This is a genomic window from Priestia sp. D3YE.R1 (genome assembly GCF_049199565.1).
Lineage (GTDB): Bacteria > Bacillota > Bacilli > Bacillales > Bacillaceae_H > Priestia > Priestia aryabhattai.
Genome location: NZ_JBLTHW010000001.1, coordinates 748,396 through 863,738 on the forward strand (window position 1 = coordinate 748,396; position 115,343 = coordinate 863,738).

The window sequence follows — 115,343 nt, forward strand, 5'->3', positions numbered from 1 at the left end:
AAAAGTGTATGGAAGACAAAGTGATCGAGTGGTCTTCATTAAAATTAAAAATGAGAGAAAGTTTAAATCAATTTTTATATGAAAAAACCCGTCGTAAACCGATGATTTTACCGATTATCATGGAGATCTAATGTGAAGCCTTCCCGCTGGGAAGGCTTTTTATTTGCAGCTGATGCGGATGTAATAACTATGAGAAGTTCATACTACTACTATCAATAAGTGAAAGGAGCTAGAATATGTTTGAAAATAACGAAAGATTACATTCTGATGAAGCGCCTCAGCAGCCTAATAAAAATGAAGAAAGCAAGGGCGGAATATTAGATAAAATTCAACAATTAGGACAGACCAACGTGGCTCAGCTTCCCCAGGATTCTAATATTCACTGTTTAACGATTGTAGGACAAATCGAAGGGCACATGCAGCTGCCTCCTCAAAATAAAACGACAAAATATGAGCATGTCATCCCGCAAATTGTGGCGATCGAACAAAATCCAAAAATTGAAGGATTGCTTATTATTTTGAATACAGTAGGTGGAGATGTAGAAGCGGGTCTTGCTATTGCTGAAATGATTGCTTCGTTATCCAAGCCTTCTGTATCTATTGTGTTAGGAGGCGGACATTCAATCGGTGTTCCAATTGCGGTTTCAACTGATTATTCGTATATTGCCGGTACAGCGACCATGACCATTCATCCTATTCGCTTAACGGGTCTTGTTATTGGTGTACCGCAAACCTTTGAATACTTAGATAAAATGCAAGAGCGCGTAATTAACTTTGTAAGAGAACATTCTCATATTTCAGAAGAAAAGTTTAAAGAACTTATGTTTTCAAAAGGGAACTTAACGCGTGATATCGGAACAAATGTAGTTGGCGGAGATGCTGTTTCATACGGGTTAATTAACGAAGTAGGCGGAGTTGCTCAAGCAATCAAAAAATTGAATGAACTGATTGAGCAAGGACGTCAGAATGAGGAGCAGCTGCTGCAATGATTTTATATACAATGATGCCGCAAGAACTGATTTTTCAGCAGTCTTATCATCAAGAACAATCTCAGCCAAAGCTTATCAACCATAATGGAATCCCGGTTATCGTCGAAGAAAATGAACAAAAACAACAGCAAATTGTGAGGGTTTTAAGCACGAATCCTCAAGATTATTTGAATGAAAATTATTATCCTGGTCAAATTTTGTCGTAAGGATTTCAGTATAATTATGGTGAATATGGTATAATGAATATGACGAAGAAGGCAGCCGCTGTATTGGCTGCTTTTTTATTCAACTGATAAAAGAAACAAAATCAACATAGGGTGTTGGACGTTGATTGGAGTGGAAAAATGGCAAAGAAAAAACGAAGAGGTCAAATAAAAAAGGATGAATGGAAACGCATATTGCGCTTTGAGCTTATTGGCTTATTTTTATTAGCGTTAACGTTAATTGCCATGGCAGGACTCGGTGCTGTAGGACAGGCTCTTGTACTAGTGGTCCGCTTATTTATTGGCGAGTGGTATATGCTGTGTTTAATCGGAATGATTATTCTATCTGTTTATATTATTTGGAAAAGAGAAATGCCTCCTTTAGTGACGCGGCAGCTTATCGGTACATATCTCATTATTTTATCTATCTTACTGTTTAGTCACGTGACGTTATTTGAAAATTTATCGAAAAACGGAACCTTTACAGATCCATCTGTCATTATGAATACGTGGGATTTGTATATGCTCGAAGCAACGGGCCAATCGAATCACAGTGATTTAGGTGGAGGAATGATAGGGGCTATTATGTTTGCCATGTTCTACTATCTGTTTGATAGCTTAGGAACAGAACTTATCGCTGCCTTGCTTATTGTGATTGGGGTACTGCTCATTACCGGACGTTCGCTTCACGAAACGGTATTAAAACTTCTGTCACCTCTAGTGAATTTTTTAACAACGGAGTTAAAAGAAGGCTGGCAAGATATTCAGACGTGGAAGCATAAAAAGAAAAAAGCCCCTAAAACAACAAAAAAGAGACGCCAAGAAAAAGTTGTTCAAGAACCTGAAGAAAGCGTGGAAATAGAAGTAGAAGCACCTTCGCCTCCAATTATTGAACACTTTGATTATGGAGAGGAAGAGTCTAGTCAATCTCCTGCTGCTCCTATAGCTCCGGTGCCGCCGGTTATGGAATCGAAGCCCTTAGCTGCTGCACCGCAACAGCCAAGGCCGCAAAAGGAACAGGAAGAAGAAAAAGCTCCTATGATTACATTTACTGAAACGGAAAATAAAGAGTATGAGCTGCCTCCTATCAAGCTATTAACGATGCCAAAGAAAAGTAACCAGGCAAAAGAGCATAAAAACATTTATAAAAATGCCGAAAAACTTGAAAAAACGTTTCAAAGTTTCGGCGTAAAAGCAAAAGTGGCAAAAGTTCACCTTGGGCCAGCTGTTACAAAGTATGAAGTATATCCTGATGTAGGAGTCAAAGTAAGTAAGATTGTCAATTTAAGTGATGATCTAGCACTTGCATTAGCTGCCAAAGATATTCGGATTGAAGCTCCAATTCCGGGGAAATCAGCGGTAGGAATTGAAGTGCCGAACGAAGAAGTAGCGATGGTTTCACTTAGAGAAGTACTTGAAGCAACTGAAAATAACCGACCGGATAAAAAGCTATTAGTTGGTTTAGGAAGAGATATTTCAGGAGAAGCTGTGCTAGCAGAGCTTAATAAAATGCCTCATATGCTTGTAGCAGGGGCAACAGGAAGCGGAAAAAGTGTGTGTATCAACGGTATTATTATTAGTATTTTAATGAGAACAAAGCCTCATGAAGTAAAATTAATGATGATTGACCCTAAAATGGTTGAGCTGAATATGTACAATGGTATTCCGCATTTATTGGCTCCTGTCGTAACAGATCCGAAAAAAGCTTCTCAAGCATTAAAGAAAGTTGTAAGTGAAATGGAGCGACGTTATGAGTTGTTCTCACACAGCGGAACGAGAAACATTGAAGGATATAACGATTTAGTAAAACGTATGAATGATGATGGAGACGCCGATGCAAAACAGCCGACTCTTCCTTATATTGTGGTGATCGTCGATGAGTTGGCTGACTTGATGATGGTTGCTTCATCTGACGTCGAAGATTCGATCACACGTCTTGCTCAAATGGCTCGTGCTGCCGGCATTCATTTGATTATTGCTACACAGCGACCATCAGTAGATGTTATTACTGGAGTTATTAAAGCAAACATTCCTTCCCGAATTGCTTTTAGCGTATCTTCACAAACTGACTCTCGTACGATCTTAGATATGGGAGGAGCTGAGAAGCTTCTAGGAAGAGGAGATATGCTGTTTATGCCTGTTGGAGCTTCAAAACCTGTGCGTGTGCAAGGTGCCTTTTTATCAGATGAAGAAGTAGAAGAGATTGTTGATTTTGTAATTGCACAGCAAAAAGCACAGTATCAAGAAGAAATGATTCCAACAGATGCCCCTGAACAAGTCGATGATTTTGCAGATGAGCTATATGACGAAGCGGTTCAGCTTGTGGCAGAAATGCAAACAGCTTCTGTTTCTATGCTGCAGCGACGCTTTCGAATTGGCTATAACCGGGCTGCACGCTTAATCGATGCGATGGAAGAGCGTGGAGTGGTGGGACCTTATGAAGGAAGCAAGCCGCGTTCGGTGCTGATTTCTCAGCAAAATGAAGATGTTGGATCTTAATAATGTTACTAGAAAAGATGAGGCTGGGATAAAATTATTTTAGCTGAAGTGAAAAACGAACCATTAATCAAAAAGTTTGATTAGCGGTTCGTTTTTTTGTTATGGTGTCGCAAGCAGTTCAGCTCATGTATCCCATTTGTTCGTCTTTAGGTTGGATTCATTTAGTTATGTCTCAACCTCATTTTTTTATGGAAGAAGAGACGGTAAGAATAGTATTATACAAAAATATGTCATGCTAAATAAATGAAATAAAAACGAATATTAAAAAATTTAATGACTAAAATGTTTGGTTTTTATCTAATATTAGAAGAAAAGCAGGTTGTTAGGTATGCTGACATTAAAAAATAACAAAAATTCATTTTTTTAAAAAAACATTAAAAATTTTAACAAAAAATTAATATAACCTATTTATTTATCTGTCGAAAAATGATATATTATTTTCGATTAAGTAGTCGAACATCAGAGGTCTGATGACTTTTTAATATGGAGGAAGAGTGATGTCTATACGTGCGGATAATCGGCACTTGTATTTACAAGTGATTGATAAAATTAAACAAAATATAGAAAAAGGAATTTTTAAAGAAAAGGAAAGACTCCCTTCAGAGTTTGATTTATCAAAGCAGCTAGGGGTCAGCCGCGCAACGCTACGTGAGGCACTTCGCATATTAGAAGAAGAGAATATTATTGTTCGCAGACACGGCGTGGGAACATTTGTCAACACGAAGCCTACTTTTTTGTCGGGGATTGAGCAATTAAATAGTATAACACATATGATTGAACAAGCCGGTATGAAGGCCGGAACAATCTTCTTATCTTCTCAAATACAAGAGTTGTCTGAAAATGATTTAACACGTTTTGCTTGCGGAGAAGACGAACAGATTTTATTTGTTGAACGGGTGAGAACGGCAAACGGAGAGCCGGTTGTATATTGCATGGACAAGGTTCCTCAAAAAATATTGCCTGAAAATTTCGAATATAAACAGGAGTCTTTACTAGAAATTCTTGAAAAACAAGCAGGAAAGCACATTTCATACGCCGTGGCAAACATTGAGCCTCTAGGCTATCATGAAAAAGTTTCGCCTATTTTACAATGCGAGCCAGAAACCGCTTTGCTTGTGCTGAAACAAATGCATTATGACCAGTATGATGAACCCATTTTATATTCCATCAATTATTTTAAAGCAGATCAATTTAGTTTCCAAGTACTGCGTAAACGCGTCTAGTTTTTTTATGGTTAAATGTCAGAAAATTTACAACTATTTAACATTGTCCTTTTAAGGAGGTGTCAAATGTAGGTCACAAGGACGAAATAGAAAATTGGCTTTATACTTTTAAAACTATTCAGGGGGTTAAAACATGTTAAAACGTAAAACGGGACTTGCATTATCACTAGTATTAGCGGCAGGAACACTTTTAAGCGCGTGTAGCTCAGATGACGCAGATAAGAGCGGCGGAGATAAAAAAGCAGCGGATTTTAAAGTGGGAATGGTAACAGATACGGGCGGGGTAGATGATAAATCGTTTAACCAATCTGCTTGGGAAGGTCTGACAAAGTTTGGGAAAGACAACGGACTTGATGAAGGGACTGGATATAAATATTTGCAGTCTACAAAAGCATCTGAATACGAGAGCAACCTTTCCAAATTTGCTGAGAGTGGCTACAACTTGACGTATGGAATTGGCTTTTTGTTAAAAGAAGATATTAAAAAAGCAGCAAAGCAGTATCCAGATGCTGACTTTGCATTGGTAGACGATACGCTAAAGTCAGCAAAATTAGATAACGTGGCGAGCATTCTATTTAAAGAAGAGCAGGGCTCTTTCTTAGTAGGTGTAGTGGCAGCGAAACAAACGAAAACGAACAAAATCGGCTTTATCGGAGGCGTTGAATCGCCATTAATCAAGAAGTTTGAAAACGGATTTAAAGCAGGTGTTAAATCTGTAAACCCAGATGCTGAAGTTATCTCTCAATACGCGGAAAGTTTTAACTCTCCAGAAAAAGGCTCAGCTATCGCTTCTACCATTTACAGCAAAGGCGCTGATATTATTTATCAAGCGGCTGGCGGTACTGGAAACGGCGTATTTACAGAAGCTAAAAATCGTTCAAAAGGCGGTAAAGACAAAAAAGTTTGGGTAATTGGAGTTGACCGCGATCAGCATGAAGAAGGTATGCCTGAAAACGTAACGTTAACTTCGATGGTTAAACGCGTTGACTTGGCTGTAGAAGATGTTGCAAAAAAAGCAATGGACGACAAATTCCCAGGTGGTAAAGAAGTTGTGTTTGGCTTAAAAGAAGACGGAGTGGGAATTGCTCCATCACAAGATAATGTAAGCAAAGATGCGTTAAAAGCAGTTGATGAGTATAAGCAAAAAATTCTAGACGGTGACATTACAGTGCCTCAAACGGATAAAGAATTTAAAGAGTTTGAAAAAACGCTTAAAAAATAAGCTGATATCTGTTAAGCAATGATTATATGAGGATAAAAGGCTAGTGAAAACTAGCCTTTTTCATAGCCAAAAAACGGAAGACAGAATCCTGTAGCAGGCAGGAATAGGGAGTGAAAGCAGTGGAATATGTTATTGAAATGCTAGATATTCGCAAAGAGTTTCCCGGTATTGTTGCTAATGACAATATTACACTCCAAGTGAAAAAGGGAGAAATTCATGCTTTGTTAGGAGAAAATGGTGCAGGTAAGTCAACGCTGATGAACGTTTTATTTGGGCTTTATCAGCCTGAAAAAGGGCAGATTCGTGTAAACGACCAAGAAGTCAAAATCACGGACCCTAACGTAGCGAATGACTTAGGGATTGGGATGGTTCATCAGCATTTTATGCTTGTTCAAAACTTTACAGTCACAGAAAATATTATTCTTGGGAACGAACCGACGCGAACGGGGAAAATCAATATTAAAAAAGCAGCTCAAGATATTCAAGAGCTTTCAAATCAATATGGACTATCGGTAGATCCATATGCGAAGATTCAAGATATCTCAGTTGGCATGCAACAGCGAGTGGAAATTTTAAAGACGCTTTACAGAGGAGCCGACATTCTTATTTTTGATGAACCTACTGCCGCCTTAACACCTCAGGAAATTACGGAATTAATTCAAATTATGAAAAAATTAATTCAAGAAGGAAAGTCGATTATTTTAATTACGCATAAATTAAAAGAAATTATGTCAGTGTGCGACCGCTGTACAATTATCCGAAAAGGCGTGGGAGTTGGCACGGTAAACGTAAAAGAGACGAACCCTGATGAACTTGCTGCTTTAATGGTAGGGAGAGAAGTTCATTTTAAAACTGAAAAGAAAACAGCGACTCCAAGAGAAGCTGTGTTAACAATAAAAGAATTAGTAGTAGAAGACAGCCGAGGAGTAGAGGCTGTAAGTTCACTTGATCTAAGCGTTCGGGCAGGCGAAATTGTAGGCATCGCGGGTGTTGATGGGAATGGTCAAACAGAGCTGATTGAGGCAATTACGGGTCTGAGAAAAATAAAGTCGGGCTCGATCACATTAAAAAATCAAGAACTGTCTACGTTATCCACTCGTAAAATTACGGAGTCTGGAGTAGGACATATTCCGCAGGATCGCCATAAGCACGGACTGGTATTAGATTATACAATTGGTGAAAATATCGGTCTTCAAACGTATTATCAAAAGCCAATGTCTAAATCAGGTATTTTGAATTACAAAGAGCTGTATAAAAAAGCAAAAGAACTAATTGCAGAATATGATGTACGAACGCCTAGTGAATATACGCAAGCGCGATCGCTATCGGGCGGAAATCAGCAAAAAGCCATTATTGCCCGTGAAGTAGACCGCAGTCCGGAACTATTAATTGCAGCTCAGCCAACGAGGGGACTGGACGTAGGAGCTATTGAATTTATTCATAAGAAACTGATTGAAGAACGAGATAAAGGACGGGCAGTGCTGCTCGTTTCGCTAGAACTAGATGAAGTGATGAATCTAAGCGATCGCATTGCGGTTATTTATGAAGGGGAAATAGTCGACATTGTAGATCCAAAAGAAACGAATGAACAAGAGTTAGGTTTATTAATGGCAGGCGGTACGCGTGAGAAAGCGGGTGGAACAGCATGAATAAACTTGTGAAAAATGAACGTGTAATGATGATTTTGATCCCTGTTGTATCGGCCATATTAGGACTCATTGCCGGAGCGGTTATTATGTTACTAGGCGGCTATGATCCAATGCTTGGCTATCAATCTCTTTTTGACGGGATGTTTGGAACGCCAAAAGCCATTGGAGAAACGATTCGTGCCATGACTCCTCTTGCTCTGGCTGGTATTGCGGTTGCGTTTGCTTATAAAACCGGTCTCTTTAACATTGGAGTAGAAGGCCAGCTTTTAGTTGGATGGTTGGCTTCCGTATGGGTTGGGTATGCGTTTGATTTACCAGCAGTCATTCATATTCCTTTAGCTGTATTAGCAGCAGCTGCAGCTGGAGCAGTTTGGGCGTTTATTCCAGGATTTTTAAAAGCAAAATTTCATGTTCATGAAGTAATTGTTTCCATTATGATGAACTATATTGCTCTTTATACAACGAGCAGCTTAATCCGTACGTATTTATATGCGGGTAATGAAAAATCGTATGATATTAAAGAATCGGCATCTTTAGCATCAAGCTTTCTAGCACAGTTAACCAATAACTCCCGCCTTCATTACGGTATTCTTATTACCATCGCTGCAGCCGTCGTAATGTGGTTTATTTTGAATAAAACAGCTAAGGGCTTCGAGCTAAGAGCTGTTGGTTTTAATCAGCATGCTTCACAGTATGCAGGAATGAATGTAGGCCGAAATATTGTGTTATCCATGGCGATTTCAGGCGCTTTTGCCGGGCTTGCCGGGGCAATGGAAGGGCTTGGAACATTTCAGTATATGGGCACATTCACTGCGTTTACAGGTACGGGGTTTGACGGTATCGCCGTAGCCCTTTTAGGAGCTAACAGCGCAATTGGAATTTTATTAGCTTCATTCTTTTTCGGAGGATTGCAAACTGCGGCTCCTCAAATGAACTTTATGACAGGCGTACCGTCGGAATTAATTCAAATTGTCATTGCGCTTATTATCTTTTTTGTTGCATCTAGTTATTTAATTCGCTGGGTGCTTGGCCGTGCAGGCAAGGGGGGAGCAAAATGAACTTCTTAGAGGTGTTAGCCATTATTATTCCAGCGGCGCTTTATTCAGCTGCACCGCTTATCTTTACCGCGCTCGGAGGGATATTTAGTGAACGTTCCGGGGTCGTGAACATCGGGTTAGAAGGGCTGATGATGTTTGGCGCGTTCACAGGTATTGTTTCAACCCTTTTACTTCAGGATTCATTAGGTGCTTGGGCCCCGTGGGTAGCGATAGTAATTGCGGCTGTTGTTTGCGCTGTGTTCTCGCTGATTCATGCTGTTGCAAGTATTACATTAAAAGCAGATCAAACTGTAAGTGGTGTAGCGCTGAATTTTCTAGCTGCGGGTCTTTCGATCTTTTTAATCAAAAAGATTTTTGGGAAAGGACAAACAGATTTTATCCAATTCCGTATCGATAAAGTAAGTATTCCAGGTCTATCAGACATTCCAGTAATCGGTAAAATTCTATTTTCGAATGTTCCTATTACGTCTTATATTGCAATTGCGCTAGCTTTTGCTGTATGGTACATCATTTATAAAACGCCGTTTGGTCTCCGTCTTCGTTCAGTTGGTGAACACCCAATGGCAGCAGACACGATGGGGATCAAAGTTGTGAGAATGCGTTACGTTGGCGTTATGATTTCCGGCATGTTCGCTGGAATCGGCGGAGCGGTGTATGCTACGTCTATCGCTACAAACTTTGCAGCGGGAACGATTGCTGGACAAGGGTTCCTTGCTATTGCAGCTATGATTTTTGGGAAGTGGCATCCTATTGGTGCTTTAGGTGCAGCCATGTTTTTCGGATTAGCACAGTCTTTGAGTATCACGGGAGCTCAGATTCCGGTTATTCAAGATATCCCATCCGTTCTTTTAACCATTGCACCGTACGTATTAACAATCTTAGCGCTTACTGGTTTTGTAGGACGTGCTGAGGCTCCTAAAGCGCTGGGCGTTCCTTATGAAAAAGGCCGCCGCTAATAAATCCTCTATACGAGGTCTAACAATGACTAAAGTTGGATAAATATAGAAGGTGGAGACAAAGAAATCATATTCTTTTCTCCGCCTTTTTTTCATTGAGAGAAAGAATATGAAAAGAAATGAGGAAGCGCGCGGCAAGTTACTTGAAAATGTTTCCTTGAATTCGATATAGTGGTTATAAGACTAAAATTAGCGTTAAAGATTCAAAATAGAAGTATTGTCTAGTTAATACATCAAAATTTAAAAGGAGGTTTATATATGAAATTATTGACTGAACAAAAACATGAACTAGAAGGATTGACTGTTCATACCATTCAAACAGCTAAGTACAAAACAAACACGTTCATTTTAAAACTAAATGCCCCTTTAGATAAGAAAACGGTGACAATGCGTGCCCTTTTACCTTATGTGCTTCAAAGCGCTACCGAGTCGCTGCCGTCTACGACAAAGCTTCGTACATATTTAGATGAGCTTTATGGTGCTACTTTACAAGTAGACTTAACAAAAAAAGGTGATAACCACGATATTACGATTCGCATTGATATAGCGAATGAAAAATATTTGAAAGATTCAACTCCGCTTTTGCAAAAAGCGTTAGCTCTTCTTGGCGATATTTTATTAAAGCCAGCAGTTGAAGGGGACTCTTTTTTAACAGATATTATGACAAAAGAAAAGCGTTCGCTTCGTCAGCGAATTCAAGCCGTATTTGATGATAAAATGCGCTATGCTAATTTAAGACTAGTTGAAGAAATGTGTAAGGAAGAACCGTACTCTTTACATGTAAACGGTCAAATTGACGACGTGGAAGAAATTACAGGTGAAAGTTTGTACGCCTATTATCAGCAGGTGTTAAAAGAAGATGCCATTCACCTTTATGCTATTGGCGATTTGCAAGTCGAAGAGGTTTTACAAACAGTAAAAGAAACATTTACTTTACCAAAGCGCCAGCAAAAAGACATTGAAGATTCTATCACGTCTAAAGAGATCTCAAACGTAAATGAAGTGGTGGAAAAACAAGAAGTAAAACAAGGGAAATTAAATATTGGCTATCGTACAAACGTTGTATACGGAGATAGACAGTATTTTGCTCTTCAAGTATTCAATGGGATATTCGGAGGGTTCTCACATTCCAAGCTATTTATCAATGTGCGTGAAAAAGCGAGCTTAGCTTACTATGCTGCTTCGAGAGTAGAGAGTCATAAAGGATTACTAATGGTCATGTCGGGTATTGATGCAAAAAATTACGACCAAGCTGTTACGATTATTAAAGAACAAATGCAGGAAATGAAACAAGGATTGTTTACAGACGGCGAAATTGCTCAAACGAAAGCCGTTATTCACAACCAGCTGCTTGAAACGGTGGATACTCCACGAGGACTAGTAGAGGTTATGTATCATAATGAATTAACGGGCAAAGATATTTCAATTGACGAATACTTAAAGCATATTGATGCGGTATCTAAGCAGGAAATTATTAAAGTGGCTGAGAAAATTGAAATGGATACAATTTATTTCTTAACAGGAACGGGCGGTGAAGAAAATGGAGAAAATTGAATTTTCGCAGCTTCAAGAACAGCTGTATCATGAAAAAATGGATAACGGGCTGCAGGTATACATTTTGCCAAAACCGGAGTTTAACAAAACGTTTGCCACTTTTACAACAAACTACGGATCGATTGACAATCAATTTGTACCACTAAATGAAAATGAAATGACAAAAGTTCCGGATGGAATTGCCCACTTTTTAGAGCATAAATTATTTGAAAAAGAAGACGGAGATGTCTTTCAGCAGTTTAGTAAACAAGGTGCTTCGGCCAATGCATTTACTTCTTTTACCCGCACGGCTTACTTATTCAGCTGTACATCTAACTTTGAAGAAAATCTTGAAACATTAGTGGACTTTGTACAAGAGCCGTACTTCTCAGAAAAAACGGTAGAAAAAGAAAAAGGCATTATCGGTCAAGAAATTACAATGTATGACGACAATCCGGACTGGCGCTTGTATTTTGGTACTATTCAAAATATGTACAAAAACCATCCTGTTAAAATTGATATTGCCGGCACGATCGAATCGATTTCACATATTAATAAAGATTTACTGTACACATGCTATGAAACGTTCTACCATCCGAGCAACATGCTGTTGTTCATTGTAGGTCCTGTTGATGCGGAAAAAGTAATGAAGCAAGTTCGAGACAATCAGCAGAAAAAAGATTATAAAGAAATCTCTGACATACAGCGTCATTTTGACGAAGAGCCTGAAACGGTGGATCAAGAAAAACAAGTATTAAAAATGCCGGTGCAGTCTTCGAAATGTATGGTGGGGCTAAAAGCGAAAAATCCGCAGCGTTCAGGCGGAGAAATGCTTAAATACGAGTTAGCAATGAATATTATTTTAGATTACGCGTTTGGAAAAAGCTCTTCGTACTATGAGGAGTTGTATGCAGACGGGCTTATTGATGAAACGTTTGCGTATGATTATACGGAGGAAAGAGGATTTGGTTTTGCTCTTATCGGAGGAGATACGGATCAACCGGAACAGCTGTATGATCGAGTTAAACAAATTTTACTTGAAATGAAAACAAAATCACTAACAGAAGAGGAACTTGAGCGTATTCGTAAAAAGAAAATCGGCGGATTTTTACGTTCATTAAACTCACCTGAGTTTATCGCTAATCAGTTTACACGCTATGCGTTTAATGATATGAATTTATTTGATATTGTTGAAACGCTGGAAAAACTGAAGGTGAACGAAATAAAAGATGTGCTAAACGAGATTATTGACGAAAAGAACTTTACGGTTTGTGAAGTAGTACCTAAATAAAGATGATTGTTGCCAAAAAAGCTGATGTTCATCAGCTTTTTTGCATGTAAAGGAGAGAAGGCTATGGAGAAATTTGCCCTTGTGACAGGTGCAAGCGGAGGAATTGGCACAGCGATTGCTAAAAAATTGGCTGAGGATGGATATTCGCTTATCTTGCATTACCATCAGCGAAGAGACAAAATAGAGGCGCTTGCACATGAGCTAGCTGAAAAGGTGAAAACTGTGTTTACAGTACAAGCGGATTTATCATGTAAAGAGGGAGTGGAGAAGTTTTTAAAGGAGATTATTGTTCCGGTAGAAGTTATTATTCATAACAGCGGACGAAGCGTTAGCGGGTTAATGACAGATACTCCGGCAAATGAAACCGAAGAAATGATCTATCTTCACATCACGGCTCCCTTTGTTATTACAAAAGCTTTGCTGCCTAAAATGATTAGTGCTAAAAGTGGGGAAATCATCATGATTTCTTCCATTTGGGGACTTACAGGAGCTTCATTTGAAGTCCTTTATTCTATGGTAAAAGGTGCACAAAATACGTTTGTAAAAGCTTTGGCAAAAGAGGTTGCATTAAGTGGAATTCGAGTCAATGGAGTTGCGCCCGGAGCGATTGAAACGGATATGATGGCCAGCTATTCAAAAGAAGAGGTTAAAGAGCTGGCTGAAGAGATCCCTTTAGGAAGAATAGGAAATCCAAAAGAAGTGGCAGATGCGGTTTCATATTTAATATCTTCACGTGCTTCGTATATAACGGGACAAATATTATCGGTTAATGGCGGTTGGTACATATAAAGTGTGCATAAAATTAAAAACAAGGTACAAACTATGATATGAATAAACCTTAAGGAGGGCTACTCATGTCAGTATTAGAAAACTGGGATAGCTGGAAAGATTTTTTAGGCGACCGTTTACATCATGCACAAAACGAAGGAATGCAAGAAGAAGTTATTCATGATCTTGCTTATCAAATTGGTGGATATTTAGCAAACCAAGTTGATGCAAAAAATGATCAAGAGCGAATTTTAGCAGACCTTTGGAGCGTTGCTTCTAAAGAAGAGCAGCATGCGATTGCGAGCAGCATGGTGAAATTAGTTCAAAATAACGGATCAGTAAAATAAGTTATCGTTTCTAAAAAGGAGCTAATTCACCGCGTGTGAAAGCTCCTTTTTTCTTAGAATTAAATAGTACAAATAAATAAGCGCTTACATACATAACAAATGTAGAACTACTTGCCTTTAGGGTTTATAATATAATGGAAATCATTTATAGTTAAACTAGGTGAAAAAAAGGGGGCACCTCTCGAAGGCCAGCCAAGAAATGGGAGGGGTTTGATGGAGAAAATTGAGTGGTATTTAGAATATCAAATACAAAAAAATCGTCCGGGTCTTTTAGGTGATATTTCATCGCTTCTTGGAATGTTGTCAATTAATATTGTCACAATTAATGGAGTAGATGATATTCGCCGTGGATTATTGCTGCGCTGTGATTCACATGAGCAAATAGACAGGCTTGAATCTATTTTGAAAACAATGGATAATATCATTGTGACAAAAATGAGACCGCCTAAATTGCGTGATAAGTTAGCAGTGCGCCACGGTCGCTACATTCAGCGTGACGCAGATGATAAAAAGACGTTCCGTTTCGTAAGAGATGAATTAGGTTTGCTCGTAGATTTTATGGCGGAACTGTTTAAACAAGACGGTCATAAGCTTATCGGCATTCGAGGTATGCCGCGAGTAGGCAAGACCGAATCCATTGTAGCAGCTAGCGTATGTGCGAACAAAAGGTGGCTTTTTGTGTCTTCTACACTCTTAAAACAAACGATTCGCAGTCAGCTTATTGCTGACGAATACAACGCTGATAATATTTTTATCATTGACGGGATTGTATCGACAAAACGAGCGAATGAAAAACACTGGCAGCTTGTTCGAGAAGTAATGAATGTACCCGCGACAAAAATTGTGGAGCATCCGGATGTATTTGTACAAAATACCGAGTATTCGTTAGATGATTTTGCCTACATTATTGAAATAAGAAACGACCCCAATGAGAAAATTACATATGAAATAATGGAAGGTCCTCAAATGTTTCAAGACGGTGGATTATCGATGTTTGATTTTTAGCATAATTGGTAGGTGTTAGCATTGACAGAGTTAGGACAAAGGTTAAGACAAGAACGAGAAAGCAAAGGATTGTCGTTAGAGGATTTACAAAAACTAACGAAAATTCAAAAACGCTATTTACTGGGCATTGAAGAAGGCAATTATGAGGTTATGCCGGGGAAATTTTACGTACGAGCGTTTATTAAGCAATACTGCGAAGCAATTGGGTTGGACACAGATGCTATTTTTGAAGAATACAAATCAGACATTCCTTCAACTCAAACAGAAGACATGCCGCAGCAGCTTTCGCGCGTTCGCAGCCGCAAAGAAATTCCTCAGCATACAAAAGGAGTTTCAAAAGCATATGACTACCTTCCAACTGTTCTAGTGGTGGCGGGAGTTGTAGTTGTTGGGATTATTATTTGGGTAATCGCTCAAAATATCGTCTCGGATAAAAACAAGGAGCAGGCTAACCAAGAGGCTCCAAACAGCGAAGTTCAGCAGTCTAACACGCAGGAAGAAACGAATGAAACTACTGCAAAAAATGACAATAGCACGTCAGAAGATGACCAAAGCGCTGCTGATAAGAAAGAAAAAGAAAAAGCTGAGAAAGAAAAAGCCGCAAAAGAAAAAGCTGAGAAAGAAAAAGCTGAAAAAGAAAAGAAAGACAGCGGTAAACAAGAATACAAGGAAGTTCAAAAAACAGGCAGAAGTGCTACGTATGCTCTTTCCGGTACGGATGCATTTAATCTAGAAGTAACATCCACTCAAGCAGATACTTGGTTAGATGTGAAAAACGGAAAAGGAAATGCTTTCTTTAGCTCCATTCTAAAAAAAGGTGAAACAAAAGAATTTGATTTGACGAAAGAAACGGAAGCTCGTGTCAACATCGGTTATTCACCTGGAGTAGAGCTAAAAGTAAATGGAAAAGCGGTTGACTTGCCGTTTGATTCATCCAAGCAAGTTCGACAAGTTGTAACGATTCAATATCAGCCGGCAGAAGCACAGTAAACAGCCTGTTTTAAAAAGTGGTCAGGGTGTAAATAAAGATAATATGTGAATTAAACACTCATTCACGCTATAATAAAACCAAAGCCGTGCAAACAACTTCGTTTGCACGCTTTCAGTTTGTAACAGTAATTGGAGGCAGAAGAAGTGAATTTACCAAACAAGATTACCATTTCGCGAATTTTTCTAATTCCCGTATTCCTCATTTTTATGATGGTGCCGCTACCATTTGGCACAGTGGAGGCAGCAGGAAAAGAGATTCCGATCGCTCATCTATTAGGGGCGGCATTATTTATTATTGCATCTACAACAGACTGGATTGACGGATACTATGCAAGAAAGTACGATTTAGTCACGAACTTGGGCAAGTTTTTAGATCCACTAGCAGACAAGCTGTTGGTTTCAGCTGCGCTTGTAGCTATTGTTGACTTAGATTTAATTGCAGGTGCAGGTTGGGCTGCTATCATCATTATTAGCCGTGAATTTGCTATCACAGGTTTAAGACTTGTACTAGCAGGGGAAGGAGAAGTTGTAGCAGCAAATATGTTAGGTAAAATTAAAACATGGACTCAAATTTTAGCTATTTCAGCTATTTTGTTGTACAACTTGCCTTTTGAATGGATTTCAATTCCGTTTGCTAGCGTAATGCTTTGGATCTCAGTGATTTTTACGGTTATTTCAGGCTGGGACTACTTTGCTAAAAACAAACAGGCTTTTGTTAATTCAAAATAAGTAAGATGGAGATGATATGATGAACGCTGAAATTATTGGAGTCGGCTCTGAGCTGCTGCTTGGACAAATTGCCAATACAAACGCTCAGTATTTATCGAAAAAATTAGCCGAACTTGGAATTAATGTTTACTATCATACGGTAGTAGGAGATAATGCACAGCGCTTGAAAGAAGTGATTGCTACAGCTCAAACACGTGCAGAGTTAATTATTTTCACAGGCGGGCTTGGTCCTACAAAAGATGATTTAACAAAAGAAACAATTGCGAGTGTGCTAGGAGTAGAGCTGACAACAAATGCGGAAGCACTTGAAAGCATTGAAGCCTATTTCAAACAGTCAAATCGTATCATGACACCTAACAATAAAAAACAGGCAATTGTGCTAGAAGGTTCGACAGTGCTCCCTAATGATTACGGAATGGCTCCAGGCATGGGGCTTACAGTAGAGGGAAAACACTATATGCTATTCCCGGGGCCGCCAAAAGAGCTCTATCCAATGTATGAATCATATGGTCAAGAATTTTTAGCTCAAAAGCTTGAATTAAAAGAAAGTATTGAATCACGCGTTCTTCGCTTTTTCGGAATAGGAGAGTCACAGCTTGAGACGGAAATTGAAGATTTGCTTGATGCGCAAACAAACCCGACGATTGCGCCGCTTGCAGGGGATGGAGAAGTAACGCTCCGCTTAACTGCCAAGCATGCTGATGCCGCTGAAGCACATCGTATGTTAGATGAAGTGGAAAAAACCATTTCAGAGCGCGTAGGAGAGTATTTATATGGCTACGAAGCAACTTCTTTACATAATGAATTGGTAAAAGAATTAACGGCGCAAGGCTTGACGATTGCTTCGGCCGAAAGTTTAACCGGTGGTTTATTCAGCGAACGTCTAACAACCGTGTCAGGTGCTGGTGAAGTTGTAAAAGGCAGCCTGGTAGCCTATCATTATGAAATCAAGCAAAATATTCTCGGAGTGAGTGAACACACGCTGAATCAGTACGGAGCCGTTAGCGAGCAGTGCGCGGCTGAAATGGCTCAGCGTATTCAACAGTTATATAAAACGGATATTGGCATCGGTTTTACGGGTGTAGCTGGACCCTCTAAACAAGAAGGACATCCTGTAGGAACAGTGCATATAGGGGTCGCTTATAAGGATCAAACTCCTCAAGTTTACAGCTTGCAGCTATCTGGAAGCCGCCAAGGGATTCGTTCACGAACGGTTAATTACGGCTGTCATTACGTATTAAAGACGATAAAAAAATAAAGAAAAAGGCTGCTTAGTTTTACCAAAGCAGCCTTTTTTTTATTTCACAAAAAACGAACATTTATTCGCTTTTTGCTTGTCAAACGACTCAAAAACTAGTATAGTAAGTTATAGAAAGTTGTTAATTCGACATTGCTACTACATCGTAGTAAGTTTGCAGTTTATAGATGATTTCAAAGAGATAGAGGAGGAAATTGAGTGAACGATCGTCAAGCAGCCCTTGATATGGCTTTAAAGCAAATTGAAAAGCAATTTGGTAAAGGTTCAATTATGAAATTAGGTGAACAAACGGAAAAAAGAATTTCTACAATTCCAAGTGGTTCATTAGCATTAGATATAGCTTTAGGCGTAGGTGGATATCCACGTGGACGTGTAGTGGAAGTATATGGCCCAGAAAGCTCAGGTAAAACAACAGTTGCTCTTCATGCGATTGCAGAAGTTCAACAGCAGGGCGGACAGGCTGCATTTATCGATGCGGAGCACGCGTTAGATCCTGTATATGCTCAAAAATTAGGCGTTAATATTGATGAGCTGTTATTATCTCAGCCTGATACAGGAGAACAAGCTTTAGAAATCGCTGAAGCTTTAGTTCGAAGCGGCGCAGTAGATATTATTGTTGTTGACTCAGTAGCAGCGTTAGTGCCAAAAGCGGAAATTGAAGGAGAAATGGGAGACTCTCACGTTGGTCTACAAGCTCGTTTAATGTCTCAAGCATTGCGTAAACTATCTGGAGCTATCAACAAGTCTAAAACAATCGCTATCTTTATTAACCAAATTCGTGAAAAAGTCGGGGTAATGTTTGGTAACCCTGAAACAACTCCTGGTGGACGCGCGCTTAAATTCTATTCTTCAGTGCGTCTAGAAGTGCGTCGTGCAGAGCAGTTAAAGCAAGGAAACGATATCGTAGGTAATAAAACAAGAATTAAAGTTGTGAAAAATAAAGTAGCTCCGCCTTTCCGTGCTGCTGAAGTAGATATTATGTACGGAGAAGGTATTTCAAAAGAGGGTGAAATTTTGGATATCGCTTCTGAACTAGATATTGTCCAAAAAAGTGGATCTTGGTATTCATATAATGACGAGCGTCTAGGTCAAGGCCGTGAAAATGCAAAGCAATTCTTAAAAGAAAATACTGATATTCGTCAGGAAATTGCGGGACAAGTGCGTGAACATCATGGTTTAGACCAAGATGGAGAGCCAGCTCCTGAGGATGACGATCAAGGCGATTTAAATATTTAATTTGCTGCGAGATAAAAAAAAGACTCCTCTATTTCAAAGAAGGGGTCTTTTTTTTGTAAAAATTGTTAATGCTAGAAAAGTAACATACGAAATTTCAATATATACTGTAGAGGCAGGCTTGACAATAAAAATGCACAGATTTACAATTAAGATGTATATTTTCCCTTTTTAAAACATTTTAGCGTTTAAAAGCCTTTGTGTGTATATTGAAAGGTGAATACGATGTACATGCCGACATGAAATTTAAAACTTACAAGTTTATAGCAAGGGGAGGTGAAATGATGGATACTAATACAATCATCTTCGCTTTGCTTGGCCTAATCGTCGGTGCAGTTGTTGGCTTTTTTGTTTGTAAATCGATTGCTGAAGCTAAAATTGCGGGAGCAAAGTCTAGTGCAGAACAAATTATTGATGAAGGAACCCGCGAGGCGGAAGCTTTGAAAAAAGAAGCTTTACTAGAAGCGAAGGATGAAATCCATCAGCTTCGTACAGAGGCAGAACAAGATATTCGTGATCGTCGAGCAGAACTTCAAAAACAAGAAAATCGATTAATGCAAAAAGAGGAAAATCTTGATCGTAAAGACGAATCACTTGATAAACGTGAAGCGTTACTTGAAAAGAAAGATGATTCTCTTACTGTTAAACAACAGCATATTGAAGAGATGGAAAGCAAAGTTGAAGAAGTAGTACGTGCACAGCAAACAGAGCTAGAGCGCATTTCAAGCTTAACAAGAGAAGATGCAAGAGCGATTATTTTAGATCGTGTTGAAAATGAACTTTCTCACGACATTGCAATAATGGTAAAAGAAACAGAAAACCGTGCAAAAGAAGACGCCGATAAAAAGGCGAAAGAAATTCTTTCACTTGCTATTCAGCGTTGCGCAGCAGATCATGTTGCTGAAACGACTGTCTCAGTTGTTAACTTGCCAAATGACGAAATGAAAGGCCGAATTATCGGTCGAGAAGGTCGAAACATCCGTACGCTTGAAACTTTGACAGGAATTGATCTTATTATTGATGATACGCCAGAAGCAGTTATTTTATCAGGATTTGACCCAATTCGTCGTGAGACAGCAAGAATTGCACTTGATAAACTCGTTCAAGATGGTCGTATCCATCCCGCACGTATTGAAGAAATGGTTGAAAAATCTCGCCGCGAAGTGGACGAATATATTCGTGAAGTTGGTGAACAAACGACGTTTGAAGTCGGTGTTCACGGGTTGCATCCAGACTTGATGAAAATTCTTGGTCGCTTAAAATTCAGAACAAGCTATGGTCAAAATGTGCTGAAACATTCAATGGAAGTAGCGCATTTATCAGGACTTATGGCTGCTGAATTAGGTGAAGATGAAACGTTAGCCAAACGAGCAGGATTGTTACATGATATTGGTAAAGCAATTGACCATGAGGTAGAAGGAAGCCACGTAGAAATCGGTGTTGAATTAGCTACAAAGTATAAAGAACATCCGGTTGTTATTAACGCGATTGCTTCTCACCATGGAGATACTGAACCAACATCAATCATTGCTGTACTAGTTGCAGCAGCGGATGCATTATCTGCTGCAAGACCAGGTGCTCGCAGTGAGACGTTAGAAAACTACATTCGTCGTCTTGAAAAGTTAGAAGAAATTTCAGAGTCTTATGAAGGCGTTGAAAAATCATTTGCGATTCAAGCAGGACGTGAAGTTCGTATTATGGTGAAACCAGATACGATTGGTGATCTAGAAGCGCATCGACTTGCTCGGGATATTCGAAAACGAATTGAAGATGAGCTGGATTATCCTGGCCACATCAAAGTAACCGTTATTCGTGAAACAAGAGCAGTAGAGTATGCAAAATAAAAATGAAGTGGCGTTTCGCCACTTTATTTTTTTTCGTAGAGATGAAGATACAGATTAAGAATGAAGTATAGGAGCTTTTACATGAGAATTTTATTTATTGGAGACGTAGTTGGTTCTCCAGGCCGTGAAATGGTTGAAGAATATTTACCAAGATTAAAAAGAAAATACTCTCCGGGACTTACAATTGTGAACGGTGAAAATGCAGCTTCAGGAAAAGGAATTACCGAAAAGATTTATCGTCAGTTCTTACAAGCTGGGGCTAACATTATTACTCTTGGTAACCACGCGTGGGATAAACGTGAAATTTTTGATTTTATTGATGATGCAAAAAATCTTGTTCGTCCAGCTAATTTTCCTGAAGGTACACCGGGCAAAGGAATTACGTATTTTACGTACAATCAGCTTGAGGTAGCCGTGATTAATTTACAAGGGCGCACGTTTATGGCTCCGCTTGATTGTCCATTTCAAAAAGCAGATGAACTAATTGAAGAAGCACGCCAGCGCACTCCGCTCATTTTTATTGATTTTCATGCTGAAACAACAAGTGAAAAGCAAGCGATTAGCTGGTATGTGGACGGTCGTGTCAGCGCTGTTGTCGGCACTCATACGCACGTTCAAACAGCTGACAATCGTATATTGCCAAAAGGAACAGCCTACATCTCTGACGTAGGAATGACGGGACCTTATGACGGCATTTTAGGGATGGAGCGAGAAGCTGTTATTAAGCGGTTTTTAACGTCTCTTCCTGTTCGGTTTGAAGTGCCAAAAGAAGGAAGAACGCAGCTTAGTGGAATCGTTATTGATATTGATCAAAAGACGGGGAAAGCAACAAAAACAGAGCGAATTTTAATTAACGAAGACCATCCGTTTTTTGAATAAAGGGAAAAAGTCAATGTGTCGAAAGACGATACATTGGCTTTTTTATTTTGTCAAAAACGTAAAAAGAAAAAAGAAAGGTGTAGAAATATAAGTTTTTGAATATTTAGGAAAAACAAGCAGGAATACGTTTGACATATCGTGAATATAGTAACATTGAAATCAATTAAGTCATTGGTCTAATGATCTCTCATCATACATTGTAAAGAATAAGGAGGAGCTAGATATGGAAATATTAAAAGTTTCAGCAAAGTCTAATCCAAATTCAGTTGCTGGTGCCTTAGCAGGCGTGCTGCGCGAACGCGGCGCAGCAGAAATTCAAGCCATTGGGGCCGGGGCGCTTAATCAAGCAGTAAAAGCTGTAGCAATCGCAAGAGGGTTCGTTGCACCAAGTGGGGTTGATTTAATCTGCATCCCAGCTTTTACAGATATTCAAATTGATGGAGAAGAGCGAACAGCCATTAAATTAATTGTAGAGCCGCGATAATTATAAAAACCACGGACCTGTAAAGCATAGAAGCCAAACAGGTCCTTTTTGTATAGAGTTAAAGGGGTGTGGGTTGTGATATTTGATGCTCATTGTGATGTATTGATGAAGCTCTGGTTAAATAAACGTTTATCTTTTACATATGATTCAGCGCTGCACGTTACGTTAGAAGGAATAAAAAAAGCAAAAGGGAAAGTTCAGCTATTCGCTATTTATATTCCAGAAGCGGTTCCGGCAGCTCAGCGCTTTGATGTTGCGTTAGAAATGATCCAGCTGTTTCAGAGTCATATTTTATCGCTTCCCGGTATGAAATGGGTTCGTTCAAAGCGCGATATAGATAGTTTGAAAAAAGATGAAATAGGAGCAATGCTGACGCTTGAAGGGTGCGATGCCATTGATACAAGTTTAGTTCGCTTAAAGACGCTTTTTTCACTGGGTGTACGTTCAGTAGGTTTGACATGGAATTACAGCAATGCTGTGTGTGACGGTATTTTAGAACCTCGAGGAGCAGGGTTATCATCTTTTGGAAGAGAAGTTGTTGAATTGAATAATGAACATAAAGTGTGGACGGATGTCTCTCATTTATCGGTAAGAGGTTTTTGGGATGTGATTGAGCTAGCGCAATATGTAGTGGCTACTCATTCCAATTCGCACGTATTGTGTTCTCATCCCCGGAATTTAAGAGACGATCAAATTCATGCTTTAATAAAGCGAAACGGCGTGATTGGCATTACGTTTGTCCCTGAATTTTTAACGAGTTCTGCCAAAGCGCAAATAGTGGATGTGATTCGTCATCTTGATTACATGTGTGAAAGAGGAGGCGAATACTCGGTTGGTTTTGGCTCTGACTTTGACGGCATTGACAAAACGGTTCATCGTCTCGGAAGATATGAACAGTATACGAATTTAATCGAAGAACTCCTTAAGCATTACACTGAGGAGCAGGTAAAACGTTTTCTGTTTCAAAACTTTGCTGATCGTGTATGCAACTAATAAAAAAAGAGCTTTTTCTTCTTGGAAAAGCTCTTTTTTATAGAAGTTATTTATATACTAATGCCTCATGTGAAGGCAGAAAAGATCATTAAAAAACTTCATCTTATTCATTAAATATAAATATAATTAAAACGATTGAGAATTCAATGGAAAGGGTTGCATTTTTCTGGCAATCGGAATAAAATTGAAAACGGATTATGGAGCTGCTCAAGCAGAAACGTATCCTGCACAGCGACAAGGTGCTGTGGGAGTTTTGCGGATGATTTTGGTTCGTGAAATGCAGAAGCAGATGAAATCGTTTGCTAATTTACTTTTTTCAGTTTTTATCAATAAAATAGATTTCTATATTAAGAGCAATTAAAGGAGTGGCGTTGATTTATGGTACAGCAACTTTCGTGGAAAGTTGGCGGACAGCAGGGTGAGGGAATCGAAAGTACGGGAGAAATCTTTTCAACCGCTTTAAATCGATTAGGTTATTACTTATACGGCTATCGTCATTTTTCTTCTCGTATCAAAGGTGGACATACAAATAATAAGATCCGAGTGAGTACAATTCAGGTTCGATCTGTGTCAGATGATTTGGATATTTTAGTTGCGTTCGATCAGGAAACAATCGATGTAAACGTCCATGAGCTGCGCGTAGGAGGCGTTGTAATTGCAGATGCGAAATTCAACCCAAGTCTGCCCGAAACATGTACAACTGCTACACTATACGCTGTTCCGTTTACGGAAATTGCAACGGAATTAGGAACGTCGCTAATGAAGAACATGGTTGCTGTAGGCGCTTCAAGTGCTGTGCTCCATATTGACACAGAAGTATTTGAAGAAGTAGTGCTTGAAATCTTCGGTAAAAAAGGCCAAAAAGTTGTACAAAAAAACATGGAAGCTATTAAAAAAGGTGCAGATTACATTCGTGAACAGCTAGGCGAACAGTTAGAAACAATGAAACTAGATCCAGCGGATGGTAAAAAACGTATGTTTATGATTGGAAACGATGCGATTGCGCTAGGCGCTTTAGCCGGTGGCGCTCGTTTTATGCCAGCGTATCCAATTACCCCTGCTTCAGAAATCATGGAATACTTAATTAAAAAGCTTCCTCAATTTGGTGGAACCGTTATTCAAACAGAAGATGAAATCGCAGCATGTACGATGGCTATCGGAGCTAACTATGCAGGCGTACGTGCGCTGACAGCATCAGCTGGACCTGGTCTATCATTGATGATGGAGTCGATTGGATTAGCGGGTATCACTGAGCAGCCTGTTGTGATTATCGATACGCAGCGCGGCGGTCCAAGTACAGGGCTTCCAACTAAGCAAGAACAGTCTGATTTAATGGCTATGATTTACGGTACGCACGGTGAAATTCCGAAGATCGTCATGGCACCAAGTACAGTTGAAGAAGCATTCTACGATACGATTGAAGCGTTTAACTTAGCAGAAGAATATCAGTGTCCAGTTATTATGCTAACGGATTTACAGCTTTCACTTGGGAAGCAATCAGTAGAACCGCTTGACTATAACCGCGTTGAAATCCGCCGCGGTAAGCTTCAGCAAGGAGAGCTAGAAGAGCTGGAAGAAAAACAATACTACAAGCGTTACCGCGTAACAGAAGACGGCGTATCGCCACGCGTCATTCCAGGAATGAAGCATGGTATTCATCACGTGACGGGAGTAGAACATGATGAGACAGGAAAGCCATCTGAATCTCCGGTGAACCGCGATGATCAAATGAATAAGCGTCTTCGTAAAACAAAAGGAATTCGTTTTAATACGCCAATTCATGTTCACTCTCATGAAAAAGAGTCTGATATTTTATTTGTTGGATTTAATTCGACGCGTGGAGTTATTGAAGAGGCAATGGAACGTTTGGAACAGGATGGTATAAAAGTCAATCATGCTCATATTCGTTTGATTCATCCTTTCCCAGCTGACGAACTGCTTCCTTACGTGCAAGGAGCTAAAAAAGTAGTCGTTGTTGAAAACAATGCTACTGGACAGCTTGCTAATATTTTAAAAATGAATATTGCAAGTCATGATAAAATTCAAAGCGTATTGAAGTATGATGGAAATCCATTTCTTCCGCAAGAAGTATACGCAAAAAGTAAGGAGATGTTTGTGTTAAATGGCAACGTTTAAAGATTTTCGTAACAGTGTAAAACCTAACTGGTGTCCTGGGTGTGGAGATTTCTCCGTACAAGCAGCCATTCAACGCGCATCTGCTAACGTAGGTTTAGAACCTCATGAGCTTGCTGTTATTTCAGGTATTGGATGTTCTGGACGTATCTCTGGTTATATTAATTCATATGGTTTTCACGGTATTCACGGACGTGCGCTTCCAATCGCTCAAGGTGTAAAAATGGCTAATCGTGACTTAACCGTGATCGCATCTGGCGGTGATGGAGATGGATTTGCTATCGGTATGGGACACACGGTACATGCGATTCGCCGAAACATCGATGTGACGTATATCGTAATGGATAACCAAATCTATGGTTTAACAAAAGGACAAACATCTCCTCGTAGTGAAGTAGGATTCAAGACAAAAAGTACGCCTGAAGGATCAATCGAGTCGTCTTTATCTGTTATGGAGCTTGCGTTAACTTCTGGGGCAACGTTTGTGGCTCAAAGCTTTTCAACGAATTTAAAAGAGTTAACAAGCTTAATTGAACAAGGCATCCAGCATAAAGGTTTTTCTTTAATTAACGTATTTAGCCCGTGCGTAACGTATAACAAAGTGAACACGTATGATTGGTTTAAAGAAAACCTAACTAGTCTTAGCACAATTGAAGGTTATGATGCAAACAACCGTATGCAAGCTATGCAGACGTTAATGGAGCATAACGGTTTAGTAACAGGACTTATTTATCAAAATGCGCATCAGCCGTCGTATCAGCAGCTTGTTCACGGTTATAGTGAAGAGCCTCTGTCAAAAGCAGACTTAGGTATGACTGAGGAAAAATTTGATGAGCTAGTAGCTGAATTTATGTAAAAGAGGCTGCAATAAAAGTAGTTTAGTAGAGGGAAGATCCGAACGATCAATTGAGATTCTTAATGGAGAATCCAACTCGTTCGGATTTTTTCATAGTGATAGGTATAGAAAATAGGTATATGATTGTGTTCGCTACTTGAAAGTTATATACTATGTTAATGTGATGAGTTTTATGCATAAGCATAAGGCTGTCACATTTTTTTGCGATTTACAGGTGCAACGTGACAATTGTCATGGCGAAAGGAGATTTTTTTTATGAACGAAAAACAACGTTTAGAAAGCAACCAAGTTAATCCAGCGGACAAAAAATCCGAAAAGGATTACAGCAAATATTTTCAAACAGTATACATGCCACCTTCTTTAAAAGATGCGAAAAAACGAGGAAAAGAAGAAGTTTCCTATCACAATGATTTTGCAATCGATGAACAGTTTCATGGAATGGGACAGGGACGTAAGTTTTATATCCGTACGTACGGCTGTCAAATGAATGAACACGATACAGAAGTAATGGCTGGTATTTTTCTAGGCCTTGGCTACGAGCCAACTGACTCTGTTGAAGATGCTCATGTTATTTTATTGAATACGTGTGCGATCCGTGAAAATGCAGAAAATAAAGTGTTTGGTGAATTAGGGCATTTGAAGGCCTTAAAGCGTGAGCGTCCTGAGCTATTAATCGGCGTCTGCGGATGTATGTCTCAAGAAGAGTCAGTTGTAAATAAAATTTTACAAAAACATCAGCACGTGGATATGATTTTTGGTACACATAACATTCACCGTTTGCCTCACATTTTAAACGAAGCATACTTAGCAAAAGAAATGGTGATTGAAGTATGGTCTAAGGAAGGGGATGTTATTGAAAACCTTCCAAGAGCACGTAAAGGCAGCGTTAAAGCATGGGTTAACATCATGTACGGCTGTGACAAGTTCTGTACGTACTGTATCGTTCCGTATACGCGAGGAAAAGAACGAAGCCGCCGTCCAGAAGATATTATCCAAGAAGTACGTCATTTAGCTGCTCAAGGCTACAAAGAAATTACGCTTCTAGGCCAAAATGTTAATGCATACGGAAAAGATTTTGAAGACATAACGTACGGCTTAGGCGACTTAATGGATGAAATCCGTAAAATTGACGTTGCTCGTATCCGTTTTACAACAAGTCATCCTCGTGACTTTGATGACCGTTTAATTGAAGTTCTGGCTAAAGGCGGAAATCTTGTCGACCACATTCACTTGCCTGTTCAATCAGGAAGCAGCGATATCTTAAAAATTATGGCACGAAAATATTCTCGTGAACATTATTTAGAGCTTGTTCGTAAAATTAAAGAAGCCATTCCAACAGCATCATTAACAACTGATATTATTGTTGGTTTCCCAAATGAAACGGATGAGCAGTTTGAAGAAACAATGTCACTATATCGTGAGGTTGAATTCGATAGTGCTTATACGTTTATTTATTCACCTCGTGAAGGTACGCCGGCTGCTAAGATGCAAGACAACGTACCAATGGAAGTGAAAAAAGAGCGTCTTCAGCGTTTAAATGCTCTTGTAAATGAAATTTCTGCAAAGAAATTGAAGGAATATGAAGGTAAAGTTGTCGAAGTATTAGTAGAAGGTGAAAGTAAAAATAATCCGGAAGTATTAGCAGGCTACACGGAAAAAAGTAAGCTTGTAAACTTCAAAGCACCTAAGTCAGTGATTGGGCAACTTGTAAAAGTAAAAGTTACAAAAGCCAAAACATGGACATTAAATGGGGAAATGGTAGAAGAAACAGCAGAGGTGAAGTAATATGGCGCAGTATAACAAGAGTGACGTAATTAAACGTGCTCAAGAGCTGGCAAAAATGATTGCTGAAACGGAAGAAGTAGATTTCTTCAAGCGTGCCGAAGCTCAGCTTAACGAAAATCAAAAAGTGCGTGAAACCATTGCAAGCATTAAAAGTTTGCAAAAACAAGCTGTTAATTTTCAACACTATGGTAAAACAGAAGCGTTAAAACAAGTGGAGGCAAAAATCGATCGTTTACAGGAAGAGCTGGATGAACTGCCGATTATTCAGCAGTTTCAAGAGTCTCAAATAAACGTGAATGATTTGCTTCAACTTGTCGCTAATACTATTTCAAACACAGTAACCGATGAAATTATTGTGTCAACAGATGGTGATTTACTGCGCGGTGAAACAGGTTCACAGGTTCGAAACAGCCCTGGATCTAGCTGCTCATAAAGAAAAAATGCCTCAGCAAATTGCTGAGGCATTTTTTTGTGCATCACGTGGCACGAAAATTGGGCAGATTTTCTCTCTAATAATTGTCACGTTTTTCTATATCCTTGCATACAATGGAACATAGGTTTTTTATGCCTTAAACCTAGTTTCTTAAAAATAATGTGCAAACAAGTGAATGAGCCTGCATAGGATGAAATGAAGATAGTTTGAGGAGGGTATGCTCACATGTCACAACACTATAGAGAAATTATTACAAAAGCAGTCGTAGGTAAAGGTCGCAAGTTTACACAATCGTCTCATACGCTTGCACCGAAAAATCGACCAACAAGCATCTTAGGGTGCTGGGTGATTAACCATGAGTACAAAGCAAAAAAAAGCGGCAGCAATGTAGAAGTTGACGGCAGATATGATATTAACATCTGGTATTCGTACAATAATAATACAAAAACCGAAGTTTGGACGGAAACCGTATCATACAAAGATAATATTAAACTGCGCTATAAAGACGAAGATTCGATTGGAGACGATTACGAAGTAATTGTTCGCGTGCTGCAGCAGCCAAATTGCCTAGAGTGCACAATTTCACCAAATGGCAATAAAACGATTGTTCAAGTAGAGAGAGAATTGTTGGCGGAAGTGATTGGCGAAACCAAGGTTTGTGTTGCAGTAAATCCGAAAGGCTGCGATGATGAAGACGAGTTTGATTTAGACGTAGATGACGATGAATTTGAAGATTTGGATCCTGATTTTATATTAGGAGACGATGAGTAACTAGGAAGAAGTTCTTCCTAGTTTTTTTATTTTTACTATTTTAAGAAAATTCTTATAAAAATAAAAAAATATATTGCTTTTTGTCGAATGCGCAGTGTATAGTAAATCTAAAGAAAATAATGCATTAATTTTCAGAAAATTTAGTTATATCAGATAAGTATTTTTTGGGGGTTTACTATGAGCTTATTTCGTAAAAAATCAATTCAAACGTTAATTAGTGAAACCAACTCTAAAGGTGTTAAATTAAAAAAAGATTTAGGTGCTTTCGATTTAACAATGTTAGGGATTGGAGCCATTATCGGAACCGGAATTTTTGTATTAACGGGCGTAGCCGCCGCTGAACATGCCGGTCCAGCTTTAGTTATATCTTTCATTATGTCAGGACTTGCGTGTGTGTTTGCAGCTCTTTGTTATGCAGAGTTTGCCTCAACAGTTCCCGTTTCAGGAAGTGCATACACTTACAGTTATGCAACATTTGGTGAATTAATCGCTTGGATTTTAGGGTGGGATCTTATCTTGGAGTACGGTCTTGCATCTTCTGCTGTAGCAAGCGGATGGTCGGGGTATTTCCAAGGATTGTTAGCGGGGTTTGGCATCCATTTTCCAAAAGCTTTAACAAGTGCATACAATCCCGCAAACGGCACGTATATTGATATTCCAGCAATTATGATCGTATTTTTAATTACATTACTTTTAACGCAAGGAGTAAAAAAATCTTCACGTTTTAATGCTATCATGGTTATTATTAAACTGGCTGTTGTACTTCTGTTTATCGGGGTGGGAGTTAGCTATGTTAAGCCAGAAAACTGGACGCCGTTTATGCCGTTTGGTTTCTCGGGAGTAGCGACAGGAGCAGCAACTGTATTCTTCGCCTACATTGGATTTGATGCTGTAGCAACAGCGGCCGAGGAAGTACGCAAGCCTCAGCGGGATATGCCAATCGGAATCATCGCATCTCTTGCGATTTGTACAGTCCTTTATATCGTCGTATCGCTTATCTTAACAGGAATCGTACCTTATACAGAATTAAATGTTAAAAACCCTGTAGCATTTGCTTTAAGCTACATTAACCAAGACTGGGTAGCAGGATTTATTTCATTAGGCGCAATTGTTGGTATTACAACGGTATTACTCGTTATGATGTATGGACAAACTCGTTTATTTTATGCGATCAGTCGAGATGGTCTATTGCCAAAGCCTTTTTCAAAAATCAGTGAGAAAAAACAAACGCCAGTAGTAAATACGTGGATTACATGTTTACTAGTATCTATCTTCTCTGGTTTAGTACCATTAGGAAGATTGGCAGAGTTAACAAACATCGGTACTCTTTTTGCTTTCATGACCGTATCAATTGGAATTTTATATTTACGTAAATCAAAACAAACTTCAGAATCGACTGGTTTCCGCGTACCGTTCGTGCCGGTGATTCCAATTTTAGCTTTTGTGTTCTGTTTATACTTAGCACTTCAGCTTCCAAAGTTAACATGGATTAGTTTCGTAATTTGGCTTGTACTAGGGCTAGTGGTTTACTTCTTATACGGACGTAAGCATAGTCATTTGAACAGCAGTAAATAATGAAAAGCTTCGGACAAGCTTCTTCCTTCGTCCGAAGCTTTTTTTATTTGTTTTATGAAAAGAAATTGAAGATTGTTCTATTTGAATAAATTAAGTTTAAGAAAGACTTATGTTATAATACGTGTAGCAAAAACGCACAACTAGATGTGGTATGGAGGAATAGTATGGCAGCGTATACGCCAATGGTACAGCAATATTTGAGAATTAAGGCAGAGTATCAAGATGCCTTTTTATTTTTTAGATTAGGTGATTTTTATGAAATGTTCTTTGAAGATGCTACGACAGCTTCTCAAGAACTTGAAATAACATTAACAAGCCGAGACGGAGGAGGACAAGAGCGAATTCCGATGTGCGGAGTTCCGTATCACTCTGCGCCTACGTATATCGAGCGTTTAATTGAAAAGGGATTTAAAGTAGCTATTTGTGAGCAAGTAGAAGACCCTAAGCATGCAAAAGGTGTTGTAAAGCGAGAAGTGGTGCAGGTGATTTCACCCGGAACACTGATGAACGAACGCGGACTGCAAGAAAAGGAAAATAACTATATTTGTTCTGTTACTGAGTTCGAGGATCAAACGTTTGGTCTTGCTCTTTCTGATTTGTCTACAGGAGAAAACAGCGTAACGCTTGTCAGTTCGTTTCACGATATAGTCTCAGAGATTTATGCAAAAGAAGCAAAAGAAGTTGTTGTAAGCTCTGAGTTTCCTGCTGAATTATTACAAACACTAAAAGAGCGCATGACGATTACCATTTCTTATGAGAATAGTACAGAGCAAGTAGAAGGACTAGATTATTTAGTAGATTCGCTTCAGCAGCAAAAGCTTATTACAACATTTACGCGTATTCTTCAGTATTTAACTCGCACGCAGAAGCGTTCGCTTGAACACTTACAGCCCGTGCAGTTTTATCAAATCAATGAATATATGAAAATTGATTTGTTCTCTAAGCGAAACTTAGAATTAACCGAAACGATTCGTTCAAAAGGAAAGAAAGGCTCGCTTCTATGGTTATTAGACCAGACCGTTACGGCAATGGGCGGCCGTTTATTAAAAAATTGGATTGACCGTCCGCTTTTAAAACAAGCCGATATTGATAATCGTTTGAATATGGTAGATGTCTTAATGAAACAGTTTTTTGAACGAGAAGAACTGCGTGAGTTGCTAAAAGACGTATATGATTTAGAACGCTTAGCCGGTCGAGTAGCTTTTGGTAATGTAAATGCTCGTGATTTAATTCAATTAAAAAAATCGTTGCAAAATGTGCCTCATATTCAAGAGGTTGTGAATCGTTTAAATCATCCTTATGCCACAGAGCTTGTTGAAGACATTGATCCTTGTGAGCGATTAGCTAATCTTCTTGAAAGAGGATTAAAAGAGCACCCTCCTGTGTCAATTAAAGAAGGAGACATTATTAATGACGGCTATCATGAACAGCTTGATCAATACCGAGATGCAAGCCGAAACGGAAAAACGTGGATTGCGTCACTTGAACAGCAAGAGCGTGAGAAAACAGGGATTCGCTCACTGAAGATTGGTTATAATCGCGTGTTCGGCTATTATATAGAAGTAACGCGGGCAAATCTGCATCTTTTGCCTGAAGGAATGTATGAACGAAAACAGACGTTAACCAATGCAGAACGTTTTATTACACCTGAGCTGAAAGAAAAAGAAGCGCTGATTTTAGAAGCGGAAGAGAAAATTGTAGAGCTGGAATATGAATTGTTTTTACAAATTCGTGAAGAAGTAAAAGCATATATTCCAAGGCTCCAAGAACTCGCTAAAAAAGTAAGTGAGCTTGACGTACTGCAGTGCTTTGCAAAAATCAGTGAAGAACGTCATTACACGAAGCCTATTTTTTCAAGTGAAGATATTTCGATTCAAAACGGACGTCATCCAGTGGTAGAAAAAGTAATGAATTCGCAGGAATATGTGCCAAACGACTGTCAAATGACGGATGATAGTTCAATTTTACTGATTACAGGACCAAATATGTCTGGTAAAAGTACGTATATGCGTCAGGTCGCTTTAACGGCGATATTAGCTCAAATTGGCTGTTTTGTGCCAGCAGACGAAGCGGTCCTGCCGATTTTTGATCAAGTGTTTACACGTATCGGAGCAGCGGATGATTTAATTTCAGGTCAAAGTACGTTTATGGTCGAGATGCTAGAAACAAAAAATGCAGTGACAAATGCCACTCAGTCGAGTCTAATTCTGTTAGATGAAATTGGACGCGGCACGTCTACGTATGACGGAATGGCTCTTGCTCAAGCAATTATTGAATACGTCCATGAGCATATTGGCTGTAAGACACTATTTTCTACTCATTATCATGAATTAACCGTACTTGATGAGTCGCTTCCTGCGCTTAAAAATGTTCATGTAAGCGCGGTTGAAAAAAATGGGAAGGTCGTCTTTTTACACAAAATCAAAGATGGTGCCGCAGATAAAAGTTATGGTATTCACGTAGCAGAACTAGCAGAACTTCCGGATCCGCTTCTAGAGCGAGCTCGCGTCATCTTACACGATTTAGAACAATCTTCTGAGCGTGAACCTGTAGTACGTCAGGCTCCAAAAAGAGAAGAGATAACACAACAAGTTCCACAAGAAGGTGCTTCTTTGATTCAAGAAGAACGTATAGATAGTAAAAAAGCAGATGAAGCCAATCAGCTTTCGTTCTTTGAAATAGAAGAGAAAAAAGAAAAGCCTGCGCTTTCAAAACGGGAAAAAGCAATTATCGATCGTTTAAAAGAGCTGGATATTTTAGAAATGACGCCTTTAGACGCAATGAATGCGATGTATGAACTGCAAAAATCATTAAAGAAGAAATAGATTGAGAGGAGTGAGTCTGTGGGTAAAATTGTGCAGCTTTCAGACGAACTTTCAAATAAAATTGCTGCCGGAGAGGTTGTTGAACGACCTGCTTCGGTGGTGAAAGAACTAGTCGAAAATGCTATTGATGCAAACAGTACAGTTATTGAAATTGAACTAGAAGAAGCTGGGCTTTCCAAAATTCGTATATTGGATAATGGAGACGGCATTGCTTCTGAAGACTGCTTGACCGCTTTTAAAAGACATGCGACAAGCAAAATTAAAACAGAACAAGATTTATTTCGAATTCGAACGTTAGGATTTCGCGGTGAAGCTTTGCCAAGTATTGCTTCGGTTTCAATGCTTGAACTCAAAACGAGTACGGGAGAAGAAGCCGGCACTCATCTTAAACTTAGAGGCGGAGAAATCGTTCATCACGAATTAACATCAAGCCGAAAAGGTACGGAACTTGTTATTGAGAATTTATTTTTCAACACACCTGCACGCTTAAAATATATGAAGACGGTAAACACGGAGCTTGGTAACGTAACGGACGTAGTCAATCGCCTTGCGATGTCTCATCCTGAAGTTTCGATTCGGCTGATGCATCAAGGAAGGCAGCTTCTGTATACGAACGGAAGCGGAGATGTGCGTCAAGTGCTTGCAGCTATTTATGGAATGGCAGTGGCAAAAAAAATGATTCCCATTAACGTTCAGTCTCTTGATTATGAAGTGAATGGTTACGTTGCTCTTCCTGAAATTACACGAGCTTCTCGCAACTACATGTCGACCATTATTAACGGTCGGTTTGTTAAAAACTACGGGTTGTTAAAAGCGGTACAGCAGGGCTATCATACCCTTTTACCTATCGGCCGTTTTCCAATCGTGTTTTTAACCATTACAATGGACCCTTTGTTAGTAGACGTGAATGTTCATCCAGCGAAACTAGAAGTGCGTTTAAGTAAAGAAGCGGAGCTGTTTGAGCTTATTGAACAGGGAGTAAAAGCAGCTTTTAAAAAGCGGCAGTTAATTCCGGATGCTGTAGTACCAACCAAGTCAAAATCAGCTGTGCAGCCAACTGAGCAGCAGACCTTTACATTTGATCATCAGTCTAAACCGTCTGGCTATCAGCCGTCTGATACAGTTCGCGAGCCTAGCTTTAAGGAGGCTCCCGCTCGTGTAGACGAGATCATGCCGCCTGTTAAAACAGAGGTCATGCGCCAAGGTGAAGAACTTGAACTAACGTTTCAAGAAATAGAACACTATGAAGAATCGGTAGAAGAAAACGCTCCTATTCCAGAACCAAATCGTTCAGCCAAAGAGCAGCCAGAACCGCGTGTTCCTGCGATGTACCCAATTGGCCAAATGCACGGAACGTATATTTTGGCGCAAAATGAAAAAGGATTATTTATTATTGATCAGCACGCGGCGCAGGAGAGAATTAAGTACGAATATTTTAAGCGAAAGCTTGGAGAAGTAGATTCAGAAGTTCAAGAACTGCTTATGCCGCTTACACTAGAGTTCTCGGGAAATGAAGCCTTGATTTTAGAAGAATACAAAGACATGCTTGCTGAAGTAGGAGTTTTTTTAGAACCGTTTGGACAAAACTCCTATATAGTTCGTTCGCATCCGCAGTGGTTTCCAAAAGGAGAGGAACAGGAAACCATTGAAGAAATGATTCAGCAAATCTTTACGATGAAACGAGTCAATATCGAGAAGTTAAGAGAAGAAGCGGCTATTATGATGAGCTGTAAAGGATCGATTAAAGCGAATCATCATTTGCGAAACGATGAGATTTTTGCTTTACTTGAAACGTTGAGAAAAACAACGGATCCATTTACGTGTCCGCACGGACGACCAATTATTATTCATCATTCGACGTATGAAATGGAAAAAATGTTTAAGCGAGTGATGTAGGCAATGCGGCTAGCTGCAGCTAGCCGTTTTGTTGAATAAATCATGGCCATTTGGATAAAATGGAATGATGTGAATGCCTATAGATGAAAGTAGTGTTGTTATGACGGGAGAGAAACCAAAACTTATTGTCATTATTGGACCAACTGCGGTTGGTAAAACAAAATTGAGCATTGAACTTGCCAAACAGTTAGACGGAGAAATTATTTCAGGTGATTCGATGCAAATTTATAAAGGGATGGATATCGGAACAGCGAAGGTGTCTGAAGAAGAGATGCAGGGTATTCCCCATTACCTGATCGATATTAAGGAGCCAGATGAATCGTTTTCTGTGGCAGAATTTCAAGAGATTGTAAGAAAACGAATCGAGGATATTCACGCTAGAGGAAAAATGCCGATGATTGTTGGAGGGACGGGTCTTTATATTCAATCCGTTATTTATGATTATCAGTTCACAGAAACGCCTAGTGATGAAAAAGTTCGTGAACGAATGGAAGTATTCATTAAAGCTCATGGCATTGATCCCCTGTATGAAAAGCTAAAAGAGATTGACCCGGAGAGTGCAGCTGCTATCCATAAAAATAACCATCGCCGTGTAATTCGAGCGCTTGAAGTTTATGAAGTAACCGGTAAAAAATTCAGTGACTATACAAAAGAACAGTCGCAGGAGTTATTATATGACGTAAGCATTATTGGACTTACAATGGATAGAGACGTATTATATGAGAGAATTAATCACCGAGTCGATATGATGATGCAGGCTGGACTGCTTGAGGAAGTCAAATCATTGTACGAAAGTGGTCTGCATGATGTACAATCAATTCAAGCTATCGGCTACAAAGAGCTTTATGCTTATTTTGAGGGACGCTGTACGCTCGAAGAAGCCGTTGAACAGTTGAAACAAAATTCACGCAGATATGCAAAGCGTCAGTTAACGTGGTTTCGAAATAAAATGCCTGTAAAATGGATAGAGATGGAAGTTGACAAATTTCCCGAAAAGTTTGCTGAAATTTTTACATATATTGCAGGAAAGCTGAAGAAAGAAGCGAATTAAGTAAACAGATAGAGAAACGAGGAGGCCGAATAATGAAACAATCAGTTAATATTCAAGATCAATTTTTAAATCAATTACGTAAAGAAAATATCTATGTGACGGTATTTCTTTTAAATGGTTTTCAATTAAGAGGACTAATTAAAGGATTTGATAATTTTACTGTGTTAATTGAATCTGAAGGAAAACAGCAGCTGATTTATAAACATGCTATTTCGACATTTGTACCAAATAAAAATATTACAGTAGAACTTGAATAGAGATTAAAGAGAAGCATCCGCATTTTCGGATGCTTTTTTTATGCAAATAAAGGCTTAGAAAAGTTTCTTAACATTGTTTTTACTCATTGAACATAAACCTTATAATAGACGATTATTTCTTCGGTAATAAGAGATCATTGTCTTCGTATCGTTCATCGCATGCAGCTATGCGATACAGAGAAGTGGGATGAAACGAGAGGTGAACATGGTGGAACAGCCGATAACTCTTAAAAATAATGGGCAAATTAATATCATTTTAAATAATGAAACAAAAAAGGAAAAGTCGTATACGACATCAATTCCGCGTCCTGCCAAAAAAGCTGTGATAAATCATGAGCCGCTTCGGGAAATTGAACGAGAAATGAGCGGACTGGTTGGAATGGAAGAATTGAAAAAAATGATAAAAGAAATATATGCGTGGCTATATATTAACAAAAAAAGAGAGGAACAGGGCTTAAAAGCGGGAAAGCAGGCGCTGCATATGATGTTTAAAGGAAATCCAGGAACAGGGAAAACGACGGTAGCCCGCCTGCTAGGTAAATTATTTTTGAATATGAATATCTTGTCTAAAGGACATTTAATTGAAGCAGAGCGGGCAGATTTAGTTGGAGAATACATCGGTCATACCGCTCAGAAAACGAGAGATCTTGTAAAAAAAGCGCTTGGAGGTATTTTATTTATCGATGAGGCTTATTCTCTTGCAAGAGGAGGAGAAAAAGATTTTGGAAAAGAAGCGATTGATACATTGGTTAAACATATGGAAGATTCAAATGATAAGTTTGTATTGATTTTAGCTGGTTATCCAAGAGAAATGGAAAATTTCTTAAGTCTTAATCCAGGGCTGCGCTCTAGGTTTCCGTTTATTTTTGATTTTCCGGATTATGATGTCAATGAACTGATGGATATTGCCGGTCACATGATGAATGACAGGCAGTATCAGTTTAGTACAGAGGCCTATAAAAAGCTAAAAGATCATTTCATGGACGTGAAGTACAATCAGGCGCCTAGGGATTTTAGTAACGGTAGATATGTGCGAAACATTATCGAACGTTCCATACGCACTCAATCCATGAGGCTTTTAGAAGAAGAAAGCTTTGAGCGCAATGAGCTTTTAACTTTAACGTCAAGCGATATTCAGCTGTGAAAAAAAGCCTTTCGTCATGAAAGGCTTTTTTCTACATATTTGGTTGTCGAATAGTTTTAATCGGCAGGCGCCATTTGTAAATATATGAACACATCCGAAGACCTACAAGTAAGATAAATAACGTATAAAGTTCTACAGGCGTATTTGTAATATGCAGCCCTACGCTAAATCCTGCGATAATCGCCCATACGGCATAAATTTCATCTTTAAGAACAGTAGGCTTTCGGCGTGCTAATAAATCTCGGATAATCCCCCCGCCGCTTCCTGTTAAGACCGCAGCTACAATAACCGCGCTAAGCGGATGGTTCATATGAGTGGCATAAAGCGCTCCTTGAATCGCGAATGCTGCGAGGCCAATGGCGTCTGAAAAGTTTCCCCATCGCTTCCAATGTTTTAAGATATTGTTTGGAAATAAAAAAGTGGCAGTGATAGATAATAAAGCAATCTGAAAAAAGAGTCCTTGTTCCCAAAGGGCAGACACCGGTACACCGATAAGCAGGTTTCGAATGGCTCCTCCGCCAAAAGCCGTTACGATTCCCAGTATGTAAACGCCTAAAATATCATACTCCTCTTCCATGGCAATAAAAGCTCCGCTGATTGCAAAAGCAATCGTTCCAATAATGCTAAGTACGTCCCAAGTCATGATGCTATCTCCTTTATTCTGTTTTCACCAAGTAGCGACTATTATTTTAAAATCAGGCAGCCTGATTCAAATTTCGATAAGTAAACCAATTCAAATTGTATACAGAATTTCGTGATATTTCAATGTTTTTTTACTCATCATTTTATAGATTTTAAAAAGGGTGTTAAACTAGTAAAAGACAATGTATTCTGTCTCTTTTGCAAAGATGGAGAAATGGACATTTTTTTGATATGATATGAATGATTTGTCAATTTAATAGTAAGGGAAGGAAAAATCTTTGACAGCAGAAATGAATACTGAACTTGAACGCGTAATTTTAGTCGGATGTCAGCTTCATGATGATGACGAACGTTTTGAATATTCAATGGATGAGCTAGCATCTTTAACTGAGACTGCAAAAGGCGAAGTGCTGGTAAGGTTAACGCAAAAGCGCGATCGCATTCATCCAGCTACTTATATTGGAAAAGGGAAAGTAGAAGAACTTGTGGCTCTTGAAGAAGAGTTAGAGCCCGATTTAATTGTATTTAATGATGAATTGTCACCGAGTCAAATCCGCAATTTGTCAGCAGGGTTATCTGCGCGTGTTATTGACCGCACGCAGCTGATTTTGGATATCTTCGCACAGCGTGCTCAAACGCGAGAAGGAAAAATGCAGGTGGAACTGGCTCAATTAAATTATCTGCTGCCTAGGTTAGTAGGACAAGGTACCGCTTTGTCGCGTCTTGGAGGCGGAATTGGCACAAGAGGTCCTGGTGAAACGAAGCTTGAAAGTGACCGCAGACATATTCGCCGTAAAATTGATGAAATTAAGCGTCAGTTAAAGACGGTGGTAAGCCACCGCGAGCGTTATCGAGAAAGACGTAAGCGTAATCATGTCTATCAAATTGCAATTGTGGGCTATACGAACGCTGGTAAATCGACGATCTTTAACCGCTTAACAGAAGCTGGTATTTTTGAAGAAAATCAGCTGTTTGCAACTCTTGATCCAACGACAAGACAGTATACGCTTCCGTCAGGATTAACGGCTCTGTTAACGGATACGGTTGGATTTATTCAAGATCTTCCAACAACGTTAGTAGCCGCGTTCCGTTCAACGCTTGAAGAAGTAACCGAAGCTGATCTTGTTCTGCACGTGGTAGATTCATCTAATCCAGATTACAACAACCATGAAAAAACAGTGCATCGCTTACTAGAAGAGCTGAACGTAACGGACATTCCGATGCTGACAGTTTACAATAAAGAAGATATGCAGCATGAACTATTTGTCCCATCCGCTTCGACATCGTTATCAATGAGCGCTTTTAAAGCTGCTGATTTACTGAAGCTTGGGGAAAGAATTCAAGAAGAAATGAAAAAAGAAATGGCGTTTTTTCATGTGCTGCTGCCGGCTTATGAAGGAAAAATGCTCGCTGAACTCAAAACGGTCTCTATTCTTGAGTCGTTAAAATTCAATGAAGAAACTGAGAAGTATCAGTGCAAAGGGTATATTGCAAAAGAGCACCCCCTTTACAAAAAGCTACAAACGCTTGAAGAAAGTTGAGGAACAAAGAAATGATGTTTGATCAGTTAAAAAACGGGGCACGCATTCGGGAACTTGCTGCAAAAGTAGAAAAACAAATTAAGCCCGTACATGAGAAAATTGATGAGCGTATTGAAGCAAATCAATTTCGGGTGCTGCAAAGCTTTCAGCAAAATCGAGTGAGTGATTCACATTTTAATCCGACAACGGGATATGGGTATGACGATCTAGGCCGCGATACGTTGGAGAAAGTATACGCAGACGTTTTTGGGACAGAAGCTTGCCTGGTGCGTCCGCAAATTATTTCAGGTACGCACGCAATTGGCATTTCGCTGTTTGGTGTACTGCGTCCTGGAGATGAACTATTATATATAACTGGCAAGCCTTATGATACCCTTGAAGAAATCGTTGGTATACGAGGAAGCGGCGTAGGCTCTTTAAAAGAATATAATATTAGCTATAAATCAGTAGATTTAACAGCGCAAGGCCAAGTGGATTTTGAAGAAGTGAAAGCGTCTATTCATGAGCACACAAAGATGATAGGCATTCAGCGCTCAAAAGGTTACGGCATTCGTCCTTCTTTTACAGTCGCGCAAATAAAAGAAATGATTTCTTTTGTAAAGAGTATTAAGCCTGACGTTATAGTATTTGTCGATAACTGCTACGGTGAATTTGTAGAAACAATCGAGCCAACGCATGTAGGAGCAGATTTGATGGCAGGATCGCTCATTAAGAACCCTGGTGGAGGTCTTGCAAAAATCGGCGGTTACATTGCAGGACGAAAAGATCTAGTGGAAGCTTGTTCATACCGAATGACAACTCCTGGAATCGGTGCAGAAGCTGGAGCGACGCTGTATAGCTTGCAAGAAATGTATCAAGGTTTCTTTTTAGCTCCGCACGTAGTCGGCCAAGCCTTAAAAGGAGCAGTTTTCTCATCCGCTATGTTTGAAGAGCTAGGGATGCAAAGCGAGCCGAAGTGGGACAGTGAACGAACAGATTTAATCCAATCCGTTCAGTTCGATGACCGCGATAAAATGGTTGCTTTTTGTCAGGCAATTCAATTCGCTTCGCCAATTAATTCACACGTAACGGCGTATCCTGCTTATATGCCAGGCTATGAAGATGATGTGATTATGGCGGCAGGAACGTTTATACAAGGAGCAAGCCTCGAGCTGACGGCAGATGGACCTATCAGGCCTCCGTATATCGCTTACGTGCAGGGCGGGTTAACGTATGCTCACGTAAAAGTAGCAATATGCATGGCAGTAGATCAAATGCTAACGAAAGAACTTTTATAACATATAAGATAGAAAGACTATTTTCTCCCCGCTAAGAAAGAAAAGATAGGCTTATAAAAATAAACGAAGGGCTATTTATTTGTATAGAAGAAATGTTCAGAAAAATTTATGTTAGAATTACTAACATTCGGTTGACAGGTGAACTAACATAGCATACAATGTAAATAGTTAATCCAAAGGAGGAACTGAAATGAGTGACAACATTCGAAGAAATACGCCACTTTTCCCAATTGGAATTGTGATGCAGTTAACTGAGTTGTCGGCTCGCCAAATTCGCTACTATGAAGAACATGAATTAGTTGCACCAGTAAGAACAGAGGGAAATCGACGACTATTCTCATTTAACGATGTTGATAAGCTGCTTGAAATCCGTGATCTGATTGAACAAGGTGTAAACTTAGCAGGTGTAAAACAGCTGTTTCATCTTCAAAAGGAGCAAAAAGGGCATAAGCAAGAAGAAAAAGTTGTGGCAGCAACAGCAAAGCCAGAATTAACGGACGATGAATTACGAAAAATGCTTCGTGCAGAACTTATGCAAGCAGGCCGTTTTAATCGAGCAACTTTAAATCAAGGAGATATGTCCAGGTTCTTTCATTAATAAAGTTATCAATATTTATACCGTTCGTATGTGAGTGGTATAGATTATAAATATTATATAGAGATTTAGGGGAGGATCACACGATGGCAAAGTACACAAAAGAAGATATTTTCCGCAAAGTTCAAGAAGAGAATGTAAAGTATATTCGTCTTCAGTTCACTGACATTTTAGGAACAATTAAAAACGTTGAAATTCCAGTAAGTCAACTAGAAAAAGCGTTAGACAACAAAATGATGTTTGACGGTTCTTCTATTGAAGGGTTTGTACGTATTGAAGAATCAGATATGTACCTATTCCCGGACATTGATACATTTGTTATTTTCCCTTGGACATCTGAAAAAGGTAAAGTAGCACGTTTTATTTGTGACATCTACAATGCAGATAGAACTCCGTTTGATGGCGATCCACGTAATAACTTAAAACGTGTGTTAAAAGAGATGGAAGAGTTAGGATTTACTGATTTTAACCTTGGACCTGAGCCAGAGTTCTTCTTATTCAAATTAGACGAAAAAGGCGAACCTACATTAGAATTAAATGATAAAGGTGGCTACTTCGACTTAGCGCCAACTGACCTTGGTGAAAACTGCCGTCGTGACATCGTATTAGAGCTTGAAGAAATGGGCTTTGAAATTGAAGCATCTCACCATGAGGTAGCTCCTGGACAACACGAGATTGACTTCAAATATGCTGCTGCATTAAAAGCTTGTGATGATATCCAAACGTTCAAACTTGTTGTAAAAACAATTGCACGTAAACATGGCTTACATGCTACATTTATGCCAAAACCATTATTTGGTGTGAATGGTTCAGGTATGCACTGTAACGTTTCATTATTTAAAGATGGCCAAAACGCATTTTATGATGAAAACGGTAATCTAGAGCTAAGTGATACTGCTCGTCAATTTATCGCAGGTATCATCAAGCACGCACACAGCTTTACAGCAGTAACAAATCCTACTGTAAACTCTTACAAGCGTCTAGTGCCTGGATATGAGGCTCCTTGTTATGTTGCATGGTCTGCTCGCAACCGTAGCCCATTAATCCGTATCCCAGCTTCTCGCGGCGTAGGAACTCGTGTTGAGGTACGTAGCGTAGACCCAGCTGCTAACCCATATTTAGCAATGGCTGTTCTATTAAAAGCTGGTTTAGATGGAATCAAGAATAACCTTGAAGCTCCAAAACCTATCGATCGTAATATCTATGTAATGACAAAAGAAGAGCGTGTTGAAGAAGGTATCGTAGATTTACCTGCAACATTAGCTCAAGCTTTAGATAGCTTCCAATCAAACGAAGTTATGGTTTCTGCATTAGGTGAACACTTAGCAGAACACTTCGTTGAAGCGAAAGAAATTGAATGGGATATGTTCCGTACACAAGTTCATCCTTGGGAACGTGACCAATACATGAGCCAATATTAATTCCTAAAAATCCGAGAGATCGTTTATACGTTCTCTCGGACTTTTTTGTTTTTCAAAATGAATAACATTGCGCATATTAAATATCGAACTAAGCTGTTTATAAAATAAGTATGCTGCCTGTCGTACAATTTACGGGAGGCTTTTTATTGTCTTGTTATATATAGGAAAGAATTTGGTTATATGAATTAAAAAGGATAAGCTTTTTGTCTCATTGAATCTATATGTAAAAGTAGTGTATAACAGATAGAGAGATTGTTTATGTGTTCACTCTGCACTTCAGTATAACTTCAGAGAATTTTCAGCCAGTCGTAGTGTCATTAGAAAATACTGTTGGAGAGGAATGGAATGAAAATGCAAGAAGGAAATTTTTTCAAAGGTTTAGTAATAGGCATATTAATAAGCATTCCAATTTGGATTATTCTCATTGTTATAGGCGTTCTGCTTTTTAAATAAGCCTGTTCTCATAATAGAATAGACAAAACTTTCCTTTTAGTGTATACTTTAAATGAAAATGATAATTATTATCATTTAATCAACGAATCAACACTCTGCATATAGCTGTCACTCCTTGAGAGCTATCCCTATTTAATATTCTGTCTACAACGCAGAATAAACCGTTGCCTTTGAGTAGCGGTTCTTTTTTTTAGTAATTTTCTACTTAGTAGGCTAGTATACGTAGCACTTTTTTCCCTCGTGCATATGTTAACAATAAGGAGGGACAAGTAATATGAAAAAAATCTATCTTGATGCAGGACATGGTGGGGCAGATGCAGGAGCAGTTGGGGCGAACGGACTATATGAAAAAAACTTAGTGTTAAAAATTCAACAATATTTAATAAGCTATTTAAATAGCATGTACAGTGATTTTACGATTAAAACCTCTCGTACCACAGATGTTTTTTTATCGTTATCTCAGCGAGCTTCTCAAGCTAATTCGTGGGGCGCAGATGCATTTATGTCTATTCACGTAAATGCCGGTGGAGGAACAGGATACGAAGATTATGTTTATAGAAGCGCTAGCAATGCCAGTAAAACGTTTCAATCGATTGTGCACGGTCAAGTACAGCCAACGCTGCTGTCGTATAATCATCCGAATCGCGGACGAAAATCAGCCAATTATGCGGTGCTTCGCTTAACAAATATGCCTGCAGTACTCACTGAAATAGCTTTTATTGATAGGAGCGCCGATGCAGCACTTCTTCAAAATGAAGCTTTTTTAAAAAGTATGGGTGAATCGTATGCTAAAGGAATTGCCGTATATTTAAATTTACCTCGGCGTGCAGTTCCAAATCCATCACCACCTCCAACACCGACACCGACACCAAATCCATCACCTTCTGAACCAGGTACAAAAACGTATACGATCAAGCAAGGAGATACACTGTACAGTATTGCACAGAAGTACGGAATAACAGTACAAGTGCTGCAAGAAGCAAATAAAGGGCTTTCTGATCCTTTAACCCTACAGGTTGGAAAAACAATTGTTATTCCTTCAGGAACTTCACCAACACCAACACCAACACCAACACCAACACCAACACCAACACCAACACCAACACCAACACCAACACCAACACCAACACCACCTTCGGAACAATATCCACTTCCAAATGGAATTTTAAAACAAGGTGATTCTGGAGAAGCCGTGAAACAGCTTCAAAGAGCATTAAACGCGGTTAATTTTAAAGTAGGGTCTGTAGACGGAATATACGGAGTACAAACGAAAGATGCAGTCAGACGTTTTCAACTTGTGTATCTTCCTTATGATGTAGATGGCATTTATGGTCCTCAAACGAAAAGCAAGCTAGCAGCCGTTTTAAAAGCAAAAAGTTAAAGCGAGAAGGTCTTCTGTAAGCAGGCAGAAGGCCTTTTGTTTTCCTCTTAAAAGCGCCTTAAGCACTATTTTCTGGTTTACGTAAAATAATGCTTTACAAACCATTTGTACGGGAGTATATTATCTAAGAACAAAAGATAGTTATGAAAGAAACATGTTATCAATCATACTCTTTAACCGAAAATTATATTGACCTGTTATCGCTTAATTCGTCAGAAGTGGGGGACCCAAATTTGTGCATTGTCACTTGGGGTGAATCCTTTTTTTAAAAGGTAGGGCTACTCTCATAGCCCGAATCCGACAGCTAACCCCATAAGCGTTTTGGAGAGGAGGTTTAAGCTGTGTAAAAACGCTGAGAACCCTTAGTGTTTTTTTTGTGCGTTTTTTTAACATAAAAAGGTATTTTTTAGGGATAATATCACTTATTCGTGAACTTGTAACGGAGCTTAGCAATGAACAGTAAATAGTAGCTAAGCAATCATCGGAGGGAAATTACGTGAACTATTCAGTTCTCAAAAGATTATTGATTGGAAAGCCGCTCAAAACAAAAGAGTTAGGCGATCAAAAGCTTAGTAAGCTTAAAGCACTGGCTATTTTATCATCAGATGCCTTATCTTCAGTGGCTTATGGAACAGAACAAATTTTGATTGTACTTGCAACAGTCGGTGTCCTTGCGTATTGGTATTCAATTCCAATTGCAATTGGGGTATTGGTGCTGCTGACGGCTTTAATTCTTTCATATCGTCAAATTATTTATGCGTATCCGCAAGGCGGAGGAGCTTATATTGTTTCGAAAACCAATTTAGGAGAAAATCCTGGGCTTATCGCTGGGGGATCACTGTTAGTAGATTATATTTTAACAGTTGCCGTGAGTGTTTCAGCAGGAACCGATGCTTTAACTTCGGCTTTTCCAACGCTGCATCATTATAATGTAGTAATTGCGTGTTTGCTGGTGATTTTTATTACCATCTTAAATTTACGAGGTGTAACAGAATCCGCTTCTGTATTAGCTTATCCGGTTTATTTATTTGTTATTGCTCTTATTTTGTTAATAGCGGTGGGCTTCTTCAAAATAGTGACAGGTCAAGTTTCACCTGAGCTTCATACATCTCTCGGTACAGTGGTGCCAGGTATTAGTTTGTTTTTATTATTAAAAGCTTTTTCGTCAGGCTGTTCGGCATTGACTGGTGTAGAAGCTATTTCAAATGCAGTGCCTAACTTTAAAGATCCAGGTGCAAAAAATGCTGTTCATACATTAATGCTGATGGGCGGTATTTTAGCCGTTTTATTTTCCGGCATCACGTTTTTAGCTTACTGGCTTGGCATTTCTCCAAAAGCAGATGAAACGGTTGTATCACAAATTGCATCGAGTGTGTTTGGACGAAATGGATTTTATTATTTTATTCAAGGCACCACAGCTCTGATTTTAGTGCTAGCGGCGAATACAGGTTTTTCAGCTTTCCCTTTGCTTGCTGTAAACTTATCGTCTGATAAATACATGCCAAGAATGTTTCAAATTCGCGGCGATCGACTAGGCTATTCAAATGGAATTGTGACCCTTGGAATTGCTTCTATTGTCTTACTGGTAGCTTTTAAAGGAGCGACGGAGCAATTAATTCCTCTTTATGCAGTCGGGGTGTTTATTCCATTTACGCTTTCTCAAACAGGCATGATTGTCAAATGGCTTAGAGAAAAGCCGGCCGGATGGCAAGGAAAGCTAATTATTAACTTAATTGGTGCACTCATTACATTAACGGTGTTAATTATTTTGTTTACAACGAAGTTTTCACAAGTGTGGTCCGTTCTCGTTTTCTTACCGGTTATCGTTTATATTTTTCATCGCATTCATACGCATTATGAAGCGGTAGGAGAGCAGCTCCGCATTAAGCAGGGAGAAAAGATTGGAAAGCTTGAAGGAAGTGTGGTCATTGTTCCTGTAGCAGGAATGACAAAAGTAGTAGAAAATTCATTAAATTATGCGAGAACGATTGGCGATACCGTTATTGCAGTGCACGTGGCTTTTGATCGAGAAAGCGAAAAGAGAATGGAAGAGAAGTGGGAAAAGTGGCAGCCTGATATTCGTATTGTTACGTTTCATTCTCAATACCGCAGTCTTGTGCGGCCGCTGTTTCGATTCATTGATATGGCTGAGGAAAAAGCACGGGAAAATAATATGGCTATTACGGTCGTTATTCCGCAGTTCATCACGAAAAAAAGTTGGCAAAACATCCTTCACAATCAGTCCAGTCTGCTGTTAAAAGCACATTTGCTTTACCGTAAAAATGTAATTGTTACAACTGTACCGTATCGTTTTAAAAAATAATGAAACATGATTAAAAACCTCCAACTTCTATATTGGAGGTTTTTAATTTTTAATTTCACATACACTAACCATAATTGAATCTCATCAAAGGCACAAACGGAGGGATTGCATGAGTGAATTAATTAAGTTATTGCGAAAAGGAAATAAATCGGCCATGATGGCCGCTGTAGTTAATACCATTATATCCATTATTAAAGGAATTGCTTTTGCTTTAACGGGAAATGTAGCGATGTTTGCTGAAACGATGCACAGCTTAGGAGATGCAGCTAATCAGTTTTTTGTCTTTATAGGTTCGGCATTAAGTAAAAAAGCCCCGACCAAACGATTTCCAAACGGCTTCGGACGATTGGTTAATCTTGTTCTATTAGGAGCTGTTCTTGTAGTAGGAATTATGGCGTTTGAAACGATTAAAGAAGGATATCATCACATTCTCCATCCGAAGAAGTCTTCAGGCTTTATTTTAAATATTGCAGTACTTGGCATCTCGGTATTGCTTGAGATGTTTGTCCTATTTAAGGCAATGAAAGAAATTTTGCACGATGTTGGGATGGATACCGCAGAGGTCAATGTTTTTACACAAAGCTTTGTTCATTTAAGGAAAGCAAAGCCAGCAACTAAGCTGGTCTTTATGGAAGATCTAGTAGCTACTGGAGGAGGCGTATTGGCACTAATTGCGGTTTTTATTTCACGATTTACACCTTTTCACCAAGCTGAAGGAATTGCTTCTATTTTAATTGGGTTTATGATGTTTTTTGTAGTAGGACGAGTGTTTTTAGATAACGCTGCTGGAGCGCTTGGGGAAGCAGATAAAGAAATGGAAATGAAAATTGGCGCGATTGTCATGCAAGATGTACAAGTGCGTGATATTCAAACATTAATGGTGATGAAAGAAGGAGAAGAGCTTCACGTTGAATTAAAAGTAGAAATTGATCCTTCTTTAACAGTGGCAGAAGCTGATGATATTAAAGATCGGCTGGAAAATCGTATTTTACAGGAAAAAGGAGTAACGGATGTTATTATTGAATTTGATGAAGATGATGGAATTCCGGACTGGGTGCCAAGTGATTTACAGCTTCAAAAAGAATAAAAACAAGGAAGAAAACAGCTGTTTTCTTCCTTGTTTTTTTAGCTATATACTTTTTCACGTACGTTTTGGGAATCTGTTGAAGCTTTAGAGAAGTTAATGGTTTCACGTACAACGTAAATAGGTCTATTTTTACTTTCATCGTAAATTCTTGCGATATATTGTCCGACTAGACCTAAACCAAGTAGCTGAATACCGCTAAAGAAGGTGATAGCTACCATAATAGAAGTCCAGCCAGGCTGGATATTTTCACCTATTAGCCAAACAACAATGGAATAACTTAAAACTAGAAGTGATACAAAAACCGATAACAGGCCAATAACCATTACTAAACGTAAAGGTTTCGTTGAAAACCCAATAATTCCATCTGAAGCAAACTTGATCATCTTTTTTAAAGGATATTTTGTTTCACCAGCAAAGCGCTCATCGCGCTCATATTCTACATATGTTTGCCTGCAGCCAATCCAAGACATCATTCCTCGTACAAAACGATTACGTTCAGTCATTTTTTTGAATACATCCGCTACTTTTCGGTCGATAATACGAAAATCTCCCGTATCTTTCGGGATTTCAATATCGGACATATAATTTAAAAAGCGATAAAAATACTTAGCTGTGGCTAATTTAAAAAAGGTTTCTCCGCTTCGTTTCTTGCGCTTTGCATATACAATTTCATAGCCTTGCTGCAATCCCTACTAGCTTATTTATCCCATTTGTTCGTCTTTAGATTCGCTTGATTTAGTTATGTCTCAATCTCTTCTTTTTATCATGTATTCTCTGATACGAACAGCTTTTATGTTTTAAATCGATCTTTTAATAAATTCCATAGGGAACTCACTCCGAGACTAATGCTGATCAGAATTCCTGATAGGGCTACTATTAAAGCGATATATTCAAAGATAGAAAACTGCTTCATACTATCCCAATTGATGTTTCCCTTTAGTTTGCTAATAACTAAATTCATTCCATAAATACCGGAAAGAACGGTATAAATCGTTAAGATTAATAATAAGTAATTATGACGCTTAGCCGCGATTTTCTCCTGATTTTGATACAAGGTACCAAGGGTTTCTTTGACTTCTTGATAAAGAGAATTGATGTGGAAGATTTTTTTAAAGAGCTCAGAAAACTCTTGACCTTCTGTGCGAGAGCTAATTTCTAAAAATAAATATTTACCTGAAAATATGGTAATAGAGCGGATTAGTCGTTCAATGCCCTCTGAATTTTTATGAAACGTGAGCTGAGAATACTCATAAGATAGTTTTAACAACACGATTTTATAGAAAAAATGTAAAAATAAATTATAGTAATGTTGGCCAAATAGATGATTCATCAAAAGCTGATCCGTTTTAGAGTCTGTCGATTTAGAAATACACGAAAACACATGGTCTGTTATGACGTAATAGGTTTCAGGAGCCCATCTGGAATACACGTGTTTGGTATTATACGTTTTAATATACTCATGGTTGTGTGCAGAGATAAACGGCTTCCCGTCAGGCGTATAGCTATTTAGCTGCCCAGTACGAAATAAAGTTGTGCCATTAATCTCTTGCTTTTGATTTACCGTTACATAACTTAATACAAACATCCGTTCATCGATAAAATAAGGAAGGCTCCCGACGTGCTGTTCACGTGTGGCTTCTTTTTTGATGTGTTCGTTCAAAAATGGCGCGAGCTGTGAAAAAATATAATCCTGTACTTTGCTATAGCGATGATGTTCATAGGTAATGGTGGATCCATGCTCTTCAGCAAGCTTCGGTTCTAATACGCGAAAATGATTCATGAATTCTAAAATGTCATCATAGGTGTAATGATTATGACTCATCTCAGTGCGAATAGTCATGACGCCAATTTCAAAAGGACATAAAAAAACATCCACAGACAGCACGTTGCTAGACACGGTGGTGGAGGAAGTTTGTAGCGTAACGGTATGGTCTATTTTTTTTGAAAATCGAAGCAACCCTTCTTTTTCGCACGAATCAGGAAATAGAATACATTCAATGTAAGGAAGAAAATATTGATCCAAGCTATCATGAGATACGTAATACTGTTCTCCGTAGTATTCTTTTTCTAAATGTTTGTTTTGAATGGAAAAAAAATCGAACAAATTTGCTTCTAATGCATGAACAAGCTGCTCTTTATTTTTTCGATCAAAGGAAAAAGGAAAAAGAAACATGTTCATTGCTTTGGTAGGCATAATAGTTTGAAATGGTTCTGTTTTCCTTGGTGTATTGGTCATAAACTACATCCTTCTTATGGTCGGTTGTATTTCCTTTTGAGAGCCGAGGAAATGCAGATAGAAAGTAAAAGGTAAAGCAGGCTTTATAAAAACCTCTCTACCTGCCTGCAATGATTCAACGTATCATTTATAATATGCCAATTTTTTTAGAAAACAAACGTAAAAAAACCAACTAACATCATGGTTAGTTGGTTTTACATACAGTGTGTGATTAGTGAATTGTGCGATATACACCAGTGACTTTTCCTAAAATCGTTACGTGGCGAAGAATAATAGGCGCCATCGTTGAATTTTCAGGCTGTAAACGAACGAAATTTTCTTCTTTGAAGAAACGTTTTACCGTTGCTTCGTTGTCCTCGGTCATAGCGACCACAATATCTCCATTATTAGCAGTTTGCTGCTGACGTACGATTACCATATCGCCATCTAGAATACCTGCTTCAATCATACTTTCTCCCATAATTTCAAGCATAAATACATGATCATCTGGAGAAACGAATTTATCTGGAAGAGGAAAATATTCTTCCACGTTTTCAACGGCTGTTATAGGAAGACCCGCTGTTACTTTACCGATAACAGGAACATTAATGACATTGCTTTTAGGGATGTTTACTTCGTCTAGTTGAAGAACTTCGATTGCTCTTGGTTTTGTTGGATCTCTGCGAATTAACCCTTTGCTTTCTAAACGAGCTAAATGCCCGTGTACAGTGGAGCTAGAGGCTAATCCTACCGCTTCCCCAATCTCACGAACAGAAGGCGGATAACCTTTTAATTTTACTTCGTGCTTAATAAAATCTAGTATGTCTTGTTGACGTTTTGATAGCTTCATATTTTTCACCTCGATTTTAGCTATTCTTTAGGTGAATTATACCACGTGATGTGTCAATATACAAACATAAGTTCGAAGAATTCCATTGACAGAAACAAATGTTCTCAATAAAATAAGAACATATATTCTGATAGGGGGATCATAATATGCACCAATTCTTACATTCTATGAAACATTACGCTATTTTTTTTGCAGTTATCGCTGCACTTACATATGTATTGACGCTGGTTTTAGGAGCGGATAAAGTAGATTTAGACAAATATTCAACCGTTACTATTACAAAAGGAGATACGCTTTGGGAATTGTCCAACAAGTATCATAATCACCATCATTTGACCGCCAACGAATTTGTCAAATGGGTTGAAGACGTCAATGATTTAAACTCAGACACTGCCCAGTCTTTATCTCCTGGAGATAAATTATATATTCCTGTTTTAAAAAAAGAGTTACATAATCAAGTGGCAATTGAACAGTAGTGTGTAACGGCCGTTCCTGAATATTGTTAGAAGCCGAAAAGGTCGTGATAAAAGTGGAAGCCATTATTTATTGCCGTGTCAGTACGGATAAAAAAACCCAAGAAACATCTTTACAGCGCCAGCAAGAAGAATTAAAAAAACTTGCTGATCTTCACCATCTAGACGTAAAAAAAGTCGTAATGGAAAAAGCAAGCGGATATGACGTAGACAGAGAAGGTATTTTGGATGTTCTTCATACAATGAAAGAAGAAAAAATATCCGTGCTGCTCATTCAAGACGAAACACGATTAGGCAGAGGAAATGCCCGAATCGCGCTGCTTCATGCTTTTCATAAAGAAAATGCTACGATCTATACGATTAGTCATCAAGGTCAGCTTCAGCTTTCAGAATCTGATTCGATGGTGTTAGATATTATTAGCTTAGTGGAAGAGCATCAGCGGAAATTACATAATGCTAAAATTAAAAGAGGAATGAAAAGAGCCGTAGAAAACGGTTATCGTCCGCAGCAAAATTTAAAAAATCAAGGAGTTAACTCGGGAAGAGAAAAAAAAGAAGCGCCGATTGAAGAAATTGTCCGTCTTCGTCATAACGGCTTAACCTTTGCTGAAATTTCAGTTACGCTAAAAGGTTTTGGTTATAATATTTCAAAAGCGACGGTACATCGTCGCTATCAAGAGTATCAAGAGAGGGCTCAATCTCTTGATAAAACGAAAGAGATTTAGTAAGATGACTACATGTTGCCGGAACGGTTCGGTAATTTTAATTATTGATTATAAGGAGATAGGTTTTATATGCTATCAAAAGATAAACTTGCTCGTATTAATGCTCTTTCAAAAAAAGCAAAGGCTGAAGGTCTGACAGAATCTGAAGCGAAAGAACAGCAAGAGCTACGTCAGGAATATTTAAAAGTTTTCCGACAATCTATGACAAATCACCTTCATACGATTAAAGTTGTGGACGAAGAAGGTAAAGATGTTACGCCTAAGAAGTTAAAAGAGAGTAAAAAGAAGCGTCTTCACTAAGACGTTGTAGTAAAACTAGAGGAGTGTTCCCTCTAGTTTTTTGTATATTTTTAATAAGGCGCACAAAAACTGTAAAAGTGGAAATTTTTTTGGTTCAAGTATTGTACAAATAAGCAAATCATTAGTATGATAACATATGTACATAGTTTTGAAAGGAATGAAGAGTATGACACAACGTATTGAAGATCTTTCGATTGCAACAATTCGTACTTTATCAATCGATGCGATTGAAAAAGCAAATTCAGGTCACCCAGGTATGCCAATGGGAGCTGCTCCAATGGCATATACATTGTGGACAAAATTTATGAACATCAATCCAAAGAATCCAAACTGGTTCAACCGTGACCGCTTTGTATTATCAGCAGGACACGGATCGGCACTATTATACAGCTTGCTTCATTTAGCTGGATATGACTTATCAATTGAAGACCTTAAAAACTTCCGTCAATGGGGAAGCAAAACACCAGGTCATCCAGAGTTCGGTCATACAGCAGGTGTTGATGCAACAACTGGCCCACTAGGACAAGGTATTGCAATGGCTGTTGGTAAAGCAATGGCAGAACGTCATTTAGCTGAAACATACAACAAAGAAGGTTTAGAAATCGTAGACCACTTTACGTATGGTATTTGTGGTGACGGAGACTTAATGGAAGGTGTATCTGCTGAAGCAGCTTCATTAGCGGCACACTTAAAATTAGGACGCTTAGTTGTTTTATACGATTCAAATGATATTTCTTTAGACGGAGATTTAGATCGCTCGTTCTCTGAGAACGTAGAGGATCGTTTCAAAGCTTACGGATGGCAAGTAATCCGCGTTGAAGACGGCAATGACTTGACAGCGATTGCAAACGCAATTGAAGAAGCAAAAGGCGATTTAACACGCCCAACGCTAATCGAAGTAAAAACAACAATCGGATTTGGTTCTCCAAACCACGCGGGTACTTCTGGCGTGCACGGTTCTCCATTAGGTTCCGATGAAACAAAATTAACAAAAGAAGCTTATGCATGGACATTTGAAGAAGATTTCTATGTGCCAGAAGAAGTGTATGCTCACTTCAAAGCTACAATTGCTGAAGATGGCCAAAAGAAAGAAAACGAATGGAACGATGTATTTGCACAGTATAAAGAAAAATATCCTGAACTAGGTCGTCAATTTGAACTAGCAGTAGAAGGAAAATTACCGGAAGGCTGGGAAGAAACACTTCCAGCATATGAAACGGGTTCAAGCTTAGCTAGCCGTGCTTCTTCTGGAGAAGTACTAAACGCAGTAGCACAAGCTGTACCTCAATTCTTCGGCGGTTCAGCTGACTTAGCTGGCTCAAATAAAACAATGATTAAAGGTTCAGAAGACTTCACTGCAGCTGATTACAGCGGACGTAATATCTGGTTCGGTGTACGTGAATTTGCAATGGGAGCTGCATTAAACGGTATGGCTCTACACGGCGGTGTAAAAGTATTCGGAGGAACATTCTTTGTATTCTCTGATTATCTTCGCCCAGCAATTCGCTTAGCAGCTTTAATGAAGCTTCCTGTAACATATGTATTTACACATGACAGTATCGCAGTTGGAGAAGACGGCCCAACACATGAGCCAATTGAACAATTGCCATCACTTCGTGCAATGCCGGGTCTTTCAGTGGTTCGTCCTGCAGATGCAAATGAAACAGCTGCTGCATGGCGCTTAGCATTAGAGTCAACTGACCGCCCAACGGCGCTTGTATTGACTCGTCAAAACTTGCCAACGCTTGAAGGTACAAAAGAAAATGCATACGAAGGCGTGTCTAAAGGTGCGTACGTTGTATCTAAAGCTGGTAAAGACCAAGCGGATGCATTAATACTTGCAACAGGCTCTGAAGTAAGCCTAGCAGTAGAAGCGCAAAAAGCATTAGCTGCAGAAGGCATTGACGTATCTGTCGTAAGTATGCCTGCATGGGATCGTTTCGAAGAGCAATCTGCTGAGTACAAAGAAAGTGTTATCCCTAAATCAGTGAAAAAACGTTTAGGTATTGAAATGGCTTCTACACTTGGCTGGGAACGCTATGTTGGAGACGAAGGACAAGTTCTTGGTATTAATCACTTCGGTGCATCTGCCCCTGGTGAAACAATCATGAAAGAATTTGGTTTTACAGTTGAAAATGTAGTAGCAAAAGTGAAAAGCTTGCTTAATGCATAATTCTTTTTCACAAGAAAGAGCAGACTCCTATGGTCTGCTCTTTTTTTTCGACAAAAAAACAAAGAAATTTTTTCATCGATAGACAAGCATTGCGTACACCATTCGGTATAATGGTACAAAAAAGAACGAGCCGAAAGGGAGGATGAATCGTGAGAACGTATGAAGTATATTTAATGGAGGAAGAAGTTGCATCATCCTATTTTCGAAGAGAAAAGCTCATTTATCAGCTGCTGATTGAATATAAAATGAAACGTCACTTGCAGGAGACGCACTTACAAAAACAAGTTCATTACATTACTCGCCAGCTGCCCATTTCATTTATTCAACGAGAATTGCTTCAGGCGTTTTCTCATTATCCTCATTTTTTTACTCATCAAGAGACGTTTGTGCTGGAATATCCTCATAAAAAAAGTCGAGCATCTATAAAATTAACAAATCGCTGTATAACAATTGAAGGAGATGGCAATGTTGATGCTGAGACAGCTTTTTTTGAAGTATTACGCAAGCTAGATCCTTGTTTTTTAGCAGTGAATTATGGAACGGATGAATACGGCTGGCTGAGGCCTGTGAAAACAAGAAAATTTGTGTAATTATTTAAGGAAATTGGAACGGAAATATTGTATAATAGCGTATGGTCTAGTACACTGTAAGTTAGACAACATGAAGGAGGAAGTAATACCATGGGAATGTATATTCTAGTTGGTGTTCTAGCATTAATTGTTGGGATAGCGCTAGGATTTTTCATTGCTCGTAAATATATGATGAGCTATCTGAAGAAAAATCCACCAATTAATGAACAAATGTTAAAAATGATGATGATGCAAATGGGCATGAAACCATCGCAGAAAAAAATTAACCAAATGATGAAAGCAATGAACGGCCAAATTAAATAATGGTTAATTGGACAGACACTCTCTATTCAGAAGGGTGTCTTTTGTTTTATGATAGATATAAGAAAATGGTTGTGGGGCTAGGGGGATACGATGAAAATTTTTCGAGAGTTAGGGTGGTTTTTCAAACAAGAAAAAAAGTCTTACATAACGGGGATAGCGCTGCTCATTATTGTGGCAGCATTAGAACTTCTCCCGCCTAAAATTATTGGTTTAACGGTAGATGGCATCAAAGAAGGGACGCTGAATGGAAAGCGCTTAATGCAGATGGTTGGCATTTTGCTAGGAGCTGCTGTTGTGGCCTATTTCACAAGATACATATGGCGTATTATGATATTTGGTTCATCTGTTAAACTAGCCAAGCAGCTGAGAAATACCCTCTACGCTCATTTTACCAAGATGAATCAGGCCTTTTATCAGCGGCGGCGAATTGGGGATTTGATGGCGCATGCCACCAATGATATTCAAGCTATTCAACAAACTGCAGGTTCGGGCGTTTTGACGCTCGTGGATTCGATTGTCACAGGAGGGCTTGTTCTATGCACAATGGCCCTCACAATCAGCTGGAAATTAACGCTTATTTGCCTTATTCCTATGCCGCTTATGGCTGTTTTAACAAGTTACTATGGTACATTGCTTCATGCGCGGTTTCATCACGCACAAGCAGCATTTTCTACTTTAAATGATAAGGTTCAAGAAAGCATCAGCGGAATTAAAGTCATTAAGACGTTCGGGGAAGAAGCGGCTGATATCGAAGAATTTCGCATTAAGTCTGCAGATGTTGTTCAAAAGAACATGAAAGTAGCACGAGTAGATGCATTGTTTGATCCGACCATTTCGATTATTGTAGCACTTTCTTTTTTACTTGCTCTTATTTTTGGCAGCAAGATGGTTATTAGTGAAGAGTTAACACTGGGGCAGCTTGTTACCTTTACAACTTATTTGGGCCTTCTTATTTGGCCTATGCTCGCGTTTGGCTGGCTATTTAACATTGTGGAACGAGGAAGAGCATCATATGACAGGGTATTTTCTTTATTAAAAGAAGAAAATTCGATTGAAGAAGCAGCGCATCCTGGTGTTGAAATGCCAACAGGAAATATTGAAGCTGTTGTTCATAGGTTTTCGTATGGTAAAGAAGACGAATACACGTTAAACGAAATTTATTTTACACTTTCTCGCGGTCAAACATTAGGCATTGTCGGAAAGACGGGTGCTGGGAAAACCACGCTTTTAAAGCTGTTGCTTCGTGAATTTGATGTAAGCGACGGAGCTGTTTTATGGGGAGGAAAAGACATTAAAGATTATGCTTTTGATTCATTGTACAAAAGCATTGGGTATGTTCCTCAAGATCACTTTTTGTTTTCAACAACAGTCGCTGCTAATATCGCGTTTGGAAAAGAAGAAGCAAGCAATCAAGAAATTCAAGAAGCGGCTAAAGTTGCAAATGTACATAGAGACATCCTCGATTTTACAGATGGCTATCAAACAATAGTAGGTGAAAAAGGCGTTTCGTTATCCGGTGGACAAAAACAGCGTATCTCGATTGCAAGAGCTCTTTTACTAGACCCTGAGCTTTTAATTTTAGACGACTCGCTATCAGCGGTAGATGGAAAAACGGAAGCGGGTATTTTACAAGCGTTGAAGCAAAAACGTCAAAATCGAACAACGATTATTACAGCGCATCGACTGAGCTCAGTTACTCACGCAGACCTGATTCTTGTACTTGATAAAGGGAAAATTATTCAGCGAGGAACTCATGAGGAACTGCTTAGCGTGAGCGGCTGGTACCAGGATATGTACGATAGACAGCAGCTTGAACGTGCGGTAGAAGAAGGAGAGACGAAAAATGAAAATTGAGCATTCTTCGGTACATAAACGTCTGTTTTGCTATACGATTCCGCATAAAAAATCATTTTTTTTAGCGTTCACACTATTATTAATTGCTACGGCTGCTGATTTATTAGGCCCTATTTTGATTAAAGTTTTTATTGACGATTATTTAACTCCTAAGTATTTGCCTCTTCAGCCTCTTGTGTGGCTTGCAAGCAGTTATTTGCTTTTACAGCTTTTAAAAATTGTCGTTCAATACTTTCAGCTTCTGCAGTTTCAAAAAATTGCGCTTCAAATTATTCAGCAGATTCGAATTGACGTTTTTTCTCATGTTCATCGTTTGGCGCTTCGTTTTTTTGACAACACGCCAACGGGAAGCCTGGTGTCTCGAATTACAAATGACACGGAAGCCATGAAAGAAATGTTTGTGGAAGTCATCGCGGTTTTTATTCAAAATGGGGTATTTTTGGTCGGCATTTTTATAGCCATGTTTATGCTAGATGTGAAGCTGGCTTTTTATTGTTTAGTTCTTCTCCCATTTATTTGGGGGCTTATGAAGCTTTATCAGCATTACAGCGCTATTTACTACGGACAGCTCCGAGAAAAGCTAAGTCAGTTAAATGCGAAGCTTCATGAGTCTTTGCAAGGCATGTCCATTATTCAATTATTTCGTCAAGAAAAGCGGCTTCGCTCAGAATTTGAAGAAATTAATGATCAGCATTACAAAGCGGGCATGCGCAATATTAAGTTAGATGGTTTACTGCTGAGGCCTGCTGTCGAAATTCTTTATATTTTAGCCGTTATTCTTGTGCTCAGTTATTTTGGTATTTCTGTAGCTGACAGTCCTGTTAAAATTGGTGTTCTTTACGCGTTTATCAACTACTTGGATCGTTTTTTTGAGCCTGTTAATGAAATGATGCAGCGTCTTTCTATGTATCAGCAAGCGATGGTATCAGCCTCCCGGGTATTTGATTTGATGGATGAGGAAGAAAAAAATCCAGTGATGACAGGAAAACAAAAGCAGGGGGTACAAAAAGGAACGGTAGAATTCAGAAACGTAACGTTTTCCTATGACGGTGTTCGAGATGTGCTTTCTGATATATCATTTACGGTAAACGAAGGAGAAACAGTGGCTTTAGTAGGCCATACTGGAAGCGGGAAAAGCTCCATCATTAATTTATTAATGCGTTTTTATGAGCAGCAAAAAGGAGACATTTTGATCGATAATAAACCGCTATCGTCTTTTTCAAATAAAAAGCTTCGAGATCAGGTAGGGCTGGTGCTGCAAGATGCCTTTTTATTTGCCGATACCGTAAAGCGAAATATTACGCTGCATGAAGACCATTTTTCTGATGAGCAAGTAAAAGCAGCGGCGAAATTTGTGCAAGCTCACGCATTTATCGAAGCTCTTCCTAATAAGTATAATGAAGTGCTAGTGGAAAGAGGTTCGACTTTATCAAGCGGTCAGCGTCAGCTCCTAGCATTTGCAAGAACGGTGATTCGAAACCCTAAAATCCTTATTCTTGATGAAGCGACAGCTCATATTGATACAGAAACGGAAGAAGCGATTCAAGAAGTGTTAAGAGATATGGGAAAAGGCCGCACAACGATTGCGATTGCTCATCGTTTATCAACTATTCAACACGCCGACTGTATTTTAGTATTGCATAAAGGGAAAATCGTTGAAAAAGGAACGCACGCTGAACTGCTAGATAAAGGCGGTTTGTACTGTAATATGTATCAGCTGCAGCACAGTGAAAAAGAGGAAAATTTCAATAAAGAAACAGGAGTAAAAGAGATTTATACAGAATTGATAGAGTGAAGGCAAAAAAAGAAACAACCTTCATGAAGAGGTTGTTTCTGTTGTTTGAGCAGGGAATTCATTGTAAACGTTTAATAAATGATCTAATTCTTGACTATGTTTAATAGCAGGTGGAGAGTTTAATCCACTTACTCGGACTATGCGGATGAGTTCTTCTCGTTTCTTTTCAATCGCTAATAGAATATCTTTTTTGGCCAATGCTATGTATCCCTTCTAACAAGTCGTTTACCTAATTATACAAGATAATGGTACTATTTGAAAGAAGTGAGATAAGACAATTTGGTTACAAAATGGTAACGAAAAAGAACAAAAAGAACAAAAAAAGGGAAGTGGGAAATATGGGAGATTTAAATTTGTTTTTGGCATTTGGCGCGGGCTTTTTATCGTTTATTTCACCCTGCTGTTTGCCTTTGTACCCAGCTTTTTTATCGTACATAACGGGAGTATCAGTTAGCGAGCTAAAGGAAGGCGCTAAGTCACATCAGCGCAAAGCTTTTATTCACACAGCTTTCTTTCTGCTGGGATTTTCTATCATTTTTATTATGATTGGTTTTGCGACGTCCTTTATTGGTCAGTGGTTTTTTAACTATAAGGATTTGATCCGGCAGATTGGCGCTATTCTTATTATTTTCTTTGGTCTAGTTGTACTAGGGATTTTTAAGCCTCGAATTCTTATGCAAGAACATAAGCTTAGATTCGCAAATAAGCCGGCTGGTCTCTTAGGTTCTTCTTTCATAGGCATGGCTTTTGCTGCGGGCTGGACTCCTTGCACGGGCCCTATTTTAGTATCGGTTATGGCGCTTGCAGCGACAAACCCAGGCTCTGGCCTTTTGTATATGATAGCTTATTCACTTGGATTTTCTATTCCATTTTTTATTATGACGTTTTTTATTGGGAAAATGAACTGGTTAAAAAAACATATGAATTCCATGATGAAAGTTGGCGGATATGCAATGATTGGCATGGGGTTTATTTTATATTTTGACTGGATGACAAAAATTATTATTTATACAACGAGCGTATTTGGAGGGTTTACGGGCTTTTAAAAAGGGAAGATGATACAAAAAAGAATCTGAAAATTGGCAGATTCTTTTTATTTTTCAAAAGACAAAATAGTTACTTTCGCTCTTAGAAAATATCCAAGAATATGGTGTGAAAAAATATATAGAAAAAATTTATTTTTACTATATCTTCTATAAATACGGAGTGATACAATGAAATCGTCATATTTTTAATTGTTAAAAAGAGGTGTATAAATTGAAAGATATTTTGTTAATCTTGCTTTTGCAACTGATCTATGTACCGATCTTGACGCTGCGCACAATTTTTTTAGTCAAAGGTATGAGTATGTATGCCTCGGTTTTTGGATTTGTTGAAGCGTTAATTTATGTATTCGGCTTATCCCTTGTATTTTCAGGAGATCAAAGCACGCTTGCTATGGTTGTATATGCAGTTGGGTTTGGAGTGGGAATTATCCTTGGAAGTTATATCGAATCTAGGCTTGCTATCGGATATACAACATTCTTAGTTAACCTTATGACCAAAAATGAAGAGTTAATTAACCGCCTCCGACAGGAAGGTTTTGGTGTTACTGTTTACCAAGGTGAAGGAAGAGACAGTGCACGCTATAGATTGGACATTTTAACAAAACGAAGTAGAGAAGAAGAGCTATTAGCATTCATTGAAGAATATGAGCCTCGTGCTTTCATTATTTCATACGAGCCGCGTAAATTTAAAGGCGGGTTCTTACTAAAAGCAATGAAAAAGCAAAAACAAAAACAAAAGCAAAAAGCAAAAGCAGATATTAGCTCTACTAAATAAAAACAGAAGAGATCCTCTTCTGTTTTTTTGTTGCACTTTTACTTCTGATGTTTTTTGGATTATAATATAAGTAAACACTAAACTATAGTAAAGGAAGGATTTCATTGGTTATTGCTTCAACACTTGTCGCAATTTTTATGGCTTCTTTCATATTAGTTGTTCGAATGAAAGCTGCTGATAAACCAACGAATGCAAAAAAAATTATACTTCCGCCTTTTTTTATGAGTACGGGAGCATTAATGTTTATCTTTCCAATGTTTCGAGTAACGGGTGCAGAACTGCTTGAGGCGTTAATAGCAGGCATGATCTTCTCAATCCTGTTAATTAAAACGTCTAAATTTGAAATTCGTGACGATCATATTTACTTGAAGCGTTCAAAAGCTTTTGCATTCATTATTATTGGTTTGCTTATTATTCGAATTGCAATGAAAATATATTTAAGTTCTTCAATTGATGTTGGCCAGCTTGGCGGTATGTTCTGGATTTTAGCATTTGGTATGATTGTACCTTGGCGCATTGCGATGTACACATCGTACAAAAAGCTCGAACGAAAGCTGCACAATGATCGTCTTGGGAATACAACGATATTAAACTAAAAAAGGTGGCTACGCAGCCACCTTTTTTAATTTAAAATAAATGCTGATAGGGGACGGCATCTATTTTTTGCTTTTTTAATGTTTTTAATAAAAATTTATGATCACGTTTAGGCGTAGCTAAGATGTATCCACGTACGATTAAGTCTTCTGTTATAGAGGCGGCTCGTTCCTCAAGTGCGAGTTCCCCAATTTTCCCTGCAATTTTTTGTTTGGCCACATCGCGAAATAGTTCAGGTACTGGTTCAACAAGAACGTTTAATAGCTGCTTTTGATCTGCTGACCAAAGATGAATGGTTTTGGAAAGATAGTGATCTTGCCAATCAAGTTCAGACATGCCGTCTTCTTTTGGTAAGCGCTTTAAAAATTTTCTGAACATAAAAAATCCGCCGATAGCAAACATGCTCATTAAAAAAACAACCCAAAATAAAATAACCCATAAAAACCAGCCCTCTAGCATATTTTTCACTCCTTTATAAAGAGATTAATCATAACATTACTATATTTATACATTTATTATAAAAGCCTTGTTCCTTTTATGGCAATATAAAATTCCTGCACTTTATGTGAGAAGGAAGTCTTTTCTGACTTATTAATAAGTTTATATAGACTTATTAATAAGTGAATTATCGTTAGAATTATCTAAAAATGCTTATTTTTCAGCTTTTAAAAAGTTGGCACGTTTTTTGCATATAAACTAATTGAAGAATTATTTAATATGAGAGGAAGATAAAAAATGAGTCAAACTTTTAGCAAAGTAGCAACAAATTTACCGGGAGAAAATGCAAAGCAATTATTAGATAGAAGACACCGTGCCATTCCGAAAGGTGTAAGTTATGGCATTCCGACATTTGCTGATACGGCTGAAGGGGCGATCGTTAAAGATGTCGATGGCAATACGTTTATTGATTTCGTAGGCGCAATTGGCACAATCAATGTAGGGCACAGTCATCCAAAAGTAAAAGAAGCGCTTCACAAGCAAGTAGACCGTTTTATTCACACAGGATTTAATGTAATGATGTATGAGTCATATGTAGAGCTTGCAGAAAGATTAGCAGCAATTGCGCCTGGTGAATTTGACAAGAAAGTATTACTTTTAAATAGCGGAGCAGAAGCTGTAGAAAATGCAGTGAAAATTGCTCGTAAATATACAAAGCGTCAAGGAATTATTTCATTTAACCGCGGTTTCCACGGCCGTACATTAATGACAATGACAATGACAAGTAAAGTAAAGCCATATAAATATGAATTTGGACCGTTTGCTCCTGAAGTATACAAAGCTCCATATCCTTATGAGTATCGCCGCCCACAAGGATTATCAGTTGAAGCATACGAAGAGTTTATGATTACCGAATTCAAAAACTTCTTAAATACAGAAGTAGCACCAGAAACGATTGCAGCTGTTGTAATGGAGCCAATTCAAGGCGAAGGTGGTTTCATTGTTCCAGGTAAACGTTTTGTGCAAGAAGTGTATCAATTATGTAAAGAGCACGGAATTTTATTTGTATCAGATGAAATCCAAGCTGGTTTTGCACGTACGGGCCGCTACTTCGGTATTGAACACTTTGACGTTCAACCAGATTTAATTACAGTATCTAAATCACTAGGAGCTGGTGTACCGATTAGCGGTGTCATTGGCCGTGCTGAAATCATGGATGAATCTAATCCTGGTGAGCTTGGCGGAACGTACTGCGGAAGCCCTCTTGGATGTGAAGCGGCTTTAGCTGTACTTGATATTATTGAAGAAGAAAAGCTAAATGAACGCGGTGAGTACCTTGGAAAAGTAGTAACATCACGATTTGAAAAATTAGCAGAAAAATATGACTGTATCGGTGATATCCGCGGATTAGGAGCTATGTCTGCTATCGAGCTTGTGAAAGACCGCGAAACAAAAGAAGCGGATAAAGAGCTTACACAGCGCATCGTAAAAGAAGCAAACAAACGTGGATTATTACTGCTTAGCGCGGGAGTATTCGGAAACGTTCTTCGTATCTTAATGCCGATTGTTATTACAGATGAGCAGCTAGAAGAAGGCTTAGCTATTTTTGAAGCAGCACTAGAAGCAAGCGTACAGCAAACGGTTGAAGTGTAAGAGAAATTGAGACATGAGTGAAGAGAGAACTCTTCACTCATTCTTCATGAATCACAAAGAATGGGTATGTTTGGACACTCTATTTATAGATTTTTCATTTTCTGATAAAATAAAATAATAATTATTTTTTGACGAAAAGGTGATTCAAATGACCATTCATAAAAAGCATATTCAGCAAATTAACGACGAACTTTACGATATATTTGAGTCATCATTTGATGAAATCTTTGTAACTGATGCAAATGGATATGTATTAGTTGTAAATTCAGAGTGTGAAAAAAATTATGCTTTGAAAGTGGAAGATTTTATTGGAAAGCACGTAAAAGAACTGCAGGAAATGGGGATCTTTTATCCTTCGGCCACGTTAAAGGTGATTGAATCTAATCAAGCAATTGAATTGGTTCAAAAAACAAACTCAGGCCGGTATCTTCATGTGCGGACAAGGCCAGTATTTACCAATGATGGGCAATTGAAAAGCGTTATTAGCTATTCTCGAGATCTCACAGATTTAATGGAATTAAAACGAAAAGTTGAAGAGATGGAAGAACAGCTTGAAAACTATAAAAAAGAGTTAAACGAATCCGTCGATTTAGAAGGCATCGTGACAAAAAGCGAAGCGATGAAAAAAGTTTTTTCGACCATTCAACGAGTTGCTTCTGTAAATACAACCGTTCTTTTACTTGGAGAAACAGGGGTAGGAAAAAGCAGAGTAGCAAAACTGCTTCACCAGCTTAGTACAAGAAAACAGCAGCCTTATCATGAGCTTAATTGTGCAGCGCTTCCTGAACAGCTTATTGAATCAGAGCTATTTGGCTATGAAGGCGGTACGTTCACTGGAGCATTTCGAGAAGGGAAAAAAGGGATCATTGAGCTTTCGAACGAAGGCACGCTTTTTCTAGATGAGATTGGTGAACTTTCTCTTTCAGCACAAAGTAAGTTGCTCCACGTGCTGCAAGACCGTACAATTCGTCCCGTGGGTTCAACAAGAGCAGTATCAATAGATGTGCGAATTATTGCTGCTACGAATCAAAATCTGGAGCAAATGGTCGAAGAAGGAAAGTTTAGACGTGATTTGTACTATCGACTTAACGTGGTGCCAATTACGATTCCACCTTTACGAGAGCGAAAAGAAGATATTCTGCCTCTTGTCTATCAGTTTCTTCATCATTTCAATACGGTATATGAACGTAATGTACGCTTATCACCAAAGGCATTAGATGCATTTTTAGGGCAGGAATGGAAAGGAAACGTTCGCGAAGTGGAAAATATCATTGAGCGTCTGGTTGTTACAGGAGAAGAAATGATTACGCTTAAAGACTTGCCATTTGCAAAAGAGTTTGCTATCGATCCACCTGTGCATACGCTTCCTGAAATGATTGAACATGTGGAAAAAGAAATGGTCATCAAGGCGTTTGAACAGCATAGGTCATCTTACAAAGTAGCCGAACAGCTTGGTATTAGTCAATCACAAGCGAGCCGTAAAATTCGAAAATACGTGTCGGACAGTACCGAACAGTAGGTAGATAAATTTAAGCAGGGAGTGAAGAAATATGAAGCAAGCAAACTTATATATTAACGGAGAATTTGTTTCAGCAAATGATACATACGAAGTGGTAAATCCAGCAACAAATGAAGTAGTAGCTACTGTTGCAAAAGGCGGAGAAAAAGAAGCAAAGTTAGCAGCAGATGCTGCTTATGAAGCGTTTCAAACATGGTCTAAAAAAACAGCAGAAGAGCGCGGTAAATTATTATTTAAATGGCATCAGCTGATCGAAGAACACACGGATGAACTGGCTGAAATCATGACAGTCGAGCAAGGTAAGCCTCTTAAAGAAGCAAAAGGTGAAATTGGCTATGCCAACGGATTCGTTTCATGGTACGCAGAAGAAGGAAAACGTATTTACGGAGAAACAATTCCAGCTTCTTCTCCTAATAAACGATTATTTGCTCATAAGCAGCCTGTGGGCGTTATGGCAGCTATTACACCTTGGAACTTCCCGGCAGCCATGATTACGCGTAAAGTAGCGCCAGCTTTAGCAGCTGGATGTACAGCGGTTATTAAACCGGCAGAACAAACGCCACTAACGGCTCTTCGTCTAGCAGAACTGGCGCAGGAAGCAGGTATTCCAAAAGGCGTAATTAATGTCGTTACGGGAGATGCAAAAGCGATTGGAGAAGCGTGGCTTCAAGATGGACGCGTACGCAAACTATCGTTTACGGGCTCTACAGAAGTAGGTAAACTGTTAATGCGCGGAGCAGCTGATACGGTTAAAAAAGTGTCTTTAGAATTAGGAGGACACGCCCCGTTTATCGTAACAGCAAATGCTGATTTAGATAAAGCAGTAACAAATGCAATTGCTTCTAAATTCCGTAACGCTGGTCAAACATGCGTATGTACAAACCGCATCTACGTGCACGAGTCTATTGCTAAACCGTTCGCAGAGCAGTTTGCAGCGGCTGTTAGTCAGCTGAAAGTCGGAAACGGCTTAGAAGAAGGTACGGATATCGGACCTTTAATCGATGAAAAAGCGTTAGAAAAAGTAAAGCGCCACTTAGATGATGTTGTAGCAAAGGGTGGAAATGTCTTAACTGGAGGGGCTGTACGCGAAGAGGGAAGCGGGCTTTTTGTTGAGCCTACGGTTGTAGATGGTGCAACGGACGACATGCTTTGTATGTACGAAGAAACATTCGGACCAATTGCTCCAATTGCGACGTATCAAACAGAAGAAGAAGTTATTCGCCGTGCAAATAACTCTCCTTACGGATTAGCAGCTTATGTGTTCACTGAAAATATTTCAGAAGCTATTCGTATTGCTGAATCTTTAGAATATGGTATTGTAGGGCTAAATGATGGACTACCTTCTACACCACAAGCGCCGTTTGGCGGCTTTAAAGAAAGTGGACTTGGACGTGAAGGCGGACATTACGGAATTGAAGAATATTTGGAAGTAAAATATATTTCTTTAGGCTTTTAATAAAAAGTGATTTCGCTTTCCTGCGAAATCACTTTTTTTAGTAATAGTACACGTGGGGAATTTGTGCATGGATTGATTGAAAATTCATGAATAAAAAACAAAACTCCTCAAGAGTACAGCATTCAAGGTCTTCGCAATCGTGAGAATTAAAAAAATCTTCTAGTATAGTTGGCTCGGCGTCTTTAAATAACCAGTGGTGTTCAACATCTTCAAATTTGCCTCGATAAACTTCGCTCAGTCCATAAAAGTCAAATATATCTTCCAACTGCTTTTGGTGCATAGCCATCCCTCCTCTTCTTAGTATAAGAAAAAGAAAGAGATATTAAACAAGCCGTCATACTACTTTGTTTTTTTAAAAAAATCTCGTATAGTTAATAGTAATGACCAGCAAAGGAGTTTCGGCATGTTTACATATATCACGTTATTTGGTTTCCTTGGATTCGCCGTGTATTCGAGTACGTGGATTTATTCCATTGTCAAAAAAGATGGAAGAGCAAAGAAAAATGGAAAGGGTACTCTTATTAGTTTTCTTGTGATGATTATTGGGTTAGTCGGTCTGCAGTTTACGTAACTATAGATTATTTTGACATTTTTACCACCTTCACTTATAGTTAACGTTGGGCGAACATATGTATGATTTTGGTCACGGTGCTTGCCTTAAGTTGAAAAAGAAAGAAGGTGGCATATTTGAGATATCACACACATATTGCAACATCGATTGCTGCCGGTGCCGGTGTGGCTATAACAGGAGACGCTTCGTTTACATTTCCTTATGTTGTAGGCATTGCGATTGGAGCGCTGCTTCCTGATATTGATGAACCAAATTCATATATTGGTAGAAGATCTCTTGGTCTTGCAAAAGTCATTAAATCTATTTTTGGACACCGAGGTATTACGCATTCTATTCTTGCAAGTGGACTTATTTTTTATTTACATACGATGTATAACAACGATTTTACATTAGGGATAGCCTATGGATACGCTTTTCATATTCTTGGAGATTTCTTTTCTAAACGAGGGGTACCTTTTTTCTCTCCTCTTAGCAAGAAGAAGTTTAAGCCTCCTTTGACATATGAAACAGGTGGTGGAGCAGAGACTCTCATCTTTTACCTGGCAGTGATAGGAAGTTTTTATATGCTTTATAAGTATCAGCTGTACACTCAGCTGTTTTAAAGAAAGAAGCCATCTGATTTACTCAGATGGCTTCTTTTACACTTCTACCACATAAAGTTCAGGCGTTTTCATAGGCAGGGTAATGGTAATGCTTGTGCCGTCATTTTCTTCACTTGATATGTGGAAAAAACCATTATGCTCATTAATAATTTTGTTACAAATGGTTAGTCCCAGGCCTACTCCTCGTTCTTTTGTTGTATAAAAAGGCTCTCCTATATGAGGGATACGCTTTGAATCAATTCCACATCCGCTATCTTTTATCACAATACATAGCGTTTCTCTAGCTGATTTCTCAATCGATACAGCCAGCTTACCGCCGCTTTCCATCGAATCAATGGCATTTTGTATGATATGAATAAATGCTTGGGTTAGCTGTGTTTTTTGCCCACTAATGAGCAGGGGATGTTCTTTTGGATAATGGCGAATGATGTGGATATTCTTGACTTCTGTAACCGGTTCAAATTGCTTTAATACCTCATCTAGCAAGTCTGTCATAACAAGGCTTTCTGTATATGCGTACTCTCGTTTAGCTAAACTCATAAATTCTGCGATAATATGTTCAATTTGTGAGAGTTCATGCTGAATGAGATCTCGATAAATCATTGTTTTTTTCGGCTGCTGTGTCTCACTGAACAGTTGTACAAACCCTTTAATGGTTGTCAAAGGATTTCTAACCTCGTGTGCGATACTTGCAGCAAGGTGACCAAGGACAGAGAGTTTTTCTGAATTCTGAATCTTTTTCTCTGCTTGTCTTTTCTCTGTTACGTCTCGTGAGACAAATACAAACCCTTCGATTTCTCCAGTAGCTGTGACAATTGGAGCGCCTTTACATTCTAATAAAACGATGGTGCCATTCACGTGAAACTTTCGGTATTCAAATGTGGAGGCATCTTTTGTTTTGCTCATGTTAGCTAAAATAGTCGAGATTAGGTGTTTGTCTTCAGGATACGCATTGATAAGCACATGTTGTCCAATAAGTTCATCAGGACAAACCCCTAATGTTTTAGCGTAAGAAGGAGAAGCGTATTCATAAATGCCATCTTCAGTAATAGCACATACTAAATCATGGGTATGAGATAAAATAGCTTGATGCTTTGGTTCATTATCATCCGTCATGATTCGATCTTTTAATGGATAAAAAAGCTGATCTTCTTGGTTGGTGAAGGTGTGCCGAACTTGAGTGCCGCACATTCTGCAAAAATTATAATCTTCTTTATAGTTACAAGAAGGACAAACGGGCATCGAATCACTCCAATCAGATCTATGCAATGAGAGAGTTCCCAAGCATATATAATCATTATTATATATTCAAATTATAGGAAAAAATATGAAAAATCAAATGTGCTATAGAGAGGGGAATTGGGCTTGAAAACCCTATAAATAGATTTCAAATACATGTTTTTAGTTGCAAATAGATGTGAAATGGAATTTTTTACACATTTAAAAAATTCAGCATATCAAATAAGAGGTGTGATTTACCTCTTACTTGATATGCTGATAATGCTCTAGCGCTCGCTCTCTAGCTGCTTTATGATCGACAATTGGAGTTGGATATGTTTTATTAAGTGTAACGTTTGCTTTTTCTAATACGTCTGCTGGGGCCTCCCAAGGTTTATGAATATAAGAAGAAGGAATATCTTTAAGCTCTGGAAGCCACCTTTTAATATATTCTCCTTCTTTATCAAATTTTTCTGATTGAGTAATTGGATTAAAAATACGAAAATATGGCGCGGCGTCTGCTCCCGAGCCTGCAACCCACTGCCAGCCCATTGTGTTGTTAGCTAAATCTGCGTCTAATAAGGTATCAAAAAACCAATTTGCTCCGTGTTTCCAATGAATTAAAAGGTGCTTTACTAAAAAGGAAGCGGCTACCATTCGAACTCGATTATGCATAAAGCCTGTTTCCCACAGCTCCCGCATTCCGGCATCGACAAGGGGATAGCCGGTTTTTCCATTTTTCCAAGCTTGAAGCTCTTCATTGCCGTCAGCCCACTGAAATTGCTTGAATTTTTCATTCAGCGGTTCACTTATAGTGTGTGGGAAATGATAAAGCAGCTGATAAGCAAAATCTCTCCATGCAAGTTGACGAATAAACATTTCAGCTTGCTGTTCAAAAGCATCAGAACGTCCTTTTTCTGCTTTAGTTCTCAAATAATGATAAAGGACGCGAGCTGAGAGCTGTCCTGTAGCGAAATAAGGAGATAGGAATGAATTTAATGCTTCAGCGGGAAAATCTCTTCCTTTTTCATAGTGAAGCAACTTTTTCTTTAAAAACGTTTTGAAGGCATTAGCAGCGCCTTTTTCCGTAGCTTCCCACGTCGACTTAATCGTTTCATCCCACGGTATGCTTGGAAGTAAATCAAGATCTGAGACCGAAAGAGATTCAATTGGTTTAGAGAAGGCCTGTATGGAAGTAACTTTTTTTACAGCAGAAGATATGGAATGTTTTAGAGAAGCTTTATAGTAAGCTGTAAATACTTTATAAGGCTCTCCATTTTCTTTTGTGATTTTCCAAGGTTCATGAAGGAGAAATCCCTCAAATGTGCGAATATTTATTTGTTGCTCTGAAAAAAAAGCTTGAAGCTCTTTGTCTCTTTTTAGCGCATGTGGTTCATAGCGTCTGTTCCAATAAATATCTTGCGCATTCGTTTCATGGAGTAATTTTTGCAACACATCTTTAGGGTTTCCTTTTTGTACAATTAGCGTTCCTTCTATCTTTTCGATCGAGGTTTTAAAGTCATTTAGCGCATGGTGAAGCCACCATTTACTTGCACTTCCCATTGAGCTTTCTTCATAGTCGTCATGGACATAAACAGGTACAACCATTCCTTCTTTAGCTGCGTGAAATAGAGCTGGGTTATCAACCAGCCGAAAATCTTTTCGAATCCATACGATAATGGTTTTATTCATCATGTGCCACCTTTCTATCTGCAATTTGCCTCGATTATAGCTTTTTTCTCATACGTTCTACAATTTTGAATGTGTAGAAGGCCTATTTTCTTATGGACGAATTTCAGATTGATGGTAAAAAGAATAACGTAAACAGAGTAAGAGAATGGGAAGGAGCCCTTAAAAATGAGAAATTCGTATGGAATGAAACAAACCGGACAACCGATATCCAATCCATATATGCAAGCAGCACCTAAACCTGCTAAAATGCCGCCGATGCCTTCTGCAAAAGAAATGCAGGCAATGCCGATGCAAGAAGGCGCGAAGCAAATGCCAATGTACGGAGAAATGCCGCCGATGAAAGATGCAATGCTGCCGATGCATGGAGGAATGAATCAAATGCCGATGCAAGGCGAAATGCCACCGATACAAAAAGAAATGGGTCAAATGCCGATGTACGGAGAGCTACCGCCAATGCATGAAGGAATGGGTCAAATGCCAATGCACGGAGGAATGCCGCCAATGCATGGAGGAATGGGCCAAATGCCAATGCAAGACGGAATGCCAATGCATGGAGGAATGGGCCAAATGCCAATGCAAGACGGAATGCCGATGCATGGAGGAATGGGTCAAATGCCGATGCAAGACGGAATGCCGCCAATGCACGGAGGAATGTGCCAGATGCCGATGCATGGAGGAATGCCGCCAATGCACGGAGGAATGGGCCAAATGCCGATGCATGGAGGAATGCCGCCAATGCACGGAGGAATGGGCCAAATGCCGATGCATGGAGGAATGCCGCCGATGCACGGAGGAATGGGCCAAATGCCGATGCAAGGTGGAATGCCGCCAATGCACGGAGGAATGGGTCAAATGCCGATGCATGGAGGAATGCCGCCGATGCACGGAGGAATGGGCCAAATGCCGATGCAAGGTGGAATGCCGCCAATGCACGGAGGAATGGGTCAAATGCCAATGCACGGAGGAATGGGTCAAATGCCAATGCACGGAGGAATGGGTCAAATGCCGATGCATGATTGCGGATGCCGCGATGTCTCAGCACCCGTTGGTCATCAGCAGCCTCATTCTTTAAATGAGTGGATGTTCATGCAACAAACAAATCCACGCTCTTTTTAATAAATCCTTTACCCTAGATAAAAGGGATGTATTTTTAAATCTTTAGTATAAATATAGAATTTTATTAATTGAAACGTCATGAGAAAAAGAATAGTTCTTACTCTTTTTCCATGACATTCAATTTTTTGAAAATATTAATCACATCTTTTGGGTGTTTTCTTACATAAGAGAGTTTGGTAGAGTTTTTTAAGTATAAATACAGGGAAAAGAAGGCAAAAGCTCTATATTAAAGGGGAAAGGGTGTTTTTAGAATGATATTAGAAGTCACAGCTGCAACCTTACATGATGCTAAAGTTGCCCAGGAACATGGTGCCGATCGTATAAGTCTTGTAACTGGAATCGGTGAAGGCGGCTTAACCCCAAGCTACGGTTTGATGAAAAAAGTAAAAGAAACGATACATATCCCAATATTTGTGATGATTCGTCCACATAATCAATCTTTTCAATATGATGAAGACGATTTGCAAACAATGATTGAAGATATTCACCATGCAAGAGAAATTGGCATTGATGGAATTGAAATTGGCTGTTTAACAGAAGACAAAATTATCGATGAGCAAGCTCTAAAGCGACTGCTGGATGCGGCAGGAGAAATGAACGTAACGTTTCACTTAGCATTTGATGAAATCAGTGATCAAGAAAAGGCGCTTGAAACGCTTTTAAGCTATAAGCAAATTCAGCGTGTCATGACTTCAGGAGCGGATAAAAGTGCACTGAACGGTATTCCTCATATTAAAAAGCTGTTAAGAAGAATGAAAGATAAAGATATTATTTTAATCGGGACAAAAGGGCTGAAACCTGAAAATCTTCAAGCGTTCTTATCCGTTACTCCCGTGAAAGAAATTCGTATTGGTTCAGGGGTTCGAGTGAATTGTCAATATACGAAACCGCTTGACCCAAGGAGTGTAAAAGCTGCAAAAGAAACGATGAATAAGCAAAAGTAACAGAAGTGCTACAAGGAATTGTAGCACTTTTTTATTTGGAAATAGAAAGGGACTTATTACATAGTTTTCCCTAAATGGAAAACATAATAAAACCCTTTGAATCCTTGATACATAAGAGAAATGCTGAGTTTTTATGAATTTAGAAGGAAATAGGAATAATTTCATATTTTCAGAATAATTATTGACAGTGATAATCATTATCATTTATTGTTGTAATTGTTAATGAAAATCATTATCAATTGAACAAACAGGAGGATATGATATGTCAACGTCAACGAAACAACTTACATCAAACGAAATGCTGCTTGCTATGCAAAATGAACGAGAATCCAATGCAAGATCTTATCCTAGACGCCTTCCCATTGCGATCAAGCAGGCAAAGGGCGCCGTGATCACGGATATGGATGGAAAAGAGTATATTGATTGTTTAGCAGGAGCCGGCACGCTTGCTCTTGGTCATAACCATCACGTAGTTCATGAAGCAATACAAGACGTTTTAGCAAAATCTATTCCTTTACATACATTAGATTTAACAACGCCTGTGAAAGAAGCTTTCATCGATGAAGTATTCGCTAGTTTGCCGGAAAATTTCGCAAACAAAGCGAAAATACAGTTTTGCGGTCCAACTGGCGGAGACGCAATTGAAGCGGCTTTGAAGCTTGTGAAAACAGCAACAGGCAACCGAACGATTTTATCTTTTCAAGGGGGATATCACGGCTCCACACACGGAACGTTAAGCATCAGCGGTACAACGAGTCCCAAAAAGCACATTCATGCGCTAGTGCCGGACACACATTTTTTACCCTACCCATATGAATATCGCTGCCCTTTTGGCGTAGGTGCTGAAGGACACACGTATATTAGTACATATATTGAAAATATGCTGGATGATCCTGAAAGCGGAATTGTTACTCCTGCCGGTGTTGTAGTAGAAATTGTACAAGGAGAAGGAGGCTCTGTTCCAGCACCGATTCCATGGTTAAAAGAGCTTCGCAGAATTACAAAAGAACGAAACATTCCGCTTATTGTCGATGAAGTTCAAACTGGAATTGGTCGAACAGGAAAGCTGTATGCATTCGAGCACGCTGATATCGAACCTGATGTATTAGTGCTATCTAAAGCAATTGGAGGCAGCCTTCCTTTATCAGTCGTTCTGTATGATAAAAGGCTTGATCAATGGGAAGCGGGTGCACATATCGGCACCTTTAGAGGAAATCAGCTTGCGATGGCTACAGGACGAGCTACTCTGCAATTTATAAAACAAGAAAACTTACCTGCGCATGCTCACGAGTTGGGAGCTTATATTCAAAGTCAGCTAAGACTTATTCAAAAGCAAGTATTCTCGATTGGCGATGTACGCGGAAGAGGTTTGATGCTGGGTGTTGAAATCATAGACGCAACAAAGCCTGCTAATAAAATTGGCAGTCATCCTGCAAACGGTGAGTTAGCTAAGCTGATTCAAAAAGAATGTTTTGACCGAGGCGTCATTTTAGAAGTTGGTGGAAGGCATGGTGCTGTTATTCGTTTGCTTCCTCCATTAATTTTAACAAAACAACAAACGGATGAAGTATTAACGAGATTTGAAGAAGCGGTAAAAGCAGCAGAAGAGAAGTGGGTGAATAAATAAAATGGCGCCGTTTGAAAAGTGGTTTTTATCATCATCCAAAGAAAGCCTCGAGAATTATGAAGCGATGATAGGCGGAATGACTGAGATGATTAAACGTCACTACCATGACCTAAAATCCCCTTATACTCACATAGACGTTGACGAGCTATCAAACTTAGTCAATCGTTCGGTCTATTTTAGCGAACACGAACAGCCGCTAGAAGACTTGTTTGATGATGTACAAGCCGTAGTGATGGATCATTCGCTTCATATTTCGCATCCCGGGGCAATGGCACACCTGCATTGTTCTCCGATTATACCGGCTCTTGCTGCGGAAGTGATGATTTCTGCTTTGAATCAATCTATGGACTCGTGGGATCAAAGTCCGGCAGCTACGTATATAGAAGATCAAGTGATTGATGAGTTAACACAACAAATTGGTTATCAAAGCTCTTCTTCGGGCATTTTTACAAGCGGAGGGACTCAGTCGAATTATATGGGACTTTTGCTTGCACGTAATGAATATTGTCATGCTGCATTTTCAATTGATGTGAGTGAAGAAGGCTTACCGTTCCAAGCTAAAAAACTACGAATGTTCTGCTCGGAAAAAGCTCACTTTACAGTGCAGCAATCTGCAGCTCAGCTCGGGCTGGGTATGAATGCGGTGGTGAGTGTAAAGTGCAATGAGAGGCACGAGATGGATATAGAAAATTTAGAAGAAGCAATACGGGAAGTCAAAGCACAGGGAAACCTTCCTTTTGCTATTGTAGCAACGGCAGGTACGACGGATTTTGGAAGCGTAGATCCTCTTTTTGAAATAAGTGAGCTAGCTAAAAAGGAAGGGCTTTGGCTTCATGCTGACGCCGCCTATGGAGGAGCGCTGCTATTTTCACATAAATATCGTAAACGCTTAAAAGCTCTTGAACGAGCAGATTCTATTACGATGGATTTTCATAAGTGGTTTTATCAGCCGGTGAGCTGCGGGGCATTTCTACTGAAGGATCAAGCTATGTTCAAACACATTCAGCTTCATGCAGATTATTTAAATCCTGAAGAAGATGAGCATGTACATTTGGTAGATCGCAGCATTCAAACGACCAAACGATTTGACGCTTTGAAGCTATGGCTAACTTTCCGTGCAGTAGGTACAAATGAGTATGGAAAAATGGTTGATCATACGATTGAAACGGCTAAGCAAACAGCTGAACATTTACGAAAGCAAAGGAATATTGCAGTGTTAAATGATCCTTATCTGAACGCGGTTGTCTTTCGCTATGTGCCAGAGGTCATATATGGGGATCATAACAAACAGCTGCACTATGAAAATAAGCTGAATCAGCGTATTCAGCAGCACTTATACGAAAAAGGCACTTTTATCATGGCAAAAACAAAGCATAAAGAGCGAGCCTATTTAAAACTAACGATGTTAAATCCTATGATTACATTTAATTCTGTTGCCACTCATTTAGAGGAAGTCGTTGCTTTAGGCAAACAGTGGGAGAAAAAGGAGGAGCGATTACGTGAACGCTCAGTTATCGGCTAATTTTATTACGATGCAAAACATTATTAATTGCTATATTCGAGAAACAGGTAAGGGAGTATGGGAGTCCGTTTCAGAAATAAAAAGCGAAGAAACGCTTGTTCTTAGACTAGAAAAACAGCCGGTAACTCTTTACTTTCCAGTAAAGTACCGCTCAGCCACCGGACGTCACTTGTTCTTTTCGAACTTTTCTTATCGTATTCAGCAAGAGGAGGTTAAGGAGTTAGATATCGTCACTCTTTTGGCCTTTCTTTTAAAAGAAGTAACGGATCATTTATTACAAGTAAATGAGCTAATTGTACGTGTCCTATTAAGCTATGAAAATATGAAATTATTCATTGAAAAAAGACAGAAAGAGTTAGAGACGTGCTATAAATGGGACAAAACGTTCTTAGAATCTGAGCAGTCCCTGCTTATTGGGCACCAGCTGCATCCAACACCTAAAAGCCGCCAAGGGATATTACCTGAAGAAGAAGAGGTGTTTGGGCCTGAAGTGAACGGCAAATTTCAGCTTCATTATTTTAAAGCGCATGCATCTCTTGTTGCAGAACAGTCCACTGGAAGCCAAACCGCTTCACAGCTTATTAAAGAGCAGCTGAAAAAAGATAAGACGGTTTCTGAAGAATTCATACAGTCTTATTGCCAAGCGGACGATTACTCACTTATACCTATGCATCCGCTGCAAGCTCGTTATCTTTTAGGAAAAGAAGAAGTGTGCGAATGGATTCAAAAAGGCAGGCTTACTTATCTAGGGCCACACGGTCAGCCGTTTTATCCGACTTCGTCTGTTCGAACCGTATACAGTAAAAATGCAGATGTGATGTACAAATTTTCTATTCCGGTAAAAATCACTAATTCGCTGAGAGTGAACAAACGCAAAGAATTAAGCAGAGGAGTAGAGGTTAGCCGTTTGTTGCAAAAGGGATTACAAGCGGAGCTTCAAGAAAATCATCCGGATTTTCAAGTGATTGAAGACCCTGCTTACATCACGCTTGGAGAAAAGGAGCTTGGATTTGAAGTCATGATTCGAAGCAATCCTTTTCAAGGTAAGCAAGGGGATCGTACAACACTTCTAGCTAGTTTGTGTCAAGATCATGTGTTTGGAGAAGCTTCTCAAATTGAAAATATTATTAATCATATTGCCGCAAGTGAAAATAGCACGACTGAAGATGTGAGCAAGCGCTGGTTTAAACGCTATTTAAATGTCTCTTTTCATCCTATGATGTGGCTTTACACTCAAAAAGGAATTGCGCTGGAAGCTCATCAGCAAAATTCCGTTATTAAACTTGATGAAAACGGATATCCATCGGTGTTTTACTACCGCGATAACCAAGGCTATTACTTTATGAAATCAAAGGAACAAGAGCTTCGCAAGCTGCTTTCTTCCTTAAACGGAGAAAGCGATACGGTATGTGATGACGCTGTAGCAGAAGAAAGATTTCGTTATTACGTATTTTTTAATCATATCTTAGGATTAGTTAACGCTTTTGGTGCAGCTGGTCTCGTTCAAGAATCAAATCTGCTATTGATTTTGCGACAAGAGATCGAGATGTACAAAGAAAAAGATCATACGGGGCTTGTTTCATCAATGCTAGAAGAGAGTGTGCTTCCTTGCAAAGCCAATTTCTTAACGCGCGTTCATGATATGGATGAGCTGGTAGGATCGCTTGAAACACAGTCTATTTATGTAAATGTCGAGAATCCATTGTACGAATCTGCAGGTGTACGTGTATGAAATCGGCCTTACAAACGCAGTATCCATTTAGGGTTCAGCAAAAGGAGCAGAGCATTACCTTTCGCTCTGTTTCTTTTGCAAAAGATTTCGAACGACTGTACAAGTGGATGCATGAACCGCATGTTATTCCGTATTGGAATTTAAATATTTCAAAACAGGCTTACGAGCAGCATTTAAAAACGTTTCTAGCGGATTCCCATCAAAAACTGCTAATTGGAGAAATTGACGGTGTACCTATGAGCTATTGGGAATCTTATACGGTTGAAGGCGATATTATCAGTAACTATTACTCTTATGAAAAAGGGGATCAAGGGATTCATTTATTAATTGGAGAACCTGCTTTTTTAGGAAAAGGCTATATTTATCCGCTCCTTCTTAGTTTGCTAAAGCACAAGTTTAACGTAGCAGACACTGTTAAAGTAATAGCGGAGCCAGATATACGAAATGAAAAAATGATTGCAGTATTTAAAAAATGCGGCTTTCAATTTATGAAAGAAGTGTCGCTGCCTGATAAAACGGGTGTACTGCTGAAATGTGAAAGAGAAGTGTTTGAAAGAAGGTGGAGTAAATGGAACAACGGGACATTTTAGACGTAATTGGAGTAGGAGTTGGTCCATTTAATTTAGGATTAGCCGCTTTAATTGATAAAACAGATTGTACATATAAATGTTTTGAACAAAAGAATGAGTTTAATTGGCATCCAGGAATGCTCTTAGAAGGAACAACTCTTCAAGTGCCGTTTATGGCAGATGTGGTCACGATGGTGGATCCGAAGAGTCCATACACGTTCTTGAATTATTTGCATGAGCATGAGCGCTTGTATCAGTTTTATTTCTTTGAGAAGTTTCATATTCCGAGAAATGAATACAATCACTATTGCCGCTGGGTAGCGAGCCAGCTGAGTGGGCTTGAGTTTAACAGTACAGTAAAAGAAGTGAAAATGCATGAAGAAGCTAAGCCTTACTACGAAGTAACGGTAGAAAAAGAGGGGAAGCTTCATACCTATTACAGCTATCATCTTGTTACTGGAGTAGGTACGCAGCCCCTAGTGCCAAGAGACTTTCAAACAGTGGCAAGCGATACGTTTTATCACTCCGCTCATTATAAAATGAAGCGTGAGCAAACGATGCAGGCTAAAAGTATAACCGTAATTGGCTCTGGTCAAAGCGCAGCTGAAATTGTCTATGATTTACTTCAGCAGCAGCCTGAGTTTGATTACAAGCTGAATTGGTATACGCGCTCAAAAGGATTTTATCCAATGGAATATTCAAAGCTTGGCCTTGAACATTTTTCACCTGATTATACCCGCTATTTTTATAGATTGCCCGAAGAGAAAAAAGAGAGCGTTTTACAAAATCAAGCTCTTCTCTATAAAGGAATAAGCTTTGAAACAATCGGGGATATTTATGATTTGATTTACGAACGAACAATTGGCGGAAAAGAAGTACCGCTAACGATGCGCGCGCTTACGGAACTTGCAGGCGTTGAAAAGAAAAACGATACACATCTTCTGACCCTTCACCAATACGAGCAGGACTCATTTGAAAAAGAAGAAAGTGAAATTGTCATTATGGCTACGGGCTATCATGCAAAAGAGCCTGCTTTTATGGAAGGTTTAAAAGAACATGTACTCTTCGATGAAAAAGGCCAGCTGAAAATTAACGAACGCTATCAAGTTGAGATGAAGAAGAAAGGAGCCAAGCTATTTGTGCAAAACGGAGAGCTTCATACACATGGAGTTGGAGCACCGGACTTAGGTTTAGGCGCTTATCGAAATGCTGTTTTGATTAACCAAATTGCAGGCAAAAGCGTGTACAAAATATATAAAAATACTGTTTTCCAAAAGTTCGGATTTTAAGAAATGGTTTCCGCGCGTTTTGTTTTTATCTGCTTGTTTATGACGATGACGTCAGAAGTATTATTATCACCATTTTATCCACAGTATTTTACACATGCATTTCATGTAGATGGAGTGACGATGACGTCTTTTTTCATTATTTGCTGCCGGATTGTGGTCATTGTCATGACACCTTTATGGGGAATGCTGCTTAAGAAATGGAACATAAAATATGTAGTTGTAGCGTCACTTCTAATGACGGCCTTAATTAAAGTCATTTTGAGCGAAGTTTCTACTTTTTATGGATTTTTAGCTACTTCCTTAGTGCTGCTTGTATTTCAAAGCAGTTTATATCTTTTATACCCATATTTAGTAGGAGGCATGAAAAAAGGACAGAAAAAGGCAAGTGCTGCAACAACGTATGTATTTATTGTTCATACGGCTATTATTGTGGCTAGCTTGTTTGGAAGTACGGTTATTGCATGGGAAATGCCGCTTAAAGTATATCAATACTTTGCTTTAACTGATACGGTACTGGCCGTATGGCTCTTAACAAGAACAGCATCAACTTTAAAAACAGAGAAAACGCCGTCCATTCAAAGCACAAACGAGCCTATCTTTTTTTATTTGCTGGCGATTTTCTTTTTTCACCTTGGACACAATGTCATTCGCCCTTATTTTACATTGTTTACACATGAAACATATGGCATGAGCAGTCAAGACAGCGCTTTGTTATACGCGATGCCGAGCATTATGGCCATTGTCTTAAAGCTTACGGTACCTACCAAACTATTGAACAGCAACGTTATACCGCTTTTTTATAGTATAACGGTTGCTAGTGTTTTGCTGCTGTGTTTGCAAGCATACGCTGATCATCTCAGCGTGTTTATTATCAGCCGAATTTTATATGGAGCCGGGTTTTATCTCAGCATGGTTATACTGGATATCTATTTATTTCGAAAAAGTAAAGAAGCGGCTGCTTACTATTACAGCTGGCTTATTGCTGTTCAAAATACCGCCCTGCTGATTGCACCGATTTTAGCATTAGAAATCAGCAAAGTGGATTTGGCATTTCCTTTAGTAGCGGGAGCAGCTGCTTTGCTAGCTGCTAATGCTGTGATGCCGCTGCGAAATAAAACAATTCCTATTCTAAGACAAGTAAAGGAGAATGAAGGATGAAGATCAAAAAAACGAACCTTTCCGTATTTAATAAGCAATCATGGGAGAAAGCAAATCGGCAGCTTTTAGCTAAAATGCTGCAGGAATTCATGTATGAACATATTATTGAGCCGAAACAACTGCAAAAACAGGGTGCGATTGCTATGTATCAATGGGAAGACCACCGAGGTGTTACGTATACATATCAAGCGAAACAGCGGATGTTTGATAGTGTTTCAGTACTCCCAGAAAGTATTAAGTTAACGTCTAAAACGTCAAACCCTACATTTTCAGAAGCGCTTCAGCTGTTAATTAGCTTATCAGAAGACAAAGGAATGTCTAGCTCAACTGCAGGTCATTTAGCAAAAGAATATTTTCATACATTAGTAGCAGATTTGCATTTGCAAAATCGAAAATCAGCTGATGAATTAGCAAATATGGATTATGCAGAGCTAGAAGGTGAAATGACGGGACATCCTTGGATTACGTATAATAAAGGGCGCATTGGGTTTGGTTATGATGACTATCTTCGGTTTGCACCCGAGCAAAAACAAGAAATTCAGCTTTCATGGATTGCGGTAGAGAAGCAAATTGCTTCATTTCATTCGTTGGATACTCTCGGTTTTGATGATGTCATGAAGCAGGAGCTAAGCGCTGAGACGCTAGCTGAATTTGAAAAAGAGTTACGAAGCCAAGACCTTTCGACAGCGGATTATTATTATATTCCCGTCCATGAATGGCAGTGGCTAAACGTAATTGTTCCTTTATTTGCTGAATACATTGCAAATGACTTAATTGTTCCTTTAGGAGAAGGAAAGGATCAATACTTGCCTCAGCAGTCGATTCGTACATTCGTGAATACAACAAATCGAGATAAGTATCACGTAAAGCTTCCAATGAGTATATTAAATACGCTTGTGTACAGAGGCCTTCCAAGTGAGAGGACGGTCATTGCTCCTCAAGTCACTCAGCATATAAAAGGCATAAGAGATCGCGACACGTTTTTAAAAGATACGTGCAAAGTAGGGCTTTTAGGCGAAGTGGCTACGTTAAACGTATCTCAGCCAACGTTTGCTTCTATTAAAAACGCACCTTATCAGTATTTAGAAATGCTTGGAGTCGTTTGGCGTGAAAGCATTTATCAAGAGTTAGAAGAAGACGAGCGTGCGATTACGCTAGCTGCGCTATTACATGTTGACAGTGAAGGACAAGCTTTAGTTTCGTCGTATATAAAACGGTCGGGCCTGACTCCTAACGAGTGGGTTGATGCGCTAACCAGCGCTGTTTTGCCGCCGCTACTTCACTACTTGTATCAATACGGAACTGTATTCTCCCCGCACGGGCAAAATACAGTACTGGTTCTTAAAAATAACAAGCCGGTTCGAATTATTATGAAAGATTTTGTAGACGACGTGAATATTAGTGATCAGCCGTTTGAAGAACTGCAGCAGCTATCTTTTGAATTAAAAGAAGTGCTGCGCAGCGAAGAGCCGGAAGGATTGACGCAGTTTATTTTAACAGGGTTATTTATTTGTCACTTCCGCTATTTAGCAAGCATTTTAGAAGAGCATGAAGGTGTAGAAGAAGAGGACTTTTGGAAAAGTGTACGAGCAGAAATTTTACATTATCAAGCATCATTTCCACATTTACAAAAACGATTTGAATTATTTGATTTATTACGTCCAACTATTACTAAGTTAACGTTAAATCGAAATCGAATGTTTGATTACGGATACGAAGACGACGGAGATCGTCCTCACGCAAGCGAATATGGCAAGGTACGGAATGCTTTGCATGAAGTGAGTGAAAAAGCTGTGCAATAATAAGGAAAAGCCGCTGGTGTTGTGTCAGCGGCTTTTTTATGTTTGATTCAAAAGCAGTAAGAGAAGTGGATGAGCTACAGTACTTTAGGAAACACTCATTTTAGGTATGTACAGAATATAAAGATGAGTGAATGAACGATTTGATTGGAGTAGATATCAGAACAACAAGTACACAAGCCGAAGCAAACGTTTCGGTTTTCTTTTGTCACAGCTTTATTTCAATGTCGCATCGCTGCAAGGATAATGGTACAATTGTCTGTATATTTAAAAAAAGAGAGGGAATTACATGAAATCGCATATTCAAAAACATTTAACTTCATATAAAGAGAAATATAAAAATCGCGGTCGACTATTAATTAGCTGTCCGGATCAGCCGGGTATTGTATCGGCTGTTTCTACGTTTTTGCATGAGCACGGCGCAAATATTGTAGAATCGAGTCAACATTCAACGAACCATGAAGGCGGCATGTTTTTTATCCGTTTCGAATTTGAATGTGAGGATTTATTAGCTAAAGAAGTAAAACTAGAAGAAAGCTTCAAAAAGATTGCTGATACATTTTCAATGAACTGGCAGTTTACATATGCTCATAATTTGAAAAAAACAGCTATTTTTGTGTCAAAAGAGCCTCATTGTCTGTTAGAGCTGCTGTGGGCTTGGGAAAGCGGAGACTTGATGACAGACATCGCGGTCGTTGTAAGCAATCACGAAGATGCGCGCGAAGTAGTCGAATCGTTTGGCATTCCGTTTAAGCATATACCAGCGACAAAAGACATTCGTCAAGAAGCAGAAGCAAAACAGCTTCAAGTATTAAAAGATTATGATATTGACGTAATTATCTTGGCGCGTTATATGCAAATTTTAACGCCGACTTTTGTGGCTGAAAACCCATATCGCATCATTAATATTCATCATTCATTCTTACCGGCATTCATTGGAGCACGTCCATATGAACGCGCATATCAACGAGGCGTAAAATTAATTGGGGCCACGTCTCATTATGTAACGGACGACTTGGATGAAGGACCAATTATTGAACAAGATATTGAACGCGTGAACCACCGTGATGATGCGGATGACTTAAAGAAAAAAGGACGCTTAATTGAACGTACGGTGCTTGCACGCGCTGTGAAATGGCACTTAGAAGACCGCATTTTAGTTCATGAAAACCGCACAATTGTATTTAATTAACAAATACTAAGCTGTTAAAGAAGTAGTTTAGCCGAAGGAAGATCCGAACGATGAATCGAGATTCTTGTGAGAGAATGAAATTCGTTCGGATTTTTTTATGGTCATAGTAAAAGTAGGTTTCATCTGTTTAGTTGCTTCTAGCGCTTTCACGGAGATCAACCGCGGTCTCATAAGCAATTTATACTCGATTATTTAATTGATTTCGTTATGTCTCAGTCTCGTTTTTTCTGAGGGAATCGCTTATCTAAATGATAAAGAACTTTTCTGTATGAGCTGAGATTTAGTTGTTTACTTAGCCTGTGAACACTTATACAATAGAAAAGGACTTTTTAATAAAGGAAGTGTCGGAAGTGAAACAATATCTTGAACTTTGCGAGCATGTGTTAGCAAATGGAACAAAAAAAGAAGATCGGACAGGAACAGGTACAATTAGCACATTTGGCTATCAAATGCGTTTTAATTTACAAGAAGGTTTCCCGGTATTAACGACAAAAAAACTTCATTTGAAATCAATTATTCATGAACTGCTTTGGTTTTTACAAGGAGATACAAACGTTAAGTACTTACAGGATAACGGCGTGCGCATTTGGAATGAATGGGCGGATAAAAACGGCGAGCTTGGTCCTGTGTATGGTCATCAGTGGCGTTCATGGCCAACGCCGGACGGAGAAAAAATTGATCAAATTACAAATGTTATTAATCAAATCAAAAACAATCCTGATTCCCGCCGCTTAATGGTAAGCGCCTGGAATGTATCTGATGTAGACAATATGGCTTTGCCGCCTTGTCACTGCTTATTTCAGTTTTATGTAGCGGACGGCAAATTGTCTTGTCAATTGTATCAGCGCTCAGCTGATATTTTCCTAGGCGTACCGTTTAATATTGCTTCATATGCGCTGCTTACAATGATGGTGGCACAAGTGTGTGATTTAGAGCCTGGTGATTTTGTTCATACGTTTGGTGATGCGCATATTTACAGCAATCACATCGAACAAGTAAACCTGCAGTTGACGCGTGAGCCTCATGCATTACCAAAAATGAAAATCAATCCAGATGTAAAGTCTATCTTTGACTTTAAATTTGAAGACTTTGAATTAGTAGACTATAATGCGCATCCTCATATCAAGGGAGCTGTAAGCGTATGATTTCTCTTATTGTCGCAATGGATCAAAACGGGCTTATTGGCAAAGATAACGATTTGCCATGGCGCCTTCCAGAAGATTTGAAGTATTTCAAGCGCGTCACAACGGGTCATACGGTCGTGATGGGAAGAAAAACATTTGAATCAATTGGACGACCGCTCCCTAATCGTGAAAATGTGATTCTTACACGTCAAAAAGATTATCAGCAAGAAGGAGCAACCGTTATTCATTCAGTTGAGGAACTAGAAGCATTAGATGCTCAAAAAGAAGACGAGCTGTTTGTGATAGGTGGAGCTACTCTATATGAGCAAACGTTAGACGTTGCAAACCGACTTTATATTACGCATATTGAAGAATCGTTTGAAGGAGATACACATTTTCCTGCGATTGATTTTAGCGAATGGAAAGTTATTTCGAAGCAGCAAGGAATTAAAGATGAAAAAAATCCCTACACGTATTATTTTACCGTATACGAGCGAAGCTAATTTTTCTTGTTAATAAAAAACGCACCCTGCCCTATAAAAAGGCAGGGTGTTTTATATTGATTTTAATTGCTTCATCATTTCGTGAAAAGCGGCTGTGCTAACAAACTGTTCAGCGCTCCAGTTTGTTTCAATCCACTGAATTAGCTCGCTTGGTGTATTAAAAACTTCTCCGCTTGTATCTGCTTTGCGAAGCATATATCTACCGTTTTCTTCATCTGCAACTACTTCGCACGGAACGGCACTTTCATGACTTTGAAGTGAAAACTCCATTTGTTCCACAACCTTTCTTAATTTATACCTGTTATCGCATCAGCTGCATGTAGAAAGTATGGGCAATTTTGTAAGTCTATTTAGCGTTTGCTAAACATATGTAAAGTATGTGGACAGTGAAATAGTTGGAAAAGTTTTTTTAGTTATTATTAATGAAAAATAATGATTTTTCTAAATTTTTTGTGATATAATGTACAAATTAATAATGGTAGAAGAGGAAGGAAGTTGGTTATGAAACAACAAGTAGATAATCGAACAAAACACGTACATTTAGAGGACATCATGATTGCAAATCAATTGATTAAAGATGTTGTTGTGCATACACCACTACAGCGTAATGACGTTTTGTCTGAACGATATGAATGTAATATCTATTTAAAACGTGAGGATTTGCAGGTGGTGCGCTCATTTAAAATCCGCGGTGCGTACAATCGAATCAAAAAGTTATCCCCAGAAGAATTAGAAAATGGAATTGCCTGTGCAAGTGCAGGAAACCATGCACAAGGTGTAGCATATGCGTGCCGTCATTTAAATATCGATGGTAAAATCTTTATGCCGAGCACAACGCCGCGCCAAAAAATTAATCAAGTGAAATTTCTAGGCAAAGATAACGTAAAGGTCGTACTAATCGGAGATACGTTTGATGATTCTTATGAACAAGCTATTGCATGCAGTGAAGAGGAGCATCGAACATTTATTCATCCATTTAATGATGTAGACGTTATTGCAGGACAGGGTACAGTAGCCGTTGAAATGTTCAATGACTGTGAAGATGAAATTGACTACGTATTTGCGGGTATCGGCGGGGGCGGATTAATTTCCGGTGTCGGCACATACGTAAAAAGCATCTCGCCTCAAACAGCTGTGATTGGGGTGGAACCAGCAGGCGCGCCTGGTATGCAGACATCTTTAGCAAATGGAAATGTAGTGACGCTACCGGCAATCGATCCATTTGTAGACGGAGCGGCTGTTAAAACAGTTGGAACGCTTCCGTATGACATCAGTAAAGAGCTTGTGGACGATATTGTAGTTGTTCCTGAAGGCAAGGTTTGCACAACCATTTTATCTCTATACAATGAAAATGCGATTGTAGCAGAACCAGCAGGAGCTCTTTCTATTGCTGCTCTTGACTCATACCGTGAGCAAATTAAAGGAAAAACGGTTGTTTGCGTCATTAGCGGAGGCAACAATGATATTGGACGTATGCAAGAAATCAAAGAACGTTCGATGATTTATGAAGGATTACAGCATTATTTTATCGTTAATTTCCCTCAGCGCGCAGGAGCTCTTCGTGAATTTTTAGACGAAGTGCTTGGACCGACAGACGATATTTCGCGCTTTGAGTATACGAAAAAGAATAACAAAGACAGCGGGCCGGCACTTGTGGGAATTGAGCTTAAGCATAAAGAAGATTATTATCCACTAATTAACCGTATGGATAAAAAAGGATTTCCTTACACGGAAATTAATAAAGAAAGCAACTTGTTTCACTTATTTATTTAAATAGAAGGTCGTTTTAAAAAGGAATGCTTCATCAACTGTCGAATAAGTTGATGAAGCATTTTTATTTTAAAAAATATTTGTGTTTTCTTTTTATTTTATCAAGACAGAAAGTGCCTCAAGCATTATAATAAAATAAACGGGTAAAAAGAGGGTTGATCGCCTTGCTATTAAAAAGCCTTGAATTTAAACATGTCAGTGGTCAAAAAGTAAAAATTACTGAAATTCCAGTTTTAGAGGAAAATAGCACGTTTCGGTTCATGTTATCTGCAAAACTTGATTTATTTATTAGACAAATCACGAACGAATCAGTTCCGAAGCAAACCTACTCGTTTCAAGAATATTTAAAACGCGTGCTGAAATGGAAAGATTACGAACAGCTCTTTAAGTCTCATGTATTAAAGCATAATGCATAAACGTAAAAGTTGACTTTTCTGAATATTTCAGCAGAGTCAACTTTTTTTGTTGATATAAAAGGTTGAACATGCGTTTTACGAATTAGCAAAACTTGCATTCTATTATAACTATATTGTTGTAAGCGTTCATGTTATACTAGTCTGCAATGCATCTTATAGGGGTGAACACATGGCGAAAATTAAAGTGGTAACGGATTCAACAATTGATTTAACGTTGGAAGAAGCTGAAAAATACGGTATTGAGATGATACCTTTATGTATTAACATTGATAATGAAACGTATTTAGATCGCGTGGAATTAACGCCGACAGATTTTATTGAAAAAATGAAAAATTCAAAAGAATTACCAAAAAGCTCTCAGCCAGCTATTGGTTCTTTTGTTGAAGTATATGAACGATTAGTGAGTGAAGGGTATGACGTCATTTCGATTCATATGACTGGAGGAATGAGCGGAACTGTTCGAGCAGCTGAAAGCGCGGCTCAAATGGTAGCAGGAAATATCACCGTTGTCGATTCTATGTATATTACAAAAGCTCTTTCGTTTCAAGTCTTTGAAGCGGTGAAAATGATTGAAGAAGGGCATACAGTAGAAGAAATTATCACGCGCCTGGAAGAGGTGCGTCAAAATACGAATCTTTTTGTCGTAGTTGATACGCTTGAAAATTTGGTTAAAGGTGGACGTATTGGACGAGGAAAAGGATTGATCGGTTCTCTTTTAAATATTAAGCCGATTGCTTCTCTAGCTGACGGAGTATATACTCCTGTTGCTAAAGTGCGCAGCCATTCTCAAATTGTTAAGTTTTTAACGAAACAGTTTGAAGAGCATACAGAAGGAAAAAGTATTAAAGGAGTAGGGCTTGTACATGCAGATGGACTTGGGCTCGCTTCTAAGTTAAAAGAATCAATCGTGAAGGCAAGAGGCTATACGCAATTTTCGATTGAAGATACCACGCCTATTATCTCGACGCATACGGGTATTGGTGCAATTGGTTTTATGTATTTTGCTGAATAAAGTGAGTTGCTTTTTGCAAGTCACTTTTTTGGCTTTCTCTTTTTTGGAAAAAGGAGAAAGAGAAGTGGACGAACGTGTGATATAATAGAATCAACTTTCTACCAGTGAATGCTGTGCTGGTTACTATTCTTTTGAATCCGGAGTATACCGATGAAAAAATATATTCGAAATTTGAGTGTGTTTAACAAAACGGTTTTATTTTCTACTTTAATTGTAGTCGCCCTTGGAGTCATTTCTTTAGCCATTAGCTATCAAGTTCAAAAAAAAATGGCAAAAGAGACGTTAACGCAGCACGTGTTAATTATGGCCGATTTATGGAGGGAGTCTTTATCTAAACAAGACGTAATAGCAGCAGTGGATTCAAGGAACGGGACGATTCCTGAAAAAGACGAGCTAGAAAAGCAGTTCAGAAAGATTTATGAATTGCATCCGTCATACTTGCAGGGATATATTATGACGACCGAAAAATTCAAATCGCATGGAAATAAGATTATCGTAACAGCGAATAAGAAAATTAAACAATCGCTAGAGCCGTCCATGATTTATTATGGGGGAGAAGAATTTTATAAATCATTTAAGCAAGCAGAACAAGAAAAGAAAAATATCGTAACATCTACATACAAAGACGAATTCGGGACGTGGATAACCGTTTTATCGCCTATTACAAACAGCTCTGGAAAAGTTGTGGCTATTCTTGGTGTAGATATAGATGCAAGCGCTATCTATATCTATCAAAAACGTTTAATTGTGTCTTTGGTCGTTGCGTTTACGCTTCTGTTTACCTTCATTATTGTGATTCAAGACTGGGGACTAAGGCGATTAATGTCGCCCCTTGGGGAATTAATAGAAGGAATTCAAGCGGTAAGTCAAGGGGAATTTGATGTGAAGCTGACACACGAAGATGATTCTGAGTTAGGGAATGTACACACAAGATTTAATGAAATGACCGAGCGGCTGCAGCAGCTTTTTCATCAAGTGTCGGTAACAAAAGAACACCTGAATGTAGAAACAGATCTCAGTCATACAAAAGACGGAATTACCAAAGCGATTGATGAATTGGAAGTCATTATGGAAAAAACAAGGATGCAAAAGGAATTGCAGCGAGCAGAGAAAATGAATGCAATTGGTCAATTAGCTGCTTCTGTAGCGCATGAAATTCGAAATCCTATGACGGTGGTAAAGGGGTTTTTGCAGCTGTTTCAAGATAATACAAAGCTTTCAAACACTGAATTAAGTTACATTCATCTTATGATTAACGAAATGGACAGAGCGGAAGCGATTATTCATGACTATTTATCTTTAGCCAAGCCGGATGTTCATCAGCATCGTTTTATTAACTGCTTAGAGTGTATTACAAGCTTAGTAGACTTATTATCTTCTTATGCTTTGTTAACAAACAATATACTCATAGAATTAGACGCAAAAGAAGAGGTGTATGTTCGCGGCAGCCGAAACGAATTGAATCAAGTTCTGCTTAATATTATGAAAAATGGAATTGAAGCCATGAGAGCTGGAGGAACGCTTCGAGTAGGACTTTACAAGCGAGAAGGGCATGTACATATTCAAATTGAAGATACTGGTATAGGCATGACCAGTGAACAAGTGAACCGGCTGGGAACAGCGTTTTATTCTTTAAAAGAAAAAGGAACAGGGATTGGTCTGATGGTTTCTTATCAACTGGTCGAACAAATGAATGGAAGAATTGAAGTGGAAAGCATACCAGGAAAAGGTTCAACGTTTACCTTGATTTTCCCTAGCTATGACTAAACTTTAATCGTGCAGGAGGAACATATGAAAAGCTGGTCTTATAAATTGTTTTTTTTACTGCTCATTAGTTGCATGATGTTAACAGCCTGTGGTTCCAAAATAGAAAATCCGCTTAATTGGAAGATGGACTCTTTTTCTTATGTTAATCAAGATCAAAAGAAAGTAGGGCTAAGTCAGCTGAAAGGGAACGTTTGGGTAGCTAACTTTATCTTCACAAGCTGCGAAACCGTATGTCCCCCAATGACGGCTCATATGGCTAAATTACAAAAAATGGCCAAGGATGAAGGGCTGGACGTTCGCTTTGTTTCATTTAGCGTAGACCCTGAAGTGGACACTCCGCAGAAAATGAAGGACTATGCGGCTAAATTTGGCGCTGATTTTTCGAATTGGGATTTCTTAACGGGTTATAAACAAGCGGAAATTGAAAAGTTTGCGCTGGATCAATTTAAGATGATTGTGAAAAAGCCGCAAGAAAATCCGCAGGTTATTCACGGTACGTATTTTTTTCTCATTGACAAAGATGGAGTGGTTCAAAAATCTTATCAGGGAGTGACTGATCCTCCTTATGATGATATGATCAAAGATATCAAAACCCTTCAGTAAGAGCTATAAAATTGTCAAATCTATCCGCCAAACACAGCTATCTTTACAGTGATGTGTTAGCGGATATTTTTATGAAACAAACATGGTTATCCTTTTTTTTACATATACTATATATAGAAAACGTAGTAAAATATCAACTTGACATAGTATGATAAGATATAAAGATATAGTTATTCAGAGCGGTAAGCAGTATTGCTTGTGACAGCGAGAATACAGCATAGTTAGTAGGTGTTATGATGAGAAAATGGAAAAGTATAGTGATAAGCAGTATGAGTGCGGTGGTGTTAGCGAGCTGTTCGACAACGACTTTTTTGCCGGCGGACAATAAAGAAGAAGCCGTTCAAAAAGAAGTGGATTTAACACCTAAGAAGCATATTCCGAAAGGCTTTTTTCCTGTAGATTTAGATATTGTAGCCATTGGTGACTCATTAACAGAAGGAGTAGGAGATGAGTCTAAAAAAGGCGGTTATGTACCATACTTAACTAAATACCTTTCTAAACAAAATGAAGTGCAAAATGTACGAACAGAGAATCTAGGCAAAAGAGGAAACCGGACGGATCAGCTATTAGCGAGGTTAAATCAGCCGGGAGTAGCAGCTGAAGTATCCAGAGCAGACATCGTTTTCTTGACGATTGGCGGCAATGACGTGATGAAAGTGGTAAGGGATTACTTTTACAATATCTCAATTAAGACGTTTGAATCCCAGCAGTCCAGATATGAAAAACGGCTAAATGACGTGTTTTCACGTATACGTAAGCTTAATCCTAATGCCCATATTTATTTAATTGGTTTTTATAATCCATTCTTTAAATCATTAAGTGATGTGAAAGAAATTAATGTCGTTATTAATGAATGGAATGCAGCAAGCGAGAAAATTGCTTCTCAATATGATAATGTAAGTTATGTAAAAATTGATGATATTTTTTATGATTCTGACGTAAATTTATTAGGGAAAGACGAGTTTCACCCTAATAAAAAAGGGTACAAACTAATGGCTGAGCGCATTAGTAAATCAATGGAGGAAGAAGATCCTCTCGTTGGAGACCAGAAAAAGGAAACAGCAGAAGAAGTTACATCTGATGAAAAAGAGAAAAACACGAAAGAGAGTGGGAACGAGTAAGGAGATTGTTATATGAAAAAGTGGAAAACCCTATTTATCGCGTTATTAGGGATTAATGTTCTAGGGGCTATCCTTATTATTGCGTTTATTTTTCAACCGGTTGACAAGGCCAATCCAACTCCCTCTGAAAAAGTAGAAGGAGACGCAGAACTAACTATTTTGGCTAAAAAAGCGGACTTAAATGTACTGATTGATAAATATTTAAAAAAAGAATTTAAGAATCAGCCGCTTAACTACAAAATTACTCTTACCGATGTAGTAAGAGTAGACGGAACGATTCAAGTATTCGGCGATGATATTAATATTCGAATGACATTTGATCCAATCGTACAAAAAAATGGAGATATTGTGCTTGAACAGCAGTCACTTTCTGTTGGAAAGCTGCAGCTCCCTGTCCGCACAGTGCTTCGGTATGTAAATAATAACTTTGCGCTACCAGAATGGGTAACGATTGATCCAAAGAATGAATCAGTATACGTAGCGTTACAGCAGATGAAGTTAGAGAGTGATTTTGCTGTAAAAGTACAAAAGTTTGATTTGAAAAATGATGATATTCGCGTACGTTTAATTTCACGCAGTGAATAAAAAAACCTTCCAATTTGGAAGGTTTTTTTTGTTAACGATCTTGGGAAATCAGCGCTTCTAATACAGGACGGTTCTTAGCAAATCCGACGGCATATACCGTATATGTTCGATTCGGCCGAAGGTTCAGTGCCGGGATTTCGAGTACTACATTTTTGGTTCCTGCTATGCGCACGCTAAGTTGAACGTGCATGGGGGATAAAGGCAAATATTTTGTGACTTCTTTAAACTGCACGCCAGAAAAAATGACGTCTCCGCCTCTAGCCGCAATATCCACAGCGGGAGCATCAGGAGAAAGGTGCACAAACCGAAGCTTTGTTTCTCCACTTGGTACATCCGTATTGTCATAGATAAATAATAAATCAAGTTTGTTTAGCTCATCTACCGCCGCTACCGTGTAATTTTGATTTCCTTCAAATGTAAATGATTCTGTTAAAACAGGTCTTTCCGTTTCTCCAGCGGGATAAATAGAAATTGTATATCTTCCAGGTTCTTGTAATTCAATATAATCTGTTTCCTGTTTATAAGTTAAATTGCGGATCACTCGTTTGTTGTTAATATAAATATCTACAGATGGAGAATCTGGAGAAGCGTGAAGTATACGAATTTGCGGCGGATTTACGCGCAAATTCGTATTTTCAGAAGAAGTTAAGATGGCCTGCTGAATATAGTACAAATGCTTTTGATAATAATGAATATGCTTAGAGGGATCACTATACTTATAGTAGTTAGCTAGAAAATCGTATTTCATTGCTTTTTTAATATATTGATCAAAGGAATAATTAGCCATATGTTCAGCTCCCTTATTGTCGGAGTATAAAAACATTTCCATACGTAACCAAACATATGCTAAAACTCATAATTTATGCCGATCACTGATCACTCCCGAGACCTCCCAGAAGAAACAATGAGCCAAATGCCCTCTATGTGCATATACTGAATCAAATTATTGACTGAAGGCTCATTGTACGACCGAAATTAGTATAGAAAAAGGAGTGAGAGCATGCGCGATTTTTATGCTCGGATGCTACGGTTAATGATGTTAAGTTTTTTACTGCTGCTACTTTTAATTCAGTTTACAGAGCGCTCTACTTCATTTATTCACATTACCCCCGCGCTAAATAAAGTAGCCGAGCGAATTGAGCTGATTACTTATGATCAATAAATGTATGTTTTCTGCGTTTCGATATGTACTTGTTCTTTATGCTATCTGCTTTACATTTTTGTTTGTTAGTACAGTTCCAAGCTTATTTGGTTTCACCGTGACCGTTCAAGAAACGGATTATCACCACCTGCATCGCGGAGATATAGTTGTCTTTAGAGACGCATCACCTTCTTCAAAGAATGAACTTGTACTGGCCCATAATCAAGAGCTTGATGTACTGGTTACAGCTCAAAGAGATTCTTTGCCTGCTTCTTTTAAAGTGATTGGAAGCTACGCATACCATCTCCCGTATATAGGGGTCATTATTGAGTTTATGAAAGATTTTACTACGTTACTGGTGATGGGAAGTATTCTATTTTTGCTGTTTTCGTATACGCTGCAGCCCAAAAGGCGAATATGGCGTAAGAGAAAGTAAAAAATGGGCGAATGCACATACAGGACAATCAACTAACGCATATAAAGTACAGTGTACGAAATGAATAAAAAAACAAGAGGAGAGAGATTGCTATGTATAACTACGATTGTTACGATCCATGCCATCACGGAGGCTATCACCACCTATATGATACTTGCCACTATCCAATTAGCTATCCAATTGGCGGTTATCATCATTGCGGAACGGGCCAGTCATTTGCATTAATTGTTGTACTATTTATTTTATTAATCATCATTGGCTGCACCTGTTTTTGCTGATTAGGTGTCATTTGCTCGCATGTGCGAGCTTTTTATAACAGATGGAAAAGGACAAACTTACATATAAATTGTTTAAATAGTAAAAAAATTTTGCCAAATCAACATTTACCATATTATACTATAGCTAGTAACTCAATAAGCGAAGGTGAATATATGGAAAAGGAAAAAGTATTTCAACAGCTATTTTCAATGTCATTTACACCAATGCTCGTAATGAATATGGATGGAGATATTCAAATTTTAAATGAAGCGTGCTGCCACCTTTTTAAAACGACGGAGGAACGACTTCTTTCCTGTAATGTATTTGAAGAGCCAAATCGCTTTTTTATCGAAAAGCATGAAGTAGAACCGCTAAGAAAGCAAGAGGAAGAAGTTGTTTTACTTAAGAAAAAAGTAGATCAGCAGTTTCCGATGCACATCCATATTCAGCGCACGGAAGAGGATATTCCGCTCTTAGTTGTTCAGTGGAAAGAGTTTTCCTCAAGTATTGAAAAGCAAGAGGAAGTCATTCGGAAAATGAAGCAATATAAGCAGTTTGTTCAGCAAAGCCAAGATGCATTTATTGTAACAAGAGAAGGCAGAATTCAATATTTGAATCCCGCTGGTGTTAAACTTCTTGGCGGTGAGAAAAAAGAAGAGTATATCGGGCGTCCTTGGCTTCACTTTATTCACCCCGAACATTTAGAAATCGTAAAAGAACGAATGGTTCAGCTGATGAATGGAATGTCCGTAAGGCCGCGTGTTGATGTGAAACTATTGACTAAAAAAGGGGTCGTCATTATTGAATCTTCGGCAACCAAAATTAAGTTTGAAGGACAGGATGCCATTCAGTATATTATTCGTGACGTAACGGATCGAAAAAAATATGATGAAATGGCAAGCAAATCTGAAAAGCTTACAATGGTGAGCAAGCTAGCGGCAGGAGTAGCACATGAAATTCGTAATCCAATGACGGCGATTAAAGGGTTTATTCAGCTGTTAAAAGCATCGAAACAGTATAATGAAGAATACAATGATATTATGCTTGAAGAATTGAATCGCGTCGAATCCATTATTCAAGAATTTTTAACGCTGGCCAAGCCTAAAATTGAAAATTCATACCATCCTAAAAGTCTCAATCAAATCATACGTCACGTGACGCTACTATTAGATACACACGCCAATTATAAAAATTGTCGTATTATTAATGAGATTAGTGATGAGATTACAATCTTTTGTGAAGAAAATGCGCTTAAACAAGTTTTTATTAATTTAATTCAAAATGCGCTTGAGTCAATGAGCAAAGGTACAGTTAAAGTCACCGTTCAGAAAAGAAATGAATACGGCATGGTCATTATCGAGGATGAAGGCTGTGGAATTGATGAGCAATCTTTAGCTCGGCTAGGTGAACCCTTTTATTCCACTAAACAAACCGGAACAGGGCTAGGATTAATGATTAGCTACCGAATAATCGAACAGCATCAAGGGCATATTTCATTTGCGAGCAAAGTAGGCGTAGGGACAAAAGTAGAAATTGCTCTTCCGTACATTAAAGAACCAGTGAACATTTCGTAGCGCTTGCTATTCGTTCACTGGTTTTTATTTGATCGGAATAAAAACGAATATTTTTTTATTTTTTTATTTTAATGTTCGTGTATATTGTTGACTAAAGGGTTTGTTTTTGATATATTATCAAATGGCTAGAAAATAACCGAATGATAATAAAAAAAGAAAATTCGGTCAATAACTTTTATCTTTTACCCAAAGAAAAAAGATGATGGGAGAATGTACAATGAACTCAAATTATGATGTTATTGTGGTAGGGGCAGGACCCGCTGGAATTTTTACTTGCTATGAGTTAACGTTAAAATTACCGGAAGCAACTATTCTATTAATCGATAAAGGACACGATATCTATCGACGTAATTGTCCGATTCTTCAGAAAAAAATTGAAAAATGTCCGCCTGCAGTTGGCAGAAAAGAGTTTGCTGGCTGTTTGCCTGCTTGTTCTATCACAAATGGTTTCGGTGGAGCCGGCGCATATTCAGACGGGAAATTTAATATCACCAGTGAATTTGGAGGCTGGATGACGGATTATCTGTCTGAATCCCAGGTGGTAGATTTAATTAAATATGTGGATGAAATTAATTTAAAACACGGAGCAACCGATACGATTACGGATCCGTTAACTGATAAAGTTCGTGAAATTGAAAAACGCGGATACGCAGCAGGATTAAAGCTATTGCGTGCTCAGGTGCGTCATTTAGGAACGGAGCAAAATTTAGAAATTTTAAAAAGCATTTATGAATACTTAAAAGAAAAAATTGATATGCAGTATAAAACGGAAGTAGCAGATTTAATAACAGAAAAAGAAGATGGTCAGCATATCGTGCGCGGTATCGAATTGAAGAATGGTGACAGAATTACGGCTGATAAAGTTGTGGTTTCACCAGGTCGAGACGGCTCGAAGTGGATGAGCGACTTACTAAAAAAACGCCGTTTAAAAATGATTAACAATCAAGTAGACATCGGTGTTCGAGTAGAAACATCTAACGTTGTTATGGAGGAAATTAACAAAAACCTGTACGAAGGAAAATTCATTTACAATACGTCTGTAGGTACAAGAGTGAGAACGTTCTGCAGCAATCCTTCAGGACATGTGGTAGTAGAGAATCATTCAGGGATTATGTTAGCAAATGGACACGCATACAAAGATCCGAAGCTTGGAAGTCAAAACACGAACTTTGCGCTGCTTGTTTCACATAAATTTTCGGATCCATTTGATCAGCCGAACGAATATGCGCACGAAGTATCAAGATTAGCTAATATGCTGTCAAACGGGGGCTTAGTTGTTCAAAAGTATGGAGATATTTTAAAGGGGCGTCGTTCAACAGCGAATCGAATTAAAGAAGGCTTTTTAGAACCAACGTTAAAAGAAGCTGTCCCTGGTGATTTGGGCTTAGTGCTTCCATACAATACAATGAAAAGCTTAATTGAAATGACAGAAGCACTGGATCATGTAACGCCTGGATTAGCATCTGAACATACGCTGTTTTACGGTGTGGAAGCGAAATTTTACTCCGCCCGTCCGAAGTTAAACGATAAGTTTGAAACTGAAATTTCCGGTTTATACGTGGGAGGAGACGGAGCTGGTATTACGCGAGGACTCGCGCAGGCAAGTGCGTGCGGTGTGTGGGTAGCGCGTGACATTGTTGAAAAATTAAAGAATCGCAAAGCAAGTTCTGAACCTGTTACTGTATAAAAAAGAGGCCGTCACGGCCTCTTTTTTTATATGTGTTAAATAACGAGAGGGGAAATTTAGTAAGTTTATATCAAGCAGTATAATAAGAATAAAATCAACAGTTGGAAAGAGATGTTTTTTGATGAGTAAAATATTTATGAAAGCAGTAAAGCACGCGGACGTTAGAATAATTATGCAAATTTATGAATATATGTTGATAAGAAGAAAGTTCACTTTACAAACTATTTTTTGAATTAATTTTTTATCCATTAGATTGTAAGTCTTGTTAAATAAGTGTTTTTAGTTTATTAAAACACGATGTAAATAGTTAAAAATATAACATTTCTCAACTTTTTATGATAAAATTCTGCATTATTTTTGAATAAAAACTTGACAGGAATACATAAAATGAATTTTAATTAAAGTAACAATTATTATCATGCAAAAATATTAAAGAAAATTATTTGCTTAATCTCTTTTGTTTTATAAGAGAACGGGGGACCCATATTTGTGCGTAATGTACTTGGGGTGAATCTTGAATGAATCAAGTAGGGTAACTCACGTACCCGAATCCGACAGCTAACTCCGTAAGCATTCAGTGAGGGAATAACAGGTCTATGAAACCATGATATTCTCATGGTTTTTTGTATAGCCGAAAATATTCCTAAACTATTAATCTGAAAATTTTTAATATATTGTATATTTAGAGTGTTATCGTTCTCAATGCATGGTAAAATAAGTATAGTAGTTAGAATCATTCTAATATAATTTATTTATGGGAGGTAAATCTATGAAGCTATCGACAAAGATCATTATCGCGCTAATTGCTGGTGCTGTTGTAGGAGTGTTGATTAATGCTTTTGCTCCAAGTGCTTTTGTTCCTCTGGACAAGTACTTGTTTACGCCGCTTGGGCAAATTTTCTTAAGCTTAATTAAAATGCTTGTTGTACCAATTGTGTTTTTCTCTATCACGTTAGGCGTAGCAGGTTTAGGAGATCCTAAAAAACTGGGAAGAATCGGGGCAAAAACAATTTCGTACTTCCTAGTGACAACAACCGTTGCTATTGTAATTGGTTTATTATTAGCGTTTGTTATTAAACCAGGAACGTTTGGATCTTTTGATACAAAAAACGCTTCTTTTGAAGCTGAAAAAGCACCGCCGGTTGGAGAGACATTCTTAAATATGATTCCAGTCAATCCAATCCAAGCGATGGCTGAAGGAAATATGCTTCAACTTATCGTTTTCTCTATCTTTATCGGTTTTGGTATTACGATGCTTGGAAGTAAAACCAAAGGGCTTTACAATTTACTCGAGCAAGGCAATGAATTGATGATGTACCTTGTAAATCTAGTGATGAAGTTTGCTCCTTACGGAACATTTGGGCTTCTTGCAACAGCGGTTGGAAGTCAAGGCTGGCAGGCAATTAAAGCGATGGGGCTTTACATGATTGTAGTCGTGCTCGCACTATTCATCCATTCGATTGTAACATATGGGGGGTCAGTCGCTCTTATGGCCAGACGTAACCCTATTGAATTTTTTAAAGGTTTTGCTCCTGCGATGACAGTTGGATTCAGTACATCAAGCAGTAATGCAACGCTTCCGATTTCAATGAATGTGGCTCAAAAAAATCTTCGTGTCCCGGAGTCCATCAGCAGTTTTGTTCAGCCGTTAGGTGCTACCATTAACATGGATGGAACGGCAATTATGCAAGGTGTCGCGACTATTTTTATTGCGCAAGTATACGGCGTTGACCTGTCGCTGGGTGCTCTTGTGACGGTTGTATTAACAGCGGTGCTTGCTAGTATTGGTACAGCAGGTGTGCCGGGAGTTGGTCTCATTATGCTAGCGATGGTATTGAGTTCGGTTGGCCTGCCTGTAGCAGGTATCGGATTGATTATCGGGATTGATCGCTTGCTTGATATGCTTCGTACATCTGTAAATATTACGGGAGACGCTGCGTGTGCCGTTATTGTGGCTGAGTCAGAAGCAAAGCGTATCGATAAATCTGTAACGCAATCGGCTTAATGAATGTAAAAGCTCTAGCTATATGCTAGGGCTTTTTTTATTGGCAAGAAACTCTTCTTTTCAGCATACAGTTTAATAAGAGTGTGTGTTTGAAAGGAGAGTGCGGAAATGAATAAGACCCATGTGATAAAGCCGCTGCTCGACGATGACTACCCAGTTATTTCATATGGAAAAGGAATTTATTTGTACGACCAAGATGGAAAAAGGTACATAGATGCTTCTTCGGGGGCAGTTACAGCAAGTATCGGACACGGCGTAAAAGAAATTATTGATGCGATGACCGATCAGGCACAGAAAGTTGCATTTGTATATCGGTCGCAGTTTACAAGTGATCCGACAGAAGCCCTAGCTAAAAAACTATGTGAATTAAGCAGCAATCATTTCCAGTGGAGCTTTTTTGTTAACAGCGGGACAGAAGCGACTGAAACGGCTATGAAAACGGCTATTCAGCATTTTCAAGAGCAAGGAAAGCCAACCAAAACAAAGGTTTTGTCACGCTGGATGAGCTATCACGGTATTACAATAGGAGCTCTGTCTATGTCAGGGCACGTTGGAAGGCGAAAACGCTTCTCGTCTTTGCTTGAAGATTATCCTTCGGTTTCACCTCCTTATTGCTATCGATGTCCGTTTCATCAAACCTATCCATCCTGTAATCTTGCTTGTGCTCACGAATTGGAAACAGTTATCAAACGAACAGGTCCAGAACATATTGCTGCTTTTATTACAGAGCCCATTGTAGGAGCAGCCGGAGCAGCCCTTACGCCTCCTCCCGGTTATTATGAAGCAATAAGAGAAATTTGTGACAAATATGATGTATTATGGATAGCCGATGAAGTCATGACTGGCGTTGGGCGTACAGGCGTGATGTTTGCGTATGAGCACTGGGGAGCTAAACCAGACATTATGACTCTTGGAAAAGGAGTGGGAGCAGGATATACGCCAATAGCCGTTACGTTGGCTAGCAGCAAGACAATTGAACCTATCATGAACGGATCTAAATTAATTATGAGCGGCCATACGCTAAGCGCTAACCCGCTGTCATCGGCTGTAGGGCTAGCTGTCTTAACCTATATTGAAAAGAATAATCTTGTTCAAGAAGTAGCGCTAAAAGGAGACTATCTAGTAACAAAATTAAAGGAGCTTCAACTTCTTTACCCTATCATTGGTGATATACGAGGTAAAGGCTTACTAATTGGTCTTGAGCTTGTGCAAAATCCAAAAACGAAGGAGCCTTTTTCATCCTCCGAAAATATGACGGCGCGCGTAATAAGTAAGGCCCAGAAAAATGGTCTTCTCCTTTATCCTTCGCAAGCAGGAACAGACGGAGTCGAAGGAGACGGTATTATTATTTCGCCGCCATTTACAATTACTGATCGTCAAATTGATGAAGCGGTCGAGCTGCTTTCGAAAACATTATATGAAGTACAAAATGAAAAACAGGGAAATGAGGTGAAATAAGTGACAAAGGTTGAAAACTCATTTCAAAAGATTACAACTGTGGAACAAGCGATTGAATACGTGGATCATGCTGCTACCCTGATGATAGGAGGGTTTGGAGGAGTAGGCAGTCCGCCTTCTCTCATTGACGGTCTTATTGAAAGCGGAAAATCAAATTTTACACTAATATGTAATGATTCAGGCTTTCCTCATATTGGTGCGGGAAAATTAGTAAGCCAAGGAAGAATTCAAAAGCTGGTCGCTTCTCACATTGGATCGAACCCAGTGGCTGGAACGCTGATGACAGAAGAAAAGCTGAAAGTTGAGTTTTCTCCTCAAGGAACGCTTGCTGAGCGGATTCGAGCGGGAGGAGTTGGGCTTGGAGGAGTACTGATTGATGTAGGAATAGAAAATGACATTATTCAATTTGGAAAAGAAAAAGTAGAAATAGACGGCAAGACATTTTTAGTTGAAAAACCGCTCACAGCCGATGTGGCTTTTGTATATGCAAAAAAAGCCGATCCATTCGGCAATTTGCTTTATGATAAAAGCGCTCGAAACACTAATCCCTTAATGGCTATGGCAGGTCGTATAACTATTGCTGAAGTGGATGAAATTGTTCCTCTTGGCGACATTGACCCAGAGAACGTGATGACGTCAGGTGTATTTGTGGATTATATTGTGCCTTCAAAAGGAGTGAATTGGAAATGGGTTTGGGAATAGATATTCGTCATCGTATTGCAAGACGTGCTGCGGCTGAAATCAAAAACGGCATGATTGTTAACTTAGGGATTGGCATTCCTTCGCTTATTCCTAATTATGTACCAAGCGCTGTTCATGTGATGTTTCATGCTGAAAACGGAATTTTAGGGTTAGGATCTTCGCCTCCTTTAGGTGAAGAAGATGAGAATGTCTGCAATGCAGCAGGCTATCCAACAACTACTGTTCAAGGGGCTTCATACTGTGATAGTGCTACAGCCTTCGCGATGATTCGAAAAGGATACGTCGATATGACCATTCTTGGTGCGTTAGAAGTGAGTGAAAAAGGGGATTTAGCTAATTGGATTGTGCCAGGTAAGCGGGTTCCTGGGATGGGGGGAGCGATGGAATTAGCTCAAAAAGCGAAAAAAGTCATTGTGCTAATGAATCATACGAGCAAGACAGGAGAACCAAAATTGGTTAAGACGTGCTCTTTACCTCTTACTGCTTCAGGCTGCGTGGGAATAGTTATTACGGATCGGGCGGTTTTTAAAGTAGAAAAAGATGCGCTTCTTCTAACCGAGTTAATGTCTCCTTATACCGTAGAGGATATTTTGAGTTCAACAGAAGCGACCGTTCGCCTGAGTGATCACTTGATTACGATACCATAAGGAGGACCATTACATGAACATACAGCAATCTATTCATAACTGGATGACAGAGCATCGTCAAAGTGCAGTGCGTTTACTTAAGCGTTTCGTAGAAGAAGCAAGCATACAGGGTTCTGAAAAGCATGCGCAGGCAATTGTCATTGAACGCCTTCGACAGCTGCAGTTAGATATTGATATATGGGAACCGGACGAAAAAACACTTCGTACCCATGAAGCTTTTGCCTCCAACCGTTCTAGTTTCCGAGATAGCCCGAATGTGGTAGGCGTGTTAAAAGGAAAAGGTGGAGGGAAATCCATCATTTTAAATGGACATATTGATGTCGTGCCTCCCGGCGATCTTTCACAGTGGAAGGAAGATCCTTATACGGCCGTTGTAAAAGATGGAAACCTATATGGGCGCGGTGCAACGGATATGAAAGGAGGGAATGTCTCGTTACTTTTAGCGATTCAAGCATTAAAAGAGCTAGATATTTCATTAAAAGGAGATGTTATTTTTCAAAGCGTAGTAGAAGAGGAAAGCGGAGGGGCAGGAACACTTTCCTGCGTGCTTAGAGGGTATAAAGCAGATGGTGCCATTATTCCAGAACCAACCAACATGAAGATCTTCCCTAAACAGCAAGGCTCGATGTGGTTTCGCGTGACCGTACATGGAGTAGCAGCACATGGAGGGACTCGGTATGAAGGGGTGAGCGCCATTGAAAAAGCAGCTGTTGTGCTTAAACATATTGAGGGTCTTGAAAAAGAGAGAAACAGCCGAATTACAGATCCGCTCTATAATAAAATTCCTATTCCCGTGCCAATTAATATCGGAAATATACAAGGAGGAACGTGGCCTTCTTCAGTTGCTGATCAAGTAGTATTAGAAGGCAGGATAGGAGTTGCTCCGCATGAAAAAATGAAAAATGTTAGAGCGGAAATGAAATCGTGGCTTGAACTTTTGCCTCAGTGTGATGAGTGGTTTGCTGAGCATCCTGTCGACTTGGAATGGTTTGGGGCCCACTGGCTTCCCGGTGAAATTGAATTAGAGCATCCGCTTATGACCTCTCTTTCATCCTCTTTTTATCAAGTGAAACAGAAACAGCCGATCATTGAAGCATCTCCTTGGGGAACGGACGGCGGGATATTGTCACAAGTTGGAGACATTCCAACAGTTGTGTTTGGACCAGGAGTAACAGAAGTAGCCCACTTTCCGAATGAGTATATTTGTATTCAAACGATGCTTGACGCAGCAGAAATTATTGCTCTCACCGTAGCAGACTGGTGCAGTATTGCGGAATAAGCTAAAAAGGGAGAGGATACAAACAAATGGCGAAACAAGAAAATATTTGTCAACCAACCTTTGCTATGACTCTTTTTTTAGATGAATGTAACAAGCGTCTGAGAATAGATGATTACCGGGGGAATGTGAACGATATTTACAGCTATATATATAAAGAAATGGATAAGGCAACATACGAAAAGTGGATTATAAAAGCACGTGCTGAACATCTGTTGGACTGGATGAGCTTGGGATTTTCTTTAGAAGCAACTGTTCCCTACTATTTTAACGGAAGCGACGCGTATCTTTTATGCTACTATACGTCTCAATCCCGCCGAGACAGCGGGGAGACGTTAAAAGAAACAGAGCTGCTTCAAGATGTTTTGAATTTGCCGACATCTGATTATTCTCCTTTATCAAATCAACTGATTATGCGCCGAGCCATTTCATCTGACGCTAAACAACTTTCTCAGCTCTACCGTCAAATCTTCACAGTGTATCCTACTCCCCTCTACGAAGAAGAGTATCTCTCTAGTTTGCTTCAAGAAGATAGTTTGTTTTATATCATCGTTGACAAGAACGATATCGTTAGCGCTGCTTCTGCTGAAATTGACTATGTCTATCACAATGCTGAACTAACGGATTGTGCGACTCTCCCTGCTTACCGAAAGTATGGATTTATGAAGCATTTATTAAGCGCACTAGAAGCGGAGCTAAAACAGCAGCATATTTTTTGTGCATACACAATAGCGAGAGCGCTTTCATTTGGGATGAATGCCGCTTTTCATCAGCTTGGGTATATCTATACGGGACGGTTAACGAATAATTGTTACATTTATAAATCGTTAGAAGATATGAACGTATGGGTGAAGGATCTGTCAAAAAGTAAAGGGTGAGAAATAATTAACCAATTTATGGGCTGTAACATATAACAATAGTAAATCTTCATAAAGGAGCGATTGTATGTTATATGATTTATATAAGCCGTCCCGACATTGGAAAGATATTGAGTTATGGAAAGATGTTCCTGAAGAAAAATGGAATGATTGGATTTGGCAATTAACAAACACTATTCGAACGCTAGAGGATTTAAAAAAAGTCATTAACTTAACTCCTGAAGAAGAAGAAGGAGTACGCATTTCAACCAAAACAATTCCGCTCAATATTACGCCTTACTATGCATCTTTAATGAATCCAGATGATCCTCGCTGCCCCGTCCGTATGCAGTCTGTTCCGGTTGGCAAAGAACTTCATAAAACAAAATACGATCTAGAAGATCCCCTAGATGAAGACGAAGATTCTCCAGTGCCAGGATTGACTCATCGCTATCCTGATCGCGTTTTGTTCTTGGTGACCAATCAATGCTCTATGTACTGCAGATACTGTACTCGAAGAAGGTTTTCAGGACAAATTGGAATGGGCGTTCCAAAAAAGCAGTTAGATGCTGCGATTGCTTATATCGCCAAAACACCTGAAGTACGAGATGTACTCATTTCAGGCGGTGATGGCTTGCTGATTAATGACAACATTTTAGAATATATTTTGAAGAATTTAAGAGCTATTCCCCATGTGGAAATTATTCGAATTGGCACAAGAGCACCCGTTGTGTTTCCGCAGCGAATAACAGAAAATTTATGTGCCATTTTAAGAAAATATCATCCAGTGTGGTTAAATACTCACTTTAATACATCTATTGAAATTACGGAAGAGACAAAAAAAGCATGTGAAATGCTTGTCGATGCAGGCGTTCCAGTTGGCAACCAAGCGGTTATTTTAGCTGGGATTAATGACAGCGTAGCTATCATGAAAAAGCTTATGCACGATTTAGTGAAAATACGCGTTCGACCTTACTATATTTATCAATGTGATTTATCAGAAGGGATTGGGCATTTCCGCGCACCTGTTTCCAAAGGGCTTGAAATTATGGAAGGGCTGCGAGGTCATACGTCTGGATATGCCGTTCCAACGTTTGTTATTGATGCTCCAGGCGGTGGAGGAAAGATTGCGGTTCAGCCAAACTATATTATTAGTCAAAGCGCAAGTAAAGTTGTTCTGCGAAATTTTGAAGGCGTGATTACGACGTATCCAGAGCCAGAAAGCTATGTGCCTGGGCGTGCAGATGATTATTTTCGAGCTGTTTATCCAGCATCGGATGCTAAAGATTCTTCCATCGGCATATCGGGCCTTATGAATGATGCTCAATTCAATCTTGTACCGGAAGGGTTAGGAAGGGTAAAAAGACGTAAAACGTATGAAAGTGACAGTGCTCACGAAAGTCTAAAAGATAAACGTGAAAAAAGAGATGAATTAAAGGATAAAAAGTTTAAAGCTCAATTAAAAAAAGACGGTAAAAGCGACGATGCTCCATCATCTTAAGGAGGTCCTGTAATATGACTGTTCAATGCGCATGGTGCGAAGAAGAAAAAGCGGTAGAAACAACCAATACCGCATACTGGGAATTGCCAGACGGAACAAGAAGTATCGAGATTACTCATATGCCATGTATCAGCTGTTCAAATTGCGGGATGTCATATCAAGAAGAAGAGATCATAGAAGAAGTGGAAACACAGCTGCTTCTGGTCGATACAAAAAAACTTGATGAATCCATTCGGTATGATGAGCTATTAAAAGTGCCAAGATTATTAAAGCGCAACTACTTTAAATTCTAAAAATCCGCCCCTTATTTTGTAAGGGGCGGATTTGTTTATTGATAAGCCTTTGTTCCAGCAGTACGCAGGCTGTAGGCGTGTTTTAAAGCCACTGTAACAGGACGAACAGTTGGAAGTTCGACTTCGTCTATTTTCGAAACGGGCAAAAGACCAACAGACGTGCTCGTAATAAAAACTTCATCCGCGTCTTTTAAAAAGGAAGGAGTCATATTTTGTTCTCGGATTTGAATGGCTTGTTCCTGCGCACATTCCAGTACGTTAGCGCGCGTAATACCGGATAGAATTTTTCTTGTGGCAGGAGTCGTGAACAAGACGTTGTCTTTTATGGCAAATACATTGCTGCTCGACCCTTCGGTTATGTATCCGTCTTTTACTAAAATAGCTTCTTTGCATTCTTTAGAAGCCGCAGCTTGTTTGGCCAGAAGGTTAGGAAGTAGGTTCAATGATTTGATATAGCAATTAGCCCATCGTTCATCTTCCAAAAGAAGCGTGGAAATGCCTTTTTCATAGGCTTCTTCAGGTGTTTGGCGAGGATGGCGTATTGTGAGCGCTAATTGTGCAGGTACATCGGGAAATAAATGATTTCGAGGAGCAATCCCGCGCGTAACTTGAATATAAATATCAGCGTCTTTTAACGTTGATTTTTCCATTGCTTGATGAATGATGTCTTTTAGCTCTTGTCTTGAAACAGGAAGTTCGATAAAAATTGCCTTTGCACTTCTTTCTAAGCGGTCTAAGTGACGTTCAATCGAAAACGGAACTCCTTTGTATACACGAATAAATTCATAAACACCGTCTCCAAACTGGTGACCGCGTTCATCAATTGGAATAACAGCCTCATTAATATCTCTAAACTCTCCAGCATAATATGCTAATTCCATCTTGAAAAACTCCCTTCCTTTAGATATTAAAACGTTAACATAAAATTCAGCAAAATGAAATTATTTACTTGGTTTCTCTAAAGAAAATGAAAAAAGTCATACTCCTTTAGGAGTATGACTTTTATGAAAACGTACGTTTGAATGCTAATGAAAATTTCTGAATGGCTTTTTTAGGTGTAACAAACTGAATGATGAGCTTGGTACCTGTGATGAACCAATCGACAATACGGCTGCCGAGAAGCATCGTTACTAAAATGGACAATGCGATTAAGACGATAATACCCCATGATGTTGGCTCTAGACTTTTTGAGAAGTCAGTTGTAAAGAACCATTTTAAAATGAAGCCGTGCAATAAATACACGTATAGAGATCGCTGTCCAATGCTTGTTAAAGCAAAACCGCGCGTTGGAATTAAAGCCATAAAGGCAAAAGATACAAGAAAAGCAATTCCATAGTGAGAAACGCGCATTAAAAATTCGACCACATTGTCGTACGTGTTCGTTCCATACAGCATATCTGTGTAAGCCGTGTCGTCTAAGAAAGAATAGCTTCCAATTAATGTAACTAGTAATACGATGGATGCAATGATTCGATTTCGCGCTGTCAAAAGATTTGTAAAAGGCTCTTGGCGCTGTGACAAATAGTAGCCCAAAAGGAAAAACGGGAAGAAGACAAACATTCGGCTAATGCTTAGAATTTTATCAAATCCGTCAATATCAATGAAGCCCATTGCAAGTCCAAGCGAAATAGAGACAGTTAAACTAATCCACATCGGGAATTTTGCAAAGAAAGGAAGCATTAATTTCCAAAAAATTAAGCTCAGTAGAAACCACATTGCCCATCTAGGAACCAAATATTGAAGCGTGTACGTTTCATCTGTATAAAGCACACTATAATAAAGGGTATAGATAGTTTGGAAAGCTAAGTAAGGAAGAGCCACCTTTGTAAATATTTTTTTGTAATATCCTTTTTTATGGAAATTTTTTGAGAAATAACCTGCTAGTAAAATAAAGACAGGCATATGGAAAATAAAGATAAAGTGATAAATGGACAGCATTCCGCTGCTATCTGTTCGGTACGGAGAAATCATGTGTCCAAATACAACTAAAAAAATTAATACGACTTTAGCATTATCAAAGTAAGCATTTCGAGTATTCATAGTATTATTTTTCCTCAACATATGCTGATGTAAACCTCCCACCAACAAGATTTATTTAAATGGCGATTATTGTTAGAATAACCTTTCACTACGGAATTAAAACATGAATTCTTCTTTTTTGCAATTACATAAAGGCTTGAGAAACCTGTCGATTCAACGCTTTTGTTATAAAAACGATGTGTTTTTGTTACAAATGTCTTTTTGAAAAAAGAAAAATATTGATATAACAATATTTATTCGTTACGCTAATAGTGAAATTTGTTTTGCAACTGTAACATGAATTTAATATTTTTTGTCCAGTAAAACACTTATATTGCAGTGTTCGACATCTACATATCACAGAAGAAGTTGTAGATTTCTTAAGAAAATGATAGAAAAGATACACGTACCGCTGGAGGGGGAGTACAATGAAATCCTTTTATCACTATATAATGAAATTCCGATCAAATAAAAAACATGATCGAATGGGAGAGTTTGCGCGAAGTGCTTATGATGATCACAGCTTCCCGAAATCTTCAACAGATTATGACGAACTGAGTTCTTATTTAGAGCTTAACGGACATTATTTATCAAGTATGACCGTATTTGATGAAGCATGGGAGCTTTATCAAAATAATGCGTGAGAAATAAAAAAGCGGGCTGATGGATATCCATCAGCCCGCTTTTTTATTTTCTTTAGCTCATGCACTAAGCAGGAGGAAAAATGATAGAGGACAATAGATAATAAAGGCTTGGTTCTAAAGATGTTACACTTCCCCTTTTTTAGTTACTGCATATAATATTGTAACTTTTCAGTAGGTGTATGTTTACTAAGGAGGTGCGACGATGGCAGGGAAGAAAAAACCTAAATACGGAATTGGTGAAACAGTCGTTGTAACAATATACGGGACCGTTGGCACTATTACCGATATAAAAGTGATGGATGGGATTTTTGTATACGAAATCAACCATAGTGAAGGTCTTTTTTTAGAAGATACAATTGAACTTCTAGAAGAATATGAAGGTCAAATATTAGTACAGGAAAGAGTAGAGCTTGAATATAAATTTTTCTTCGGCGATATCGTCCAGGTTTTTAATTATGGAAAAGAGTTATTTAAAATCATTGGTATTCGAACAGAAATATGGCGTTATAAAGAGGATTCATGGGAAGATATTGTCTATGAATTGTCACGTGTAACAGATGGAGAATGGCTTGAGGCTAGTGAAGAAGAACTCATTCTCGTAACTCCTCATGAGGAAACAGAAAATTACGCTCAAAGTGTTGATATGTTGTATTTAGGTAAAGAAATTAAAAAGACGGAGTTGCTACCAAAGATGAAAAAACAAAACGGTTCTGAAAAAGAAGAAGTGAGGTTAACTAAAGAAAAGCATGAGATTATAAACGGTCTTTTAGATGTGTACAATGATTATAAATTTTTGTATGAGCTTTTTGAAGATGAAGAATATGCTGAAGTCATGAACTTAGTGCTGAAACATTTAAAAAAGATAGCAAAATCCGAACAAGGAAAATAGCAGGTAGATGCCTAATAAATAAAAGATAGCCAAGATAGATCATTACATCTCTCTTAGCTATCTTTTATTGTGTATGCGGCGATGGTAATGAAAAAAGGATGGGTATAATTACCTTTCTATTTAAACTGCTGAAATTTTAGACATACTATTGCCGAATTGTTCATAAATGTGTATAAGGTAAAACTTCAAGCAGAAGATGGAGTGAACCTATTTTTAAGAAAAATAAGGTACGCTAATCCGTTCAAACGGGAAAAGGAGTGATATTGTGAAAGAAATCGAAGTGGTCATTGATACGGAAGAAATTGCGGAGTTCTTTTACAATGAACTAGTCAAGCGAGGCTATGTTCCCGCTGAAGAAGAGCTAGGCGAATTAGCGGATATAACTTTTGATTATCTCATTGATAAATGTATTATTGATGAGCAAGATGAAGAATAAAAAGATGGATACATCTGTAACGACGGGGAAACTCGTCGTTTTGTTTATGAGACAGCGATTATGAAAAAGGATTAGCAGCTTTAATAGCGGATTGCACTTTTATATGATGCTGAAGGGGAATTTTTTTAACTGATGAAGCGGGAATAGACTCAAGGAGAGAAAATATGCTTTCGTCTTCAAACCACTCATCTTTTCTTAAAAAAAGGTGTACGCGGTCTCCCCAGCTCATATTTAAAGTCGGGCTATACAGCTTTTTAGAATGAGTTCGATTCTTTGTAAATATATCCGAATTATAATCGCTTCGAGACCCTGTGTGGGCGTGTTTAAGGCTAAAAGCATAAATAGCATCATACAAGTTTGAATAAAAAAGAAGAACATATAAAGTTTTTCCCACTTCAATCCGTCTTAAGACAGACTCAAAATGATACACTTTCGTTCCACTTAACTCCATCTTATTACCTGAATAATAGGGAAAGACGATTTGAGTCATACCGAGAAAGTTTTGAGTGTGAAACTGCCAAGAGTGAAGAACATCACGCTGAAACTCTTTTTTAAAGAGAACATTTTTTTCGATATGATACTGTTCGTTCACAATCATGGCTATTGATAAGAGCGTTTTGTTTCTATGCTGCCAAAAGTCATTCCAAACAGCTATCATAAAAGAAGATATGTGAAAAGCGGGGAGTAAATGAAACAGATTGCTGTTTTGCTCTTTGCTTTTTTCATAGAGCAACAGCTGAGCGTAAGCATCATGAAAAATGGCCGAGTTGGAATGTTCTAAAAACAAGAAGTACGCGTGCTGTTTTTCTGATGAAAGCAGGGATTTTATTAAGGTAGTGGAGAGATCTGTCATATAATAGCCGCCGTTTCGTGAAACTAAGTGTGCTAAAAGAGCCCAGTGAATTTCAGGGTGTTTTTGATAATACTCCAAATAAGCTTGTGTACGTGTAATATTGTTTTGATTAGCTTTTTTTACTTTTCTTCGAATTTCTTTAATCCATTTTACATCTTCTCCGATAAAAGAGAGCGGGAGAATAGCAGGAGGTTTGTGCTGCATTGTTTGCTGCAGACGAAGAACATCCTCCAATTTAATGAGAGAATTGGTGTCAGTAGAAGTCATGTTAGGCCTCCTTTGAAACGTTTAACTATTTAAAAAAAGGGTAAGGGACTTTTTGAAACCTTTATAACATTTCGTACGTATAAAGGGTAACAAATGTTAAGAAAAGAGGTTTTCTTTATGTTCAGAAAAATATTTGAATCATTAACTGGATCTAAACATCGCCGCTACAGCAGCAGTGATCGACACTACCGACGTCCGCGCCACTACAGCAGCAGTGACCATCATTACAGACGTCCACGTCACCATAGCAGCAGTAGCGATTATAAACGAAGCAAATATTATGACAGCCACAGTCATTCAAAATATGGCCATCACCATTACAAGCGCAAACGTAAAAGCGGAAGCTTCTTCTCAAGCTTTTTCTCAAGTTGATTTGGAATGAAAAATCAAATGTTCAAACACTTTCATCGCTGGCTAGTTGACCGTCCTTTTAAAAAAGGAACAGTCATTTGTGAGCGCTATGAAATCATAAATATACTGGGAATGGGGAGCTATGGTATAACATATGTTGCTAGTGACATTGTGCAACAAAAAGAGGTAGTAATAAAGCAGCTCCGCAAAACGAAGCAGCGCACTCCTCAGGGGCTGAAGTCTTTTCATTATGAAGCAAAACTGCTGTCTCAGCTAGATCATCCTCAAATCCCTTCGCTGTATGAAGCTGTTGAAATAGATGAAGGGTGTTTTCTAGTGATGGAGTTGATCCAAGGAAAAACATTTGAAGATTTAATTTTTGAAGAGAAGTGCGTATATACGGAAGAAAAAGCGCTTGACATTTTACTTGATATTCTAGAAGTAGTTTCCGCTATTCATGAGCAAGGAATCGTTCACCGTGATCTTCGTATTCCAAACATTATTGATGTTAAAGGGACCATTTATGTTATTGACTTTGGTCTTGCTAGATTTTTGGGAGATCATGAAGAAACAAGCAGCCTTATAGAAGAACAGCAGTTTATGAGACAAACATCTGTTGCAAGCGACATCTATGCGCTTGGTCATTTTCTTTTATTTTTATTATACTCTGGTTATGAGCCGACGGAGAAACAAGAAAAAAGCTGGGAACAAGAACTAAGCTTGTCGGCGCCCATTAAAACCATCATTCAAAAAATGCTGAGAGCAGATGAACCGTATGAAAGTATTAAAAGTTTACAAAAAGACATTTATGACTATATAAATAGTAAGAACTCGGGGAGGGAAAAGCATGGCGCTATTTAATAAAGCGTTAGCCCGCATTGGAATTGGTGCAGCGCGTGTAGATGCTAAGCTTGTCAATGATGAATTTCGTGCTGGTGAAACGATTGAAGGGATTGTTGAAGTGTATGGAGGCAATGTTGAACAGAAAATTGACAGCATCTATCTGCGTCTATTCACAACCTATGTAAAAGAAAGAGACGATAAAAAATACAAGCAGGACATTGAACTTAATACGTTTAAGATTAACGACCCGTTCACGATCCAACCATCTGAAACCAAGTCTATTCCTTTTACCTTTCAGCTGCCTGATGATACGCCTGTTACCTTAGGGAGAACCCGCGTGTGGGTGGCGACGAGCCTCGACATTAAAGATGCGGTTGATCCGTCGGATATTGATCATGTAAAAGTGCTTCCTAATCAGATGGTAACAAGTACAATTGAAGCCATGGAACAGCTTGGCTTTCGCTTGCGCCAAGTCGAGTGCGAAGAAGCTCCTCGCAGGATGAGAAAAAGACTTCCTTTTGTTCAAGAATTTGAATTTGTTCCAAGCGGGGGAGTGTACGCTGGGAAAGTAGATGAAATTGAAATCATCGTGCAGCCAAGCGGCTTGCATGACTACGATTTATTTATAGAAGTGGATCGACGAGCCAGAGGATTTGGCGGGTTTTTATCTGAAATGTTAGATGCAGATGAGGCGCTCGTTCGTATTCAAGTTTCTGAAAGAGAAATTCCTCAGTTGAAAAATAGATTAACCAATATTATTTCACGCTATAGCTAACGTGCATAGCTCTCCTTTTTTTTTCGTATATTAAAGACAGTAAAAAGAAAGGAGAGAAGTATATGCCGCAATCAAAGCAAACGAAAAAAATAAATGCAAAAGAGGAATTTTCGGCTGAATTTGTCGTTCATCAAGCTCCTAAGCCAGAAGACTATATTCAGCCAAAACGTGTGAATAAGTAAAGCATGTAGAACGCTACATGCTTTTTCTTTTAATAGGTTGGAGGAAATAAAAAATGGTAAATCGCACTACAAAATATTCTCTATTTATTGTATCGCTTTTAGCTTTCTTTTTACTCATTTTATTTACGTTTAATACACCTTGGGTGAAACAGCTTGATTTTAATGTACTTCATACCATTGAAGGATGGAGGACGGACACGTTAACACCCATCATCATATTTATAACAACCGTAGGATCTTGGTATGTCACTGCACCAATATGGTTTGCGATTATAGTATTTCTTCTTTATAAACGAAAAGGATTGCTCGCTTTATATATCACGCTCGTTTTTTGGGGAGTTCGCGCTTTGAATTGGGGATTAAAGGAAATTTTCGCAAGGCCAAGACCTGATTGGAGTCAAGTCGTTCCTGCCTCTCACTATAGTTTTCCGAGCGGACATGCCATGAACTCAATGGCGTTTTACAGCGGAGTACTTTTGTTGATATGGATGTATACAAGAAGCAGGGCTATTAAAACGGTAGCTGTATGCGTAATTGCTATTATTATTTTATTAATTGGATTTAGCCGTTTGTATTTAGGCGTACACTTTTTAACGGATATACTAGCAGGATATTGTTTAGGACTTGCTTGGTCCTTAGGGGTCTACCTACTTTCTAAGCGCCTATATAACCAAAAATAGGAGCAATGGTTACATTTTTTTCGTTAATATTTCATTTTGTTTAAGTGGGCCTATTGATTCATCCATTCAAAAACAACTAATGATAAAATGGGAAACAAATATTTTATGTACATGTTTAATAAGAAAAAACTAGTAATTTCGACAAAAAACGTTTTGATTCGATAAAGGGTTTTCGGATTTTATCACTAATTATATAAGAATACATGACGTAAAAGAGTAAATACTTGCTTTTGGGTGGAGGGAAGAATGTTGAGTGTGTGGACCACAATAAAAAAACAA

Annotated in this window: 110 protein-coding genes, 1 pseudogene and 2 riboswitches (2 of these 113 only partly in view); of the genes and pseudogenes, 97 read left to right on the top strand and 14 right to left on the bottom strand. The window is 38.8% G+C overall.

Annotation, left to right across the window (positions count from 1 at the left end):
- The 34 genes from ACOZIR_RS03865 to spoVK all read left to right on the top strand — a co-directional run.
- Positions 1-131, top strand: the end of a protein-coding gene (locus ACOZIR_RS03865; protein ID WP_328120168.1) for a ribonuclease J. It extends 1,537 nt beyond the left edge of the window; only the last 131 of its 1,668 coding nucleotides appear in the window; its start codon lies beyond the left edge, outside the window; its stop codon occupies positions 129-131.
- Between the two features lie 105 nt (positions 132-236).
- Positions 237-989 carry a ClpP family protease gene (locus tag ACOZIR_RS03870; RefSeq protein ID WP_013058820.1) on the top strand — a complete coding sequence of 251 codons (753 nt, stop codon included), beginning with the start codon at positions 237-239 and terminating at the stop codon, positions 987-989.
- Entirely contained in the window at positions 986-1,195 is a 210-nt protein-coding gene (locus ACOZIR_RS03875; RefSeq protein ID WP_028411391.1) for a YlzJ-like family protein, read from the top strand. Before ACOZIR_RS03870 ends, ACOZIR_RS03875 begins: the two co-directional genes overlap by 4 nt.
- Positions 1,196-1,333: 138 nt before the next feature.
- Positions 1,334-3,691: an FtsK/SpoIIIE family DNA translocase gene (locus ACOZIR_RS03880; RefSeq protein ID WP_328120169.1), complete on the top strand. Its 2,358-nt coding sequence runs from the start codon at positions 1,334-1,336 to the stop codon at positions 3,689-3,691.
- Between the two features lie 497 nt (positions 3,692-4,188).
- Positions 4,189-4,914, top strand: coding sequence for a GntR family transcriptional regulator (locus tag ACOZIR_RS03885; protein ID WP_028411389.1), 726 nt, complete (start codon positions 4,189-4,191; stop codon positions 4,912-4,914).
- Positions 4,915-5,047: 133 nt separating this feature from the next.
- Positions 5,048-6,136 (top strand): BMP family lipoprotein, encoded by a 1,089-nt coding sequence (locus ACOZIR_RS03890; RefSeq protein WP_045290067.1) that lies wholly within the window; start codon positions 5,048-5,050, stop codon positions 6,134-6,136.
- A 119-nt stretch (positions 6,137-6,255) separates the two neighbouring features.
- Entirely contained in the window at positions 6,256-7,785 is a 1,530-nt protein-coding gene (locus ACOZIR_RS03895) for an ABC transporter ATP-binding protein (RefSeq protein ID WP_340141722.1), read from the top strand.
- Complete coding sequence (locus ACOZIR_RS03900; protein ID WP_014458483.1) at positions 7,782-8,843, top strand: ABC transporter permease; 1,062 nt, start codon at positions 7,782-7,784, stop codon at positions 8,841-8,843. Before ACOZIR_RS03895 ends, ACOZIR_RS03900 begins: the two co-directional genes overlap by 4 nt.
- Positions 8,840-9,799, top strand: coding sequence for an ABC transporter permease (locus ACOZIR_RS03905; protein WP_013084750.1), 960 nt, complete (start codon positions 8,840-8,842; stop codon positions 9,797-9,799). Before ACOZIR_RS03900 ends, ACOZIR_RS03905 begins: the two co-directional genes overlap by 4 nt.
- A gap of 258 nt (positions 9,800-10,057) precedes the next feature.
- Positions 10,058-11,353: an EF-P 5-aminopentanol modification-associated protein YfmF gene (yfmF, locus tag ACOZIR_RS03910; RefSeq protein WP_340141723.1), complete on the top strand. Its 1,296-nt coding sequence runs from the start codon at positions 10,058-10,060 to the stop codon at positions 11,351-11,353.
- On the top strand, positions 11,340-12,623 hold the full coding sequence (gene yfmH / locus ACOZIR_RS03915; protein ID WP_025750276.1) for an EF-P 5-aminopentanol modification-associated protein YfmH: 1,284 nt from the start codon (positions 11,340-11,342) through the stop codon (positions 12,621-12,623). The genes yfmF and yfmH overlap by 14 nt, the downstream gene beginning before the upstream one ends.
- Positions 12,624-12,686: 63 nt before the next feature.
- The gene (ymfI, locus tag ACOZIR_RS03920; RefSeq protein ID WP_045290058.1) at positions 12,687-13,412 is read left to right on the top strand and encodes an elongation factor P 5-aminopentanone reductase; all 726 of its coding nucleotides are present in this window, start codon (positions 12,687-12,689) and stop codon (positions 13,410-13,412) included.
- Between the two features lie 65 nt (positions 13,413-13,477).
- Positions 13,478-13,738 (top strand): DUF3243 domain-containing protein, encoded by a 261-nt coding sequence (locus ACOZIR_RS03925; RefSeq protein ID WP_013058809.1) that lies wholly within the window; start codon positions 13,478-13,480, stop codon positions 13,736-13,738.
- Positions 13,739-13,951: 213 nt separating this feature from the next.
- Positions 13,952-14,743 (top strand): DUF3388 domain-containing protein, encoded by a 792-nt coding sequence (locus ACOZIR_RS03930; RefSeq protein ID WP_013058808.1) that lies wholly within the window; start codon positions 13,952-13,954, stop codon positions 14,741-14,743.
- Between the two features lie 12 nt (positions 14,744-14,755).
- Complete coding sequence (locus ACOZIR_RS03935) at positions 14,756-15,733, top strand: helix-turn-helix domain-containing protein (RefSeq protein WP_310878446.1); 978 nt, start codon at positions 14,756-14,758, stop codon at positions 15,731-15,733.
- Between the two features lie 144 nt (positions 15,734-15,877).
- The gene (pgsA, locus tag ACOZIR_RS03940) at positions 15,878-16,462 is read left to right on the top strand and encodes a CDP-diacylglycerol--glycerol-3-phosphate 3-phosphatidyltransferase (protein WP_028411382.1); all 585 of its coding nucleotides are present in this window, start codon (positions 15,878-15,880) and stop codon (positions 16,460-16,462) included.
- Positions 16,463-16,478: 16 nt separating this feature from the next.
- A complete protein-coding gene (locus tag ACOZIR_RS03945) occupies positions 16,479-17,720 on the top strand; it encodes a competence/damage-inducible protein A (RefSeq protein WP_074677208.1) in 1,242 nt (413 codons plus the stop codon).
- A gap of 198 nt (positions 17,721-17,918) precedes the next feature.
- The gene (recA, locus tag ACOZIR_RS03950; protein ID WP_013058804.1) at positions 17,919-18,956 is read left to right on the top strand and encodes a recombinase RecA; all 1,038 of its coding nucleotides are present in this window, start codon (positions 17,919-17,921) and stop codon (positions 18,954-18,956) included.
- Positions 18,957-19,237: 281 nt separating this feature from the next.
- Positions 19,238-20,797, top strand: a complete 1,560-nt coding sequence (gene rny, locus ACOZIR_RS03955) for a ribonuclease Y (protein ID WP_013058803.1) — start codon at positions 19,238-19,240, stop codon at positions 20,795-20,797.
- A gap of 81 nt (positions 20,798-20,878) precedes the next feature.
- On the top strand, positions 20,879-21,676 hold the full coding sequence (locus tag ACOZIR_RS03960) for a TIGR00282 family metallophosphoesterase (protein ID WP_028411380.1): 798 nt from the start codon (positions 20,879-20,881) through the stop codon (positions 21,674-21,676).
- A 223-nt stretch (positions 21,677-21,899) separates the two neighbouring features.
- Positions 21,900-22,160, top strand: a complete 261-nt coding sequence (gene spoVS, locus ACOZIR_RS03965) for a stage V sporulation protein SpoVS (RefSeq protein ID WP_003181955.1) — start codon at positions 21,900-21,902, stop codon at positions 22,158-22,160.
- Between the two features lie 75 nt (positions 22,161-22,235).
- Positions 22,236-23,153 carry a dipeptidase gene (locus ACOZIR_RS03970; RefSeq protein WP_421535512.1) on the top strand — a complete coding sequence of 306 codons (918 nt, stop codon included), beginning with the start codon at positions 22,236-22,238 and terminating at the stop codon, positions 23,151-23,153.
- 184 nt (positions 23,154-23,337) lie between these two features.
- Complete coding sequence (locus ACOZIR_RS03975) at positions 23,338-23,514, top strand: hypothetical protein (RefSeq protein WP_160297352.1); 177 nt, start codon at positions 23,338-23,340, stop codon at positions 23,512-23,514.
- A 17-nt stretch (positions 23,515-23,531) separates the two neighbouring features.
- On the top strand, positions 23,532-25,289 hold the full coding sequence (locus ACOZIR_RS03980) for a 2-oxoacid:acceptor oxidoreductase subunit alpha (protein WP_310878447.1): 1,758 nt from the start codon (positions 23,532-23,534) through the stop codon (positions 25,287-25,289).
- Positions 25,276-26,142, top strand: coding sequence for a 2-oxoacid:ferredoxin oxidoreductase subunit beta (locus tag ACOZIR_RS03985; protein WP_013058799.1), 867 nt, complete (start codon positions 25,276-25,278; stop codon positions 26,140-26,142). Before ACOZIR_RS03980 ends, ACOZIR_RS03985 begins: the two co-directional genes overlap by 14 nt.
- A gap of 255 nt (positions 26,143-26,397) precedes the next feature.
- Positions 26,398-27,927, top strand: a complete 1,530-nt coding sequence (gene miaB, locus ACOZIR_RS03990; RefSeq protein ID WP_013084741.1) for a tRNA (N6-isopentenyl adenosine(37)-C2)-methylthiotransferase MiaB — start codon at positions 26,398-26,400, stop codon at positions 27,925-27,927.
- Position 27,928: 1 nt separating this feature from the next.
- Entirely contained in the window at positions 27,929-28,360 is a 432-nt protein-coding gene (locus ACOZIR_RS03995; RefSeq protein ID WP_013058797.1) for a RicAFT regulatory complex protein RicA family protein, read from the top strand.
- A gap of 225 nt (positions 28,361-28,585) precedes the next feature.
- The gene (locus ACOZIR_RS04000) at positions 28,586-29,131 is read left to right on the top strand and encodes an outer spore coat protein CotE (protein ID WP_013058796.1); all 546 of its coding nucleotides are present in this window, start codon (positions 28,586-28,588) and stop codon (positions 29,129-29,131) included.
- Between the two features lie 177 nt (positions 29,132-29,308).
- Positions 29,309-30,706, top strand: a complete 1,398-nt coding sequence (locus ACOZIR_RS04005; protein WP_013084740.1) for an amino acid permease — start codon at positions 29,309-29,311, stop codon at positions 30,704-30,706.
- Positions 30,707-30,870: 164 nt separating this feature from the next.
- Positions 30,871-33,531 (top strand): DNA mismatch repair protein MutS, encoded by a 2,661-nt coding sequence (mutS, locus tag ACOZIR_RS04010; RefSeq protein WP_328120171.1) that lies wholly within the window; start codon positions 30,871-30,873, stop codon positions 33,529-33,531.
- An 18-nt stretch (positions 33,532-33,549) separates the two neighbouring features.
- On the top strand, positions 33,550-35,427 hold the full coding sequence (gene mutL / locus ACOZIR_RS04015) for a DNA mismatch repair endonuclease MutL (RefSeq protein ID WP_328120172.1): 1,878 nt from the start codon (positions 33,550-33,552) through the stop codon (positions 35,425-35,427).
- A gap of 100 nt (positions 35,428-35,527) precedes the next feature.
- Positions 35,528-36,478, top strand: coding sequence for a tRNA (adenosine(37)-N6)-dimethylallyltransferase MiaA (gene miaA / locus ACOZIR_RS04020; RefSeq protein ID WP_045290249.1), 951 nt, complete (start codon positions 35,528-35,530; stop codon positions 36,476-36,478).
- 32 nt (positions 36,479-36,510) lie between these two features.
- Complete coding sequence (hfq, locus tag ACOZIR_RS04025; protein WP_013058791.1) at positions 36,511-36,735, top strand: RNA chaperone Hfq; 225 nt, start codon at positions 36,511-36,513, stop codon at positions 36,733-36,735.
- A gap of 187 nt (positions 36,736-36,922) precedes the next feature.
- Positions 36,923-37,879 carry a stage V sporulation protein K gene (gene spoVK, locus ACOZIR_RS04030; protein ID WP_045290041.1) on the top strand — a complete coding sequence of 319 codons (957 nt, stop codon included), beginning with the start codon at positions 36,923-36,925 and terminating at the stop codon, positions 37,877-37,879.
- A gap of 31 nt (positions 37,880-37,910) precedes the next feature.
- On the opposite strand, the gene ACOZIR_RS04035 is transcribed toward spoVK, so the two are convergent.
- Positions 37,911-38,522, bottom strand: a complete 612-nt coding sequence (locus tag ACOZIR_RS04035) for a trimeric intracellular cation channel family protein (RefSeq protein ID WP_013058789.1) — start codon at positions 38,520-38,522, stop codon at positions 37,911-37,913.
- Positions 38,523-38,799: 277 nt separating this feature from the next.
- Here ACOZIR_RS04035 and hflX point away from each other — a divergent pair, with 277 nt between their 5' ends.
- The 7 genes from hflX to ACOZIR_RS04070 all read left to right on the top strand — a co-directional run bounded on the left by hflX (position 38,800) and on the right by ACOZIR_RS04070 (position 48,599).
- The gene (hflX, locus tag ACOZIR_RS04040; RefSeq protein ID WP_080890127.1) at positions 38,800-40,062 is read left to right on the top strand and encodes a GTPase HflX; all 1,263 of its coding nucleotides are present in this window, start codon (positions 38,800-38,802) and stop codon (positions 40,060-40,062) included.
- A 14-nt stretch (positions 40,063-40,076) separates the two neighbouring features.
- Entirely contained in the window at positions 40,077-41,339 is a 1,263-nt protein-coding gene (locus ACOZIR_RS04045) for an aminotransferase class I/II-fold pyridoxal phosphate-dependent enzyme (protein ID WP_045290245.1), read from the top strand.
- A 190-nt stretch (positions 41,340-41,529) separates the two neighbouring features.
- A complete protein-coding gene (locus tag ACOZIR_RS04050; RefSeq protein ID WP_013058786.1) occupies positions 41,530-41,937 on the top strand; it encodes a MerR family transcriptional regulator in 408 nt (135 codons plus the stop codon).
- Positions 41,938-42,020: 83 nt separating this feature from the next.
- Positions 42,021-43,355: a type I glutamate--ammonia ligase gene (gene glnA, locus ACOZIR_RS04055; RefSeq protein WP_013084732.1), complete on the top strand. Its 1,335-nt coding sequence runs from the start codon at positions 42,021-42,023 to the stop codon at positions 43,353-43,355.
- 727 nt (positions 43,356-44,082) lie between these two features.
- Positions 44,083-45,189 carry an N-acetylmuramoyl-L-alanine amidase gene (locus ACOZIR_RS04060; protein WP_421535513.1) on the top strand — a complete coding sequence of 369 codons (1,107 nt, stop codon included), beginning with the start codon at positions 44,083-44,085 and terminating at the stop codon, positions 45,187-45,189.
- 191 nt (positions 45,190-45,380) lie between these two features.
- Positions 45,381-45,523: riboswitch (cyclic di-AMP (ydaO/yuaA leader) on the top strand.
- A gap of 162 nt (positions 45,524-45,685) precedes the next feature.
- Positions 45,686-47,512, top strand: a complete 1,827-nt coding sequence (locus tag ACOZIR_RS04065) for an APC family permease (RefSeq protein ID WP_045290036.1) — start codon at positions 45,686-45,688, stop codon at positions 47,510-47,512.
- A 109-nt stretch (positions 47,513-47,621) separates the two neighbouring features.
- A complete protein-coding gene (locus tag ACOZIR_RS04070; protein WP_045290034.1) occupies positions 47,622-48,599 on the top strand; it encodes a cation diffusion facilitator family transporter in 978 nt (325 codons plus the stop codon).
- A gap of 38 nt (positions 48,600-48,637) precedes the next feature.
- Here the strand turns inward: ACOZIR_RS04070 and ACOZIR_RS04075 are convergent.
- From ACOZIR_RS04075 to lexA, 3 genes and pseudogenes are all read right to left on the bottom strand, one after another.
- Positions 48,638-49,282 (bottom strand): annotated as a pseudogene (locus ACOZIR_RS04075) (glycosyltransferase); the annotation flags it as partial.
- Positions 49,283-49,389: 107 nt separating this feature from the next.
- Complete coding sequence (locus tag ACOZIR_RS04080; RefSeq protein ID WP_310878451.1) at positions 49,390-50,835, bottom strand: hypothetical protein; 1,446 nt, start codon at positions 50,833-50,835, stop codon at positions 49,390-49,392.
- A 211-nt stretch (positions 50,836-51,046) separates the two neighbouring features.
- A complete protein-coding gene (lexA, locus tag ACOZIR_RS04085; protein WP_013058778.1) occupies positions 51,047-51,664 on the bottom strand; it encodes a transcriptional repressor LexA in 618 nt (205 codons plus the stop codon).
- 146 nt (positions 51,665-51,810) lie between these two features.
- On the opposite strand from lexA, the gene yneA reads away from it, so the two are divergent.
- The 8 genes from yneA to ACOZIR_RS04125 all read left to right on the top strand — a co-directional run bounded on the left by yneA (position 51,811) and on the right by ACOZIR_RS04125 (position 59,877).
- Positions 51,811-52,140, top strand: a complete 330-nt coding sequence (yneA, locus tag ACOZIR_RS04090) for a cell division suppressor protein YneA (protein ID WP_310878452.1) — start codon at positions 51,811-51,813, stop codon at positions 52,138-52,140.
- Positions 52,141-52,193: 53 nt separating this feature from the next.
- Entirely contained in the window at positions 52,194-52,862 is a 669-nt protein-coding gene (locus tag ACOZIR_RS04095; RefSeq protein ID WP_328120175.1) for a YneB family resolvase-like protein, read from the top strand.
- Between the two features lie 69 nt (positions 52,863-52,931).
- Positions 52,932-53,162, top strand: coding sequence for a DUF896 domain-containing protein (locus ACOZIR_RS04100; protein ID WP_013058775.1), 231 nt, complete (start codon positions 52,932-52,934; stop codon positions 53,160-53,162).
- Between the two features lie 166 nt (positions 53,163-53,328).
- Entirely contained in the window at positions 53,329-55,335 is a 2,007-nt protein-coding gene (gene tkt / locus ACOZIR_RS04105) for a transketolase (protein WP_013058774.1), read from the top strand.
- Between the two features lie 149 nt (positions 55,336-55,484).
- Positions 55,485-55,925 carry a sporulation inhibitor of replication protein SirA gene (gene sirA / locus ACOZIR_RS04110; protein WP_045290025.1) on the top strand — a complete coding sequence of 147 codons (441 nt, stop codon included), beginning with the start codon at positions 55,485-55,487 and terminating at the stop codon, positions 55,923-55,925.
- A gap of 90 nt (positions 55,926-56,015) precedes the next feature.
- Positions 56,016-56,228, top strand: coding sequence for a YneF family protein (locus ACOZIR_RS04115; protein WP_013058772.1), 213 nt, complete (start codon positions 56,016-56,018; stop codon positions 56,226-56,228).
- A 90-nt stretch (positions 56,229-56,318) separates the two neighbouring features.
- Positions 56,319-58,082 carry an ABC transporter transmembrane domain-containing protein gene (locus ACOZIR_RS04120; RefSeq protein ID WP_310878454.1) on the top strand — a complete coding sequence of 588 codons (1,764 nt, stop codon included), beginning with the start codon at positions 56,319-56,321 and terminating at the stop codon, positions 58,080-58,082.
- Entirely contained in the window at positions 58,072-59,877 is a 1,806-nt protein-coding gene (locus ACOZIR_RS04125) for an ABC transporter ATP-binding protein (RefSeq protein WP_328120176.1), read from the top strand. Before ACOZIR_RS04120 ends, ACOZIR_RS04125 begins: the two co-directional genes overlap by 11 nt.
- A 21-nt stretch (positions 59,878-59,898) precedes the next feature.
- Here ACOZIR_RS04125 and ACOZIR_RS04130 read toward each other — a convergent pair whose 3' ends face one another.
- Positions 59,899-60,075, bottom strand: a complete 177-nt coding sequence (locus ACOZIR_RS04130; protein ID WP_013084718.1) for an aspartyl-phosphate phosphatase Spo0E family protein — start codon at positions 60,073-60,075, stop codon at positions 59,899-59,901.
- Between the two features lie 140 nt (positions 60,076-60,215).
- On the opposite strand from ACOZIR_RS04130, the gene ACOZIR_RS04135 reads away from it, so the two are divergent.
- From ACOZIR_RS04135 to ACOZIR_RS04145, 3 genes are all read left to right on the top strand, one after another.
- Positions 60,216-60,923, top strand: a complete 708-nt coding sequence (locus ACOZIR_RS04135; RefSeq protein WP_045290019.1) for a cytochrome c biogenesis CcdA family protein — start codon at positions 60,216-60,218, stop codon at positions 60,921-60,923.
- 211 nt (positions 60,924-61,134) lie between these two features.
- On the top strand, positions 61,135-61,698 hold the full coding sequence (locus ACOZIR_RS04140; RefSeq protein WP_045290017.1) for a DUF2179 domain-containing protein: 564 nt from the start codon (positions 61,135-61,137) through the stop codon (positions 61,696-61,698).
- A 104-nt stretch (positions 61,699-61,802) separates the two neighbouring features.
- Positions 61,803-62,294 carry a CcdC family protein gene (locus tag ACOZIR_RS04145; protein WP_013084715.1) on the top strand — a complete coding sequence of 164 codons (492 nt, stop codon included), beginning with the start codon at positions 61,803-61,805 and terminating at the stop codon, positions 62,292-62,294.
- 31 nt (positions 62,295-62,325) lie between these two features.
- On the opposite strand, the gene ACOZIR_RS04150 is transcribed toward ACOZIR_RS04145, so the two are convergent.
- Positions 62,326-62,751 (bottom strand): DUF2621 domain-containing protein, encoded by a 426-nt coding sequence (locus ACOZIR_RS04150; protein WP_045290015.1) that lies wholly within the window; start codon positions 62,749-62,751, stop codon positions 62,326-62,328.
- 276 nt (positions 62,752-63,027) lie between these two features.
- On the opposite strand from ACOZIR_RS04150, the gene gabT reads away from it, so the two are divergent.
- From gabT to ACOZIR_RS04165, 3 genes are all read left to right on the top strand, one after another.
- Positions 63,028-64,383, top strand: coding sequence for a 4-aminobutyrate--2-oxoglutarate transaminase (gene gabT, locus ACOZIR_RS04155; RefSeq protein ID WP_045290013.1), 1,356 nt, complete (start codon positions 63,028-63,030; stop codon positions 64,381-64,383).
- A 148-nt stretch (positions 64,384-64,531) separates the two neighbouring features.
- A complete protein-coding gene (locus ACOZIR_RS04160) occupies positions 64,532-65,902 on the top strand; it encodes a sigma-54 interaction domain-containing protein (protein ID WP_045290012.1) in 1,371 nt (456 codons plus the stop codon).
- 31 nt (positions 65,903-65,933) lie between these two features.
- Positions 65,934-67,358: an NAD-dependent succinate-semialdehyde dehydrogenase gene (locus ACOZIR_RS04165; RefSeq protein ID WP_310878456.1), complete on the top strand. Its 1,425-nt coding sequence runs from the start codon at positions 65,934-65,936 to the stop codon at positions 67,356-67,358.
- A 37-nt stretch (positions 67,359-67,395) separates the two neighbouring features.
- On the opposite strand, the gene ACOZIR_RS04170 is transcribed toward ACOZIR_RS04165, so the two are convergent.
- Entirely contained in the window at positions 67,396-67,638 is a 243-nt protein-coding gene (locus tag ACOZIR_RS04170) for a hypothetical protein (protein WP_016765337.1), read from the bottom strand.
- A gap of 123 nt (positions 67,639-67,761) precedes the next feature.
- Between ACOZIR_RS04170 and ACOZIR_RS04175 the strand changes: the two genes are divergently transcribed.
- Together ACOZIR_RS04175 and ACOZIR_RS04180 are read left to right on the top strand one after the other, a co-directional pair.
- Positions 67,762-67,929: a hypothetical protein gene (locus tag ACOZIR_RS04175; RefSeq protein WP_310878457.1), complete on the top strand. Its 168-nt coding sequence runs from the start codon at positions 67,762-67,764 to the stop codon at positions 67,927-67,929.
- A gap of 107 nt (positions 67,930-68,036) precedes the next feature.
- Positions 68,037-68,531: a metal-dependent hydrolase gene (locus ACOZIR_RS04180; RefSeq protein ID WP_228459494.1), complete on the top strand. Its 495-nt coding sequence runs from the start codon at positions 68,037-68,039 to the stop codon at positions 68,529-68,531.
- Positions 68,532-68,567: 36 nt separating this feature from the next.
- Here ACOZIR_RS04180 and ACOZIR_RS04185 read toward each other — a convergent pair whose 3' ends face one another.
- Together ACOZIR_RS04185 and ACOZIR_RS04190 are read right to left on the bottom strand one after the other, a co-directional pair.
- Entirely contained in the window at positions 68,568-69,800 is a 1,233-nt protein-coding gene (locus ACOZIR_RS04185; RefSeq protein WP_237758374.1) for an ATP-binding protein, read from the bottom strand.
- 213 nt (positions 69,801-70,013) lie between these two features.
- Positions 70,014-71,441, bottom strand: coding sequence for a cryptochrome/photolyase family protein (locus ACOZIR_RS04190; protein ID WP_080890126.1), 1,428 nt, complete (start codon positions 71,439-71,441; stop codon positions 70,014-70,016).
- A gap of 165 nt (positions 71,442-71,606) precedes the next feature.
- Between ACOZIR_RS04190 and ACOZIR_RS04195 the strand changes: the two genes are divergently transcribed.
- The 12 genes from ACOZIR_RS04195 to ACOZIR_RS04250 all read left to right on the top strand — a co-directional run bounded on the left by ACOZIR_RS04195 (position 71,607) and on the right by ACOZIR_RS04250 (position 86,016).
- Positions 71,607-72,557, top strand: coding sequence for a hypothetical protein (locus ACOZIR_RS04195; RefSeq protein ID WP_421535514.1), 951 nt, complete (start codon positions 71,607-71,609; stop codon positions 72,555-72,557).
- Positions 72,558-72,808: 251 nt separating this feature from the next.
- The gene (locus tag ACOZIR_RS04200; protein ID WP_045290002.1) at positions 72,809-73,501 is read left to right on the top strand and encodes a copper homeostasis protein CutC; all 693 of its coding nucleotides are present in this window, start codon (positions 72,809-72,811) and stop codon (positions 73,499-73,501) included.
- A gap of 262 nt (positions 73,502-73,763) precedes the next feature.
- Positions 73,764-75,128, top strand: coding sequence for an aspartate aminotransferase family protein (locus tag ACOZIR_RS04205; RefSeq protein WP_045290000.1), 1,365 nt, complete (start codon positions 73,764-73,766; stop codon positions 75,126-75,128).
- A 1-nt stretch (position 75,129) separates the two neighbouring features.
- Positions 75,130-76,650: a pyridoxal phosphate-dependent decarboxylase family protein gene (locus ACOZIR_RS04210; protein ID WP_328120178.1), complete on the top strand. Its 1,521-nt coding sequence runs from the start codon at positions 75,130-75,132 to the stop codon at positions 76,648-76,650.
- On the top strand, positions 76,628-78,382 hold the full coding sequence (locus tag ACOZIR_RS04215) for an IucA/IucC family protein (RefSeq protein ID WP_328120179.1): 1,755 nt from the start codon (positions 76,628-76,630) through the stop codon (positions 78,380-78,382). Before ACOZIR_RS04210 ends, ACOZIR_RS04215 begins: the two co-directional genes overlap by 23 nt.
- The gene (locus tag ACOZIR_RS04220) at positions 78,379-78,972 is read left to right on the top strand and encodes a GNAT family N-acetyltransferase (protein WP_328120180.1); all 594 of its coding nucleotides are present in this window, start codon (positions 78,379-78,381) and stop codon (positions 78,970-78,972) included. The genes ACOZIR_RS04215 and ACOZIR_RS04220 overlap by 4 nt, the downstream gene beginning before the upstream one ends.
- On the top strand, positions 78,951-80,240 hold the full coding sequence (locus ACOZIR_RS04225) for a lysine N(6)-hydroxylase/L-ornithine N(5)-oxygenase family protein (protein ID WP_045289994.1): 1,290 nt from the start codon (positions 78,951-78,953) through the stop codon (positions 80,238-80,240). Before ACOZIR_RS04220 ends, ACOZIR_RS04225 begins: the two co-directional genes overlap by 22 nt.
- 3 nt (positions 80,241-80,243) lie before the next feature.
- The gene (locus tag ACOZIR_RS04230; protein ID WP_328120181.1) at positions 80,244-81,398 is read left to right on the top strand and encodes an MFS transporter; all 1,155 of its coding nucleotides are present in this window, start codon (positions 80,244-80,246) and stop codon (positions 81,396-81,398) included.
- On the top strand, positions 81,395-83,200 hold the full coding sequence (locus tag ACOZIR_RS04235) for an IucA/IucC family siderophore biosynthesis protein (protein WP_328120182.1): 1,806 nt from the start codon (positions 81,395-81,397) through the stop codon (positions 83,198-83,200). Before ACOZIR_RS04230 ends, ACOZIR_RS04235 begins: the two co-directional genes overlap by 4 nt.
- Positions 83,201-83,486: 286 nt before the next feature.
- Complete coding sequence (purU, locus tag ACOZIR_RS04240) at positions 83,487-84,389, top strand: formyltetrahydrofolate deformylase (RefSeq protein WP_045289989.1); 903 nt, start codon at positions 83,487-83,489, stop codon at positions 84,387-84,389.
- Between the two features lie 350 nt (positions 84,390-84,739).
- The gene (locus ACOZIR_RS04245; protein ID WP_045289987.1) at positions 84,740-85,534 is read left to right on the top strand and encodes a thymidylate synthase; all 795 of its coding nucleotides are present in this window, start codon (positions 84,740-84,742) and stop codon (positions 85,532-85,534) included.
- Positions 85,531-86,016 (top strand): dihydrofolate reductase, encoded by a 486-nt coding sequence (locus ACOZIR_RS04250; RefSeq protein ID WP_045289985.1) that lies wholly within the window; start codon positions 85,531-85,533, stop codon positions 86,014-86,016. Before ACOZIR_RS04245 ends, ACOZIR_RS04250 begins: the two co-directional genes overlap by 4 nt.
- A gap of 51 nt (positions 86,017-86,067) precedes the next feature.
- On the opposite strand, the gene ACOZIR_RS04255 is transcribed toward ACOZIR_RS04250, so the two are convergent.
- Positions 86,068-86,286 (bottom strand): hypothetical protein, encoded by a 219-nt coding sequence (locus ACOZIR_RS04255; protein WP_310878463.1) that lies wholly within the window; start codon positions 86,284-86,286, stop codon positions 86,068-86,070.
- A gap of 231 nt (positions 86,287-86,517) precedes the next feature.
- Between ACOZIR_RS04255 and ilvA the strand changes: the two genes are divergently transcribed.
- The 7 genes from ilvA to ACOZIR_RS04290 all read left to right on the top strand — a co-directional run bounded on the left by ilvA (position 86,518) and on the right by ACOZIR_RS04290 (position 93,290).
- Complete coding sequence (ilvA, locus tag ACOZIR_RS04260) at positions 86,518-87,789, top strand: threonine ammonia-lyase IlvA (protein ID WP_013084697.1); 1,272 nt, start codon at positions 86,518-86,520, stop codon at positions 87,787-87,789.
- Between the two features lie 161 nt (positions 87,790-87,950).
- Complete coding sequence (locus tag ACOZIR_RS04265) at positions 87,951-88,202, top strand: YpmP family protein (protein ID WP_013058743.1); 252 nt, start codon at positions 87,951-87,953, stop codon at positions 88,200-88,202.
- A 169-nt stretch (positions 88,203-88,371) separates the two neighbouring features.
- Positions 88,372-89,214: a DegV family protein gene (locus ACOZIR_RS04270; RefSeq protein ID WP_328120183.1), complete on the top strand. Its 843-nt coding sequence runs from the start codon at positions 88,372-88,374 to the stop codon at positions 89,212-89,214.
- A 150-nt stretch (positions 89,215-89,364) separates the two neighbouring features.
- Entirely contained in the window at positions 89,365-90,981 is a 1,617-nt protein-coding gene (locus ACOZIR_RS04275) for an ATP-binding protein (RefSeq protein ID WP_045289978.1), read from the top strand.
- A gap of 24 nt (positions 90,982-91,005) precedes the next feature.
- Positions 91,006-91,584 (top strand): SCO family protein, encoded by a 579-nt coding sequence (locus ACOZIR_RS04280; RefSeq protein WP_310878464.1) that lies wholly within the window; start codon positions 91,006-91,008, stop codon positions 91,582-91,584.
- A 233-nt stretch (positions 91,585-91,817) separates the two neighbouring features.
- On the top strand, positions 91,818-92,705 hold the full coding sequence (locus ACOZIR_RS04285) for an SGNH/GDSL hydrolase family protein (protein WP_237758373.1): 888 nt from the start codon (positions 91,818-91,820) through the stop codon (positions 92,703-92,705).
- A 12-nt stretch (positions 92,706-92,717) separates the two neighbouring features.
- Positions 92,718-93,290 carry a YpmS family protein gene (locus tag ACOZIR_RS04290; protein WP_013058738.1) on the top strand — a complete coding sequence of 191 codons (573 nt, stop codon included), beginning with the start codon at positions 92,718-92,720 and terminating at the stop codon, positions 93,288-93,290.
- Between the two features lie 31 nt (positions 93,291-93,321).
- On the opposite strand, the gene ACOZIR_RS04295 is transcribed toward ACOZIR_RS04290, so the two are convergent.
- Positions 93,322-94,077: a DUF4397 domain-containing protein gene (locus tag ACOZIR_RS04295; protein ID WP_045289971.1), complete on the bottom strand. Its 756-nt coding sequence runs from the start codon at positions 94,075-94,077 to the stop codon at positions 93,322-93,324.
- A gap of 213 nt (positions 94,078-94,290) precedes the next feature.
- On the opposite strand from ACOZIR_RS04295, the gene ACOZIR_RS04300 reads away from it, so the two are divergent.
- The 13 genes from ACOZIR_RS04300 to ACOZIR_RS04360 all read left to right on the top strand — a co-directional run bounded on the left by ACOZIR_RS04300 (position 94,291) and on the right by ACOZIR_RS04360 (position 107,125).
- Entirely contained in the window at positions 94,291-94,452 is a 162-nt protein-coding gene (locus ACOZIR_RS04300; protein ID WP_169746648.1) for a hypothetical protein, read from the top strand.
- On the top strand, positions 94,442-94,867 hold the full coding sequence (locus ACOZIR_RS04305; RefSeq protein WP_237758372.1) for a hypothetical protein: 426 nt from the start codon (positions 94,442-94,444) through the stop codon (positions 94,865-94,867). Before ACOZIR_RS04300 ends, ACOZIR_RS04305 begins: the two co-directional genes overlap by 11 nt.
- Before the next feature lie 92 nt (positions 94,868-94,959).
- On the top strand, positions 94,960-95,145 hold the full coding sequence (locus ACOZIR_RS04310; protein WP_075419415.1) for a YjcZ family sporulation protein: 186 nt from the start codon (positions 94,960-94,962) through the stop codon (positions 95,143-95,145).
- A gap of 153 nt (positions 95,146-95,298) precedes the next feature.
- Positions 95,299-96,699, top strand: coding sequence for an ATP-binding protein (locus tag ACOZIR_RS04315; RefSeq protein ID WP_029715028.1), 1,401 nt, complete (start codon positions 95,299-95,301; stop codon positions 96,697-96,699).
- A 217-nt stretch (positions 96,700-96,916) separates the two neighbouring features.
- Positions 96,917-98,386, top strand: coding sequence for an NAD(P)/FAD-dependent oxidoreductase (locus ACOZIR_RS04320; protein WP_340141769.1), 1,470 nt, complete (start codon positions 96,917-96,919; stop codon positions 98,384-98,386).
- A 434-nt stretch (positions 98,387-98,820) separates the two neighbouring features.
- Positions 98,821-98,975: riboswitch (cyclic di-AMP (ydaO/yuaA leader) on the top strand.
- Positions 98,976-99,155: 180 nt separating this feature from the next.
- On the top strand, positions 99,156-100,391 hold the full coding sequence (locus tag ACOZIR_RS04325; protein ID WP_340141770.1) for a dicarboxylate/amino acid:cation symporter: 1,236 nt from the start codon (positions 99,156-99,158) through the stop codon (positions 100,389-100,391).
- Positions 100,392-100,499: 108 nt separating this feature from the next.
- Positions 100,500-101,849, top strand: a complete 1,350-nt coding sequence (locus ACOZIR_RS04330; protein WP_340141771.1) for an aspartate aminotransferase family protein — start codon at positions 100,500-100,502, stop codon at positions 101,847-101,849.
- Positions 101,850-102,551 carry a CoA transferase subunit A gene (locus ACOZIR_RS04335; protein WP_071271255.1) on the top strand — a complete coding sequence of 234 codons (702 nt, stop codon included), beginning with the start codon at positions 101,850-101,852 and terminating at the stop codon, positions 102,549-102,551. It begins immediately after the preceding gene.
- Complete coding sequence (locus ACOZIR_RS04340) at positions 102,536-103,198, top strand: 3-oxoacid CoA-transferase subunit B (protein ID WP_071271257.1); 663 nt, start codon at positions 102,536-102,538, stop codon at positions 103,196-103,198. The genes ACOZIR_RS04335 and ACOZIR_RS04340 overlap by 16 nt, the downstream gene beginning before the upstream one ends.
- Before the next feature lie 13 nt (positions 103,199-103,211).
- Positions 103,212-104,477, top strand: coding sequence for a peptidase (locus tag ACOZIR_RS04345; RefSeq protein WP_421535515.1), 1,266 nt, complete (start codon positions 103,212-103,214; stop codon positions 104,475-104,477).
- Between the two features lie 26 nt (positions 104,478-104,503).
- Positions 104,504-105,352 (top strand): putative beta-lysine N-acetyltransferase, encoded by an 849-nt coding sequence (gene ablB / locus ACOZIR_RS04350; protein WP_340141773.1) that lies wholly within the window; start codon positions 104,504-104,506, stop codon positions 105,350-105,352.
- A gap of 67 nt (positions 105,353-105,419) precedes the next feature.
- Positions 105,420-106,832 (top strand): lysine 2,3-aminomutase, encoded by a 1,413-nt coding sequence (gene ablA, locus ACOZIR_RS04355; protein ID WP_045289949.1) that lies wholly within the window; start codon positions 105,420-105,422, stop codon positions 106,830-106,832.
- A 14-nt stretch (positions 106,833-106,846) separates the two neighbouring features.
- Positions 106,847-107,125: a YokU family protein gene (locus ACOZIR_RS04360; protein ID WP_045289948.1), complete on the top strand. Its 279-nt coding sequence runs from the start codon at positions 106,847-106,849 to the stop codon at positions 107,123-107,125.
- A 35-nt stretch (positions 107,126-107,160) separates the two neighbouring features.
- On the opposite strand, the gene dat is transcribed toward ACOZIR_RS04360, so the two are convergent.
- A complete protein-coding gene (dat, locus tag ACOZIR_RS04365; RefSeq protein WP_045289946.1) occupies positions 107,161-108,006 on the bottom strand; it encodes a D-amino-acid transaminase in 846 nt (281 codons plus the stop codon).
- A gap of 121 nt (positions 108,007-108,127) precedes the next feature.
- Complete coding sequence (locus tag ACOZIR_RS04370; protein WP_045289944.1) at positions 108,128-109,165, bottom strand: acyltransferase family protein; 1,038 nt, start codon at positions 109,163-109,165, stop codon at positions 108,128-108,130.
- A gap of 407 nt (positions 109,166-109,572) precedes the next feature.
- Here ACOZIR_RS04370 and ACOZIR_RS04375 point away from each other — a divergent pair, with 407 nt between their 5' ends.
- From ACOZIR_RS04375 to ACOZIR_RS04385, 3 genes are all read left to right on the top strand, one after another.
- Positions 109,573-109,788 carry a YozE family protein gene (locus tag ACOZIR_RS04375; protein WP_013058722.1) on the top strand — a complete coding sequence of 72 codons (216 nt, stop codon included), beginning with the start codon at positions 109,573-109,575 and terminating at the stop codon, positions 109,786-109,788.
- 202 nt (positions 109,789-109,990) lie between these two features.
- Positions 109,991-110,677: a hypothetical protein gene (locus tag ACOZIR_RS04380; protein ID WP_013058721.1), complete on the top strand. Its 687-nt coding sequence runs from the start codon at positions 109,991-109,993 to the stop codon at positions 110,675-110,677.
- A 265-nt stretch (positions 110,678-110,942) separates the two neighbouring features.
- Positions 110,943-111,113, top strand: a complete 171-nt coding sequence (locus ACOZIR_RS04385; RefSeq protein WP_013058720.1) for a YozD family protein — start codon at positions 110,943-110,945, stop codon at positions 111,111-111,113.
- A 58-nt stretch (positions 111,114-111,171) separates the two neighbouring features.
- Here ACOZIR_RS04385 and ACOZIR_RS04390 read toward each other — a convergent pair whose 3' ends face one another.
- On the bottom strand, positions 111,172-112,233 hold the full coding sequence (locus ACOZIR_RS04390) for a DUF2515 family protein (protein ID WP_045293991.1): 1,062 nt from the start codon (positions 112,231-112,233) through the stop codon (positions 111,172-111,174).
- Positions 112,234-112,350: 117 nt separating this feature from the next.
- On the opposite strand from ACOZIR_RS04390, the gene ACOZIR_RS04395 reads away from it, so the two are divergent.
- The 5 genes from ACOZIR_RS04395 to ACOZIR_RS04415 all read left to right on the top strand — a co-directional run.
- Positions 112,351-112,605: a hypothetical protein gene (locus ACOZIR_RS04395; RefSeq protein WP_114324454.1), complete on the top strand. Its 255-nt coding sequence runs from the start codon at positions 112,351-112,353 to the stop codon at positions 112,603-112,605.
- A 6-nt stretch (positions 112,606-112,611) separates the two neighbouring features.
- Entirely contained in the window at positions 112,612-113,445 is an 834-nt protein-coding gene (locus ACOZIR_RS04400; protein ID WP_045293987.1) for a serine/threonine protein kinase, read from the top strand.
- On the top strand, positions 113,432-114,202 hold the full coding sequence (locus ACOZIR_RS04405; RefSeq protein WP_045293985.1) for a sporulation protein: 771 nt from the start codon (positions 113,432-113,434) through the stop codon (positions 114,200-114,202). The genes ACOZIR_RS04400 and ACOZIR_RS04405 overlap by 14 nt, the downstream gene beginning before the upstream one ends.
- 235 nt (positions 114,203-114,437) lie before the next feature.
- Positions 114,438-115,064 (top strand): phosphatase PAP2 family protein, encoded by a 627-nt coding sequence (locus tag ACOZIR_RS04410; RefSeq protein ID WP_045293983.1) that lies wholly within the window; start codon positions 114,438-114,440, stop codon positions 115,062-115,064.
- Positions 115,065-115,310: 246 nt separating this feature from the next.
- Positions 115,311-115,343: the 5' portion of a hypothetical protein gene (locus tag ACOZIR_RS04415; RefSeq protein ID WP_013058713.1), read on the top strand. The gene runs 291 nt beyond the window's last position; 33 of the gene's 324 nt are visible here — the first part of the coding sequence; it begins with the start codon at positions 115,311-115,313; its stop codon lies beyond the right edge, outside the window.

Coding starts and splice junctions, on each gene's coding strand:
- ACOZIR_RS03880 (WP_328120169.1), top strand. CDS start 1,334: ATGGCAAAGAAAAAACGAAGAGGTCAAATAAAAAAGGATGAATGGAAA.
- ACOZIR_RS04305 (WP_237758372.1), top strand. CDS start 94,442: ATGATCAATAAATGTATGTTTTCTGCGTTTCGATATGTACTTGTTCTT.
- ACOZIR_RS04005 (WP_013084740.1), top strand. CDS start 29,309: ATGAGCTTATTTCGTAAAAAATCAATTCAAACGTTAATTAGTGAAACC.
- ACOZIR_RS04320 (WP_340141769.1), top strand. CDS start 96,917: ATGAACTCAAATTATGATGTTATTGTGGTAGGGGCAGGACCCGCTGGA.
- miaB (WP_013084741.1), top strand. CDS start 26,398: ATGAACGAAAAACAACGTTTAGAAAGCAACCAAGTTAATCCAGCGGAC.
- spoVS (WP_003181955.1), top strand. CDS start 21,900: ATGGAAATATTAAAAGTTTCAGCAAAGTCTAATCCAAATTCAGTTGCT.
- ACOZIR_RS04210 (WP_328120178.1), top strand. CDS start 75,130: ATGGCGCCGTTTGAAAAGTGGTTTTTATCATCATCCAAAGAAAGCCTC.
- ACOZIR_RS04295 (WP_045289971.1), bottom strand. CDS start 94,077: ATGGCTAATTATTCCTTTGATCAATATATTAAAAAAGCAATGAAATAC.
- tkt (WP_013058774.1), top strand. CDS start 53,329: ATGACACAACGTATTGAAGATCTTTCGATTGCAACAATTCGTACTTTA.
- ACOZIR_RS04280 (WP_310878464.1), top strand. CDS start 91,006: ATGAAAAGCTGGTCTTATAAATTGTTTTTTTTACTGCTCATTAGTTGC.
- ACOZIR_RS03905 (WP_013084750.1), top strand. CDS start 8,840: ATGAACTTCTTAGAGGTGTTAGCCATTATTATTCCAGCGGCGCTTTAT.
- ACOZIR_RS04235 (WP_328120182.1), top strand. CDS start 81,395: ATGAAGATCAAAAAAACGAACCTTTCCGTATTTAATAAGCAATCATGG.
- ACOZIR_RS04160 (WP_045290012.1), top strand. CDS start 64,532: ATGACCATTCATAAAAAGCATATTCAGCAAATTAACGACGAACTTTAC.
- lexA (WP_013058778.1), bottom strand. CDS start 51,664: ATGAAGCTATCAAAACGTCAACAAGACATACTAGATTTTATTAAGCAC.
- gabT (WP_045290013.1), top strand. CDS start 63,028: ATGAGTCAAACTTTTAGCAAAGTAGCAACAAATTTACCGGGAGAAAAT.
- ACOZIR_RS04410 (WP_045293983.1), top strand. CDS start 114,438: ATGGTAAATCGCACTACAAAATATTCTCTATTTATTGTATCGCTTTTA.
- spoVK (WP_045290041.1), top strand. CDS start 36,923: ATGAAACGAGAGGTGAACATGGTGGAACAGCCGATAACTCTTAAAAAT.
- ACOZIR_RS04300 (WP_169746648.1), top strand. CDS start 94,291: ATGCGCGATTTTTATGCTCGGATGCTACGGTTAATGATGTTAAGTTTT.
- ACOZIR_RS04330 (WP_340141771.1), top strand. CDS start 100,500: ATGAATAAGACCCATGTGATAAAGCCGCTGCTCGACGATGACTACCCA.
- ACOZIR_RS04290 (WP_013058738.1), top strand. CDS start 92,718: ATGAAAAAGTGGAAAACCCTATTTATCGCGTTATTAGGGATTAATGTT.
- ACOZIR_RS04115 (WP_013058772.1), top strand. CDS start 56,016: ATGGGAATGTATATTCTAGTTGGTGTTCTAGCATTAATTGTTGGGATA.
- ACOZIR_RS04395 (WP_114324454.1), top strand. CDS start 112,351: ATGTTCAGAAAAATATTTGAATCATTAACTGGATCTAAACATCGCCGC.
- yneA (WP_310878452.1), top strand. CDS start 51,811: ATGCACCAATTCTTACATTCTATGAAACATTACGCTATTTTTTTTGCA.
- ACOZIR_RS04150 (WP_045290015.1), bottom strand. CDS start 62,751: ATGCTAGAGGGCTGGTTTTTATGGGTTATTTTATTTTGGGTTGTTTTT.
- ACOZIR_RS04230 (WP_328120181.1), top strand. CDS start 80,244: ATGGTTTCCGCGCGTTTTGTTTTTATCTGCTTGTTTATGACGATGACG.
- glnA (WP_013084732.1), top strand. CDS start 42,021: ATGGCAAAGTACACAAAAGAAGATATTTTCCGCAAAGTTCAAGAAGAG.
- ACOZIR_RS04255 (WP_310878463.1), bottom strand. CDS start 86,286: ATGGAGTTTTCACTTCAAAGTCATGAAAGTGCCGTTCCGTGCGAAGTA.
- ACOZIR_RS03985 (WP_013058799.1), top strand. CDS start 25,276: ATGGCAACGTTTAAAGATTTTCGTAACAGTGTAAAACCTAACTGGTGT.
- ACOZIR_RS04375 (WP_013058722.1), top strand. CDS start 109,573: ATGAAATCCTTTTATCACTATATAATGAAATTCCGATCAAATAAAAAA.
- ACOZIR_RS03875 (WP_028411391.1), top strand. CDS start 986: ATGATTTTATATACAATGATGCCGCAAGAACTGATTTTTCAGCAGTCT.
- ACOZIR_RS04170 (WP_016765337.1), bottom strand. CDS start 67,638: ATGCACCAAAAGCAGTTGGAAGATATATTTGACTTTTATGGACTGAGC.
- dat (WP_045289946.1), bottom strand. CDS start 108,006: ATGGAATTAGCATATTATGCTGGAGAGTTTAGAGATATTAATGAGGCT.
- ACOZIR_RS04360 (WP_045289948.1), top strand. CDS start 106,847: ATGACTGTTCAATGCGCATGGTGCGAAGAAGAAAAAGCGGTAGAAACA.
- mutS (WP_328120171.1), top strand. CDS start 30,871: ATGGCAGCGTATACGCCAATGGTACAGCAATATTTGAGAATTAAGGCA.
- ACOZIR_RS04315 (WP_029715028.1), top strand. CDS start 95,299: ATGGAAAAGGAAAAAGTATTTCAACAGCTATTTTCAATGTCATTTACA.
- ACOZIR_RS04405 (WP_045293985.1), top strand. CDS start 113,432: ATGGCGCTATTTAATAAAGCGTTAGCCCGCATTGGAATTGGTGCAGCG.
- ACOZIR_RS03885 (WP_028411389.1), top strand. CDS start 4,189: ATGTCTATACGTGCGGATAATCGGCACTTGTATTTACAAGTGATTGAT.
- ACOZIR_RS04050 (WP_013058786.1), top strand. CDS start 41,530: ATGAGTGACAACATTCGAAGAAATACGCCACTTTTCCCAATTGGAATT.
- ACOZIR_RS04390 (WP_045293991.1), bottom strand. CDS start 112,233: ATGACTTCTACTGACACCAATTCTCTCATTAAATTGGAGGATGTTCTT.
- purU (WP_045289989.1), top strand. CDS start 83,487: ATGAAATCGCATATTCAAAAACATTTAACTTCATATAAAGAGAAATAT.
- ACOZIR_RS04340 (WP_071271257.1), top strand. CDS start 102,536: ATGGGTTTGGGAATAGATATTCGTCATCGTATTGCAAGACGTGCTGCG.
- ACOZIR_RS04080 (WP_310878451.1), bottom strand. CDS start 50,835: ATGACCAATACACCAAGGAAAACAGAACCATTTCAAACTATTATGCCT.
- ACOZIR_RS04370 (WP_045289944.1), bottom strand. CDS start 109,165: ATGAATACTCGAAATGCTTACTTTGATAATGCTAAAGTCGTATTAATT.
- ACOZIR_RS03980 (WP_310878447.1), top strand. CDS start 23,532: ATGGTACAGCAACTTTCGTGGAAAGTTGGCGGACAGCAGGGTGAGGGA.
- ACOZIR_RS04250 (WP_045289985.1), top strand. CDS start 85,531: ATGATTTCTCTTATTGTCGCAATGGATCAAAACGGGCTTATTGGCAAA.
- hfq (WP_013058791.1), top strand. CDS start 36,511: ATGAAACAATCAGTTAATATTCAAGATCAATTTTTAAATCAATTACGT.
- ACOZIR_RS04100 (WP_013058775.1), top strand. CDS start 52,932: ATGCTATCAAAAGATAAACTTGCTCGTATTAATGCTCTTTCAAAAAAA.
- ACOZIR_RS04400 (WP_045293987.1), top strand. CDS start 112,612: ATGAAAAATCAAATGTTCAAACACTTTCATCGCTGGCTAGTTGACCGT.
- ACOZIR_RS04190 (WP_080890126.1), bottom strand. CDS start 71,441: ATGAATAAAACCATTATCGTATGGATTCGAAAAGATTTTCGGCTGGTT.
- rny (WP_013058803.1), top strand. CDS start 19,238: ATGGATACTAATACAATCATCTTCGCTTTGCTTGGCCTAATCGTCGGT.
- ACOZIR_RS04325 (WP_340141770.1), top strand. CDS start 99,156: ATGAAGCTATCGACAAAGATCATTATCGCGCTAATTGCTGGTGCTGTT.
- ACOZIR_RS03900 (WP_014458483.1), top strand. CDS start 7,782: ATGAATAAACTTGTGAAAAATGAACGTGTAATGATGATTTTGATCCCT.
- ACOZIR_RS04200 (WP_045290002.1), top strand. CDS start 72,809: ATGATATTAGAAGTCACAGCTGCAACCTTACATGATGCTAAAGTTGCC.
- ACOZIR_RS04135 (WP_045290019.1), top strand. CDS start 60,216: ATGGGAGATTTAAATTTGTTTTTGGCATTTGGCGCGGGCTTTTTATCG.
- ACOZIR_RS04120 (WP_310878454.1), top strand. CDS start 56,319: ATGAAAATTTTTCGAGAGTTAGGGTGGTTTTTCAAACAAGAAAAAAAG.
- ACOZIR_RS03960 (WP_028411380.1), top strand. CDS start 20,879: ATGAGAATTTTATTTATTGGAGACGTAGTTGGTTCTCCAGGCCGTGAA.
- ACOZIR_RS04070 (WP_045290034.1), top strand. CDS start 47,622: ATGAGTGAATTAATTAAGTTATTGCGAAAAGGAAATAAATCGGCCATG.
- ACOZIR_RS04035 (WP_013058789.1), bottom strand. CDS start 38,522: ATGACTTGGGACGTACTTAGCATTATTGGAACGATTGCTTTTGCAATC.
- ACOZIR_RS03890 (WP_045290067.1), top strand. CDS start 5,048: ATGTTAAAACGTAAAACGGGACTTGCATTATCACTAGTATTAGCGGCA.
- ACOZIR_RS04165 (WP_310878456.1), top strand. CDS start 65,934: ATGAAGCAAGCAAACTTATATATTAACGGAGAATTTGTTTCAGCAAAT.
- ACOZIR_RS03925 (WP_013058809.1), top strand. CDS start 13,478: ATGTCAGTATTAGAAAACTGGGATAGCTGGAAAGATTTTTTAGGCGAC.
- yfmF (WP_340141723.1), top strand. CDS start 10,058: ATGAAATTATTGACTGAACAAAAACATGAACTAGAAGGATTGACTGTT.
- ACOZIR_RS04310 (WP_075419415.1), top strand. CDS start 94,960: ATGTATAACTACGATTGTTACGATCCATGCCATCACGGAGGCTATCAC.
- ACOZIR_RS04220 (WP_328120180.1), top strand. CDS start 78,379: ATGAAATCGGCCTTACAAACGCAGTATCCATTTAGGGTTCAGCAAAAG.
- ACOZIR_RS03995 (WP_013058797.1), top strand. CDS start 27,929: ATGGCGCAGTATAACAAGAGTGACGTAATTAAACGTGCTCAAGAGCTG.
- ACOZIR_RS04205 (WP_045290000.1), top strand. CDS start 73,764: ATGTCAACGTCAACGAAACAACTTACATCAAACGAAATGCTGCTTGCT.
- yfmH (WP_025750276.1), top strand. CDS start 11,340: ATGGAGAAAATTGAATTTTCGCAGCTTCAAGAACAGCTGTATCATGAA.
- ACOZIR_RS04285 (WP_237758373.1), top strand. CDS start 91,818: ATGATGAGAAAATGGAAAAGTATAGTGATAAGCAGTATGAGTGCGGTG.
- ACOZIR_RS04195 (WP_421535514.1), top strand. CDS start 71,607: ATGAGAAATTCGTATGGAATGAAACAAACCGGACAACCGATATCCAAT.
- ACOZIR_RS04045 (WP_045290245.1), top strand. CDS start 40,077: ATGTTTGATCAGTTAAAAAACGGGGCACGCATTCGGGAACTTGCTGCA.
- ACOZIR_RS04125 (WP_328120176.1), top strand. CDS start 58,072: ATGAAAATTGAGCATTCTTCGGTACATAAACGTCTGTTTTGCTATACG.
- ymfI (WP_045290058.1), top strand. CDS start 12,687: ATGGAGAAATTTGCCCTTGTGACAGGTGCAAGCGGAGGAATTGGCACA.
- ablB (WP_340141773.1), top strand. CDS start 104,504: ATGGCGAAACAAGAAAATATTTGTCAACCAACCTTTGCTATGACTCTT.
- ACOZIR_RS04175 (WP_310878457.1), top strand. CDS start 67,762: ATGTTTACATATATCACGTTATTTGGTTTCCTTGGATTCGCCGTGTAT.
- ACOZIR_RS03930 (WP_013058808.1), top strand. CDS start 13,952: ATGGAGAAAATTGAGTGGTATTTAGAATATCAAATACAAAAAAATCGT.
- ACOZIR_RS04345 (WP_421535515.1), top strand. CDS start 103,212: ATGAACATACAGCAATCTATTCATAACTGGATGACAGAGCATCGTCAA.
- ACOZIR_RS04380 (WP_013058721.1), top strand. CDS start 109,991: ATGGCAGGGAAGAAAAAACCTAAATACGGAATTGGTGAAACAGTCGTT.
- miaA (WP_045290249.1), top strand. CDS start 35,528: ATGACGGGAGAGAAACCAAAACTTATTGTCATTATTGGACCAACTGCG.
- ACOZIR_RS03870 (WP_013058820.1), top strand. CDS start 237: ATGTTTGAAAATAACGAAAGATTACATTCTGATGAAGCGCCTCAGCAG.
- ACOZIR_RS04225 (WP_045289994.1), top strand. CDS start 78,951: ATGGAACAACGGGACATTTTAGACGTAATTGGAGTAGGAGTTGGTCCA.
- ilvA (WP_013084697.1), top strand. CDS start 86,518: ATGAAACAACAAGTAGATAATCGAACAAAACACGTACATTTAGAGGAC.
- ACOZIR_RS04000 (WP_013058796.1), top strand. CDS start 28,586: ATGTCACAACACTATAGAGAAATTATTACAAAAGCAGTCGTAGGTAAA.
- ACOZIR_RS04270 (WP_328120183.1), top strand. CDS start 88,372: ATGGCGAAAATTAAAGTGGTAACGGATTCAACAATTGATTTAACGTTG.
- ACOZIR_RS03945 (WP_074677208.1), top strand. CDS start 16,479: ATGATGAACGCTGAAATTATTGGAGTCGGCTCTGAGCTGCTGCTTGGA.
- ACOZIR_RS04275 (WP_045289978.1), top strand. CDS start 89,365: ATGAAAAAATATATTCGAAATTTGAGTGTGTTTAACAAAACGGTTTTA.
- ablA (WP_045289949.1), top strand. CDS start 105,420: ATGTTATATGATTTATATAAGCCGTCCCGACATTGGAAAGATATTGAG.
- ACOZIR_RS04060 (WP_421535513.1), top strand. CDS start 44,083: ATGAAAAAAATCTATCTTGATGCAGGACATGGTGGGGCAGATGCAGGA.